Genomic DNA, 115,343 nt, shown 5'->3' on the forward strand with positions numbered 1-115,343 from the left:
CGGGCACAGCAGACGTGGTACGAGCTGTCGCAGCTGGCCGAGCGGGTGCGCGGCACGGTGTCGCTCGCCGACGCCCGGGTCAAGAGCGCGACGGCCGCGCCTCCCGAGGAGCGGCGCGGCCGTGACCCCGAGGACATGGAGCGCGAGGCCGCGCGGATCCGCGAGCAGGAGGCGGAGCTGGAAGCCGCACTCGAAGCGGCCGAGCATGCCCTGGAGGACACCATCGGCCACCGTGCCGATCTGGAGCGGGATCTCGCGGTCGAGGAGCGCCGCCTCAAGGACGTGGCGCGGGCCATCGCCGACCGGCGTGAAGGGCTCGCGCGGCTGACCGGGCAGGTCAACGCGGCGCGCTCGCGGGCCGGCTCCGCACAGGCCGAGATCGACCGGCTCGCCGTGGCGCGGGACGAGGCGGGGGAGCGCGCGGTCGCCGCCCAGGAGGAGTACGAGCAGCTGAAGGCGGAGGTCGACGGGCTCGACGCCGGTGACGCGGAGCTCGGCGAGCGGCACGACGAGGCGAAGCGTTCCCTCACGGAGGCCGAGGGCGCGCTGACCGCGGCTCGGGAAGCGGCCACCGCCGCCGAGCGCAAGCGGGCCGCTGTCGCCGCCCGGCACGAGGCGCTCGCGCTCGGCCTGCGCCGCAAGGACGGTACGGGGGCGCTGCTCGCCGCCAGGGACCGTCTCACGGGGCTGCTCGGTCCCGCGGCCGAGCTGCTCTCGATCACTCCGGGGTACGAGGTCGCCGTCGCGGCGGCCTTCGGCGCGGCGGCGGACGCCATCGCGGTGACCACACCGGCATCGGCGGCGGAGGCCATCCGGCTGCTGCGCAAGCAGGACGCGGGGCGGGCCGCGCTGCTGCTCGCGAGCGCGTCGGAGGCGCCGGGCGCCGACCCCCGTGACGTACGGCCGGGAGGTGCCGAAGGGCCGCCCCTGGTCGCCGAACTGGTGCGCGGTCCCGCGGAGTTGATGCCCGCCGTGCGGCGGCTGCTGCGGGGGATGGTCGCCGTCGGCACCCTTGAGGACGCCGAGGACTTCGTCTACGCCCACCCGGAGCTCACCGCCGTCACCACCGAGGGGGACCTGCTCGGGGCGCACTTCGCGCAGGGCGGGTCCGCCGGGGCGCCGAGCCTTCTCGAAGTGCAGGCGTCCGTCGACGAGGCGGCGGCCGAGCTGGAGCAACTGGCCGAACAGTGCGACGAGTTGGCGCACGCCCAGCAGGTGGCGGGCGAACGGCGCAAGGAAGTCGCCGCGCTCGTCGAGGAGTTGGGGGAGCGCAGGCGCGCCGCCGACCGGGAGAAGTCCTCCGTGGCGCAGCAGCTCGGTGCGCTCGCCGGGCAGGCCCGGGGCGCCACGGGCGAGGCCGAGCGCAGTGCGGCGGCCGCGGCCAAGGCGCAGGAGGCGCTGGACAAGGCGGTCGAGGACGCCGAGGAGTTGGCCGAGCGGCTCGCCGTCGCTGAGGAGGCCCCGGTGGAGGAGGAGCCCGACACCGCGGTGCGCGACCGGCTCGCCGCCGACGGTGCCAATGCCCGGCAGACCGAGATGGAGGCCAGGCTCCAGGTGCGTACGCACGAGGAGCGGGTCAAGGGGCTCGCGGGGCGTGCCGACTCGCTCGACCGGGCCGCGCGCGCCGAACGCGAGGCACGCGCGCGTGCCGAGCAGCGCAAGGCCCGGATGCGGCACGAGGCCGCGGTCGCCGAGGCCGTCGCCCGTGGCGCGCGGCAGCTGCTCGCGCACGTCGAGGTCTCTCTCGTGCGGGCCCAGGAGGAACGTGCCGCCGCCGAGCGCGCCAAGGAGGTCAGGGAGCGGGATCTGACCGCCGAGCGGAGCCAGGGGCGCGACCTCAAGGCGGAGCTCGACAAACTGACGGATTCGGTCCACCGCGGCGAGGTACTCGGTGCCGAGAAGCGGCTGCGCATCGAGCAGCTGGAGTCCAAGGCGCTGGAGGAACTCGGTGTGGAACCGGCAGGACTCGTCTCCGACTACGGCCCCGACCAGCTCGTGCCGCCATCCCCCGCGGCCGAGGGCGAGGAACTCCCCGAAGACCCGGAGCACCCGCGCAACAGGCCCGTGCCGTACGTCCGCGGTGAGCAGGAGAAGCGGCTGAGGTCAGCCGAACGGGCGTACCAGCAGCTCGGGAAGGTGAACCCGCTGGCCCTTGAGGAGTTCGCCGCGCTGGAGGAGCGCCACAAGTTCCTGAGCGAGCAGCTGGAGGACCTGAAGAAAACGCGGGCCGATCTCCTGCAAGTGGTGAAGGAGGTCGACGAGCGCGTCGAGCAGGTCTTCACCGAGGCCTACCGGGACACGGCCCGTGAGTTCGAAGGCGTGTTCTCGCGGCTCTTCCCGGGCGGCGAGGGGCGGCTCATCCTGACCGATCCCGACAACATGCTCGCCACGGGAGTCGACGTCGAGGCGCGCCCGCCCGGCAAGAAGGTCAAGCGTCTCTCGCTGCTCTCCGGCGGCGAGCGGTCCCTGACGGCCGTCGCGCTGCTCGTTTCGATCTTCAAGGCACGGCCGAGTCCCTTCTATGTGATGGACGAGGTCGAGGCCGCGCTCGACGACACCAACCTGCAGCGGCTCATCCGCATCATGGAGGAGCTGCAGGAGGCGTCGCAGCTGATCGTGATCACGCACCAGAAGCGGACGATGGAGGTCGCGGACGCGCTGTACGGCGTCTCGATGCAGGGCGACGGCGTCTCGAAGGTGATCAGCCAGCGGCTTCGCTAGGCGCTGTTCCCGGACCGGGGTTCCGGCTTCGGCCGCCGGGTGCGGGGCGCTCCCGGCTGGTCGCGCAGTTGTCGGCGCCCCCTCGGTGCTCTCCCTCCTTGAGTTCAAGATGTGAACGAACGTCACCTCAAGCGCACCTGAAATTCACAGGAACCCAGGTCTTGACTTCGAAACTTGAAGGCATAGTCTCTGCAACGTTGCTTTTACCTTCAGGTGGTGGGCGGCGTGAAGTTGTGCGCCACTTGAAGTGCTCACCCCCACCCCCGGCGATGTTGCCGGTGGCCCGAGGAGTCCATGTGACCAGCACAACGAAGGCGCCGCAGCCCGAAGGCAGAGAGGCCAGGCCGGACCATCTCGGCCACGTCATCTTCATCACGGCGGCCGCCGCCATGGGCGGCTTCCTCTTCGGCTATGACAGCTCCGTGATCAACGGCGCGACCGTCGCCATCCAGCACCGGTTCGAGGTCGACGCGAACATGCTCGGCTGGATCATCGCGACCGCGCTGCTCGGCTGCGCCCTCGGCGCGGCGATCGCCGGGCGCATCGCCGACCGCATCGGCCGTATCCGCTGCATGCAGATCGCCGCCGTCCTCTTCGCGGCGAGCGCCGTCGGTTCCGCCCTGCCGTTCGCGGCGTGGGACCTGACGATGTGGCGCTTCATCGGCGGCATCGGCATCGGCATGGCCTCCGTCATCGGCCCGGCCTACATCGCCGAGGTCGCACCGCCCGCGTACCGAGGCCGTCTCGCCTCCTTCCAGCAGGCCGCGATCGTCATCGGCATCGCCGTCTCCCAGCTGGTCAACTACGGCATCCTGAAGCTGGCGGACGACGACCAGCGCGGCAAGCTGATGGGCCTGGAGGCCTGGCAGCTGATGCTCGGCGTCATGGTCATCCCGGCCGTCCTGTACGGCGTGCTCTCCTTCGTCATCCCCGAGTCGCCGCGCTTCTTGATCTCCGTCGGCCGTGACGTCGAGGCGAAGAAGGTGCTCGGCGAGGTCGAGGGCACCAAGATCGACCTGGACGCGCGCGTCTCCGAGATCGAGGAGGGCATGCGCCGCGAGCACAAGTCCTCGTTCAAGGACCTGCTCGGCAAGGTCGGCTTCCTGCCGATCGTCTGGATCGGCATCGGCCTCTCGGTGTTCCAGCAGCTCGTCGGCATCAACGTGATCTTCTACTACTCGAACCAGCTGTGGCAGTCGGTCGGCAAGGACCCGAGCAGCTCGTTCCTGTACTCGTTCGAGACGTCGATCGTGAACATCATCGGCACGGTCATCGCGATGATCTTCGTCGACCGCATCGGCCGCAAGCCGCTGGCCATCATCGGCTCCGCCGGCATGGCGCTCGCGCTCTTCACCTGTGCCTGGGCGTTCTCGTACCGCACCGGCTCCGGCGACAACGTCACGCTGCCGAACGCGCAGGGCCTGACGGCGATCATCGCCGCCAACTTCTTCGTGCTCTTCTTCGCCCTCTCCTGGGGCGTGGTGGTCTGGGTCCTGCTCGGCGAGATCTTCCCGAACCGGATCCGCGCCGCCGCACTGGGTGTGGCCGCGTCGGCGCAGTGGCTCGCCAACTTCGCGATCACCAAGACGTTCCCGAGCATGTCCGAGTGGAGCCTGACCGGCTCGTACATCATCTACGGCGCCTTCGCCGTGCTCTCGATCCCCTTCGTCATGAAGTTCGTCAAGGAGACGAAGGGCAAGACCCTGGAGGAGATGGGCTAATCCCCGCTGCCCCTCCTCTGAGGAAGCTGCCCCGGTTCAAGGACCTATTCCTTGAGCCGGGGCAGTACGTTTTCGCAGAAGTGGTGCAGGCTGCGCCATCCCTCGTCCAACGGCATCCCTCCCGAGAGCGGATGCAGTACGAGATTGGCGGCGCCGCCCTGCACATGGGCCACGCACGCGTCGGGCGTGAGGATGCGGTAGACGCCCTCGGCGCGCAGCTCGTCGACCGTCGTGGCGGTGGACTTCACCGCCGAGCGGATGTCCTTGGACTGCCAGGAGGCGTACGTGCGGGCCTCGTGCAGGAAGTGCTGGCCGTGCTCGGCCCAGGTGCGGTCCGGGTCGTCCGCGATGTGCAGGAGGGATGTCTCGGCGGCGGGCATCATCGTCCAGCCCTCGGTGCCGTACTCCGCGAGGCGGTCGTTGTAGTACGCCTCCAGCTCCGGCAGATGGGCGCTGGGGAAGAACGGCAGGCCGAGCCGGGCCGCGCGCCGGGCCGCCGCCTGCGAGGAGCCGCCGACCAGGAGCATCGGGTGGGGCTGGGTGTACGGGCGCGGGGTGACGCGCACGGTGCGGCCGCGGAACTCGAAGGGCTCGCCGGTCCACGCCTGCAGCAGGGTCTCCAGGAGCTCGTCCTGGAGCTTGCCGCGCCGCTTCCAGTCGACGTCGAACGCCGCGTACTCCTCGGGCCGGTAGCCGATCCCCGCCACCGTCACCAGGCGACCGCCGCTGAGCAGATCGAGTACGGCGATGTCCTCGGCGAGCCGCAGCGGATCGTGCAGCGGGCCGATGATCGCGGAGACCGTGACCGCGATGCGCCGGGTCGCGCCGAACACCGCGCCGGCGAAAGTGAAGGGCGAGGGCAGCCAGTTGTTGCCTGCGCCGTGGTGCTCCTCGGTCTGCACGGTGGAGATGCCCCGGTCGTCGGCGTACGTGGCCATCTCCAGTGCGGCCTTGTAACGCTCGCTCAGCGAGGCGGGTGTGGCGTCCGGATCGACGAGGTTGAAACGTACGACTGTGACGGGCATGGAAAACGTCCCCCTTCACCGTGGGCGGGCGAAGAGGGACGTTAGATGACGTGGTGTCAGATGACCAGTGCCCGGGGGCAGTTGTTCCGGATCAGGCGCGGAACGACGCCCGCCTCAGAGGAATGTCAGGCGGAGACCAGCTCCGTCTCGCCCTCGCCCTTGCCCTGGGGGGCCTCGGCGGCCGGGGTCCTCGGCAGCACGGCGTACAGCGCGGCCGCGATGAGGATCGTGGCCAGCCAGCCCAGGCCGTTGCGGCCGATCCAGGAGGTGGCGAGCGGGCCGCTGAACCAGTCGACCTTCGTGAAGAGCAGGCCCATCACCAGGGCGATCGCCCACGCGGTCATGGCCTGCCAGGCGAAGCCCGCCTTGTACCAGTAGGCGCTGGTGTGCTTGGTGTCCATCAGCGCCTCGCCGTCGTACGTCTTCCTGCTCAGCATGTCGATGCCGAAGACGCCGATCCAGGCGGAGAACGCGACCGCGAGCAGCGTGAGGAAGGAGATGAACGAGCCGATGAAGCTGGTGGCCACGTTCATCAGGAGGTAGCCGAAGATCAGGCTGATGATGGCGTTGATGGACACGGCCCACGTGCGCGGGACCTTGATGCCGAGCGTCATCGCGGTGAAGCCCGCGGAGTACATCGACATCGAGTTGATCAGGAGCATGCCGATCAGGGCCATCACCAGGTACGGAACCGCGATCCACGTCGGGAGCAGCTGGCCGAGGAAGGAGACCGGGTCCGAGGCCTTGGACAGGCTCGGCGTGCTGACCGCCATGACCGCGCCCATCAGGACCATCGGTACGACGACGATGCCGGCGCCGCCGATGGCGTTGCCCACCAGGGCCTTGCTGGACGCCTTGCGCGGGAGGTAGCGGGTGAAGTCCGGCCCTGTGGGGACCCAGCTGATGCCGCCCGCTGCGATCACGCCGACGCCCGCGACCATCGCCGCGGTGGAGCCCGCGGACTGCGAGAAGACGTCCGACCAAGGGGTGTTGGCCACGAGGTAGACCAGGACGAGGACGCTGAAAGCGCCGAAGAGGTACGTCGCCCAGGTGTTGCAGACATGCAGGACCTTGCGGCCAAGACCGCTGATGACGAACGTACAGGCGACGAAGGCGATCAGCGTCACGACCGTCAGCCACGTGCTGGACTTCACGCCGAAGCAGATGTCCAGGACGGTGATGATCGCGTACGCGCCCGTCACCGCGTTGATGGTCTCCCAGCCCCAGCGCGCGATCCAGATCAGCGAGCCCGGGAAGAGGTTGCCGCGCTGGCCGAAGACGGCGCGCGAGAGCGTCATGCCGGGGGAGCCGCCGCGCTTGCCCGCGATCGAGATCAGACCGACGAGGCCGTAGCTGAGGAGGGGCGACACGAGGGCGACGACCAGGGCCTGCCAGAAGTTGAGGCCGTTGGTCACGATGAGGCCCGCGCCCATGGTGAGGAGCAGGACGCTGATGTTGGCCGCCACCCAGGTGGGGAACAGCTCGCGGGTCCGGCCCGTGCGCTCGGAGTCGGGGACGGGCTCGAGGCCGCGTGTCTCCAGGGCGCCTTCGGTTTCGGCGGTGGTGCTCATGGGGTGGGGTCCGTGCCTCTCGCTCGGATCGCAACGCCGCGATCCGTCCGTGGGGGTGATCGCGTTGGACTCTACGCGCGTTGATGCGGAGAGCTCCATCGTACTTTAGTCCGAGTAGTGCCCTCTATGAGCTTATGTTCTTTGGAGGAAGCTACAGCCTGGGCCCGTGTTGCCCCCATGGCTGATACTGGGTGGGTTATGGAAATCGTCATCCTTGCTGTAGTCATCGCCGTGGTCGTGATCGGCGCGCTCGGCGGGCTCGTGATCGGCAGCCGCAAGAAGAAGCAGCTGCCGCCGCAGGCCCCGTCGTCCACGCCCACCATCACCGCCCCTCCGGCCGAGCCGCATGTCGGCGACGAGGCCGAGACGCCGCGCGACGAACCGCGCCGCACCATCGAGGAGGTGGAACTCCCGGGCGCCGGAGCACAGGCGCCGGTCGTCACCGAAGAGGCCCCCGAGGCCGCCCCGGAGATCGAGACCCCGGAGCCCACGGCAGGTCGCCTGGTCCGTCTGCGCACGCGGCTCTCCCGCTCGCAGAACGCACTCGGCAAGGGGCTGCTCACGCTCCTCTCCCGCGAGCACCTGGACGAGGACACGTGGGAGGAGATCGAGGACACGCTCCTCACCGCCGACGTCGGCGTCGCCCCCACCCAGGAACTGGTCGAGCGCCTTCGCGAGCGCGTCCGCGTGCTCGGCACCCGCACCCCGGACGACCTGCGCGCGCTGCTCCGTGAGGAACTCCTCACGCTGCTCGGCACGCGCGAGGGCGCGGAGTTCGACCGTGCCGTGAAGACCGAGTCGGGCCTGGAGACGCCCGGCATCGTGATGGTCGTCGGCGTGAACGGCACCGGCAAGACCACCACCACGGGCAAGCTCGCCCGCGTCCTGGTCGCCGACGGCCGCTCCGTGGTCCTCGGCGCCGCGGACACCTTCCGCGCCGCCGCCGCCGACCAGCTGCAGACCTGGGGCGAGCGCGTCGGCGCACGTACGGTGCGCGGCCCCGAGGGCGGCGACCCGGCGTCGATCGCCTTCGACGCGGTCAAGGAAGGCATCGCGGAGGGCGCCGACGTCGTCCTCATCGACACCGCCGGGCGCCTGCACACCAAGACCGGCCTCATGGACGAGCTCGGCAAGGTCAAGCGCGTCGTCGAGAAGCACGCGCCGCTGGACGAGGTGCTGCTCGTCCTGGACGCCACGACCGGGCAGAACGGCCTGGTGCAGGCGCGGGTCTTCGCCGAGGTCGTCGACATCACCGGCATCGTCCTGACGAAGCTGGACGGCACCGCCAAGGGCGGAATCGTCGTCGCCGTCCAGCGCGAGCTGGGTGTGCCGGTCAAGCTGGTCGGGCTCGGCGAGGGCGCGGACGACCTGGCTCCGTTCGAGCCGGAGGCATTCGTCGACGCGCTCATCGGCGACCAGTAGGCCGCGTACGGCGGATTAGGCCGCGTACGGCGGATCAGTAGGAGACGTACGCCAGAGAAATGCCCCACCCCGGGGTGCAGCCGGGGTGGGGCATTTCCGTGTGCGGGCGCTTCTACGCCGGGGAGCGGTGCGCCACGTACGCCAAGGTGCCGAGCACCAGCCGTGCCTGCGGGGGATGGGTCGCCGAATCCAGGTCGGGGGCGCGGAGCCAGCGGACCGGGCCGAGGCCCGCGCGGTCGGAGGGCGGGGCCGTGATGTGCGTGCCGGGGCCCAGGCCGTGCAGGTCGATGCCGGCGTCGTCCCAGCCCATGCGGTAGAGCAGCTGGGGGAGTTCGGCGGCGGCGCCGGGCGCGACGAAGAAGTGTGCGCGGCCCTCCGGGGTGGCCGCCACCGGGCCGAGCGGCAGGCCCATGCGCTCCAGGCGGACCAGCGCCCTGCGCCCCGCGGCCTCGGCCACCTCGATCACGTCGAAGGCGCGCCCCACGGGCAGCAGCACGGCGGCGCCGGGGAACTGGGCCCAGGCTTCGGTCACTTCGTCCAGCGTCGCCCCCGCGGACACCTCGGGAGCGAACTCGATGGGGTGGGCGCCAGGGGCGGCGCAGTCGGCCGCGCCGCAGGAGCAGCGGCCGTCCAGGGCGCGTGCGCCGGGGATGGCGGCCCATCCCCACAGCCCGGTGTACTCGGCCACCGCGGTGCAGTCCGACGCGCGGCCACGCCGCCGTGAACCGGTGCGGGGCTTGTCGGTCCCCCGGATGCCGCCGATCGTGAAGCCCATGCCCCCTCCAACGGGTCGAGCGCGGTGTGGTTACGTGACGGAATCGGATCGTGACCCTGTGCTTTTGTTCAGGCGCCTGACGCCCTGAGGGGGGTGCGCTCGGTCATGCACGCCCCCAAGTGCTCCCTTCCGCCCACCTTCGGTCGTCCACTGTCAAGTCAATCGCTTGTGGCGGGCCGGGAGTTCATTCGAAGGGGTGGCGAATGGTGGCGTTTCCGCGATCGCCCTCGCCGGAGGGGTGATCGTAGGATTACTTTCAGTGCACGGGCCCTGAGTGTTGTGCACTCGTGGGTATGCCGGAGGCAAGTCGGTTTCCTGTTCGATGGGTGACGTTCTCCGGACGGAGAGCCGCAACACGCGGCATTCTGGTAGGGCTTGGCGTGAGACCGCGCGTAAGTGTCTTGAGGGATGGGGGCGTTCCAGTGGGCGGCAATGGCGGAAGTGGTGCGAACGCTGAGAAGCGCCCCAACGAACTGCTCAATTCCTGGTTCGTGCGCAGCGGCTGGTCGAAGGGCGAGCTCGCGCGCCAAGTGAACCGCAGGGCAAGGCAGTTGGGCGCCCATCACATCTCCACCGACACCTCGCGCGTGCGGCGCTGGCTGGACGGCGAGAATCCCCGCGAGCCCATTCCGCGCATCCTCTCCGAGCTGTTCTCCGAGCGCTTCGGCTGTGTCGTCGCGGTCGAGGACCTCGGCCTGCGCGCCGCCCACCAGTCGCCCTCCGTGTCGGGCGTCGACCTGCCCTGGACCGGCCCGCAGACGGTCGCGCTCATCAGTGAGTTCTCGCGCAGCGACCTGATGCTGGCCCGGCGCGGTTTCCTCGGCACCTCGCTCGCGCTCTCCGCGGGCCCCGCCCTCATCGAGCCCATGCAGCGCTGGCTCGTCCCCGGGCCGACGACCCCGGTCGGCGACCCCGAGCCGCTCACACCGTCCCGCAGGCCCGGCCGGCTCTCCAAACCGGAGCTCGACCTCCTGGAGTCCACGACCGTGATGTTCCGGCAGTGGGACGCGCAGTGCGGCGGCGGGCTGCGGCGCAAGGCGGTCGTCGGCCAACTGCACGAGGTGACGGACCTGTTGCAGGAGCCCCAGCCGGAGGCCACGTCCAAGCGGCTCTTCAAGGTCGCGGGCGAACTGGCCGAGCTGGCCGGCTGGATGAGCTACGACGTCGGGCTCCAGCCCACCGCCCAGAAGTACTTCGTCCTGGCCCTGCACGCCGCGAAGGAAGCGGGCGAGAAGCCCCTCGGTTCGTACGTGCTCTCCAGCATGAGCCGCCAGATGATCCACCTCGGGCGGCCCGACGACGCGCTCGAACTCATCCACCTCGCGCAGTACGGAAGCCGGGACTGCGCGAGCCCGCGCACCCAGGCCATGCTGTATGCGATGGAGGCCCGCGCCTACGCCAGCATGGGCCAGCCCGGCAAGTGCAAGCGGGCCGTGCGCATGGCCGAGGACACCTTCGCCGACGCCGATGACTTCGACGAGCCCGAGCCCGACTGGATCCGCTTCTTCTCCGAGGCCGAGCTGAACGGCGAGAACGCCCACTCGTTCCGCGACCTGGCCTACGTGGCGGGCCGCAGCCCCACGTACGCCTCGCTCGCCGAGCCCGTCATGGAGCGCGCCGTCGACCTTTTCGGCAAGGACTCCGAGCACCAGCGTTCGTACGCACTGAACCTCATCGGCATGGCCACGGTCCACCTGCTCCAGCGCGAGCCCGAGCAGAGCACGGTGCTCGCGGGCGAGGCCCTCACCATCGCCAAGAAGGTCCGCTCCGAGCGGGTCAACACCCGCCTTCGCAAGACCGTGGACACCGCCGTGCGGGACTTCGGCGACATCGCCGAGGTCGTGCAGCTCACCGACCAGCTCGCCATCGACATGCCGGAGACCGCGGAAGCGGTCTGACGGCGCCCCACCAGAACTCCGGTCGCGGCCGGACCATCCCGAACTGCCCGACTCGGCTCCCCCACGCCAGGTCAATCGGATGGCCGCCGCGGCCGGTTTGTGTGCTGTGCGCAGGGTATGAAACCGCGCCCCGCCTGACCCGGCAGTTCATGGACGCGTAACACGTACGACCTCTTCGTCACTGCGGCGAAACATCGAGGGGCGCCCCCGGAAACGGCGCTGCGCCAATCTCATGGCGCATAACGGCCCACCCCTCTTGCCCCGCCCGCACGGGCCGCATACGACGACGAGGAGACGCCGATGCCCCCAGGCATCACGATCGCCGCAGACGCCCCGCAGCTGTCTGCCGCCAACACCGGGTTCATGCTCATCTGTTCCGCCCTGGTGATGCTCATGACGCCGGGACTCGCCTTCTTCTACGGAGGCATGGTCCGCGTCAAGAGCACGCTGAACATGCTGATGATGAGCTTCATCAGTCTGGGGATCGTCACCATCCTCTGGGTGCTGTACGGCTTCTCCATCGCGTTCGGCACCGACCACGGCAGCCTTTTCGGCTGGTCCTCCGACTACGTCGGCCTGAGCGGCATAGGGCTCAACGAGCTGTGGGACGGCTACACCATCCCGGTCTATGTCTTCGCGGTCTTCCAGCTGATGTTCGCGATCATCACGCCCGCCCTGATCAGCGGTGCGCTCGCCGACCGCGTGAAGTTCACCGCCTGGGCGCTGTTCGTCGCGCTCTGGGCCACGATCGTCTACTTCCCTGTCGCGCACTGGGTGTGGGGCGCGGGCGGCTGGGCCTTCGAGCTCGGTGTCATCGACTTCGCGGGCGGCACGGCCGTGCACATCAACGCGGGTGCCGCGGCACTCGGCGTGATCCTGGTCATCGGCAAGCGCGTCGGCTTCAAGAAGGACCCGATGCGGCCGCACAGCCTGCCGCTGGTCATGCTCGGCGCTGCGCTCCTGTGGTTCGGCTGGTTCGGCTTCAACGCCGGATCGTGGCTGGGCAACGACGACGGCGTCGGCGCGATGATGTTCCTGAACACCCAGGTCGCCACCGCCGCGGCCATGCTGGCCTGGCTCGCCTACGAGAAGATCCGGCACGGCGCGTTCACCACGCTCGGCGCCGCTTCGGGCGCCGTCGCAGGACTCGTCGCGATCACCCCGGCAGGCGGCTCCGTCTCGCCGCTCGGCGCGATCGCCGTCGGTGCCATCGCCGGTCTGCTCTGCGCCATGGCCGTCGGCCTCAAGTTCAAGTTCGGCTACGACGACTCCCTCGACGTCGTCGGTGTCCACCTCGTCGGCGGTGTCGTGGGCTCGCTGCTCGTCGGCTTCTTCGCCACCGGCGGCGTCCAGTCCGACGCCAAGGGCCTCTTCTACGGCGGCGGCCTCGACCAGCTGGGCAAGCAGGCCGCCGGTGTCGGCGCCGTCCTCGCGTACTCCCTGATCGCCTCCGCGATCCTCGCCCTCCTGGTCGACAAGACCATCGGGATGCGGGTCGGCGAGGACGAGGAGGTCGCGGGCATCGACCAGGTGCAGCACGCCGAGACCGCGTACGACTTCAGTGGAGCGGGCGGCGGCACGGCTCCCCGTACCGCCTCCGTGCCCGGCCCGCCGGCCCAGGACGCCGGTAAGAACAAGAAGGTGGACGCATGAAGCTCATCACCGCGGTCGTCAAGCCGCACCGGCTCGACGAGATCAAGGAAGCCCTCCAGGCCTTCGGCGTCCAGGGACTGACCGTCACCGAGGCCAGCGGCTACGGCCGCCAGCGCGGCCACACCGAGGTCTACCGTGGCGCGGAGTACACCGTCGACCTCGTGCCGAAGATCCGGATCGAGGTCCTGGTCGAGGACGACGACGCCGAACAGCTCGTGGATGTCGTGGTGAAGGCTGCCCGAACCGGCAAGATCGGGGACGGCAAGGTCTGGAGCGTCCCGGTCGACACGGCGGTACGGGTGCGGACCGGTGAACGCGGACCGGATGCGCTGTGAGCTCGGTCGGCGAGGACCGAGCTGCCAGAACTGAGCGGGACTGAGCGGAACTGAGCGGGACTGACAGGAGCTGCTGGGTGACGAGTGTGGACGTACGTACTGAATCGGACTCGGAAGACTCCGGACCCAGCGGCTATGCGGCGGCCCGGCTGCGCCTCCTTCAAGGGGAGGCGCAGTCCGGGCCGCCGCGCCGTTCGGCCCTCGCCGACCTCACGGACGACTGGCTGACCGGGCTCTTCACGGCCGCGGGCGCGCCGAGGGGCGCGTCGCTGGTCGCCGTGGGGGGTTACGGCAGGGGCGAGCTGTCGCCGCGCAGCGACCTCGACCTGCTCCTGCTGCACGACGGCAGCGCGGACGCCGGTGAGGTGGCGGCCCTCGCGGACCGCGTCTGGTACCCCATCTGGGACCTCGGGCTCGCGCTCGACCACTCCGTGCGCACGCCCGCGGAGGCACGCAAGACCGCGGGCGAGGACCTCAAGGTGCAGCTGGGGCTGCTCGACGCGCGGCACGTCGTGGGTGACCTCGGTCTTACCGCCGGGCTGCGCACGGCGGTGCTCGCCGACTGGCGCAACCTCGCGCCGAAGCGGCTGCCGGAGCTGCGCGAGCTGTGCGAGGAGCGGGCCGAGCGGCAGGGGGAGCTGAGCTATCTCCTGGAGCCTGACCTGAAGGAGGCGCGGGGCGGGCTGCGGGACGCGACCGCCTTGCGGGCCGTCGCCGCTTCGTGGCTGGCCGACGCGCCCCGGGAGGGGCTCTCCGACGCCCGGCGGCGGCTGCTTGACGTGCGGGACGCGCTGCATCTGACGACGGGCAGGGCCACGGACCGGCTCGCCCTGCAGGAGCAGGATCAAGTCGCCGCGGAATTGGGTCTGCTGGACGCCGACACCTTGCTGCGGCAGGTGTACGAGGCGGCGCGCACGGTGTCGTACGCGAGTGACGTGACGTGGCGCGAGGTGGGCAGGGTGCTGCGGTCCCGGTCCGTGCGGCCCCGGCTGCGGGCGATGCTGGGGGGCGGCAAGGGTGCTGCTGCCGAGCGGTCGCCGCTGGCCGAGGGTGTGGTGGAGCAGGACGGGGAGGTGGTCCTCGCGCGGGCGGCCCGGCCTGAGCGCGATCCCGTGCTGCCGCTCCGTGCCGCTGCCGCCGCTGCTCAGGCGGGGTTGCCGCTGTCGCTGCACGCGGTGCGCAGGATGGCGGCGGCCGTGCGGCCGCTGCCGACGCCGTGGCCCGCTGAGGCCCGGGAGCAGCTGGTGACGCTCCTTGGCGCGGGGCGTCCGACGGTCGAGGTGTGGGAAGCCCTGGAGGCCGAGGGGCTCATCACCCGGCTGCTGCCCGACTGGGAGCGGGTGCGGTGCCGTCCGCAGCGCAACGCCGTGCACACGTGGACGGTGGACCGGCATCTGGTGGAGACCGCGGTGCAGGCCTCGGAGCTGACCCGGCGTGTGGGACGGCCCGACCTCTTGCTGGTGGCCGGGCTGCTGCACGACATCGGAAAGGGGTGGCCGGGGGACCACTCCGTGGCGGGCGAGATCATCGCGCGGGACGTCGCCGCGCGGATCGGGTTCGACCGGGGCGATGTGGCGGTGCTCGCGACGCTGGTACGTCATCACCTGCTGCTCATCGAGACGGCCACGCGGCGGGACCTCGACGACCCGGCCACGGTGCGGGCCGTCGCGGACGCGGTGGGGTCGCTCGGCACGCTGGAACTGCTGCACGCGCTGACGGAGGCGGACGCGTTGGCCACCGGTCCCGCGGCCTGGTCCGCGTGGCGGGGCTCGCTGGTCGCCGATCTGGTGAAGCGGGTGGGGGCGGTGCTGTCGGGGGAGGAACCGGAGGCGGTGGAGGACATCGCTCCCACTGCCGAGCAGGAGCGGCTCGCGGTCGAGGCGTTCCGTACGGGTGGGCCAGTGCTGGCGTTGCGGGCGCAGACGGAGGGGGCCGAGGACGCTGCCGGGAATCCCGAGCCACTGGGGGTTGAACTGATCATCGCGGTGCCGGACCAGCCTGGTGTGCTGTCCGCTGTCGCGGGGGTGCTCGCGATGCATCGCCTTGCGGTACGTACGGCGGAGCTGCGGGGGGTCGGGCTGCCGTCCGGCCTCGAGGACCCGGTGCTGCTCCTGAACTGGCGGGTCGCCGCGGAGTACGGCTCCCTGCCGCAGGCCGCGCGGCTGCGGTCGGATCTGGTGCGGGCGCTTGACGGGTCGCTGGACATCGCGTCGCGGCTGGCGGAACGGGACGCGGCGTACCCGCGGCGCCGGGGGACGGTGGCACCGCCGCCGCGCGTGACGGTGGCGTCGGCGGGCTCGCGCCTGGCGACGGTGATCGAGGTGCGGGCGCAGGACGCTCCGGGGCTGCTGCACCGGATCGGGCGTGCTCTGGAATCGGCGGGGGTGGTGGTGCGCAGTGCGCATGTGTCGACGCTCGGGGCGAATGCGGTGGACGCCTTCTATGTGACGGAGGCCGAGTCCAAGGCGAAGGCACCGAAGCCACCGACGCCGCTGTCGGGGGAGCGGGCCGCGGGGGTGGCTCGGGCTGTGGAGGAGGCGTTGAGGGGGTAGGGGGCGGTTTCCCCATCCCCCACCTCCCGGAGGGCGAGTGCCACCTGGTCACCCGAGGCGATCGGGTGGGCGGGAGAGGCCAGTTCGGCGGGCCCGACGCCGGTCGGTGATCGGGAGGGGGCGCCCCCGCCACGGGGCAGGGAAACCCGGCCCGGACGCTGCGCACCCACGCGTCCGGCGGTGCGGATACCCTGGAGGGCGACCTATCCGCCCTCCCCCACGCTCAGCTCCGCGCGAGCGGGGGGCGCCCCCTTCGACCCGAGGATTCGCGACCGCCGTGTTCGACACTCTCTCCGACCGCCTCGCAGCGACATTCAAGAACCTCCGGGGCAAGGGCCGCCTGTCCGAGGCGGACATCGACGCCACGGCGCGCGAGATCCGCATCGCCCTGCTCGAGGCGGACGTCGCCCTCCCCGTCGTCCGGGCCTTCATCAAGCAGGTCAAGGAGCGCGCCGCAGGGGCCGAGGTCTCCCAGGCCCTGAACCCCGCCCAGCAGGTCATCAAGATCGTCAACGAGGAGCTCGTCGGCATCCTCGGCGGCGAGACCCGGCGCCTGCGGTTCGCCAAGAACCCGCCGACCGTCATCATGCTCGCCGGTCTGCAGGGTGCCGGTAAGACCACCCTCGCCGGAAAGCTCGGCCTCTGGCTGAAGGGGCAGGGCCACTCCCCGCTCCTGGTGGCGTGCGACCTGCAGCGTCCCAACGCCGTGAACCAGCTGTCCGTCGTCGCCGAGCGCGCCGGCGTCGGCGTCTACGCCCCGCAGCCGGGCAACGGCGTGGGCGACCCGGTCCAGGTCGCCAAGGACTCGATCGAGTTCGCCAAGACCAAGCAGTACGACGTCGTCATCGTCGACACCGCGGGCCGCCTCGGCATCGACCAGGAACTGATGCAGCAGGCCGCGGACATCCGCGACGCCGTCAGCCCGGACGAGGTCCTCTTCGTCGTCGACGCCATGATCGGTCAGGACGCCGTCAACACGGCGGAGTCCTTCCGCGACGGCGTCGGCTTCGACGGCGTGGTGCTCTCGAAGCTCGACGGTGACGCCCGCGGTGGTGCCGCGCTCTCCATCGCGCAGGTCACCGGGCGCCAGATCATGTTCGCCTCGAACGGCGAGAAGCTGGACGACTTCGACGCGTTCCACCCGGACCGCATGGCGTCCCGCATCCTCGGCATGGGCGACATGCTCACGCTGATCGAGAAGGCCGAGCAGACCTTCTCCCAGCAAGAGGCCGAGCAGATGGCCTCCAAGCTGGCGAGCAGCAAGGGCAAGGACTTCACGCTCGACGACTTCCTGGCCCAGATGGAGCAGGTCCGGAAGATGGGCAGCATCAGCAAGCTGCTCGGGATGATGCCCGGCATGGGGCAGATCAAGGACCAGATCAACAACCTGGACGAGCGGGACGTCGACCGCACCGCCGCCATCATCAAGTCGATGACGCCCGCCGAGCGTGCGGACGCGGCGATCATCAACGGCTCGCGCCGCGCCCGTATCGCCAAGGGCTCCGGCGTCGAGGTCAGCGCGGTCAAGAATCTGGTCGAGCGCTTCTTCGAGGCCCGCAAGATGATGTCGCGGATGGCCCAGGGCGGCGGAATGCCGGGCATGCCCGGGATGCCGGGCATGGGCGGCGGCGCCGGCAAGCAGAAGAAGAAGCAGAAGCAGGCCAAGGGCAAGCGGAAGTCGGGCAACCCGATGAAGCGCAAGCAGGAGGAGCAGGAGGCCGCCGCCCGCCGCGAGCAGGCCGGTCAGGAAGGCGGCGCCTTCGGCCTGCCCGCCGGACAGCAGGGGCAGAACTTCGAGCTGCCGGACGAGTTCAAGAAGTTCATGGGCTGACGCCTCACCTCTCGTACGCCGCCTGGGGCGCCCCTCTCCGCGGAGGGGCGCCCCAGGCGTTTTCGGAGCAGGTGCCCGGCCCCTGTTTGTGTCGTAACGTCCCCATATGAGCAACCCTGTGCCGCCGCGCCGGGCGCCCGACCAGCCATGGCGCTCCGAGGGCGCGCCTCCGCCCGAGCCCAAGCCGCCGCCCAAGAAGAAGATGCCGGGCGGGTGGGGCGGGCTCATCCTCACCGCGCTCATCGTCTATCTCATCGCCAACCTCGTGCTCTCCTTCTTCAACGAGGGCGACGAGCCGACGATCTCGTACACGGAGTTCAGCAAGCAGGTCGACTCCGGGAACGTCACGAAGATCTACTCCAAGGGCGACGCGATCCAGGGCCAGCTCAAGAAGGAGCAGGAGAAGCCGGGGGACGAGAAGGGGAAGTACACCAAGTTCACCACCCAGCGCCCCGCCTTCGCCGACGACAAGCTCTGGGACGACCTGACCAAGCACGACGTCACCGTCACCGCCGAGCCCGTCGTCCAGGAACGCAGCTTCCTCTCCAACCTGCTCATCTCGCTCGCCCCGATGCTGCTTCTGGTCGTTCTGTGGATCTTCATCGCCCGGCGGATGAGCTCGGGCATGGGCGGCGGCGCCGGCGGCATGCTGGGCCGCAAGACACCGCCGAAGCCGGTGGAGCTCGAACCAGGTGACAAGCGCACCACCTTCGAGGACGTGGCGGGCATCGACGAGGTCGAGGGCGAGCTCAGCGATGTCGTCGACTTCCTGAAGAATCCCGCCGCCTACCGCGAGATGGGCGCCAAAATGCCGCGGGGCGTGCTGCTCGCGGGCCTGCCCGGCACCGGCAAGACGCTGCTCGCGCGGGCCGTCGCCGGTGAGGCGGGGGTGCCCTTCTTCTCGGCGTCCGCCTCCGAGTTCATCGAGATGATCGTGGGCGTCGGCGCGTCGCGCGTACGTGAACTCTTCGCCGAGGCAAGGAAAGTCGCGCCGTCCATCATCTTCATCGACGAGATCGACACCATCGGGCGGGCGCGCGGCGGCGGCAGCGGGATGGGCGGGCACGACGAGCGCGAGCAGACGCTGAACCAGATCCTCACCGAGATGGATGGTTTCTCGGGCTCCGAGGGCGTCATCGTCCTCGCGGCCACCAACCGCGCCGACATCCTCGACCCGGCCCTGACCCGCCCCGGACGCTTCGACCGGGTCGTCACCGTCAGCCCGCCCGACCGCGGCGGACGCGAGGCCATCCTCAAGATCCACACCCGTGAGATCCCGATGGCCGACGACGCCGACCTCGCACAAGTCGCGCGTACGACACCGGGGATGACCGGCGCCGAACTCGCCAACCTCGCCAACGAGGCCGCCCTGCTCGCGGTCAAGCGCAAGCAGAAGGAAGTGACGCAGTCCGACCTCTCCGAGGCCCTGGAGAAGGTCCAGCTCGGCGCCGAACGGCCGCTGGTCATGCCCGACGAGGAGCGGCGGCGCACGGCGTACCACGAGAGCGGCCACGCCCTGCTCGGCATGCTGCAGCCCGGCGCCGACCCGGTCCGGAAGATCACCATCGTGCCCCGTGGCCGCGCCCTCGGCGTCACGCTGTCGACCCCGGACGCCGACAAGTACGCGTACACGGAGGAGTATCTGCGCGGCCGCATCGTCGGAGCCCTGGGCGGCATGGCGGCCGAGCACGTCGTCTTCGACGCCATCACCACGGGCGCCGAGAGCGATCTCGAACAGGTCACCAACATCGCCCGCGGCATGGTCGGCCGCTGGGGCATGAGCGAGCGCGTGGGCCGTCTCTCCGCGCTGCCGAGCGACGCCCAGCAGGCCTACGGCCTCTCGGCGGCCCCGGGCACCCTCGACACGATCGACCACGAGATGCGGCGGATCGTCGACGAGTGCTACGAGAGCGCGTGCCGGCAACTGAGGGACCACCGGGGGCAGCTCGATGCGCTTGCCGCCGCCCTTCTGGAGAACGAGACGCTGGAGGAGGAAGGGGCGTACCGGGTCGCCGGCATCACGCGGCTCAGGAAGGACGCCGACTAGACCACTTCGGCGGCGGCGGCCGCGTACGGGCTGCGGACGCTGGAGATCACGGATCCGAGGCCGCGGGGCAGGATCGCCCTGACCTGGCGCACGGACGGGCCCACTAGCCCGGCGGCCAGGGTGCTGCTCGACCGGCTTCAGGCAGCGCTGGGCTGAAGCAGGTCCGCTACCGCGTGCGCGCGATCAAGTACCGGAAGACGTTGGGCATCCACACGGTCCCGTCCCGCCGCTTGTGCGGGTGCAGGGCCTCCGTCAGCTCCTTGTCGACCTGCACCTGATCCGTCGCGCCCACCGCCGCGTCGAACAGTCCCGTCGAGAGCAGACCGCGGACCGCGCTGTCCGTGTCCGCGTACCCGAAGGGGCACGCGACGCGTCCCGAGCCGTCCGGCTTGAGGCCCGCCCGCTGGGCCACCTCTTCCAGGTCGTCGCGGAGCGCGGGGCGCCAACTCCCCGTACTGCGGAGCGGGTCGGCGAGCTTGGCCGCCACCTTCAGTACAGAAGAGGTCGTGCAGCGCTCCGGAGGGCCCCATCCGGCGAGGACCACGGGGGTGCCGCTCCCGGTCAGCGGGACGGTGGACTCCAGGAGGCCGGAGAGGCCTTCGGAGTCACCCGCCGTACAGCCGATCGGGTGGAACGCGGTCACCATGTTGAAGGCGGGCACGTCCGGCCCCGACACGTCGTCGGGGCCGCCCTCCACGAGCCGGGTGTCGCCGTACGGCCGTCCGTCCGGGCTCGCGTCGGGCTGCAGGCGTTCGCGCGCCAGGGCGAGCCGTTCGGGTGCCGAGGGGTCCACGCCGGTGACCGACGCGCCCCGTGACGACGCCATCAGGAGGGCGAGTCCGGAACCGCAGCCCAGACCGAGAAGCCGTGTTCCGCTGCCTACGTCGAGTCGTTCGTACACCGCTTCATAGAGCGGAACCAGCATCCGTTCCTGGATCTCCGCCCAGTCACGCGCGCGTGCGCACCGGTCCACGCCACGGGGGGTCGTGCCCGCGTGGGGGAGGTGCGGCTGCGCGAGTGTAGGTGTCATCGAAAGCGCCCCATTCCGCCGAGAGTTGCTGGAGTGTCGTATTCAAACGTTTCGTCCGCCCCCGTGCAGTGCGCTCGCACTCCCCCCGTATGCCAGAGAACTCCGCATCCGTCGCGGCGTCCAGAGGTTGTGGGGCAATGCTTGCGTGCCACCGTCGTGCGCCCCCTGGAGGAATTCAATTCCCGCCCTCCGTAGGCCCGCCGTACCATGCGCGCCATGGCTAAGGCACCTGTTCTCACGCCCCGGGCGGAAGACTTCCCGCGCTGGTACCAAGACCTGATCAACAAGGCGGAGCTGGCCGACAACGGCCCGGTGCGCGGCACCATGGTCATCCGACCGTACGGCTACGGCCTGTGGGAACGCATGCAGCAGGACATGGACGCCCGCATCAAGGAGACGGGTACCCAGAACGCGTACTTCCCTCTCCTCATCCCCCAGTCGTATCTGACCCGGGAGGCCGAGCACGTCGAGGGCTTCGCCCCCGAACTGGCGGTCGTCACGCACGGCGGCGGCAAGGAGCTCGAAGAGCCGGTCGTCATCCGCCCCACCTCGGAGACGATCGTCAACGAGTACTTCTCGAAGTGGGTGCAGAGCTACCGCGACCTGCCGCTCCTGATCAACCAGTGGGCGAACGTGGTCCGTTGGGAGCTGCGGCCCCGGCTCTTCCTGCGGACGTCGGAGTTCCTCTGGCAGGAGGGCCACACGGCCCACGCGACGTACGAGGAGGCACGCGATTTCGCGGCCCGCATCCACCGGGACGTCTACGGAGCCTTCATGCGGGACGTCCTCGCGATGGACTTCGTCCTGGGCCGCAAGACCGCCGAGGAGCGCTTCGCGGGCGCCATCAACACCCTGACCCTCGAAGGCATGATGGGCGATGGCAAGGCCCTCCAGCTCGGCACGAGCCACGAGCTCGGCCAGAACTTCGCCAGGGCCTTCCACACCCAGTACCTCTCCAAGGAGGGCAAGCAGGAGCTCGTCTGGCAGACCTCCTGGGGCAGTACGACGCGGATGATCGGCGCCCTGGTGATGATGCACGGGGACGACAGCGGCCTGCGGGTCCCGCCGCGCCTGGCTCCGGTCCAGGCCGTCGTCCTCGCCATCAAGGGCGACGACGCGGTGCTCGCCAAGGTCCACGAGATCGGCGAGCGCCTGAAGGCCGCGGGCGTGCGCGTCCAGGTCGACGACCGCACCGACACCCCCTTCGGACGCCGCGCCGTCGACTGGGAGCTCAAGGGAGTGCCGGTCCGCGTCGAGGTCGGCCCGCGCGACCTGGAGAACGGCACCGCGATGCTGGCCCGCCGCATCAGGGGAGGCAAGGAGCCGGTCGCGATCGACACCCTCGCCGCCCTGCTGCCCACCGTCCTCGAAGAGGACCAGAAGCTGCTCCTGGACCAGGCCCGCGAGCGCAGGGAGTCACGCACCTCGGACGTCACCACCGTCGCCCAGGCGGTGGAGGCCACGGCCGCCGGCGGCTGGGCGCGCATCCCCTGGGCCACGCTCGGTCCGCAGGGCGAGGCGGAGCTTGCCGAGCACTCCGTGTCCGTACGGTGTCTGGTCACGGAGGACGGGGCGGTGCCCGACGCCGATGAGACCCCGGGTAACGTCGCTGTGGTGGCCCGCGCCTACTGACGGGCGCGCCTCCGGTACCAGCGCGCCCGTTCCTGGCTCGTACGCCTGCCCAGGCAACACAAGCCCCGGTGTGCGGACTTCTTCTACGCGCCGGGGCGTACGCGCTACTACGTACCGGCTTGCCATGACCTGCGAGGCTTCTGGGCAGATCAGCGCACCCGCCCTCGTCTTGACGCATCAATGGCAACTGACGGGTACGTGCAAATTATTTGGGATGCCCCGGAATGGAACCCCTGGGCATCCCGGCTCGTTGTTCACGACGTGAGCACGACACCACCTGTTCTCGCCGCAGAGCTGGCACAGGCGTGGGCCGATATTCAGCGGCACCACCCCGAGCTGCCCGATCTAGCCGCGCCCGAATCCCTGATCGGAGAGTCGTCGTCCGCCTGCGGCGCCGAGCTCTCCTTCGAGCGACTGCTCCATGAGGCAGTCCATGGCATCGCCGCGTCACGCGGCGTACGCGACACCTCACGCGCGGGCCGCTATCACAACCGCAGATTCCTCGCGATCGCCGAGGAGCTGGGCCTTGACCATCCCGAGGAGCCGCACCCCAGCAGCGGCTTCTCGCTGGTCACGCTCAACCCCGAGGCGAGGAAGCGCTACCGCCCGACGATCGAGCGGCTCCAGCGCGCCCTCAAGGCGCACACCGCGGCGACCGCCGCCGACACGGCACGCAGCTTCCGGGGCCCGGCCGCCCGGCACGGCTCCTCCGGGGGCGGCGTCCGTGTCAAGGCGGTCTGCGACTGCGGGCGCAACGTCCGCGTGGTCCCGTCGGTGCTCGCCCAGGCGCCGATCGTCTGCGGTGGCTGCGGCAAGCCCTTCCGGATCCCGGAAGTCGTCGGCGCCGTCGCGGGCTGACGGGGCTGAGCTGGAGAGCTGTGCCGGTCGGGGCACCCGGACCCGTTTCGGGCGCCCCGCCGACGTATGGCACAATGGCTAGCTGTACTCGACAGCCGCATAGGAACCCTCTCGCCTCCGGCTGACGCGTCCATCGGGCACCCCGAGTACCGCAACCCCACGTGGCATCTCGTTGTGCCCAACCACGTCAAGACCAGGAGACACCACTCCAGTGGCAGTCAAGATCAAGCTGAAGCGTCTGGGAAAGATCCGCGCGCCTCACTACCGCATCGTCGTCGCCGACTCCCGTACCCGCCGTGATGGTCGGGCCATCGAGGAGATCGGTCTGTACCACCCGGTGCAGAACCCCTCGCGCATCGAGGTCAACTCGGAGCGCGCGCAGTACTGGCTCTCCGTCGGCGCTCAGCCGACCGAGCCGGTCATGGCGATCCTGAAGCTCACCGGTGACTGGCAGGCGCACAAGGGCCTTCCGGCCCCGGCGCCGCTGCTCGTCGCGGAGCCCAAGGACAAGCGCGCCGCGTTCGAGGCCTTCACCAAGGGCCTCGAGGGCGACGACGCGAAGGGTGAGGCCATCACCCAGAAGGCCAAGAAGGCTGACAAGAAGGCGGACGCGGCCGAGGCTGCGCCCACCGAGTCGACCGAGGCCTGAGCATGCTCGAGGAGGCTCTCGAGCACCTCGTGAAGGGCATTGTCGACAACCCCGACGACGTGCAGGTCGCCTCGCGCAACCTGCGCCGGGGGCGTGTGCTCGAGGTCCGGGTCCACCCGGATGACCTCGGCAAGGTGATCGGCCGCAACGGCCGTACCGCGCGCGCTCTGCGGACCGTCGTGGGCGCCATCGGCGGCCGTGGTGTCCGCGTCGACCTCGTCGACGTGGACCAGGTTCACTGAACCACAGGTAGCACCGGCACGGGCCGGGGAGGGCTTCTGGGCCTTCCCCGGCCCGTAGTCGTTTCCAGGCGTCTGCCGTCGTCAACGGTGACCCTTCCGTAGGCACACGACAGGAGAGAAAGCAGTGCAGCTGGTAGTCGCGCGGATCGGCCGCGCCCATGGCATCAAGGGTGAGGTCACCGTCGAGGTGCGCACCGACGAGCCGGAGCTGCGGCTCGGGCCCGGCGCCGTCCTCGCCACCGACCCCGCCTCCACAGGGCCGCTGACCATCGAGACCGGCCGGGTGCACAGCGGCCGCCTGCTGCTGCGCTTCGAGGGCGTACGCGACCGCACGGGCGCCGAAGCGCTGCGCAACACGCTGCTGATCGCGGAGGTCGACCCGGAGGAGCTCCCGGAGGAAGAGGACGAGTACTACGACCACCAGCTGATGGACCTCGACATCGTCACCAAGGACGGCATCGAGGTCGGCCGGATCACCGAGATCTCGCACCTGCCCTCGCAGGACCTGTTCATCGTGGAGCGGCCCGACGGCAGCGAGGTGATGATCCCCTTCGTGGAGGCGATCGTCACCGAGATCGACCTGGAGGAGCAGCGGGCGATCATCGACCCGCCGCCCGGCCTGATCGACGACCGCGCGGAGATCGCCTCCGCAAGGGACGACGAGGATCCTTCGGGAGACGAAGCCTGATGCGTCTCGACGTCGTCACGATCTTCCCCGAGTACCTGGAACCCCTGAACGTCTCCCTCGTCGGCAAGGCACGCGCGCGTGGACAGCTCGACGTGAACGTGCACGACCTCAGGGAGTGGACGTACGACCGGCACAACACGGTCGACGACACCCCGTACGGCGGCGGCCCCGGCATGGTCATGAAGACCGCCCCCTGGGGCGCGGCGCTCGACGACGTGCTCGCCGAGGGGTACGAGGCCGGGGCCCACGAGCCGGTTCTGGTCGTCCCCACGCCCAGCGGACGCCCCTTCTCCCAGGAGCTCGCCGTCGAGCTCTCCGAGCGCCCCTGGCTGGTCTTCACGCCCGCGCGCTACGAAGGCATCGACCGCCGCGTCATGGACGAGTACGCGACCCGGATGCCCGTCTACGAAGTGTCGATCGGCGACTACGTCCTCGCGGGCGGCGAGGCTGCCGTCCTGGTCGTCACCGAGGCCGTGGCCCGGCTGCTGCCCGGAGTCCTCGGCAACGCCGAGTCCCACCGCGACGACTCCTTCGCCCCCGGCGCCATGGCGAACCTCCTCGAAGGCCCCGTCTACACGAAGCCTCCCGAGTGGCGTGGCCACGGCATCCCGGACGTGCTGGTCAGCGGTCACCACGGCAAGATCGCGCGCTGGCGCAGGGACGAGGCGCTGCGGCGCACGGTCCGCAACAGGCCTGACCTGATCGAGCGTTGCGACCCCGCCGCGTTCGACAAGAAGGACCGCGAGATGCTCTCGATCCTGGGGTGGCGGCCGGGCCCCGACGGCCGATTTGGGCGAGACCCCGAGGCCGTGGAAGAATAGGCCGCTGCTGTACGTCCAGCGTGCGCCCCTGCCACAGGGGGACAGACGCCCGCCCGATGTGAACAGCTATCGAATCCTCATCACGAACTTACCGCTGATGACCTGTGGCATCAGTGAAGAAAGCAGACGATCATGGCTAACCTGCTCGACTCCGTCGACAGCGCTTCGCTGCGCACCGACATCCCGGCCTTCCGCCCGGGTGACACCGTCAACGTCCACGTGCGCGTCATCGAGGGCAACCGCTCCCGTGTGCAGCAGTTCAAGGGCGTAGTCATCCGCCGCCAGGGTGCCGGCGTGCGCGAGACCTTCACGGTCCGCAAGGTCTCCTTCTCCGTCGGCGTGGAGCGCACCTTCCCGGTGCACACCCCGATCGTCGAGAAGATCGAGCTCGTCAGCCGCGGCGCCGTGCGTCGCGCGAAGCTGTACTACCTCCGTGAGCTGCGCGGCAAGGCCGCGAAGATCAAGGAGAAGCGCGACAACTGAGCTCGCGCACGGGTCCACAGCGGGGCCGGATAGCATCTGGCCCCGATGGACACCGAAGCACAGCACACGGAGCGCGACCGCTCCTCCCCACCCACCGATTCCCCGAGCGCCGAGAGCGACGGGGAGTCCGCGGGGGCGGAGGACCGGTCGCGCTCCGCTTTTATGTCGTTCGTCTCCTGGGTGCCCGGCGGCCGCATCACCCTGACGCTGCTGGTCTGCATGGTGTCCTTGCTGCTCGTGAGCACCTTTGTGATGCAGCCGTTCCAGATCCCGAGCGGCTCCATGGAGCCCGCGTTCCGGGTCGGAGACCGGGTACTCGTCAACAAGTTGGCGTACCGTTTCGGTTCCGAGCCGCAGCGAGGTGACGCGGTCGTCTTCGACGGCAGCGGTTACTTCGGGGATGCCGACTACATCAAGCGGGTCGCAGGGGTGGGGGGAGACCGCGTGGTCTGCTGCGACGAGCGGGGGAGGATCAAGGTGAACGGCGAGCCGGTCGACGAGCCGTACCTGTACCCGGGGGATGCCCCCTCCAAGGTGCCCTTCGACGTCGTCGTACCGGAAGGCAGCCTGTTCCTCCTCGGTGACCACCGCGCCGACTCCCGTGACTCCCGCGACCACTTGGGCCAGCCCGGCGGCGGCATGATTCCCCTCGACTCCGTGATCGGCAGAGCCGACTGGATCGCCTGGCCCGTCGGGCACTGGACGTCCCTGGACCGTCCCGACAGCTACGCGCGCGTGCCGGCACCAGGCGGCGCGCATGGGTAACCGAGGGCGGACGCGAGCCGCAAGTCACCGTTCCGACACCAGGCTGCCCACAGGATCCCGGCCCACCACCGGTCCCGTACTCCCCGGAAGGGCCGAGCGGCGCAAGCTCGCGCGGAAGGTCAAGCGGCGCAGGCAGCGCTCGGCGATCAAGGAGATACCGCTCCTCATAGGCGTCGCGCTCCTCATAGCCCTGGTCCTGAAGACCTTCCTGGTGCAGGCCTTCGTGATCCCCTCGGGCTCGATGGAGCAGACGATCAAGATCGGCGACCGTGTCCTCGTCGACAAGCTCACCCCGTGGTTCGGTGCCAAGCCCGAGCGCGGCGACGTCGTCGTCTTCGAGGACCCGGGCAACTGGCTCGAGGACGAACAGACCAAGAAGAAGGACGACCCCGTAGGCGTCAAGCAGGTGAAGGAAGGCCTGTCCTTCATCGGGCTGCTGCCCTCCGACAACGAACGCGACCTGATCAAGCGCGTGGTCGGCGTCGGCGGCGACACCGTGAAGTGCTGTGACAAGAACAAGAAGCTCACGGTCAACGGAGTCCCGCTCACCGAGCCGTACATCAATCCGGGTGATGAGCCCTCGTCCTTCGATTTCGAGGTCAAGGTTCCCGAGGGGCGTCTCTTCGTCATGGGAGACCACCGCTCCGACTCGGCCGACTCCCGCTTTCACCGCACCGAGAAGTTCAGCGGCACCGTCAGTGAGGACAGCGTCGTGGGGCGCGCGCTCGTCATCGCCTGGCCCTTCGACCACTGGCGCAAGCTGGAGGAGCCCGAAACGTACGCGTCAGTGCCCGACGCGGGTGCGGGGTCGGCCACTGCTCTCGGGCCGTCGCATAGGGTGGCACCCGGCGATCGATACGGATTGACCGGACTCCCGACCCCTGCGGAACTCCCGCTCGTTATGGGAGTGGTGGGCCTGCATCGCATCAGGCGCGGGCAGCGGCACGGACTGAGGAGTGGATGTGGGGGATGTGGCGGTCGGCGCACGGTCCGGACACGGTGGGCCCGAGGAGCAGCCAGGGCGATCGGACGAGCCCCAGGACGGGGCCGCAGCGGACGGCGTGAACCCCGGGAGTGACACCGCGGGCGCCGGTCCCGCACCCGGTGACCGGGACGGGAAGCAGGCCAAGGGGGCGAAGAAGCCCCGCTCCTTCTGGAAGGAGCTGCCGCTCCTCGTCGGCATCGCGCTGATCCTGGCCCTGGTGATCAAGACCTTCCTGGTGCAGGCGTTCTCGATTCCCTCGGACTCGATGCAGAACACGCTCCAGAAGGGCGACCGCGTCCTGGTCGACAAGCTGACACCGTGGTTCGGATCGGAGCCTGAGCGCGGCGAGGTCGTCGTCTTCAGGGACCCCGGCCACTGGCTGGACGGTGAGCCGACGCCCGACCCGAACGCGATTCAGCGGGTCCTCGGCTGGGTCGGCCTGATGCCGTCCGCCGACGAGAAGGACCTCATCAAGCGCGTCATCGCGGTCGGTGGCGACACGGTGGAGTGCAAGGGCACCGGTCCGGTGAAGGTCAACGGCAAGGCGCTGAACGAGCCGTACGTCTTCGAGGGCAACACCCCGTGCAGCGTCGACGACCAGGGCGGCCAGTTCAAGATCACCGTCCCCGCGGGCAAGATCTGGGTCATGGGTGACCACCGGCAGAACTCGCTGGACTCCCGCTACCACCAGAACCAGCCCGGCGGCGGCGCCGTCCCCGTGGACAACGTCGTGGGCCGCGCCATCGTGATCGCCTGGCCGCCCACCCGCTGGGCGACGCTGCCCAAGCCGGACACCTTCGACCAGCAGGGCATCAACGCCGCCATGAGCGCGGCACCGGCGGCCCTCGGGCTCGCGGGTGCGGTTCCGCTCGTGCTCTGGCGCAGGCGTCGGCTCACGGTCGCCGCTGTGCAGGACACGAGGGTTTCTGGCGGAGGTACCGCCGGGTAGGGTGCCGTCCCAGATCACCGATCTTCCGCGCTCCTGTTCGTAGGGGCGCGGGGTCGTCTCCGATATGGGGGAGCACTGGGATGAGCAGGACACAACGTACGGACGAGGGCCACGGACGGCTCGGCAGCGTGCTGTCGGGACTTGCCGTGGCCCTCGGCTGTGTGCTCTTCCTGGGAGGCTTCGTATGGGGCGCCATCCTGTACCAGCCGTACACCGTGCCCACCGGCTCGATGACGCCGACGATCGGCGCGGGCGACCGGGTCCTGGCCGAGCGGATGGACGGCAGCGAGGTGCGCCGGGGCGACGTCGTCGTCTTCCGGCAGGCGAGCTGGGGCGATCTGCCGATGGTCAAGCGTGTGGTCGGCGTCGGCGGGGACCGGATCTCCTGCTGCACGGACGGCAAGCTGATGGTCAACGGCAAGCAGGTCGCAGAACCGTATCTCCCCGAGGGCAAGGGCGCCGCGGCCACCGGAATCCCGGCCACCACGGTCCCCAAGGGCAACCTCTTCCTGCTCGGTGACGAGCGCAGCGGCTCCCTGGACTCCAGCGTCCACCTGGGCGACTCCAACCACGGCTCCGTGCCGCGCAGTGCGGTGGAGGGGCGGGTCGACGCGGTGGCCTGGCCGCTGGGCAAGTTCGGGACGCTGGAGCGCCCCGATGGCTTCGCCGACATGCCGGGCGGCATCTCCGCGCCGGGGCCCGTGCGGCTCGTGGTGTGGGCGGTGGTGGCCGGTGCCGTCCTCGTCCTGGGCGGCGCCGCCTACGGTCCGGTGGCCAAGCGGCTGGGCCGCAGGCGTGAGCGTCCGCAGAGCCGTGACCGGTCGGGGGCGACCGCCCGTGTCGGCTGAGGCACAGCCGCTGCGCAGGGTCGCGCGGGTCGTGCTGCTCGACCCGCAGGACCGGATTCTGCTGCTCCACGGCCATGAGCCGGAGGACGCGGCGGACGACTGGTGGTTCACGCCGGGCGGCGGTCTGGAGGGCGACGAGACGCATGAACAGGCCGCACTGCGTGAACTGATGGAAGAGACGGGCATCACCGAGGTCGAGCTCGGCCCCGCCCTGTGGCAGCGGATCTGCTCCTTCCCCTTCGCCGGACGGCGCTGGGACCAGGACGAGCGGTACTTCCTGGCGCGTACGTCACAGACGTCCACGCAGGCCACAGGGCTGACGGAGCTGGAACAGCGGAGTGTCGCCGGAGCGCGTTGGTGGACGTGCCAGGAACTGACCGAGGCACATGAGACGGTGTATCCGACCAGGCTCGCCGAGCTGCTTCGCAGGCTGCTCGACGAGGGTCCTCCGAGCCGGCCCGAGACCCTCGACACGGAAATCGTGTAGAGGCTCCAGGGGCTGACGCACAATAGGGGGACGCACGGCTGAAGGGGAACATGCCATGAGCGCCGAGGACCTCGAGAAGTACGAGACCGAGATGGAGCTGAAGCTCTACCGGGAGTACCGCGATGTCGTCGGTCTGTTCAAATATGTGATCGAGACCGAACGGCGCTTCTACCTCACGAATGACTACGAGATGCAGGTGCACTCGGTCCAGGGTGAGGTTTTCTTCGAGGTGTCCATGGCGGACGCCTGGGTGTGGGACATGTACAGGCCCGCACGGTTCGTGAAGCAGGTACGCGTCCTGACGTTCAAGGACGTGAATATCGAGGAGCTCAACAAGAGCGATCTCGAGCTGCCGGGAGGCTGAGTCCACCGGGCTCGCTTGGCGCACCGGATTTTTTTTGGGCGGGTCTGCTTGGCGGGTTTGTTTGGTGCACCGGCTTCACCGGGTCGGGTGGGCGAGTTATCCACAACGCGTGAGTCGTCCACCAAGATCCACAACGCTCGGGGCTGAGTCCCAGTGTGGATGTCGGAGGTGGTGCCGACATGAACGCACGGGGGGCACTCGGGCGGTACGGCGAAGATCTGGCCGCGCGGCGGCTCGGAGAAGCCGGAATGACGGTTCTGGAGCGCAACTGGCGCGGTGGCAGAACCGGTGAGATCGACATCGTGGCCATGGACGGCGAAGCGCTGGTCGTCTGCGAGGTCAAGACCCGCAGAGCAGGCCTGGTCGGCCCGGGGATCTATCAGCATCCGATGGCGGCCGTGGGCCGGGACAAGGCGGAGCGGCTGCGGCGCCTCGCCGAGCGCTGGATCGAGGAGCGCGGCGGCCCACCGCCGGGCGGGGTGCGGATCGACCTCGTCGGCGTGCTGATCCCACGCCGCGGCGCCCCTGTCGTGGAGCACGCGCGGGGGGTGGCCTGATGGGATTCGCGCGTACGTGTTCCGTGGCGCTGGTGGGCGTCGAGGGCGTGGTCGTCGAGGTGCAGGCCGATCTGGAGCCCGGCGTCGCCGCGTTCACGCTGGTCGGGCTCCCGGACAAGAGCTTGACGGAGAGCAAGGACCGGGTCAGGGCCGCCGTGGTCAATTCGGGCGGGGAATGGCCCCAGAAGAAACTGACGGTCGGCCTCAGCCCGGCTTCGGTGCCCAAGGGCGGCAGCGGCTTCGATCTCGCGGTGGCGTGTGCTGTGCTCGGTGCGGCGGAGCGGATCGACCCGCGGACCCTCGCCGACATCGTGATGATCGGTGAGCTGGGGCTCGACGGGCGGGTGCGGCCGGTCAGGGGCGTGCTGCCCGCGGTCCTCGCGGCGGCGGACGCGGGCTATGAGCAGGTCGTCGTCCCGGAGTGCACGGCGGCCGAGGCCGCACTGGTGCCGGGGGTCTCGGTGCTCGGGGTGCGCAGCCTGCGCCAGCTGATCGCCGTGCTGACCGATGAGCCGGTGCCGGAGGAGGAGCAGGACGAGCCCGGCCGGCCCGACCCGATGCTCGCCGGGCTCTGCGTGCCCGGGACGGGTGTGGGCACGGGGCTCAGCGGCGGTCTGGACGACGCCCTCGCCCTGGACCTGGCCGATGTCGTCGGACAGGCGTCGGCCCGCACCGCCGTGGAGGTGGCGGCGACGGGCGGGCACCACCTCTTTCTGCAGGGCCCGCCGGGCGCCGGAAAGACGATGCTCGCGGAGCGGCTGCCGGCGATCCTGCCCCGGCTGAGCCGGGAGGAGTCCCTGGAGGTGACGGCCGTCCACTCCGTGGCGGGCATGCTGCCGCCGGGCAAGCCCCTGGTGGACACCGCGCCGTACTGCGCGCCGCACCACTCCGCGACGATGCAGTCGCTCGTGGGCGGCGGCAAGGGAATCGCACGGCCGGGGGCGGTCTCGCTGGCACACCGTGGGGTGCTCTTTCTCGACGAGGCTCCGGAATTCAGCAGCCAGACCCTGGACTCGTTGCGCCAGCCCCTGGAATCGGGCCACGTGGTGATCGCCCGCAGTGCGGGAGTGGTGCGGCTGCCCGCGAAGTTCCTGATGGTGCTCGCGGCCAACCCCTGCCCCTGCGGTCGGCACACCCTGCTGGGCGACGGCTGCGAATGCCCGGCGTCCGTCGTCCGCCGCTATCAGGCGCGGCTCTCGGGCCCGCTGCTCGACAGGGTCGACCTCAAGGTCGAGGTGGAGCCCGTCACCCGGTCCGAGCTGGCCGGGTACGGCACGCGGGGCGACTCCACGCAGACCGTCGCCGACCGGGTGCGCGCCGCCCGGGAGAGAGCGGCGGTCAGGCTGACCGGCACCGGCTGGCGGACGAACAGTGAAGTGCCGGGGCACGCCCTGCGCACCCGGTGGCCCGCCGAGCCGGGCGCCCTGGACGCCGCCGAACTGGACCTGGAGCGCGGCTTCCTGACGGCACGGGGGCTCGACCGCGTCCTGCGGGTCGCCTGGACCGTCGCGGACCTCGCGGGACGCGACCGGCCTGCCGCGCAGGACGTGGCCCTGGCGCTGCAGTTGCGTACGGGGGTGTCGCGGGGAGTGCCGATGGCGATCGGGGCGCTGACATGACCCCGGCCTCGGGATCGGCTTCGGGAGCGGCCTCGGGCCCCGTCTCGGAGGAGGAGCGGCTGGCGAGGGCCGCCCTGACCCGGATTCTCGAACCGGGGGATCAGGTGGGCGGGCGGTGGTTGCGGGAGACCGGGGCCGTCGAAGTGGTGCGGCGGCTGGCCGAGGGGGATGAGCGCCTTGACGGGGTGACGCCGGCGCGGTGGGAAGGGCTGCGGGCGCGGGCAGGGAAGGCGCGGCCCGAGCATGACCTGGCGGTGGCGCGGGACGCGGGGGTGCGGTTCGTGTGCCCAGGGGAGGCGGAGTGGCCCGTCCAGCTGGACGACCTGGGGGACGCGCGGCCGGTGGGGCTGTGGGTGCGGGGGCGGCCCAGCCTGCGGATATGGGCGCTGCGGTCGGTGGCCGTGGTCGGCGCGCGGGCCTGCACGGAGTACGGGGCGCACATGGCGGCCGGCCTCGGCGCGGGGCTCGCCGAGAAGGGCTGGGTGGTCGTGTCGGGTGGCGCCTATGGGGTGGACGGAGCCGCGCACCGGGGAGCTCTGGGGGCCGGTGGGGCCACGGTCGCGGTGCTCGCGTGCGGGGTCGACCGGGCCTATCCGCGAGGACACGCCGAGTTGATCAAAAGGATCGCGGAACAGGGGCTGGTGGTGGGGGAGTTGCCGCCCGGCGACCACCCCACGCCCAGCAGATTCATCCTCCGGAACCGCGTGATCGCCGCCCTGACCCGGGGCAGCGTCGTCGTCGAGGCGGCCTATCGCAGCGGGGCGCTCGCCACGGCGCGCAGTGCGCAGGAGCTCGGACGGTTCACGATGGGGGTGCCGGGCCCCGCGACCAGCGGTCTCTCGGCGGGGGTGCATGAACTGCTGCGGGGTGACGGCGTTCTGGTCACCGACGCGGCGGAAGTCGTCGAGCTGGTCGGCGACATGGGCGAGCTGGCCCCGGAGCGGCGCGGTCCCGTCGTGCCGCGGGATCTGCTCGCCCCGGACGCGGCGCGTGTCCTGGCGGCGCTGCCCGCCCGGGGGAGCGCGTCGGTTCGGGAGGTCGCACTCGGCGCGGGCACGGTGGTGGACGAAGCGATCGGTCGACTGTACGAGTTGCGCTCACTGGGGTTCGTCGAACGACACGGCGACGGCTGGCAGTTGACACGCCAGGCGATTGTGTCGGTCTTCCCGGAGGGAGGGGGTTCGTGACCGAGTGTGTTCGGCCGTCTGGATGAACCCCCGACGGCCTTGGAAAGACCCGCAGTTGGCCCTTCGGAGTCGTCACGGAGGGCGACGAGGGGAACTCGGTGGGGCGTCCAGCGGAACGTATCTGCGTACGCGGGATCCCCTACTGTTCGCACACTGCGACACTCCAGTCACGCTACGCTCACAAGGATTCCGACGCGGACAGGCAATCACAGGCAAGCAGACGGCAGACGGACAACCTCATTCACTTCACGCAATCTCACCACCTAGCGGGCGCGGGCGAATCCATCGGCTCGCGCGACCTCACCAGTTCACGGCAGAACGGCTCAAGGCGACGAATGCCCCAGCACACCTCAGGGTCCGATCGGGCGGCAGCTCCCCCCGCCGCCCGTAGTGGCGAGCGGGAGCGGCCCCCCGCGCCCTCGTCGCTGGACGAGCTGTGGCGGTCGTACAAGGAGACGGGGGACGGGCGGCTGCGCGAGCAGTTGATCCTGCACTACTCGCCGCTGGTGAAGTACGTCGCGGGACGGGTCAGCGTGGGGCTGCCGCCCAATGTCGAACAGGCGGACTTCGTCTCGTCCGGGGTGTTCGGGCTGATCGACGCGATCGAGAAGTTCGACATCGAACGGTCCATCAAGTTCGAGACGTACGCGATCACCCGCATCCGTGGCGCGATGATCGACGAACTCCGTGCGCTCGACTGGATTCCCCGGTCCGTGCGGCAGAAGGCGCGCAACGTCGAGCGGGCCTACGCCACGCTCGAGGCGCAGTTGAGGCGGACGCCGTCCGAGAGTGAGGTCGCCCAGGAGATGGGCGTCGCGCTGGAGGAACTGCACGCTGTTTTCAGCCAGTTGTCGCTGGCGAACGTGGTGGCTCTGGAGGAGCTCCTGCACGTCGGCGGCGAGGGCGGCAACCGGCTGAGCCTGATGGACACGCTCGAGGACACCGCGGCCGACAACCCCGTGGAGGTCGCCGAGGACCGCGAGCTGCGGCGGCTGCTCGCGCGCGCGATCAATACGTTGCCGGAGCGGGAGAAGACCGTCGTCACGCTCTACTACTACGAAGGTCTCACGCTCGCCGAGATCGGCAATGTGCTCGGTGTGACGGAGAGCCGGGTGAGCCAGATCCACACGAAATCGGTGCTCCAGCTGCGGGCGAAGCTGGCGAGTTTCGGCCGCTGAGCGCGCTGAATCGTCCCTGCCCCCGGCCTGTGCGGTGCGGTGAGGGCGTGGGGTTCTTCGAGGTGGATCGACTCCCGTCCTGGCGGTCACGTCCGTAGAGTGGAGGGCGTGCCAAGGATTCGAGCGGCCTCTGTGGCCGAGCACCGGTCGATGCAGCGCGGCGCCCTCCTGGACGCCGCGCGGTCCCTGCTGTCCGAGGGCGGTACGGAGGCGTTGACCTTCCCCGCTCTCGCTGAGCGCACGGGCCTCGCGCGGTCATCCGTGTACGAGTACTTCCGGTCGCGTGCCGCGGTCGTGGAAGAGCTCTGCGAGGTTGACTTCCCCGTCTGGGCCGCGGAGGTCTCGGCGGCGATGGAGGGTGCGGAATCAGCCGAGGGCAAGGTCGAGGCGTACGTCAGGCGGCAGCTCGATCTGGTGGGGGACCGGCGGCACCGAGCGGTCGTCGCGATCTCCGCCGCCGAGCTGGACGCGGGGGCGCGGGAGAAGATCCGTGCCGCGCACGGTGGGCTCGTCGCCATGATCGGTGAGGCGCTGCGTGACCTGGGGCATGCCGAGCCCCGGCTCGCGGCGATGCTTCTGCAGGGTGTCGTGGACGCGGCTGTGCGGCGGATCGAGCTGGGCGCCGCCGAGGATCCCTCCGCCATCACCGAGGCGGCCGTCGCCATGGCGCTGCGGGGTGTGCGGGGCTGAGGACCCGCCCGTCGGCTTCTGGCACCGGTTCGTCGGCTTCTGGCGCCAGCGCGTTGTCCTCTGGCATCGGTACGTCGACCTCTGGCACCAGCGCGTTGCCCTGCGGCACTGGTTTCGTCGACCTCCGGCGTCAGCGCGTTGTCCCCCGGCACGGCCACGTTGACCTCTGGCACGGGCACGTCGTCCTCCGGCGGCAGTACGCCGATCTGCGGCAGCGGCTCGTTGCCCTCCGGCACCGGCACGCCGATCACCGGCAGCAGGCGGGACGCCCCGCGCCGCAGGAGCCACGGCGGCATCAGTGACAGCGGGTCCAGGTATGCGTCGCCCCTCAGCAGGCCCCAGTGCAGGCAGCTGCCCGGACAGTGGGCCGTGGGGAGTTCCAGCACCCCCAGTGCCTCGCCCGCCGTCACCTCTGCGCCCTTCTTGACCGTGGCCCGCACCGGCTCGTACGTCGTGCGCAGCGGTGGATCGCCCGTGCCCGCCAGCTCCACCGCGATCACTCCCCGGCCGGCCACCCGGCCCGCGAAAGAGACCCTGCCCGGAGCCGCCGCCCGGACCACCGCGCCCGGCGGCGCCGTGAGGTCCACGCCCCGGTGGCCCCGGCCGTACTCCGTCGCCGGAGGTTCCCAGCCCCGCACGACAGGGGGCCGCACCCCCACGGGCCACGCACCGCCCACCTTCGGCACGGGCTCCCCGCCGGGCAAGCCGTCCACCCCCGGCACCGGCTTCCCGCCGGGCAAGCCGCCCACCCGCAGCACGGGCCCACCCGCAGCGCCCGCGGGCAGGATCACCGCCGTGATCAGCACCACGGTCAACAGCACCAGGCTCAGCTCTCGTCGCATGTGAGACATGCCAGAACCGTCCCGCGTCGGGCCCGTCCGCGGGGATCATGGCGTGGATCTGTGGATGACCAGCTGGTTGTGGACAGCGGCGTCACCCGCTGCCTCGCGGGTCCCGTACACTTCTTGTGGCGATCCGGGTCACCGGGTCGACTTCGCACGCCCCGACACCAGGCCCTGAAAAGCCAGGTGCCAGCGCCTCTCGGTCCTTTGTGGCACGGCGCATCGCGGGCGTCAGGCGCGACCGCCGTCCGGCGGACGCGGCACAACCGAGAACACCTAGGAGTACGGCCATGGCCGTCGTCACGATGCGGGAGCTGCTGGAAAGCGGCGTCCACTTCGGTCACCAGACCCGTCGTTGGAACCCGAAGATGAAGCGCTTCATCTTCACGGAGCGCAACGGCATCTACATCATCGACCTGCTCCAGTCGCTGTCGTACATCGACCGCGCCTACGAGTTCGTCAAGGAGACCGTCGCCCACGGCGGCACGGTCATGTTCGTCGGCACGAAGAAGCAGGCGCAGGAGGCCATCGCCGAGCAGGCGACCCGCGTCGGCATGCCCTACGTGAACCAGCGCTGGCTGGGCGGCATGCTCACCAACTTCTCGACCGTCTACAAGCGCCTGCAGCGCCTGAAGGAGCTCGAGCAGATCGACTTCGAGGATGTGGCCGCGTCCGGCCTCACCAAGAAGGAGCTGCTCGTCCTCTCCCGCGAGAAGGCCAAGCTGGAGAAGACCCTCGGCGGTATCCGCGAGATGTCCAAGGTGCCCAGCGCCGTCTGGATCGTGGACACCAAGAAGGAGCACATCGCGGTCGGTGAGGCCCGGAAGCTCAACATCCCGGTCGTCGCCATCCTCGACACCAACTGCGACCCCGACGAGGTCGACTACAAGATCCCGGGCAACGACGACGCGATCCGCTCCGTCACCCTGCTCACCCGCGTGATCGCCGACGCCGTCGCCGAGGGCCTCATCTCCCGTTCCGGCGTGGCCACGGGCGACCAGAAGCCGGGCGAGAAGGCCGCCGGCGAGCCGCTCGCCGAGTGGGAGCGCGACCTGCTCGAGGGCGAGAAGAAGGCCGACGAGCCCAAGGCCGACGAGCCGAAGGCCGCCGAGGCCGAGGCCGAGGTTCAGAAGTCCGCCGAGACGGAGAAGGTCGCCGACGCCGAGCAGGCCGAAGCCCCCGCCGCCGCGGCTGACGCCGAGGCCCCGGCCGCGGACGCCGAGCAGGCCTGACCTTCACAGGTTCGGTAGTTGACGGCGGGGGCCTGCAGGCCCCCGCCGTTCACCCGTAGATCTTTCCGACCGTCGAGAGAGAATTTCAGGATCATGGCGAACTACACCGCCGCTGACGTCAAGAAGCTTCGTGAGCTCACGGGCGCCGGCATGATGGACTGCAAGAAGGCGCTCGACGAGGCCGACGGCAGCGTCGACAAGGCCGTCGAGGCCCTGCGCATCAAGGGCCAGAAGGGCGTCGCCAAGCGTGAGGGCCGCTCCGCCGAGAACGGCGCCGTGGTCTCCCTCATCGCTGACGACAACACCTCCGGCGTGATCGTCGAGCTGAAGTGCGAGACGGACTTCGTCGCCAAGGGCGAGAAGTTCCAGGCCGTCGCCAACTCGCTCGCCGAGCACATCGCCAAGACGACCCCGGCCGACCTCGAGGCGCTCCTCGCGTCCGAGATCGAGGCCGGCAAGACCGTCCAGGCGTACGTCGACGAGGCCAACGCCAACCTCGGCGAGAAGATCGTCCTGGACCGCTTCGCGCAGTTCTCGGGCGCCTTCGTGACCGCGTACATGCACCGCACCATGCCCGACCTGCCCCCGCAGATCGGTGTCCTGGTCGAGCTGGACAAGGCCGACGCCGAGCTCGCCAAGGGCATCGCGCAGCACATCGCCGCCTTCGCGCCGAAGTTCCTCTCCCGTGAGGACGTCCCGGCCGAGCTCGTCGAGACCGAGCGCCGCGTCGCCGAGGAGACCACCCGCGCCGAGGGCAAGCCCGAGGCCGCGCTGCCCAAGATCGTCGAGGGTCGCGTCAACGGCTTCTTCAAGGAGGCCACCCTCCTCGGTCAGCCGTACGCGCTCGACAACAAGAAGTCCGTCCAGAAGGTCCTGGACGAGGCCGGTGTCACCCTGAAGCGCTTCTCGCGCATCAAGGTCGGCATCTGAGTCCGTACCGCGATCGACGGTAGACCCCGCTAGGGTCGACAGCGGTCGCCCGCGTACCCCACGCAGTACGCGACGTACGACCGCAGATCTGACGAGGAGGCCATTGCCGAGCATGGGATGCGAACAACACCCCACCGGCAGTGGCCTTCTTCGTATGTGCGCCGAGCAAAAAGAAGCGAGAACTCCATGACCACCAAGGCCGACACAAACAGTGGTGACGACAAAGTCGCCGGTCGTTTCCTGCTGAAGCTCTCCGGTGAGGCATTCGCCGGCGGGGGCGGCCTTGGCGTCGACCCCGATGTGGTGCACGCGATCGCCAAGGAGATCGCCGCGGTCGTCCGTGACGGTGCCCAGATCGCGGCCGTCATCGGCGGCGGCAACTTCTTCCGCGGCGCGGAGCTGCAGCAGCGCGGCATGGACCGTGCGCGCTCCGACTACATGGGCATGCTCGGCACGGTCATGAACTGCCTCGCCCTCCAGGACTTCCTGGAGAAGGAAGGCATCGAGTGCCGCGTGCAGACCGCCATCACGATGGGCCAGGTCGCGGAGCCTTACATCCCGCTGCGCGCCGTGCGGCACCTGGAGAAGGGCCGTGTGGTCATCTTCGGCGCCGGTATGGGCATGCCCTACTTCTCCACGGACACGACCGCCGCGCAGCGCGCCCTGGAGATCGACGCCGAGGCCCTGCTCATGGGCAAGAACGGCGTCGACGGGGTCTACGACTCCGACCCCAAGACCAACCCGGACGCGGTGAAGTACGACGCGCTCGGCTACGGCGAGGTCATCACCCGCGACCTGAAGGTCGCCGACATGACCGCGATCACCCTGTGCCGCGACAACAAGCTGCCCATCCTGGTCTTCGAGTTGCTGTCCACCGGCAATATCGCCCGTGCCGTCAAGGGTGAGAAGATCGGCACACTCGTGGGCGACGAGGGCACCCGCGCCTGATCCCGGCGACGCCCCCGAGGGATGGACAAAGCCCTGCCGGTCGGACACGGTGCAGGGAAAGAGACGCGACGCAGCCGACGCCCCATGGACTCCCCCTACTTCACCGTGTGGGGGCGCCCCCAGCCCACTCACAACACGCAGGAGCAAGTGGTGATCGAAGAGACCCTCCTCGAGGCCGAGGAGAAGATGGAGAAGGCCGTCGTGGTCGCCAAGGAGGACTTCGCCGCGATTCGCACAGGCCGTGCGCACCCGGCGATGTTCAACAAGATCGTGGCTGACTACTACGGCGCCCTTACGCCGATCAATCAGCTCGCCTCGTTCTCGGTGCCCGAGCCGCGGATGGCCGTGGTGACCCCGTTCGACAAGAGCGCGCTGCGCAACATCGAGCAGGCGATCCGCGACTCCGACCTCGGCGTCAACCCCAGCAATGATGGAAACATCATCCGGGTGACGTTCCCCGAGCTGACGCAGGACCGCCGCAAGGAGTACATCAAGGTCGCCAAGACCAAGGCCGAGGACTCCAAGATCTCGATCCGCTCCATCCGCCGCAAGGCCAAGGAAGCGATCGACAAGGCGATCAAGGACGGCGACATCGGCGAGGACGAGGGCCGTCGCGCGGAGAAGGAGCTCGACGACACCACCGCGAAGTACGTCGCCCAGGTGGACGAGCTGCTCAAGCACAAGGAAGCCGAGCTGCTCGAGGTCTGAGGGCTCGTGGTCTGAGGACTGAGGAATCCGATCCGTGAACGACTCTTCCTGGGGGGCGCCTCCCAGAACCGGGTACTGGGGGCCGCCCGACCAGGGCCCTGCTCAAGGGGCTGTCCCGGCAGGTCCCGCGTACGATGCGCATGACGCCCTGTATCCAGCAGAGACGCAGCCCATGCCCATCGTGCCTGACATGCCTGAAGTACCCCAGGAGCCCATGCCCAGCGCATCACAGCCCGCCCCCGAGGCGCCCCGTACGCCTCAGGCGCCGCAGGCACCTCAAGCGCCTCAGGCACCCAAGGCGCCGCAGAAGAAGAGCGCGGGTCGTGATCTCGGGGCGGCCATAGGAGTCGGCGTGGGGCTCGGCGCGGTGATCGTCGCGTCGCTCTTCATCGTGAAGGCCGTCTTCATCGGCGTCATAGCGGTCGCCGTCGTGGTCGGTCTCTGGGAGCTCACCTCGCGGCTCGAGGAGCGCAAGGGCATCAAGGCGCCGCTGGTCCCGCTCGCGGTGGGCGGCGCCGCGATGGTCGTCGCCGGGTACGTCCGCGGGCCCGAGGGCGCCTGGGTCGCCATGGCGCTCACCGCGCTCGCGGTGCTCGTCTGGCGGATGACCGAGCCGCCCGAGGGCTATCTGAAGGACGTCACGGCAGGCGTCTTCGCGGCGTTCTACGTCCCGTTCCTCGCGACGTTCGTGGCGATGATGCTCACCGCGGACGACGGCGCGATGCGGGTGCTCACGTTCCTGCTCCTGACCGTCGTCAGCGACACCGGTGCGTACGCGATCGGCTGGCGCTTCGGCAAGCACAAGCTGGCGCCGCGCATCAGCCCCGGCAAGACCCGTGAGGGTCTGGTCGGAGCGGTGACGTTCGCGATGGCGGGCGGCGCGCTGTGCATGGAGTTCCTGATCGACGGCGGCACGTGGTGGCAGGGGCTGCTCATCGGCCTCGCCGTCGCCGCGAGCGCCACGCTCGGTGACCTCGGCGAGTCGATGATCAAGCGTGACCTCGGCATCAAGGACATGGGCACGCTGCTCCCCGGCCACGGGGGCATCATGGACCGCCTCGACTCGCTGCTGCCGACCGCGCCGGTGGTGTGGCTGCTGCTTGTCATCTTCGTGGGGTCCGGCTGACCTGCGCCTGGCTGTACGTGAAGGGCTCGCTGTCTATGGGACGGCGGGCCTTTTTCGCGTGCGCCGGCGGTCGGGGCGGCTAAAGGTTCCTCAGCGCCGTGCTGATCAGGGCCGTCACCGACTCCAGATGGTCCGGCGGAGGCGCGCTGTCCGTGGTGCTGTCCGTGGTGAGGACGAGGGTGGCGTACGGAGGAATCGGGACCTGGAGGCGCGGGCGGGCAGGGGCGGGGGCCGCAGGGGTGAGGTGCAGGACGGCTTCCCTGCAGCCGAGCACCGGGGGCGCGTGCTCGGCGACCGACTGGACGAGGGCGGTGGCCGATGCGGCCGTGGCGACCGCCCGGACGAGCGCGTGCAGGCGGTCGAGCCTGGCGTGGGCGGCGGCCAGGGACGCGGTGAGCTGCATGCGGTCCTCGGTGGCGCGGAAGCGCAGCGTGCGCTCGCGTTCGAGGGCGTTGACGCGCTCCTTGAGGGTGAGGAAGCGGTCGCCGGGGTCGATGCGGACGGCTCGCACATGCACGGTCAGGGTGGGCATCCACTGGGCCCTGGCACCGAAGCAGCGGCAGCGCAGCCGCGCGCCGTCGAAGCCGTGCAGGGTCAGGCCGGCCGGTGTCGGATGGCCGGTGCGCAGCCACTGCCGGACGATGCCGGCGACGTCCTCGGCGGACTCGGAGACGAGTTCGCTCAGGGGTATGGCGTCCCCGACGCCCGGAAGCAGCCGGGCCGCCGCGGGATTCGCGGCCAGGACGCGCGTATCGGCGGCGACGAGCAGGACCGGCTCCGTGAGCAGTCCGGTGATCTTGCGGAAGAGCGTCAGGGAGTCGTCATCACGGGTCACAGGGCATCGCCGTAGTACTCGCGCCCTGTGGCCTGTTCCGCGTCGGAAGGCGGCCGGAGGTGCACCACGACCCGACAGCCCACGTCCCAGCGGGCGATGGTCTTCTCCAGCTCCACGCGGGCGTAGCCGAGGTTGTCCGCGGCGATCGTCCCGAAGACGTTCGACGTCATCATGCACATGGACGGGCGGCCCACGACCTTCTCGCCGAACGGGCAGACGCGATTGCCGAGGACGATGCGCCGGTCGTCCTCCTCGATGACGTAGAAGTCTCCGCCGAGGCGTCTCTTGAGGTCCACCATGACCTTTGCGACCTGCGCGCGGTCCAGACGGTCGACCGAGAGCGCCTTCGTGTACTGGCTGTTGATGTCGTCGCCGATGGTCTGGCTGACGAGGCTGACGTAGCCCGCCGCCTCCTCCAGGCCGACCACGTCCTCGAGCACGCGTGCCAGTTCACGGATCAGGCTGCGCATGAACACGTCGCGGTCGAGGGCGATGGGTGCTTCGGACGGTTCCACTGAGGGGCCCCCTCGCCGTGGAGTCACTCGGCACGCAACTCTCACCTTGTGTCATCGAATGATGGCGCACTGTGATATGCGCTGTCGACCGACTTCGTCAGGCCGCCGGATGCGGGCAAGGACGGAAAAAGGGATGGACGCTGTGATCACAGCGGCCTTAGTCTCGCCCGGTCCCAGCCTTCACGAGTTCGAAGAGGTGCATTTGATGACGGTCCAGGTAATCGCGGCCCACTCCCGTCGGCCGCTCTGCCCAACCGTTCTCACCTCCACGGACCGAAGGAATCCCCGTAGTGGATCTGCCACGTAGCTTCACCATCCGCGAGAGCAGTCATCGCGTCTGCAACCCGTTCACCAGCGAGAAGCTGGCCATCCTGGGGCAGGCCATCAGCCCGTCGCCGGGCGCTCGCATGCTCGACCTCGCCTGCGGCAAGGGCGAGATGCTGTGCACCTGGGCCCGCGACCACGGCGTGACCGGCACTGGGGTGGACATCAGCACCGTCTTCCTCGAGGCTGCCCGCGCGCGGGCAACCGAGCTGGCCGTCGCCGACCGGGTCGGCTTCGTGCACGCGGACGCATCGGGCCATGTCGCCGACGACCCCGTCGACATCGCGGCCTGCGTCGGCGCCACCTGGATCGGCTCCGGCGTCGCAGGGACCGTCGATCTCCTGCGACGCAGTCTCGTTCCCGGCGGCATGATGCTGATCGGCGAACCGTACTGGCGCCGCGAGCCTCAGGACCAGGCCACCGTCGAGGGCTGCCACTTGACCCGCAAGGACGACCTGCTCCCGCTGCCGGAGCTGCTGGAACAGTTCGGGGCACTGGGCTGTGATGTCGTCGAGATGGTCCTTGCCGACCAGGACAGCTGGGACCGGTACGTCGCGGCCCAGTGGCTCAACACCCGCCGCTGGCTGGACGCCAACCCCGACGACGAGCTCGCCGACGAATTGCGCACGGAACTCGCCACGGGACCCGTCCAGTACGCCCGGTACCAGCGCGAATATCTCGGGTGGGGCGTGTTCGCCCTGATGAACCGCTGACGCGGGGCCGCTGACGCGGGGCCGGTGAGGCGGGTCCGCTGACGCGGGGCCGCGGACACACCACTCCGAGTGAGCCCCGGCGTCATCTGCCGGGGCTCGCTTGCGTGGGCGCCACGGTCAGATCAGGTCACGTGTTCGAATGTCTGTGCGCCACCGATGGACGGTGGCGGACGATCACGGCCTTGGGCGCTCGCGCGGCGGCCTGACCACCAAGCTCCATCTGGCCGTCGAGCAAGGCCAGAAGCCCATGTCTATCGTGATCGTCGCCGGACAGCGCGGCGACTCTCATCCGCTGCACCATCCCGCACCGGGCTGTGGCCACGAGATGCGACAAACTCGCGGTCCGCTACGAGGCCACCGTCCTCATCGCAGCCATCGACGAGTGGCTGTGACCAGCAGCTCGCGATTGCCCCGGTGGCCTTTCATTGATTCCCCACCTCAAATGCCTGGGCGACGGAGAGGCTGTCCTCATAGATATGGTGCCGGGTGACAAGGCCGTCTTCGACGGTGAGATGCAAGGCGAACCGCGCGTGATACGCACGGCCCGTGGGCCGGGCGGTCTGACGGATCTCGCCGAGCACGACCGCGTCGTTCCCGTCGATGAGGATGCGCTCGACCTCAGTCGCCACGTACTCCGGCACGTGGTACTCGGCAAGCTCGCGATAGTGGGCGGCCGCGTCGGCCCGGGTGAACCGGTGACGGATCCACGGAGTGGCAGTACGGCCGTGCTCGGCCTCCGGCCAGTCGAGTTTCCAATCGCCCTGCTCGGCGTACAGCTCGGCGATGCGCTCGGGGTCGCCCTCGCCGATTCTGCGCAGCAACTCCTCAACCACAGTGCGCGTGTTTGTAGCTGCGGCAATGGACATGGCTGACCTCTCCGTCCTGGTCCGCGTCCTCCGACGCGGAGAGATCGCTAATCCTGTCCGTGCAGGCACACCGAGTCGATTACCTCTGAAGTAAGGCAAGCCCACCACCAAGATCCACTTCCGATACACGTCCTAGCGGGGTGTGCGCCGGACGTACCCGGCTCGTATCGCGCAGCTCTCGTGCAGTCGTACCGTGATGCCGCCAGCCGAGATAGAGACCTTCGCGAAGGTTCTGACTTTCTGGCCTTGGGTGATCGGCTGATCGCAGTGCCCGCAGAACCATGTACCTGCGCTCATCGTCGCGCCTCCCTCAGTGTCCGCCGCAGAGCGCTGCCTTCGATGCAGCGGGCGGCTTCGTCGGCGCACTGCTCGCAGCTCTGTATGTGGGCGAGGAGCTCCAGGTACGCGGGCCGGGAGGCGCAGAGTCGGCAGGAGCGGGGGAACCAGACGAAGTCGTCTTTCCCCCTGCGCTCGCCGAGCTCTACGGCCGTCGCCGTGCAGAGAGCGACGGCGCACCAGACGCAGGCACGGCCGCACGTCTGCGCCACGGACAAGGCGGCAGGGTCTGGTACTTCGACCGGCCGCGTGCGAAGTGTGCTCGTTCTGCTTCCCGCGCCGGATGCTGGGCCCGTACTCTCGCCCATGTCGACTCCATCTCAGTCGGCCATGCCTCGGGACCGTTCACGCGGTCGCCGGGGCGCTGTACGACTCATGGAATCGGTGCGCTACACAGAGTGACAGGGATGTGGCGTCCTACTTTTGCGACGTTATTCGACAACTCCCAGGAACTCGGCCAATGACCGTAGCCCGGCAGGGTGGTTGGGAAGCGACCACAGGTCACGCACGATGGCTACGGCCAACGTGTGGTGCTGCATCCAGGTCGGAGCCACACGACGCAGCGACTCAAGAGACTTCACAGCCTCTCCCGCGCACCCAAGGTCCGTATGGGCTCGGGCTACGTCCAGCAACAGCCACGTCCGCCATGATGGCGGGGTGTCCTTGCTCAGCCGCATTCCCCTGGCCAGCTTCAGGGCCTCTTCGGGATGCCCGTACTGGACGGCCAGGCGGACGCGCTCGGTACGCACCGATGACGGGCTGAAAACGCTGACCATGCGGCTGTCGCTACCCTGCGGCAGCTTGGCCACGCGGGCGGCTTCTTTCTCGGCGTGCGCCATCAACGCAGCTGCCCGCTCATAGTCGTTGCTGCGCGCGGCCGACGTGGCGGCGGACATGGTGAGCGCACCCCAGACCTTCAGCCCGTCAGCGGTCCCCGTGTGCCCGCTGTCCTTGGTGTCGTCGGCGGCGTGCAGGGCGATGCTCAGGGCGTCCCCGAGGCGCCCTTGCCGCTGGTACGTCCACGCAACGGAGTTGACGATCATGGGGCGTAGCAGGGGGTCGGAGGATCGCCCCGCGGCGTCTATGGCGCGCTCCAAACTGATGAGCGCTAGGTCTGTCTTCCCCATGCGTACGGCGATGTGCCCGGCGAGTTGGAGGACCTTGCCCAGCGCTGCGAAACCGGCTCCCCGATCATCGTCGTTGCTCGCCACCGTGGCCGTCTGCGCGTCCGAGATCATGTCCGGCAGCGCCTGCATCACCGTGTCGAACTCGGCCGAGTGGTACTGCGTCCAGCCATCCGCGATCCGCTCGCGCAGGGCGGTCAGCGAGAAGCCGGGCTCTGGTGGCTTCGGCTCCGGTCCCCAGAGCGCCGGCATGATGGCGCGGCGCACCGCCACGAAGCGCGGCCCGTCGTTCTCTCCCGTCGAGGCGACGGCAGGAGGGTCCCCCAGAAGCGTCGTCAGCTCCACGCCGAGGCCGTTCGCCAAGGCGTGAAGCGTGGGCAAGCGTGCCGAGTGCTTGCGGCGCTGCTCAAGCTGACGGATTACATCAACGGACACGTCCGAGCGCTCGGCCAATTCCTCTTGCGTCAGGCTGGCTAGACGGCGCAAGCGGCGAAGAGTCCGCCCCAGATCTTCGTTTGCCACGCTGCCACCGTACGCGGTTCAGCTCCCGGCCACGGAATGGATCGTCGAGCTGCATGGCATGACCTGCACCGCAGATGACACGGTGGTGGAGTTCGCCATCGGCGTTCATGCGGCCACGCCCTTCGCGTGGTCCAACGACTTCAAGGCGCCCGACTCGGCGCAGGGAAGAAGGCGATAAGGCGTGATCTCCGTACAGGCGTGGGCCGACGCGCAGGAACTCTGGGACTGCCAACTGATGGGCCACGAACCCCGGCGATGCTCGGTGGCGATCGGGCTCGGCAGTCACGATCTCGGCGTAGCTGACGTCACGGCTGACCTGTATCACCGAGGCCTGGCTCCGCTGATCGTCTTCACCGGGGCCACCAGCCGTACGACGCGAGAGGCGATGCCCAAAGGCGAGGCCGAGCACTATCGCGAGCGGGCCTTGGAGCTTGGAGTGCCAGCGGGCGCGATCCTCGTCGAGCCGCAAGCTCGGAACACCGGCGAGAACATTGCGCTGTCTCGGGCCTTGCTGGAAGCGCGTGGGGTGTCCGTTGAGTCTGCGCTACTAGTCAGCAAGCCATACGAAGAGCGTCGGTCCTACGCCACAGCGTGCAAGGTCTGGCCCGGCGTGACGTGGGTGAGTGCGTCTGCGGTCATGACGTTCGCGGAGTACGTCGACTCGATCCAGGATGCGCGGCTCCTCATCGACATGCTTGTCGGGGCGCAACAGCGGCTCCTGGTCTACCCGGAGCAGGGGTTCGTGATCGAGCAGCAAGTTCCACGAAATGTGCAGGCAGCCTACGAGCGTCTGCGCGGAGAGGGATTTACAAGCCGCCTGCTGCCAGATGCAGCTAGGAGCTGAAATCGTGAGGGCAGTTCGCTCGGGTCTCTTTCGCATGGAGTTCAAGGCCAGGCTGCAGGTGCGAGCAGGCCGCCACGCGCTTGCGCTCGTTCGACGGCCGTACCGCCTCGTCGAGCGCGCTGCTGTTCGACTCAGGCTTAGTTGTCGGCCCCAGCGGGACCCCGTAGCGACTAGTCGCTTCGGGGCTCGTCTTTCAGACGTGCGCGGAGGGCGTCACGCTCTACGACGGCGGCGCGACGATGTGCAACCACGCCATGGGCGGCGCCCGTCGTTCGCGCGCGACAGCATGCCTATCGCGGCTGGACTTAGCGAATCTCAATCGCTTCTACATACGTTCCATAGTCAACTCGGTCGTACGTGACGATCGAGGGCTGAATTACTGGATCGCGTACGCGCCCCAGGGAAATCGCGGCAGAGATCGGTAATGCGCCGAACAAGTGAAGACGCACGACTTTCTTGTAGTGCTTCTCAAGCTCACCGAAAAATGCTCGATAAGTTAGGCGCAAATTTTCCAGTGTGGCCTTTGAGTTAATAATGCCGCCACACGGAGTTCTGCCAATCGGCTGAATTCGGAACACAGGGAAGTGCCTCAAGTGTTGCGGGATTTCATCTTCATGGACAGTTCCGGAAATACTCGCGAGAAGGATAGCTTCTGTTCCAGCGGCAGCATTCGGTGTATCAGTTGTAAAGTTTACGGGGGGTTCTATGCTGGGCCACGCCCATGAGTCCGTGGTTTGATGTCGCTGATAGAAATCGATCCCGTAGCCATCTCCCAGCTTTCTGCCTAGATAAATAAGCAACGGGAGTCGCGCGAAGGCAAAGACGCTTACGTGCTCTACGTGGCCCTTCTTCAATCCGTCGTGGAGTGCATGGTCGACGACTTCGTCGACCATGGCTTTCGCAGCGCTATAATATTCTGCTGTTGGGGCCGAGTCGCGACCGAATTCGTTCATCCGTGAACATTCGCCAGACAGGTGCCGTAGATCGATTTCGAGGCCGTATCGATCGTAGGAAAGCCTGAAGTATGGGAAGCGGTCGCTGGACGCGAGAACTGCTTCTATAGCCGTTCTCTGTGCGAGCTCTAAGGGAGTCCCGCGCAGTTTTCCAATCATTCGCAAGATTACAGTTCTTCGATCGTTTTCAAGGCCAGTTACGTGCTTGATCCGCTCTTCGTGGCTGCGTTTGGCGTCCATGAGCTTCTCGACCGTAAAGATACTTAAGGTTGCGGGATCATCAATTTCAGTATGGCAATCGCCGCACGCAAGGATGATGTTATCGGCTAGGTCTCTTTTTTCTTTCGGGTAGTTAGTTAACCCGCGCGGGGATCCTGCAGACTCCTGCTGCCCGACGATGTGCGCTAGCTCGCCTAGTGAAACCGGCTCGCTCGTCAGGCCTCCGTCGAGTAGGTCCCTATTGCAGATCGCGCACCGGCCGCCAGACCTAACCCATACTCGCCGCTTCTCGGATTCCCTCAGGTGTGGGCGTGTGCCAACTTGGCGAGGTCGACGTGCTGGTTGTGAGCTCACTGTCCAGCCTTCGCTAAGAAGCTTCGGATGTTTGGGGTGCTAGAAAAAGGTCGCGAATTGATTCTCTACCTTTGTGTACATCGCCTGATGCAGTATCCGATATCGCCCTATCGAGAACTGCGCAGACGGCACCCAGGCGGTCAAGAACCTCCCATCTGGCCATCTCCAAACCGATAGGCGCGCCAATTCTTGCAGGATCCGGTGTCAGGCCAGCGCTCAAGGAAGAGTGCGCGTGATGAAAAAAGGTGTGTACACCTTCAACCAGACACGTGGGCTGCGAGATGCATGAAAGGGCCAGGGCTTTGATATTCCATGACGACAGGGGTCGCCCGCACTGGCGATTCCATTGTTTGATGATTCGCACCACAGCGTTAAATGAAAAATCAGTTTCTCGATTTGCTTGTTGAATTATTTCGCTATGCCGAATTGGGTCTGATCTATCCCAGCCGTCGTGATGGAGGTTGGGGATGAGGACTCCTGCCCCGTGCGGGTAATCAAGGGCCACGATTACGTCAGCCGTGAAATCACAAAAGGGTTTTTTTGTCGTAGACCCAAACTGTACTACAATCGCCCTCTTTTGATCCGTGAAGTCTGCTGATAGCCCCGGGTAACGCTCGCCAATCTGTGTCTCGATGACTTCACTTACATGTTGCATGATTCTTGTGGGGCTATGGCGTCGCTCGCTGGTTGCCCAGGGTTCTCCGAGGATGACTCCCAGATCTACGTCATTAAGAGGGCTGAGGGCATCACCATGCTCGATGCTTCCATTAACGTAGACGTCGGGCCCGAAGGCGGTAACGAGCGCCGATCTGAGCACCTTTACGCGCTCTTTGGCCTCAGCGTATTCGGCATTTGTAATTGCTATCTGGTAGTCGATTTCAAGTAGGAGAGGTTCTAGTTCTTCCACTACGGCGCAGGATTGGTGTGCGAAAGTGCGGCCGTGAATCATCTGAACCTCCTTTCGCTTGAACTTTCCCCGGTGCGCCGCCAAATCGCACTCGAAGAGGGTGCTCTTGATGCACCAATGATGTCACGCCACCCCCTGACGCAGAGCCTTGTTAGATCCATTGTTCGCGAGGTGATCTCGTTCACGCTGTCGAAGTCTGAGGGGTGAGCGGACGCGATGTGCTTGGGCCCCTTCGCTGGTAAAGAGGGAGCTCACTGCCCCGCAGTTCGGCCTGGTCCGCGATCTAGCGGCTGGCGGAGCTGGTCCACGACTGGATGCGGCTGGACGACGATGGAAGGAGCCCGGACAGCTCGTAGCAGTGGTGACACCACCTCCTGATGAGGGACGGGTGACCGGGAGACACCTTGTTCCCCCGGGTGAGCGCGGCCGGACGCGCATCGCGAGTGGTTGCGGCGGGCGCCTGGTACGAGGCGCCGTGGTCCCTTATCCCAGGTCAGCCGAGTACTCCCGGGCCATCTGTGGGCCGTCCAAGGGGGGCCCACAGTGACCAATGACGACCAGTGGCGACCGCTACCCGTACACGGTGACCTGGCCGGGCCCCCGCCGTCTGCGACACTGGATGGACCATGCCTGTACCCGGAGAACTCACCTTCGTCGCGCCCCGCGGAGCCAAGAAGCCGCCGCGGCATCTCGCCGACCTCACGCCCGCCGAGCGCAAGGAAGCCGTCGCCGCTGTCGGCGAGAAACCGTTTCGCGCCAAGCAGCTCTCGCAGCACTACTTCGCGCGGTACGCGCACGACCCGGAGCAGTGGACCGACATTCCCGCCGGGTCGCGGGGCAAGCTGCAGGAGGCGTTGCTTCCTGAGCTGATGTCCGTGGTGCGGCACATCAGCTGTGACGACGACACCACGCGCAAGACGTTGTGGCGGCTCTTCGACGGGACGCTCGTCGAGTCCGTGCTCATGCGCTATCCGGACCGCGTGACGATGTGCATCTCGTCGCAGGCCGGGTGCGGGATGAACTGCCCGTTCTGTGCGACGGGGCAGGCCGGTCTCGACCGGAATCTGTCGACCGCCGAGATCGTGCACCAGATCGTCGACGGCATGCGGGCGTTGCGGGACGGGGAGATCCCCGGCGGGCCTGCCCGGCTTTCCAACATCGTTTTCATGGGGATGGGCGAGCCGCTCGCCAACTACAACCGGGTGACCGGCGCCATCCGCCGGCTGACCGATCCCGAGCCGGACGGTGTCGGGCTCTCGCAGCGCGGCATCACCGTGTCGACCGTCGGGCTCGTGCCCGCCATCCACCGGTTCGCCGACGAGGGCTTCAAGTGCCGCCTCGCCATCTCGCTGCACGCGCCCGACGACGAGCTCCGCGACACCCTCGTACCCGTCAATACGCGGTGGAACGTGCGGGAGGTACTGGATGCCGGCTGGGAGTACGCGGCCAAGTCCGGGCGCCGGCTGTCGATCGAGTACGCGCTGATCCGCGACATCAACGACCACGCGTGGCGCGGTGACCGGCTCGGGCGGCTGCTCAAGAACAAGCCCGTGCACGTGAACCTGATCCCGCTGAACCCGACGCCGGGTTCGAAGTGGACGGCATCCCGGCCCGAGGACGAGAAGGCCTTCGTGGATGCCATCGCCGCTCATGGGGTGCCTGTCACGGTTCGTGACACCCGCGGCCAGGAGATCGACGGGGCGTGCGGTCAGCTCGCCGCGTCCGAGCGTTAGGCTGGCCGAAACGTAACTGGACACAACTTCATAGCCGGAACACATCTTCATATCCGACAGGGGAGCGCCACAGCGCTGAGAGTGCGGCAGCCAAGGACAGGTTGGCCGCAGACCCTCTGAACCTTGCCCGGGTCATTCCGGGTAGGAAGTTCGGTCATCACTCAAGCTGTTGCGCCCTGCCCGCGGACCGGTCCGGACCGGTCCGCGGGCAGGGCCGCGTCTCTTCCTGGTCACTCCAGGAGGAATGAATTCAGTGAGCACCACCAAGAAGAAGGTCACGGTCACCGCGATCGCGGTCGGTCTCGGGCTTGTCGCGCTCTCCGCCTGCGGCAGCGAGTCGTCGGGCGGCGGCAAGGACGACTCCAAGAGCGTCACGCTCGTCAGCCATGACTCCTTCAACGTCTCCAAGGACGTACTGAAGGCGTTCGAGAAGAGCTCGGGCTACAAGGTCAACGTCCTCAAGGACGGGGAGGCGGGCGCCGCCGTGAACAAGGCGATCCTCTCCAAGGACAACCCGCAGGGCGACGTCTTCTTCGGCGTCGACAACACCCTGCTCTCCCGCGCGCTCGACAACGGACTCTTCCAGTCGTACGAGGCCAAGGGCTCGGACCAGATCGTCCCGCAGTTCCGCGTCGATCAGGACAAGCACCGGGTGACGCCCGTCGACAGCGGCGACATCTGCGTCAACTACGACAAGAAGTACTTCGCCGACAAGAAGCTGGCGCCGCCGAAGTCCTTCGAGGATCTGACCAAGCCCGCCTACAAGGATCTGCTGGTCACCGAGAACGTCGCGACCTCGTCGCCCGGTCTTGGTTTTCTGCTCGGTACCGCCGCCCAGTACGGCGACGGCGGCTGGCAGGGCTACTGGAAGAAGCTCAAGGCCAACGGCGTCAAGGTCGTCGACGGCTGGGAGCAGGCCTACAACGAGGAATTCTCCGGCTCCGCGGGCGGCAAGAAGGCCAAGGGCGACCGGCCCCTCGTCGTCTCGTACGCCTCCTCGCCTCCCGTCGAGGTGCTCTACGCCAAGCCGCAGCCCAAGGAGGCGCCGACCGGCGTCGCGACCGGCACCTGCTTCCGGCAGGTCGAGTACGCCGGTCTGCTCAGCAACGCCAAGAACGAGAAGGGTGGCAAGGCGCTGCTCGACTTCCTGATCAGCACCAAGTTCCAGGACGACATGCCGCTGAACATGTTCGTGAACCCGGTGCGGGAGACCGCCGAGCTGCCCGAACTGTTCGTCAAGCACGGCGTGACGATCGACAAGCCGGAGACCATGGCTCCGAAGAAGATCGCCGACAACCGCGAGCAGTGGGTCAAGTCGTGGACCTCGCTCGTACTGAAGTAAGCAAGGCCCGTAAGGGTCGTCGTCGTAAGGGACTCTCGCGCGGGAGTGCGGCGCGGCTCGGTCTCATGGCCGTGCCCGTCGCGTTCTTCGCGGTCTTCTTCGCCTATCCGGTCGCCGCGATCGTCGCGCGCGGCCTGAAGGTGGGCGGGGAGTGGCAGTTCGGGCGGATCGTCGATGTCCTCGCGCAGTCCGACATCCGGCACGTGCTGTGGTTCACCACCTGGCAGGCGCTCGCGTCGACCGCGCTCACGCTGCTTGTCGCGCTCCCCGGCGCGTACGTCTTCGCGCGCTTCGAGTTCAGGGGCAAGCAGATCCTGCGGGCGGTCGTCACGGTGCCGTTCGTGCTGCCGACGGTCGTCGTCGGGACCGCGTTCCTCGCGCTGCTCGGCCGCGGCGGTCTGCTCGACGAGATGTGGGGCGTGCGGCTCGACACGACCGTGTGGGCCATTCTGCTCGCGCACGTCTTCTTCAACTACGCCGTCGTCGTACGGACGGTCGGCGGGCTCTGGTCGCAGCTCGACCCGCGTCAGGAGGAGGCCGCGCGGATGCTCGGCGCCTCGCGGTGGACCGCCTGGCGCACGGTGACGCTGCCCGCGCTCGGTCCCGCGGTCGCCGCCGCCTCACTCATGGTCTTCCTCTTCACCTTCACCTCCTTCGGTGTCGTGCAGATCCTCGGCGGACCGGCGTACTCGACGCTCGAGGTCGAGATCTACCGGCAGACCGCCCAGCTGCTCGACCTGTCGACGGCCGCCGTCCTGACCATCGTGCAGTTCGCGGCGGTCGGCTTGATCCTCGCCGTGCACGCGTGGACCGTCCGCAGGCGGGAGACCGCGCTGAAGCTGGTCGACGCGTCCGTGGTCGCGCGGCGCCCGCGCGGCGCCGGGCAGTGGACGCTGCTCGGCGGGGTCATGGTCACGATCGCCGTGCTGATACTGCTGCCGCTCGGGGTGCTGATCGAGCGGTCGCTGAGCGGTCCCGCCGGCTACGGCTTCACGTACTACAAGGAGCTGACCTCGGCCGACGGGGGCGCCTTCCTCGTGCCGCCGATCGAAGCGGTCTGGAATTCGCTTCAATACGCGCTCGCCGCCACCGCCATCGCCCTGGTGATCGGCGGGCTCGCGGCGGCGGCGCTCACCAGGAAGGCCGGTCGTCTGGTGCGCGGCTTCGACGCGCTGTTGATGCTGCCGCTCGGGGTGTCCGCGGTGACGGTCGGCTTCGGGTTCCTGATCACGCTGGACAAGCCTCCGCTCGACCTGCGGTCCACTTGGATCCTGGTGCCGCTCGCGCAGGCCCTGGTGGGCGTTCCCTTCGTCGTACGCACCATGCTTCCCGTCCTGCGCGCGGTGGACGGACGCCTGCGCGAGGCGGCGGCCGTGCTCGGGGCCTCGCCGCTGCGGGCGTGGCGGGAGGTCGACCTGCCGATGGTGCGGCGGGCGCTGCTCATCGCCGCCGGGTTCGCCTTCGCCGTGTCCCTGGGGGAGTTCGGCGCGACCGTGTTCATCGCGCGGCCGGACAATCCGACGCTGCCGGTTGCCGTGGCGCGGCTGCTCGGGCGGGCCGGGGAGCTCAACTACGGGCAGGCGATGGCACTTTCGACGATCTTGATGGTGGTGTGCGCGGTGTCGCTGCTGCTGCTCGAACGGCTCCGTACCGATCGCACGACTGGGGAGTTCTGATGGGTGTGGGTGTGGGTGTGGGTGTGGGTGTGGGGGCCGGTGCCGGTGCCAGTGCCGGTGGTTCCGGTGGTGCGGGTGCAGGGTTGCTGACCTTGGCCGATGCGACCGTGCGGTTCGGGGCGCGTGCCGTGCTCGACCGTGTCGGGCTCGCGGTCGACGCGCACGAGATCGTGTGCGTGCTCGGGCCCAGCGGCAGCGGCAAGTCGACGCTGCTGCGTGCGGTCGCCGGGCTCCAGGAGCTCGACGCCGGGCAGGTCCTGCTGGGCGGGAAGGACCAGCGTGGTGTGCCCGCGCACAAGCGTGGGGTCGGCCTGATGTTCCAGGACCACCAGCTGTTCCCGCAGCGTGACGTGGCGGGCAACGTCGCCTTCGGGCTGCGGATGCACGGGGCGTCGCGCGGCGAACAGGCCGACCGGGTGGCCGAGTTGCTCGAACTGGTGGGGCTGCCGGGTGCGCAGCGGCGAGCCGTCGCCTCGCTCTCGGGCGGAGAGCAGCAGCGGGTGGCGCTTGCGCGTGCGCTCGCGCCGAGGCCACGCCTGCTCATGCTCGACGAACCACTCGGTCAGCTCGACCGGTCGCTGCGCGAGCGGCTTGTCGTCGAACTCCGTGAGCTCTTCGACGAGTTGGGCACGACCGTGCTCGCGGTCACGCACGACCAGGGCGAGGCCTTCGCCCTCGCGGACCGGGTCGTGGTGATGAGGGAGGGGCGGATCGCCCAGTCCGGTACGCCCCTTGAGGTCTGGAGGCATCCGGCTGACGAGTTCGTGGCGCGCTTCCTCGGCTTCGACAACGTCGTCGACGCGACGGTGGCCGGTGACGTGGCGGACACCGTCTGGGGCAAGGTTCCGGTGCCGGAGGACGCGGCGGACGGGCGGTGCAGGCTCCTTGTGCGGCCGGCCGGGGTGCGGCTCGTGCCCGCCGATGAGGGACTGCCGTGCGCGGTGACGGCGCGTACCTTCCGTGGCACTCATGTCGCCGTCCATCTGGAGCCCCGGGTGGGGCCGCGCCTTGAGGCGGCCTGTGCGTTGCGGGATGCGCCTGGGGTGGGGGAGACGGTGGGGGTCGCGTTTGATGCGGGGGATGTCGTGGTGCTGGGCTGAGGTGGGGTGGGGTGAGGTGGGTCGCGGCGTGCGTGTCTGGGTGGGTGGGCCGCGGCTTTAATGCGGTGTGGGTAGCCCGGGGATCTGCCTAGGGTTCGGCACATGACGACACCCATGACGACAACGACGATGGAGTACGACCGCCACCGCGCCGAAGTCGCGGTCCAGCTGGGCCTCTTGAGACAGACGCTGGCCGGGGCGGACCTGGCGGCCACCGTGCCGACGTGTCCGGAATGGACGCTGGGGCAGCTCGCCCGCCATGTCGGCGGTGCCGTGCGGTGGGCGGAGCGGCTGGTTGCCACCCGGGCCACGGGGGACATCCCGGAGGAAGAGGTCCCGGGTATCCACGGCCCCGAGGGCGACGACGCCGCCGCTCTCGACGCCTGGCTGGCCGAGGGGGCCGAGCTGGTCACCAAGACGTTGGCCGGCGCGCGCGCCGATACTCCGGTGTGGACCTGGGCCGAGGCGCAGAGCGCTGGGTTCTGGGCGCGGAGGATGACGCACGAGGTGGCGATTCACCGGGCGGACGCGGCGATTGCCGCGGGTGTCGCGTATGAGGTCGCGCCGGATGTCGCTGTCGATGCGATCGATGAGTGGCTGGAGATCGTTCGGTACGTGCAGCGGACTGATCCGGGGGACAGCGCGGTTGAGTTGCGTGGTGTGGGGCGGAGTATCCATCTGCATGCGACCGATGTGCCTTCGGAGCTGAACGCCGAGTGGGTCATCGAGTTCGGTGAGGAGGGGTTCGTGTGGCGGCGGGGGCATGAGAAGGCGACCGTCGCTTTGCGGGGGCCGCTTACTGAGGTGTTGCTGGCCTTTTACCGGCGGCGGTCGCTCGACAGCGGGGGTGTTGAGGTGCTGGGGGAGCGGGGGTTGCTGGACTTCTGGCTGGAGCGGGCTTCGTTCGGGTAGTGCCTTTTCCCCAACCCCGCCCCTTCCCGAAAACCCGCTCGGCGCAGGGGCCTTGGTTGCCGTTGATCACCGGCTTCGCCGAGTTCGTCCTCAAGCGCCGGACGGGCTGGAGACTCGCTCTTGCGCCGCGGCCTTGGGTGCCGCAATCACCGGCTTCGCCGAGTTCGTCCTCAAGCGCCGGACGGGCTGGAGACTCGCTCTTGCGCCGCGGCCTTGGGTGCCGCAATCACCGGCTTCGCCGAGTTCGTCCTCAAGCGCCGGACGGGCTGGAGACTCGCTCTTGCGCCGCGGCCTTGGGTGCCGCAATCACCGGCTTCGCCGAGTTCGTCCTCAAGCGCCGGACGGGCTGGAGGCCCGCTCTTGCGCCGCGGCCTTGGGTGCCGCAATCACCGGCTTCGCCGAGTTCGTCCTCAAGCGCCGGACGGGCTGGAGACTCGCTCTTGCGCCGCGGCCTTGGGCGCCGTCATCACCGGCTCCGCCGAGTTCGTCCTCAAACGCCGGACGGGCTGGAGACTCCACCGGGCTGGCTGGACTCTCCACCGGACGGCAGGGACATCAGCACGCCCGGTGCCTCCTCCACCCTGTCCACCAACGCGATCCTCGACTCCATCGACCGGCCCCGCGCCAGCGCCTGCAGCAGGGGCCACGCCGGGAGGCGGTTCGTCCAGTGGGCGTGGTCCACCAGGATCATGGGGGCCGGTTCGCCGCGGGATTCGTAGTAGTTGGGGGTTGCTGCGTCGAAGATTTCCTGGAGCGTGCCCGCCGCGCCGGGGAGGAAGATCACGCCCGCGTTCGAGCGGGCCAGGAGGCCGTCCTCGCGGGTGGCGTTGGCGAAGTACTTGGCCAGGTGGGTGGCGAAGGCGTTCGGCGGCTCGTGGCCGTAGAACCAGGTGGGGATGCCCACCGACGCGCCGCCCGACGGCCAGCGCTCGCGGACGTCGAAGGCGGCGCGCGCCCAATCGGTGATGGAAGGGGTGAAGGACGGGGCCTTGGCGAGGAGTTCGAGCGCCTCGTCCAGCATCTCGTCGCGGAAGACGGACGCGTACGCACCCAGGTTCGCCGCCTCCATCGCGCCGGGGCCGCCGCCCGTGGCGACCGTGAACCCGGCGCGGGCCAGCGAGCGGCCGAGCCTCGCGGCACCCTCGTACGCCTCCGTGCCGCGCGCCATCGCGTGGCCGCCCATGACGCCCACCACCCGCGCGCTGACGAGCAGTTCGTCGAGGGCGTCCGAGACCGAGTCGTCGTGGATCGCGCGGAGCATCGAGGAGAAGACGTCGCCGTCGGCCTTGGTCTCCTGGAACCAGGCGTACGCGCGGGCGTCAGGAGTCGCCTCGTACCCACCCTCGGAGAGTCCCGCGAAGAGTTCGTCCGGTGTGTAGAGGAGACCGCGATACGGGTCGAACGGCAGACCGGGGACGGGCGGGAACACCAGCGCCCCGGCGGTCCGCATCGCGTCCACGGCGTCCTGCTCCATCGGGCAGCCGAGGAACACCGCGCCCGTGGCGTCGCAGGCCCGCAACGCGGACGTACGCTCCGTCAGGTCTATGGCCTGGACGCGGCACCCGGCGAGCGAGCCGCGAGCGGCGATCTCGTCGAACTCCTCCAGCGACTCGATCTCGCGGTCGCCGCCCGGGAGTCGGGGCGAGGAGCCGGGGCCGGGGGCGGATGCGGGTTCGGGAGTCGGCTGCATCCGCCCATGCTAAGCAGGACGCGCCGGGAGCCGGGCGTCAGCCCTGGACCTCGGACGGGTCCATCCACATGATTTCCCAGGTGTGGCCGTCCAGGTCGTCGAACGCGCGGCCGTACATCATGCCGTAGTCCTGCGTCTTGCCCTCCGTGCCACCGGCCGCCACGGCCTTGTCGACCAGCTCGTCGACCTTCTCGCGGCTCTCGGCGCTCAGACACAGGAGCGTCTCGCTGGTCGTCGTCGAGTCCGCGATCTCCTTCTTCGTGAAGTCCCGGTAGCGCGGCTTGCTCAGGAGCATCGCGACGATCGTGTCGCTGATCACGACGCAGGCGCAGTCGTCCGTCGAGAACTGCGGGTTGATCGTGTAGCCGAGCTCCGTGAAGAACTTCCGCGAGCTGTCGACGTCGTTCACGGCGAGGTTCACGAAGATCATCTGCTGGTACATGAGGTGTCTCCCGTTGCGGTGAGTTCTGCGTGGCGCGTGCGTTCCGTGTCTTACGGAGGGGTAGACGTACGTTCGACGCAGAACTCATCGCCCGTCGCGGAATTTCTCGAAATTTCTTCCCGGTCTCTTCCCGCGAGTTCGGCGGGGCCGCTCACGCCGCGAGCGGCATCGCGGCCAGCTCCGCGACCACCCAGGTCAGCGGCCCGAGAACGGCCACGAGCACGCCTGCCCGCAGTGCCGCGGTGCCGCGCAGCATCGAAGCGGGCGCCCCGAGCTGGAGCAGTGCGGCCGTCGTGTCCGAGCGCGCGTGCTTGGCCTCGATCGCGGCCGTGGCCAGGGTGAGGACCGCGCAGCCCGCGACGAGCAGCGAGCCGAGCGTGGTCAGCGGGCCGACCTCGGGCCGTGCGCCGGAGTAGAGCGTGAGTGCCGCGTACGCCCCGGAGCCCACGGCGCAGAGCACCCCGAGGGGCCGCCCGATCCGCCGTGCCTCCTCCTGCAGCCCACGCCCGGCCAGGAGCCGCATCGCGCCGGGCCTGACCGCCTGCAGGATCCGCCCGCACAGATACGTGAGGCCGGGGCCCGCGAGGGTGAGGCCGACCGCCGTGAGCGTCCACCCGGCGAGCACACCGGCGGGGCTGCCGGTCAGGCCGCCGGGCATCGTGAGGTCGGAGGCGCCGGGGGAGCGGCTCGCGTACGCCTCGACGGCGAGGCCCGCCGCGAGGAGCGCGATCCCCCAGGGCAGCCCGCTCGGCGGTGCGGCCGGTGCGGCCGGTCCGTCCTGGCGGGGTGCTTCGTCCTGCTCGTCGGCCGACTTCGCGGTCCTGGGGCGCAGTGCGGCCGCGCTGGCGGCGGAGGCCGTCAGCGGGACGAGGGCGAGCAGGGTGAGGGCGGCGCCGAGGGGCAACGGCTGGTCGGCGGCGAGCAGTTCGGCCGCGGCGCCGTCGAACGGCAGGCCCGTCAGATCACCGCGCAGGTGCAGGAAGAACAGGAGCGCCACCATCGAGCCGAGCGTGCACGCCACGGCCGTGGAGATCGCGGCGAGCACCGTGAGCTTGGCCGGGCCGAGTCCCACGGCGGAGAGTCCGGAGCGCGGGCGGGTCGCCGGGTCGGTGCGCGCGACGGTGACGGCGAAGTAGACGGTGGCGGCGATCGGCGCGACGCACCAGGCGAGCCGCAGCAGGGCCGCGCCGGACGCGTCCGGGTGTCCCATCGCGTACCCCAGTGTGCACAGCAGCAGGAAGCCGGTGCCGGCCGATGCGGCGGCGACGAGCAGCCTGCGCAGCTGGACCAGGGGGTGGGCCCCGCGGGCTAGACGGAGAGCGAGCACGCGGCCCGGCCTTCCGCCTCGTCGGAGTCGCCCTCGGAGTCGCCGTCGGAGGCGGCGGCCTTTGCGGCTCCTGCGGGCCCTGTGGTCTCCGCGGCCCCTGCGGCCCCCGCGGCACCGGCCGCCGGTGCCGTCGGCTCGTCCGACCCCGGCAGATGCACCGTGTTCACGCGCCTCCCGTCGAGCAGCGTGACCGTCCGGTCGGCGAGGGCGGCGACCTCCGCGTCGTGCGTGGCCAGGACGACCGTGATGCCGTGCGAGCGGGCCGCGGTCGTCAGCGTCCGAAGGACGTGGGCGCGGTCGGCGCGGTGCAGCGGCGCGGTCGGCTCGTCGGCGAAGATCACGGACGGCATCGTGACCAGGGCGCGGGCGATGGCGATGCGCTGGCGCTGGGCCTGCAGCAGCGCGTGCGGGCGCTTGCGGGCGCAGTCGCCGATGTCGAGGCGCTCGAGCCACTCCTGGGCCGTGGTCTTGGAGACGCGGTGCGACGCGTCGCGCAGCATCATCGGCAGCGCGACGTTCTCCCAGGCCGTGAGCTCGGGCACGAGGTGCGGCTCCGGGTCGATCCAGCCGAAGCGGTCGCGGCGCAGACGCTCGCGGACCACGGGCCCCATCGTGTGCACCGGCGTGCTGTTGAACCAGACCTCGCCCTGCTCGGGCAGGAGCTGGCCGGAGAGGCAGCGCAGGAGAGTCGTCTTGCCGCTGCCGCGCGGGCCGGTGACGGCGAGGATCTCGCCCTCGCGCACACCCAGCGATACGCCGGTGAGTGCGGGCGAGCCGTTGTGTGTGACGTGCAGGGCGCGTGCCCACAGCACGTCGTTGTCCGGCGGAGCCACCATCACGTACACCTCGGTTCAGATCAGTTTGCCTCCCCCGTACGGGGGAACGAAGGCGGGGCCGATCGGTCACTGGGCACGCTAGGGATCCAGGCCACGATGCCTGGAAACGACGCGGCCCGGGGGCGCCCGTTCTCACTCGAACGGGCGCCCCCGGGGCCGGTGTTGATCACTCGATCACACTATGGATCCCCGAAGGGCCCGGAGGCCTTCGGGGATCCCAGGGATCAGAGCTTCGTCCACGCCTCCGTGAGGACGTGGCGCAGCACACCCTCGATCTCGTCGAAGGTCTCCTGGGTGGAGATCAGCGGCGGGGCGAGCTGGACGACCGGGTCGCCACGGTCGTCGGCGCGGCAGTACAGGCCGTTCTCGAAGAGCGCCTTGGAGAGGAAGCCGTACAGGACGCGCTCGGTCTCCTCGTCGTTGAACGTCTCCTTGGTGGCCTTGTCCTTCACGAGCTCGATGCCGTAGAAGAAGCCGTTGCCGCGGACGTCGCCGACGATCGGCAGGTCGTGCAGCTTGCGCAGGGTCTGGTAGAACGCGTCCTCGTTGTCGAGCACGTGCTGGTTGAGACCCTCCTTCTCGAAGATGTCGAGGTTGGCGTTGCCGACCGCGGCCGAGACGGGGTGGCCGCCGAAGGTGTAGCCGTGCAGGAAGGTGTTGTCACCCTTGTAGAACGGCTCGGCGAGCTTGTCCGAGATGATGCAGGCGCCGATCGGGGAGTAGCCCGAGGTCATGCCCTTGGCGCAGGTGATCATGTCCGGGACGTAGTCGAACTTCTCACAGGCGAACATCGTGCCGAGACGGCCGAAGGCGCAGATGACCTCGTCCGAGACGAGCAGCACGTCGTACTGGTCGCAGATCTCGCGCACCCGCTGGAAGTACCCGGGCGGGGGCGGGAAGCAGCCACCGGCGTTCTGCACCGGCTCCAGGAACACGGCGGCGACCGTCTCGGGACCCTCGAAGAGGATCTCCTGCTCGATCTGGTCGGCGGCCCAGCGGCCGAAGGCCTCCGGGTCGTCGCCGTGGATCGGGGCGCGGTAGATGTTCGTGTTCGGCACCTTGTGCGCGCCCGGGACGAGCGGCTCGAAGGGGGCCTTGAGCGCGGGCAGACCGGTGATGGACAGGGCGCCCTGCGGAGTGCCGTGGTAGGCGACCGCGCGGGAGATGACCTTGTACTTCTGGTGGTTGCCGGTGAGCTTGTGGTACTGCTTCGCCAGCTTCCACGCGGTCTCGACGGCCTCGCCGCCACCGGTGGTGAAGAAGACCTTGTTCAGGTCACCCGGCGCGTGGTTCGCGAGGCGCTCGGCGAGCTTGACGGCCTGCGGGTGCGCGTAGCTCCAGATGGGGAAGAAGGCCAGTTCCTGCGCCTGCTTGTACGCCGTCTCGGCGAGCTCGTGACGACCGTGACCGGCGTTGACCACGAACAGGCCGGAGAGGCCGTCGAGGTACTTCTTGCCCTTGTCGTCGTAGATGTAGGTGCCTTCGCCACGCACGATGGTGGGCACGGGTGCGTTCTCGTAGTCCGACATGCGGGTGAAGTGCATCCACAGGTGGTCGTACGCGGTTTGGCTGAGGTCCTTGCTCACGGCTATCGGGTTCCCCACATATAGGTCTGCTTCTTGAGCTTCAGATAGACGAAGCTCTCGGTGGAGCGCACGCCGGGGAGGGCGCGGATGCGCTTGTTGATCACTTCGAGAAGGTGGTCGTCGTCCTCACAGACGACCTCCACCATCAGGTCGAAGGAGCCCGCGGTCATCACCACGTACTCACACTCGGCCATGGCCGTCAGCGCCTCCGCGACGGGATCCAGATCGCCCTCGACGTTGATGCCGACCATCGCCTGGCGCCGGAAACCCACGGTGAGTGGGTCCGTGACGGCGACGATCTGCATCACGCCCTGGTCGAGCAGCTTCTGGACGCGTTGGCGCACGGCCGCTTCGGAAAGGCCCACGGCCTTGCCGATGGCGGCGTACGGACGGCGTCCGTCCTCCTGAAGCTGTTCGATGATCGCCAGGGAGACGGCGTCGATGGACGAAGAACCGTTCCCTTGTCGGGAACTGCTGGAATCTGCGCTGCGACTGGCCACGACCCCATGGTGCACAGGACTCGACAGTTCCGCAAGGTCAGATCGATGAAATTCGTTGTCTGGAGCTTCGATAGTCACGGATTTCGCAGCTATGGGCCCCCGGGTATGTTGAAAGCGTCGGTACACCGACTAGGGTGGGTGTCTCATCCACTGGACATCTGACTGGAGGGCCGGAAGTGACCACCGAGCTGCGCCGTCTGCGTAACTACATCGACGGAGAATTCCGGGACGCCGCCGACGGGCGGACCACCGAGGTGGTCAACCCCGCCAACGGCGAGTCCTACGCCACCGCACCCCTGTCGGGGCAGGCCGACGTCGACGCCGCCATGGAGGCGGCCGCCGCCGCGTTCCCCGCCTGGCGCGACCTGACGCCCGCCGAGCGCCAGAAGGCCCTGCTGAAGATCGCCGACGCCTTCGAGGAGCGCGCCGAGGAGCTCATCGCGGCCGAGGTCGAGAACACGGGCAAGCCGACCGGGCTCACGCGGTCCGAGGAAATCCCGCCCATGGTCGACCAGATCCGCTTCTTCGCGGGCGCGGCCCGGATGCTCGAAGGCCGCGCGGCCGGCGAGTACATGGAGGGTCTGACCTCCATCATCCGCCGCGAGCCGATCGGCGTCTGCGCGCAGGTCGCGCCGTGGAACTACCCGATGATGATGGGCGTCTGGAAGTTCGCCCCGGCGCTCGCCGCGGGCAACACCGTCGTCCTCAAGCCCTCGGACACGACCCCCGCGTCGACCGTCCTGATGGCCGAGATCATCGGCTCGATCGTCCCCAAGGGCGTCTTCAACGTCGTCTGCGGCGACCGTGACACCGGCCGCGCGATGGTCGAGCACCACACCCCGGCGATGGCCTCCATCACCGGCTCGGTGCGCGCCGGCATGCAGGTCGCCGAGTCCGCGTCCAAGGACCTCAAGCGGGTCCACCTGGAGCTGGGCGGCAAGGCGCCGGTCGTCGTCTTCGAGGACGCCGACATCGCCAAGGCCGTCGAGGACATCTCGGTGGCGGGCTTCTTCAACGCGGGCCAGGACTGTACGGCCGCCACGCGCGTGCTCGTCCACGAGTCCATCCACGACGAGTTCGTGACCGCGCTCGCCAAGGCCGCGGCCGACACGAAGACCGGCCAGCCGGACGACGAGGACGTGCTCTTCGGCCCGCTCAACAACGCCAACCAGCTGAAGCAGGTCTCCGGCTTCATCGACCGCCTTCCGGCGCACGCCAAGGTCGAGGCGGGCGGTCAGCGGGTGGGCGAAAAGGGCTTCTTCTACGCCCCGACCGTCGTCTCCGGCCTGAAGCAGGACGACGAGATCATCCAGAACGAGGTCTTCGGCCCGGTCATCACCGTCCAGTCCTTCACGGACGAGGCGCAGGCCGTGTCGTACGCGAACGGCGTCGACTACGCCCTGGCCTCCTCCGTCTGGACGCAGAACCACGCGCGTGCGATGCGCATGGCCAAGGTCCTCGACTTCGGCTGCGTCTGGATCAACACGCACATCCCGCTGGTCGCGGAGATGCCGCACGGCGGCTTCAAGAAGTCCGGCTACGGCAAGGACCTTTCGGCCTACGGGTTCGACGACTACACGCGCATCAAGCACGTCATGACGTCGATCGAGGGCTGAGCCTCCTCGTCCCGGTCCTCGTCCCCGGGCTAATTCAGATGCCCGGCCCCGCCGCCCCCGCGTACCGTCAGGAACGCGGGGGCGGCTCCGTGGTGTGCTTCCTTCTTTCTCATCTCTGCAAAAGATCCGTAGCGCACCCACTCCCCGCCCCCGCCTTTCTGTACCTACGGGGGTGGGACCTGATGATGACGACGGCCGACGATCTCGCCGGGCTGCTGCTGCGCCGCCGACAGAGCGTGTACGTTCCCGCCGGCACCGGACGCTCCGCCGTGACCGACGCCGCCGCGGTCGTCCTCGAAGCCGAACTCGCCGACCGCGGGCACCTGTTGACCGCTCCTGTGCGCCGCGCGCTGGCCGCGCTCTCCGTCGCCGACCTCGCCGCGACGGGCATGAAGCTGATCGCGGACGTCGACGCGCTGATGGGCTCCGACCGCCACCACGCCCCGCTGTTCCAGCGCTTCCCCGACGACATCCCGTACCAGCACGCGTACGACCGCTACACCTCCGTCGTCGTCGCGCACCTCGCCGCCCAGCCGCACCAGCCCTGCATGAACTGCGCGGGCACCAAGGCCCCCGTCCGCGCGCTCGCGCCCTGCGCGCATCTGCTGTGCGACGACTGCCACCGCAAGCAGGAGGACTGGGGCTGCTGCGAGGACTGCTGCGTCTGGTACGCCTGCCCGGTCTGCGAGAACCGCTACGAGACGGGCGGGCCCACCGACCCCTGGATCGACGCCGGCGCGGGGCTCGGCGGTGACGGCGGTCAGATCCTGCGCGCGCTGCGCCTGGCCGCGCCGGGCGACGCCGCCGCCGAGCTCACCGCCCTGCTCGCCCGCCGCACGCCCCTGAACCCGCAGGACCACGACGACCTGGTCCTGCTGCTCGGGCACCTGGACCCGGCCGACGCGGCGGACCGGCTCCCGGCGGACATACCCCTGCGCGAGAGCAAGGCGCTCGCCCTCGCGCCGCTGCTCGACGTGCCGGAGCTGCGCGCGCTCGTGGGGCGGTACGCGGACACCGCCACCGACGTGCTGCGGATCCTCGTCGTACGTTCCGGGGGCGACCCCGACCTGATCGAACTACCGCGCCTGCGCGGGCTCCCGCGTGCCGTACGCCGTGAACTCCTCGCCCTGCTCGACGGGTTCGACCTCCGGCGCCTCGCCGAGGACATGGCCCGCAACCCGCGCGCCTGGAAGCGGGTCGGCGAAATCCTGCACCCCTTCGAGCAGGCGCACCGGCACGCGCGCGTGGCGCTCGCCTTCGCCGTCCTGCGCGGGACCCGCATCGGCGGCACCGCGCTCTCCGAGACGCTCCTCGCCGAGGCCGCCCGGCACGAGGACGTCCGCATCGAGGGCGACCGGCTGCGGATCGTCACCTGGCAGGGGCGCGTCGAGGAGGCACTCGGCCGCTGGGACACCACGGCCGCCGCCGGGCTGCTGCGCGAGCGCCCCGGTGAACTCCTGCGCCGCCTGGACCTGTTGCTGGCCCGGTCGGGCTCCGCGACCCTGCCGGACGCGGTGGGCGATGCGCTCGCCGATGCCCTGCCCCGCTCCGGACCCGGGCCGCTCCTCGGCGCGTACGGCCGCATGAAGGTCCGTTCCGTGCCGGGGCACCGCCGCGTCTTCTTCCCGCGCGGACGCGTCACCCGGGCCTACGCCGTCGAGGACCACCGGCCGCCGCTGCCGTCCCGGGTGGCGGGGCGCGCCGGGGAGCTGATCGAGGCGGAGGCGGTGCGGAGGATCGCCGCGGGCTCGGACGGCGAGCAGTACGAGGTGGCGGTCCTGGACGCCGCGCTCGCCGACCTTCCGGTGCCGTTCGCCGAGCGCGCTTCGGCGGCCTCGCTGGTCGCGGTGCCGCGCGGCAGCTCGCTGCCCATGCCCGCGGACAGTGAGACCGTGCGGCTCTTCCTGCACTGGCTGCAGCCCAAGGGCGTGCGCGTCGACCTCGACCTGTCCGTCGCGCTCTACGACGACCTGTGGCGCTTCATCGGCCTGTGCGACTACACGCAGCTTACGTACGCGGGCGGCGCCGCCCGGCACTCCGGCGACCTGACATCGGCGCCCGCCCCGCACGGCGCCACCGAGTACCTGGACCTGGACCTGCCGCGGCTGGCCCACGTGGGGGTGCGCTTCGTGGTGCCCGCGGTCCTCTCGTACAACAACGTGCCCTTCGACGAACTCCCGGACGCCTTCGCGGGGTTCATGGCGGTGGAGGGCACGGGGCGTGCGGTCTACGACCCGCGGACCGTGCGGCAGCGCTTCGACCTCGCGGGGGACGCGGCGCTGCGCGTGCCGATGATTCTCGACCTGCGGTCGCGGCGCGCCTGGTGGACCGACGTCACTCTCGCGACGGGCGACGGCAACCACGACGTGTGGCGGTACTGCAAGCAGCTGGGCCGCATGGGCAACGATCTGCTCGACACCTTCCTGCCGGGCGGCCGGGCCACCCTGTGGGACCTCGCCTGCTGGACGGCGGCGGCCCGCACCGACGGCACCGTGTACGTGCGCGGCCGGGGCCACGTCCTGTGGGGATACCGCCGCGCGCAGGACGAGCCGCGCGCCGACTTCGCGCTGCGGGTCCGCGACGGCTGGGAGCCGGACGAGCTGCGCGCGGAGCCGGGTCCGGAGCTGGCGGGCCGCCGTGCGCTACTGGCGCTCCTGCACGGCGAGTTGGCGGGGGCTGAAGGCATTGCGTCCGGCACGGTGTACCGGCTCTACCCCGGGCCGGTGGACGCGGCCGCGCCGGTGCGGATCACTGCGGGGGACCTGGCGGGGTGGCTGGAGCCCGCGTGACCGGTGGGAGCGGGATGGGCGGGAGTGATCGACAGGGTGTCGCTTCCCGACCGCGCGGCTCGACGCAGCGTCCATTGCCTGTACGTGACACGCAGGCGCATGCTGCCGGGGTGCGAGCGAACCCCAGAGCCTCCTCAGTCTCCCGTCGGTCCCTGCTGCGTGCCATCGGCGGCGGGGCAGCCGTCAGCGCGCTCGCGGGCTGCGGCGTGCCCGCGGCGTACATCGGACCCGGCGAGCGCGCGGCCGGGGACCGCTCACGGCGGGACAAGACGCTGACCTTCGCGAACTGGCCGCTGTACATCGACACCGATGACGACGATTCGACGAAGCGGCCCTCGCTCGACGCCTTCGAGAAGCGGACGGGCATCGACGTCCGCTACACGGAGGAGATCAACGACAACGACGAGTTCTTCGGCAAGATCAGCCCGTCCCTGATGAACCACCAGGAGACCGGCCGCGACCTCATCGTCATCAGCGACTGGATGTGCGCCCGCTTCGTGCGCCTGGGATGGGTCCAGGAGATGGACCGCGCCCGTCAGCCGAACGTCACCAAGTACCTCGACCCGCTGCTGCGTTCGCCGAGCTTCGACCCCGGCCGCAAGAACACGGTGCCCTGGCAGTCCGGGATCACCGGCATCGCGTACAACAAGCGCAAGCTGGGCCGGGAGATCAAGCACGTCTCCGACCTGTGGGCCGATGACCTCAAGGGCCGGGTCACGCTGCTCTCCGGACTCGACGAGTCGTTCGCGCTGCTCATGCAGGGCGACGGCGTCGACATCACCACATGGAAGGCCGACGATTTCCACGCGGTGTGCGACCGGGTGGAGAAGCTGGTGGCGTCGAAGCACATCCGCCGCTTCACGGGCAACGACTACATCAAGGACCTCTCCAGCGGCGACGTGCTGGCCTGCCAGGCCTACAGCGGTGACGTGATCCAGCTCCAGGCCGACGATCCGGACATCGAGTTCGTCGTCCCCGAGGAGGGCGCCGAACTGTGGGCGGAATCCCTGATGATCCCCAACCTGGCCCGCCACAAGCGGAACGCGGAACAGCTCATCGACTACTACTACGAGCCCGAGGTCGCCGCGGAGCTCGCGGCCTGGGTCAACTATGTCTGCCCGGTCCCGGCGGCCCGCGACATCCTCGCCTCGTCCAAGGACAAGGAGCTGGCTTCGCTGGCGGAGGACCCGCTGATCTTCCCGGACGACGCGATGCGGAAGCGGCTCGCGATCGCGCGGGACATCACGTCGGAGGAGCGGACGGAGTTCGCGAAGCGGTGGAACGCGATCGCGGGGCTGTAGCGGGGCGCCGCTCAGGAGCGGCGCCGGCACAGGGCCTTTTGGACGGCAGCGACCGCGTCCTCGGACCGCATCCGCCAGACCGCCAGCTTGTCCTGCACCCGTGACGCGACGGTCCGCCACTTGAACCACAGCGGCAGCTGCCGGAACGGGACGTAGTCGAGGGTGTCGTCGACGGCGGTCTCGGCGAAGCCACGATGACCCTCCGCACGCAGCGCGGCGAACAGCTCCGGGGTGAGCCCGCCGTTGACCCGGGCCGCGACACCGGCCGCGGTGTACGCGAACCCCCGCTGTCCGTGGTCCGGCAACCGCATCGCCTTGATGATCCGGGGTGAGGCCTCGGCCAGCGTGCAGTTGAAGGCGAGACCGATGGCCGCCGTACCGAGCGGGCGTTCGCCGCGTTCGTACGCCGCGTCCCAATCGGTGGGGTCGTCGATCCCCAGCAGGCCCTCGCCGCTCTCCCAGTCCCACGTTGCCACCATGGCGATTCTCCTCACTTTGAACACCCAAGAGTCTCGCTGCGTTTCATAGGTAACTGCACGGCTCGCGATACGAGGCCGACGGGCGTCACCGCCCTCGTCCCGGCAACTGCCCTGCAGGCAAGGGGAGTTGATGCCCAGGTGGCCGTCGGTGGATCGCTTGGGCATGGCTCGGATATCCGTACGACATGCGGCGTCCGCCCTGACTCGGATGCCGCGGAAAAGGAACGAACGTGATGCCCAAGCGAACCGGTCTGCTCGCGGCGCTCGCCGCTCTGCCCGCCGCCCTCCTCACCGTGGCCGTCTCGTCCCCGGTGTTCGCGGCGGACACCCCGGCCTACCAGATCGACCTGGCGTCGCTGAACGACTCCGGCTCCACGGGAACGGCCCTCCTGAGCCTGCGCGGCAACGCGCTGACCGTGTGGATCAAGTCCGAGGGCATGGTGCCGGGCCAGCCATCGGCCCAGCACCTGCACGGATCCACCGACGGCCACGACTTCCAGTGCCCGGACGACGGCGACGACACCAACGGCGACGGCATCCTGGACAACACCGAGGCCACCGTCCACTACGGCGACATCAACATCTCGCTGACCCTCTCCGGAGGCACCGACGCGGGCAGCGGCCTCGCCGTGGACCGGATGCCGGTGGCCGACGCGCAGGGCAGGGTCTCCTACAAGCGGACCATCACCGTCGGGCAGGACGTGGTGGACCACATCAAGGACCTGCACATCGTGCAGCACGGCATCGACCGCAACGACAACGGCAAGTACGACTTCGAGGGCGCGGGCAAGAGCGAACTCGACCCGAAGCTTCCCCAGGAGGCCACCGCACCGACCAACTGCGGTGTGGTCAAGGGCGCGGCGGTCGGATCCGTACCCGTCGGCGGGGTCGAGACCGGCAGCGGCGCCGCCGAGAGCGGCGGCATGTCCTCCGGCGCCCTGGTCGGTACCGCGGGGACGGCGGCGCTGACGGCCGCGGGGCTGCTGGTCCTCGCGCGTCGGCGTCGGCGGACGGCGCCCGTCGCCGCCGTCGTGAAGACGGGGGACGCCGCGTGAGCCGCTCGGTCCGCAGGATGTGGGCCGGGGTCCGGCATGCCTCCGCCGCCGTGGTCGCCGCCGTCGCCGCGGCCCTGATGCTCACCGCGTGCGCAGGTCAGGACGGCCCGGCCGCCTCGCAGGCGGCCCCCCGCCAAGGCGCCGCGCAGGACGGCACGGCGGAGGGCGACCGCACACCGGCGGCGGAGTCGTCCGGGCAGCCGGGGAAGGCCGTCGCGGCCCTGGAACGGTCCGCGCCCCGGCGCGTGGCCATCCCCTCCCTGGGCGTGACGAGCGAGCTGGAGGTGCTGGGGCAGAACAAGGACGGGGCGATGACCACGCCCAAGAACCCGGATCTGGCGGGCTGGTACGAACCGGGCCCCACCCCCGGCTCCCAGGGCCCCGCGGTGATCGCGGGACACGTGACCTGGAACGGCGCGGACGCCGTCTTCAAGGGGCTGAAGACGATGAAGGCCGGGGACGCCATCGAGGTGACGCGGGAGGACGGGAAGACCGCCACCTTCACCGTGGACCGCGTCGAGGAGCACCCGAAGAAGAAGTTCCCCACCTTGGACGTGTACAAGAACATCGACCACGCGGGGCTGCGCCTGATCACCTGTGGCGGCGAGTTCGACGCGGACCGGAACTACTACCCCAACAACGTCACGGTGTTCGCGAGCATGACGGGCGTCACGTAGGAGCTCACCCCTTGCCGAGGGTCTCGGCCCGGGTGAAGGCGGCCAGCGCGATGCGCTCGGCCACCGGGTTCATGCCCGTGCCCTTGGCGTCGGTCGCGGTGACCGAGTAGACGAGGGTGCGCGAACCGTCCTCGGTGGAGGCGATCATGTTCGTGTAGCCGTAGCGGGAGCCGGTCTTGAGCCAGACCACCTTGCCGTCGACCTTCATCCGCTGAAGTCCCGCGCCGTACATGGCTTCCGGGACGCCGGGCGCAAGCTCGGGCAGCGCGAACATCTCCTTCAGCTGCGGTTCCGGGACGACCTCTCCGTCGAACAGCGCCTGGGTGAACACCTCCAGGTCGGCGGTGGAGGAGATCATGTCGCCCGCCGCGAAGCGGTCCGACTGGTTCCACTCGGTGACGTCGACGAGGCGGGTGGTGCCGTCCGGCTGCTTCATGCTCTGGTAGCCGCGGTTGTGCGGGCCGCGGATGCGGGGGTCGGCGCCGGGGAAGTAGGTGTCGCGCAGGTGGAGGGGGCCGAAGATCCGCCGGTCGGCCTGATCGGCGTACGAATCCCCGGTGACCCGCTCGATCAGCAGGCCGAGCACGGTGTAGCCGATGTTGCTGTAGTGCTGCTCGTCGCCCGGGTCGTGCTCGGGGCCCTTGGCGATGGCCGACGCGACGACCGTCTCCGGCTTCAGCGTGTCGAAGCGGTGGGCGTATTCGTCGTCGAAGCCGTCGCCCGGCTTCAGGCCGCTCGTGTAGTTGAGGAGGCTGCGGACGGGGATCGGTTTGAAGGTCTGTGACTGCTTCTGTGACTGCTTCCCCTTCGGGAACAGGTCCGGCATGTAGTGCTGCACCGGTCTGTCGAGGTCCAGCTCGCCCTCGGCGGCCAGTTGCAGCGCCACCGCCGCGGTCACGATCTTGGTCGTCGACCCGGCGCGGAAGCGCCCGTGCGGATCGGCCTTCCGGCCCGTGACCAGGTCGTGCACGCCGGAACTGCCGCGCCAGGTCCCGTCCGTGCCGCCGACGCGGACGAGGGCGGAGGTCGCGTCGGCGCCCGGGAGCCCCTTGATCGCCTTGCGCAGGGCCTTGCCGTTGGGTGCGGAGTCCTGAGCGGCAGCCGTCCCGGCCGTGACGGCCGGGGTGGGGGAGTGCGCGAGGGCGGGGGCGGTCGCGGCGCCGGTGAGGCTCATGAGGAGGGCGGCGGCGATGGCGGTGCGGGCGCGGAACTGCACGGTGTGACTCCAGGGTGGGCTGTGGTGTGGTGCTTCCCATCCTGGTGAGCGGGGTGGCGGGATGGATCCTCACTGGGGAGGGCGGGGGCGCGCTGAACCCTGAGGGGGCAACACCCATGCGCATCAGGGGTGTTGACGGACCGCCCCCTAGGGGGCGGGTGCGTGCGTCAGTTCGTCATGAGCAGGATGACCAGGACGACGCCGACCAGAAGAGCGATGGTCAGCATGCGGCCGACGGGATGCCGCGGATTGAGACGGTGGCCGCGGTAGCCCCGCTCGTCGCGCTCGTACACGAAGAGCGGCTCTTCCCGTTTGTCGTCGTCGCTGTTCCCCATGGACCACAAGCTAGTTGAGGGACCGTCCGGCTACGAGGGTGCGCCGTCGGACTGTGCCCGCAGGGCGTGCAGCGTGTCGACGCGATTGGTCGTGATCGAGTCGACGCCGATGTCGATGAGGCGGCGCATCGAGCGCTTCGTGTCCGGGGTCCAGGCCGAGACGAGCAGCCCCTGGCGCTGCACGTGGACGGTCAGTTCGCGGTTCAGGAGCGAGAAGCGGTAGTTGAGCCAGCGGGGCTTGATCGCGTCGAGCACGGCCGGGCGTGGCGGTGCCAGGGTCGTCCAGGTCAGGGCGATCTCGGCGGCGGGATCCGCCGCGCGCACCGCGAGCATCGTGCGGGCGCCCGCACAGTAGTACGCCCGCTCCGCCGCCCCGCAGTCCGCGATGGCGCCGACGACCACGCGCACGGACTCCGGCGTCGCGCCCGGCAGATCCACCATGAGCCGGTGCCCTTCGGTCGCCGCGACGGCTTCTTCCAGGGTGGGTACGCCGCGGTCGGTCAGGCCGCGCACTTCGTCCGCGGAGAGCGCGGACAGTGGGCGGTCGAGGTCCCACAGACGCTTCAGGGTCGCGTCGTGCAGCAGGACGGGGACGCCGTCACGGCTCAGGCGGACGTCGATCTCCACCGCGTCCGCGCCCCGGTCCAGCGCGGAGCGCAGGGACGGGATGGTGTTCTCGCGGACGCGGTAGGGATCGCCTCGGTGGGCCACGGCTGTCACGGTGCGCATGGGCCCATTGTGGTGCCGGGCCTAGGGGGCGAGCCAGGTCTGCGTGTACGTGTCGATCTCCGCGGCGAGCTTCGCCTTGCCCGCCGGGTCGAGGAACGACGCCTCGACGGCGTTCTTCGCCAGGTCCGCGATGCCCCGCTCGTCGAGGTCGAGGAGGCGGGCGGCGACCGCGTACTCGTTGTTGAGGTCGGTGCCGAACATGGGCGGGTCGTCCGAGTTGATGGTGACCGGGACGCCGGCGGCGACGAACTGCTTGATGGGGTGCTCGTCGAGGGTGGCGACGGCGCGGGTCGCGATGTTCGACGTCGGGCAGACCTCGAGCGGGATGCGGTGCTCGGCGAGGTGGGCGAGCAGCTTCGGGTCCTGGGCGGCGCTCGTGCCGTGGCCGATGCGCTCGGCGCGCAGGTCGGTCAGGGCGTCCCAGATGGTGCCGGGCCCGGTGGTCTCGCCCGCGTGCGGTACGGAGTGCAGGCCCGCCGCGATCGCACGGTCGAAGTACGGCTTGAACTGCGGCCGCGGCACGCCGATCTCGGGCCCGCCGAGCCCGAAGGAGACGAGGCCCTCGGGGCGCAGCTTGTCGGTGGTCGCGAGCCGCACCGTCTCCTCGGCGGATTCGAGCCCCGCCTCGCCCGGGATGTCGAAGCACCAGCGCAGTACGACACCGAGCTCGTCCTCGGCGGCCTTGCGGGCGTCCTCGATGGCGTCCATGAAGGCGCGGTCGTCGATGCCGCGGCGCACGGAGCTGTAGGGGGTGACGGTCAGTTCGGCGTAGCGGATGTTCTGCCGGGCCATGTCGCGGGCGACTTCGTACGTGAGCAGGCGTACGTCGTCCGCGGTGCGGACCAGGTCCACGACCGAGAGGTACACCTGGACGAAGTGGGCGAAGTCCGTGAACGTGAAGAAGTCGGCGAGGGCCTCCACGTCCGTGGGGACCTTGGAGTCGGGGTGGCGGGCGGAGAGGGCCGAGACGATGCGGGGGGACGCCGAGCCGACGTGGTGCACGTGCAGTTCTGCCTTGGGCAGTCCTGCGATGAAGGCATGCGGGTCGCGTGGCTCACGGGTGCTGCGTGGATCGGTCACGGTTTCCTCCCCAGGAACGGAATTGATCGGCTGATCGGTGGGTCGGGGATCATCGTAAGTGGCGCGCCTTCGGCCGGGGGCGGTGGCCGTAGCATGACGGAACGTATGAAAGAGGTGACGCGGGATGTCTGAGGGCTCGACGGGCTCGGGTGCGGGTTCGGGTGCGCCCGAGGGGCGGGACCCGTGGGCTCCGCCGGAGGACGAAGAGGCGCGAGGGGCGCCGGGGGCGCCGGGGGCGGGGTCGTCTTCCGGGTCGGCTCCCGGGGCGGCTTCGGGGCCGGTGCCGCTGGAGAAGCGGGATCCGTGGGCGGCGCCTTCCGGGCCTTCCGGGCCTTCCGGGCAGGGGCAGCCGGGGGGCGGGCCTTTCGCGCCGCCTTCACCGCAGCAGCCCCAGCCCCAGCCTCAGCCTCAGCCCCAGTCCCAGCCGGGGCCTCAGGGCGAGGAGCCGGTGCCGCCGCCTCCGGTCGGGCCCGAGGGGCCGGGGCAGGTGCCTTACGGCTACCCCGGGTTTCCGGGAGGCCACCAGGGCGCCGGTGCGCACGGGCCGCAGGGCTACCCGGGTTATCCCGGTTATCCCGGTTATCCCGGCTACCCGGGCCATCGGGGGCAGGGCCCGCCCGGGTACGGCTGGCCCGCGATGCCGATGGCTCCCGCCAACGGGATGGGCGTGACGGCGCTCGTTCTCGGGATCATCGCGGCCGCCGGTTTCTGCCTGTGGCCCCTGGCGATCGTGCTCGGCATCCTCGCGATCATCTTCGGGGGGATCGGGCGCGGCAGGGCGAAGCGCGGCGAGGCGACGAACTCCGGGCAGGCGCTGGCCGGGATCATCTGCGGGGTCGCGGGCATCGTCCTGGGCGTGGCCCTGCTGGTGGTGCTGATCGTGACGCCGGACGACGTGTTCGAGGAGGACGGGGCTTCGGAGGACGGCAGCAGCTATTCGACGACCCTGGTCGTCGCCTCCTAGGGCCGGGGGCGTCCAGTACCGCCGGATGAACGGGTGGGCGGGCGGGAAAGATCCGCCCGAAGCGGCGGTCCAGGGAGTCCGTTCCGCCGTCCCGCCTAGTGCAAACGCCCCCGCGCCTCCATCAGCGCGAAGCCCAGCAGATTCGGCCCCCGCCACTTCTCCGGGTCCTGGGCCCGCTCGTCGTCGGCCGCCAGGCCTATGCCCCAGATGCGGTCCATCGGGCTCGCCTCGACCAGGACCCGCGAGCCCGTGCCGACCAGGAACGAGCGGAGGGGCTCGGTCGACGCGAACTTGTGGACGCTGCCCTCGACCACGATCCCGAACCGCTCCCGGTCCCACACCGCCTCGTCGAAGCCCCGCACCAGCCGCCCCGCCTTCTTCGCCTCCGCGGGCGTACGCGCGGCGAGGATCGTGGCCTCGGCCTCCGGGTCGGCGAAGAGGCGGGCCTTGGCCGCCATCATCCAGTGCTCGGCCGTCCCGTACTCCACCCCGTCCACGGTGAAGGGCGCCGGCCACCACTGGCTCAGGCAGCTCGAACCGAGCGTCCCGTCCTGCCGCGGCCTGTGCCCCCAGAAGTGCAGATACTTGACTCGTGCCCCCGCACGCACCGCGCGGACCAGCGCATCCACCGAGTCGATCTTCGTCATGCACGCGAGTCTGGCACGCACCACTGACATTCCGTCCTGGGTTTTCCAGGAGGACTCGACACCTGGTCGACAGATTCCGTCGCGTAACCAAAAGGCAACAACGGAATCACTTGTTGGAGTACCACTGCTCTGTCAGGATCGGCACTCAAATCGATCTGGAGCTACGCCGACCCCCTGGGACGGGGGCGACGGCGGAGGAGAGCGTCATGCACAACTTCCAGGCGCAGGACCACTTCGCGGACGGCGCGCAGTACATCGCGGGACGGCTGACCAAGGGAACCTCAGGGCGTTCCCACGCCGTCGTCGACCCGGCCACGGGCGAGGACGTCCACCGTTACGAACTCGCGGGCGAGAAGGACGTCGACGCCGCGGTCGCCGCCGCCGCGCACGCCTTCCCCGAGTGGGCGGGCGCGACCCCCGGCGAGCGCTCCGACGCCATGCACCGCTTCGTCGGCGTACTGGCGGAGCGTGCGGAGGAGTTCGCGCAGGCCGAGTCGCTCCAGTGCGGCAAGCCCATCAAGCTCAGCCGGGAGTTCGACGTACCGGGCACCGTCGACAACGCCGCCTTCTTCGCGGGAGCGGCACGGCATCTCCAGGGCCAGTCGGCCGGTGAGTACTCCGGCGACCACACCTCGTACGTACGGCGTGAGCCCATCGGGGTCGTCGGCTCCATCGCGCCCTGGAACTACCCGCTCCAGATGGCCGCCTGGAAGGTCCTCCCGGCCATCGCCGCGGGCAACACGATCGTCCTCAAGCCCGCCGAGCTCACCCCCTTCACCTCGCTCCTCTTCGCGCAGGCCGCCACCGAGGCGGGCATCCCGGACGGTGTCGTCAACATCATCAGCGGGGCGGGGCAGGACGCCGGAGAGCGGCTCGTCGGGCATCCCGACGTCGCCATGACCTCCTTCACCGGGTCCACCGGCGTCGGCAAGCGCGTCGCGGAGATCGCCACCTCCACCGTGAAGCGGCTGCACCTGGAGCTCGGCGGCAAGGCGCCCTTCGTCGTCTTCGACGACGCCGACCTGGACGCCGCCGTGCACGGCGCGGTCGCCGGAGCGCTCATCAACACCGGGCAGGACTGCACGGCCGCCACGCGCGCGTACGTCCAACGTCCGCTGTACGACGCCTTCGTGGACGGCGTCGCCGCGCTGATGGAGACCGTCCGGCTCGGTGACCCCTTCGCCGACGACACCGACCTCGGGCCGCTCATCTCGCACGTCCACCGCGACCGCGTCGCCGGTTTCGTCGACCGGGCACGCTCCTACGCGCGCGTGGTCACCGGCGGCGAGGCACTCGACCACCCCGGTGCCTTCTACAGGCCCACCCTCATCGCCGACGCCGCGCAGGACAGCGAGATCGTGCAGTCCGAGATCTTCGGCCCCGTGCTCGTGGTGCTGCCCTTCGACTCCGACGAGGACGGCATCCGGCTCGCGAACGACACCCCGTACGGACTCGCCGCCTCCGCCTGGAGCCGCGACGTGTTCCGCGCCAACCGCGCCACCCGCGAGATCAAGGCGGGCTGCGTGTGGGTCAACGACCACATCCCGATCCTCAGCGAGATGCCGCACGGCGGATACAAGGCGTCCGGCTACGGAAAGGACATGTCCGCCTACTCCTTCGAGGAGTACACGCAGATCAAGCACGTGATGTTCGACAACACCGCGGTGGTCCGCAAGGACTGGCACCGCACCGTCTTCGGGGACCGATAGCCGATTGCTGGAAGGCCGCCCGACCAGCGGCCGCCCATCCTCCCGAAAGGGCAACCAAGCGCATGGAGCAGTACGAGCCCGAACCCCTCTCCCCGGCCCAACTGGCCGCCATGCACCGCAGCTTCAGGAACGGCAGGGCCGCCCTCACCCGCCGTTCCCTGCTGCGCGCCTCCGCGAGCGGCGCGTTCGCCGTCGGCGGTCTCGGTGCGCTCAGTGCCTGCGGCATCCCGGCAGCGAGCAAGGGCCAGGGCGACGTCACGTCCGACGACCACTCGGACAAGGAGAAGCGGATCACCTTCTCCAACTGGACCGAGTACATGGACGTCGACGACGACGAACGACGCCCCACCCTGGACGCGTTCACGAAGCGCACCGGGATCAAGGTCAAGTACACCGAGGACATCAACGACAACGTCGAGTTCTTCGGGAAGATCAAGCCGCAGCTCGCGGCGGGCCAGGACACCGGACGCGACCTCATCTGTGTCACGGACTGGCTGGCGGCCCGGCTCATCCGCTTCGGCTGGGTCCAGAAACTGGACCCGGCCAACCTGCCGCACGCGTACACGAACCTGTCCGCCCAGTTCCGCAACCCGGACTGGGACCCGGGGCGGGCCTACTCGTACCCCTGGACCGGCATCTCCACGGTCATCGCGTACAACAAGAAGGCGACCGACGGCGAGGACATCACCTCGGTGTCGCAGCTCCTGGACAACCCCAAGCTCAAGGGGCGCGTCGGCTTCCTCTCCGAGATGCGCGACAGCGTCGGCATGACGCTCATCGACATGGGCAAGGACCCCTCGAAGTTCACCGACGACGACTTCGACGCGGCCATCGCCCGCCTCCAGAAGGCCGTCGACAAGAAGCAGATCCGCCGCTTCACGGGCAACGACTACACGTCGGACCTCGACAAGGGCGACCTCGCCGCGTGCCTCGGCTGGGCGGGCGACATCGTCCAGCTGCAGGCCGACAACCCCGACATCGCCTTCCACATCCCGGACCAGGGCTACATCACGTCCACGGACAACCTGCTGGTCCCGAACAAGGCGCGGCACAAGAAGAACGCCGAACGGCTCATCGACTACTACTACGAGCCCGAGCCGGCCGCGCGCCTCGCCGCGTACATCAACTACGTCTGCCCCGTGGACGGTGTGCGCCCCGAGCTCGCGAAGCTCGACAAGAAGGCCGCGGCGAACCCGCTGATCCTCCCGGACAAGGAGATGGCCGCGAAGTCCCACGGGTTCCGCTCGCTGACGCCGAAGGAAGAGACGGCGTACGAGGAGAAGTTCGCCAAGCTGACCGGTGCCTAGACGGTGCGACCACGCCCGTCCGTAGTTCCCGCGCCCTCCCTCTCAGTCCCCTCGACACCCCTGGACGCACCATGACGACTGCTACAGAACACGGCGGCGACGTCCGCCTCACCGGGATCAGCAAGACGTACGGCTCCTTCACGGCCGTGCGACCGCTCGACCTCACCGTGCCGCAGGGCTCCTTCTTCGCGCTGCTCGGCGCGTCCGGCTGTGGCAAGACCACCACGCTCCGCATGATCGCGGGTCTTGAGGAGCCCAGCTCGGGGACCGTGCACCTGGGCGAGCAGGACGTCACGGCGCTGCCGCCGTACAAGCGGCCCGTCAACACGGTCTTCCAGTCGTACGCCCTCTTCCCGCACCTCGACATCTTCGAGAACGTCGCCTTTGGCCTGCGCCGCCGCGGCATCAAGTCCGTGAAGGGCAAGGTCGGCGAGATGCTCGACCTCGTGCAGCTCGGCGAGCAGGCCCGCAAGAAGCCGCACCAGCTCTCCGGCGGCCAGCAGCAGCGCGTCGCCGTCGCCCGCGCCCTGATCAACCACCCCAAGGTGCTGCTCCTCGACGAGCCGCTCGGCGCACTCGACCTCAAGCTGCGCCGCCAGATGCAGCTCGAACTCAAGCGCATCCAGACCGAGGTGGGCATCACGTTCATCCACGTCACGCACGACCAGGAGGAGGCCATGACGATGGCCGACCAGGTCGCGGTGATGAACGCGGGCCAGGTCGAACAGCTCGGCGCCCCCGCCGACCTCTACGAGAACCCCCGCACCACCTTCGTCGCCAACTTCCTCGGCACGTCGAACTTCATCGAGGCCGAGATCGCGGGCCGCAGCGGCGACGACCTCACCCTCAAGGCCGGCGACGGCAAGCTCGTCCTGCCCGCCGCGCGATGTACGGCGCCGACCACCACGGGCGGCAAGGTCATCCTCGGCGTACGCCCCGAGAAGATCTCCCTCACGCACGCCGACGAGGCGGGCCGGATCCCCGAGGGGCGCAACCGCATCACGGGCCGCATCGCCGACAGCAGCTTCATCGGCGTATCGACGCAGTACGTCATCGACAGCCCGCTCTGCGACGCCTTCGAGGTCTACGCCCAGAACATCGAGCGCGACACCCGCCTCGTCCCCGGCGTCGAGGTCGTCCTGCACTGGAACCCCGCGCACACCTTCGGCCTGGACGCCGCCCAGGACATCGAGGCGGGCGTCGAGAAGGTCGAGGAGGACGCCTCCGCATGACGACCACCCTCACCAAAGCGCCCCCGGCGCAGGAGCCGGACGAGGCGCCGCGCAAGATCCGCAAGCGCGGACGGCTCGTCCCCTACTGGCTGCTGCTCCCCGGCATCCTCTGGCTCGTCGTCTTCTTCGCGCTGCCGCTGGTCTACCAGGCGTCGACGTCCGTCCAGACCGGCTCCCTGGAAGACGGCTTCAAGGTCACCTGGCACTTCGCCACCTACTGGGACGCCCTGAGCGACTACTGGCCGCAGTTCCTGCGCTCGGTGATGTACGCGGGCGCCGCCACGATCCTGTGTCTGCTGCTCGGCTATCCGCTCGCGTATCTCATCGCGTTCCGCGCGGGCCGCTGGCGCAACCTCATCCTGGTCCTGGTCATCGCGCCGTTCTTCACCAGCTTCCTCATCCGTACGCTGGCGTGGAAGACGATCCTCGCGGACGGCGGCCCCGTCGTGGGCGCCCTCAACTCGCTGCACGTCCTGGACGTCACCAGCTGGATCGGCGTCACGGACGGCGACCGGGTCCTGGCCACACCGCTCGCGGTGATCTGCGGACTCACGTACAACTTCCTGCCGTTCATGATCCTGCCGCTCTACACGTCCCTCGAACGGATCGACGGCAGGCTGCACGAGGCGGCGGGCGACCTCTACGCGAAGCCGTCCACCACCTTCCGCAAGGTGACCTTCCCGCTCTCCATGCCGGGCGTCGTCTCCGGGACGCTGCTCACCTTCATCCCCGCGGCGGGCGACTACGTGAACGCGGATCTGCTCGGCTCCACCGACACCCGCATGGTCGGCAACGTCATCCAGACGCAATTCCTGCGCATTCTGGATTACCCGACGGCCGCGGCCCTCTCCTTCATCCTGATGGCGGCGATCCTCGTCATGGTCACCTTCTACATCCGCAAGTCCGGGACGGAGGATCTCGTCTGATGGCTGCCTTCTTCCGCTGGCTCCGCGGCAAATTCGTCGTCATCGCGGGTCTGCTGACGCTCGCGTATCTGCTGCTCCCGAACGTCGTCGTGACGGTGTTCTCCTTCAACAAGCCGAAGGGGCGCTTCAATTACGCCTGGCAGGACTTCTCGCTCGACGCGTGGAAGGACCCCTGCGGCGTCGCCGACATGTGCGGCTCGCTCAGCCTGAGCCTGCAGATCGCCACCTGGGCGACGATCGGCGCGACCCTGCTCGGCACGATGATCGCCTTCGCGCTCGTCCGCTACCGCTTCCGGGCGCGCGGCGCCGTCAGCTCGCTGATCTTCCTGCCGATGGCGATGCCCGAGGTCGTCATGGCCGCCTCGCTGCTCACGCTCTTCCTCAACATGGGCGCGCAGCTGGGCTTCTGGACGATTCTCATCGCCCACATCATGTTCTGCCTCAGCTTCGTGGTGACCGCCGTCAAGGCGCGCGTGATGTCGATGGACCCGCGCCTGGAACAGGCCGCACAGGACCTCTACGCGGGCCCCGTGCAGACCTTCGTCCGGGTCACGCTGCCGATCGCCGCACCGGGGATCGCGGCGGGCGCGCTGCTCGCCTTCGCGCTCTCCTTCGACGACTTCATCATCACGAATTTCAACGCGGGATCGACCGTGACCTTCCCCATGTTCGTCTGGGGATCGGCACAGCGCGGTACGCCCGTTCAGATCAACGTCATCGGTACGGCGATGTTCCTTGTCGCCGTTCTCCTGGTGCTCGGCGGAATGATCGTCTCCAAGCGCCGCAACAAGCAGGCGCGGTAACACCCGACAGTTCTGAAGGAGTGGAAATCATGGCCCCAAGCGCCATGACCCGTTTCACCAAGTCTCTCTCCGACGCCCAGCCGGTCTCGTACTGGCTGGACGACCCCGGCAAGCCACGCGCCGAACCCGCCCTCACCGGTGACGAGCAGTGCGACCTGCTCGTCGTCGGCGGCGGCTACAGCGGACTGTGGACCGCGCTCATCGCCAAGGAGCGCGACCCGCACCGCGAGGTGGTCCTGGTCGAGGGCCGAGAGGCGGGCTGGGCCGCCTCCGGCCGCAACGGCGGCTTCTGTGCCGCGTCCCTCACGCACGGCATCTCGAACGGCCTGTCCCGCTGGCCCGGCGAGATCGCGAAGCTGGAGGAGCTCGGCGCCCGCAACCTCGACGAGATCGAGGCGGCCGTCAAGCGCTACTCCATCGACTGCGACTTCGAGCGCACCGGCGAGATCGACGTGGCCACGCAGCCGCACCAGCTCGCCGAACTGCACGAGATGTACGAGGAGATGGCGGAGCACGGCCTCGCGGGCGGCTCCGAGCTGCTCGACGCGGACGCCCTGCGCGCGCACGTCGACTCGCCGACCTTCCTCGGCGGACTCTGGGACCGGGAGGGCGTCGCCATGCTGCACCCGGCGAAGCTCGCCTGGGGCCTGAAGCGCGCCTGCCTGGAGAAGGGCGTACGCGTCTACGAGCACACGCCCGCGCTCCAACTCGCCTCGTCAGGCGCCGGGATGGCCGTGCGCACCCCGTACGGCCGCATCCGCGCCCGGCAGGTGGCGCTCGCCACGAACATCTTCCCGTCGCTGGTCAAGCGCGTGCGCGCGTACACGGTCCCGGTCTACGACTACGCCCTGATGACGGAGCCGCTGACCGAGGACCAGCTGGCGGCCATCGGCTGGAAGAACCGCCAGGGCCTTGGCGACAGCGCCAACCAGTTCCACTACTTCCGGCTCTCCGCCGACAACCGCATCCTGTGGGGCGGCTACGACGCGATCTACCCCTTCGGCGGCAAGCTGCGCGCCGAGCACGACGACCGCCCCGAGACGTACGCGAAGCTGGCGGGCCACTTCTTCACCTGCTTCCCGCAGTTGGAGGGGGTCCGGTTCACGCACGCGTGGGGCGGCGCGATCGACACGTGCTCGCGCTTCTCGGCGTTCTTCGGCACGGCCCACGCGGGGCGCGTCGCGTACGCGGCGGGGTACACCGGGCTCGGTGTCGGAGCCACCCGCTTCGGCGCCGACGTCATGCTGGACCTGCTCTCCGGCGAGCGCACGGAGCGCACCTCCCTGGAGATGGTGCGCACGAAGCCGCTGCCGTTCCCGCCCGAGCCGTTCGCGTGGACGGGCGTGGCCCTGACCAAGTGGTCGCTGGCCCGTGCGGACGAGAACGGCGGCCGGCGCAATCTGTGGCTGAAGACCATGGACAAGCTGGGCCTGGGCTTCGACAGCTGACCTGAAGCCGGCCTGATCCGGGGCTCGGAACGCCCTCTGTCGACGATTCGTCAACAAGTTCCCGGAACCCGCGTAATGCCGCGGCCCGAACCCCCTCTCTCCTGTGACATGCACAGCTGCAGCACAGGAAGAGGGAGGTCCCGCCATGACTGGCTCGGGCTCGGGAGCGAAGTCGGCGGTCGAATGGCTGGTGTCGGTGGCGCCGGATCCGGAGGCCTGCCGCTGGGAGTGGGAGCGCAACCCCCTGGGGGTCGCGCTCCTTCCCGCGGGCAGGCTCTGGGACGTACTCATCCTCCCCGGTGAACTCGGCTATCCGACGCTCGACGTACTGACCCGCTGCATCGACCGTCCGGGCCCGGTGCTCGCCGACTTCGGCGACTCCCGCATGGGGTTCTTCGTGCCGGCGGGCACGGTCGCCCGCTGGCTCGGCACGGGCGTACGCGGCGCGGGCCACGGCACCTGGATCGTGGTCCCCTACCCGGGGCGCGCCACGGGCGGTGTCCGCTGGCTCGTGCCGCCCGACGGCTCGGGCACGCTGACGGATCCGGCACTGCTCGAACTCGCGATGCACGAGGCCGCGGCCCAACTGGCGCCGCGGGACGGGGAGCAGGCGGGGGAGTAGCCGGGGGAGCCACGGAAACGGACCGCCGCCCGGCGAAGGCTTGACGGGGCCTTGACAACCGCATTGGTCTGGACCAAATTGAGCGGCCCACCCTCCCATCCCCCCATGCCCGGAGGCAGTTGTGGACCGTTCATCGCCGCGCCCCCTCGCGCGTCCCTTTGCGCGCCGCGTCAGACGTCTCACCGTGGCAGCGGCCACGGCCTGCGCGCTCGCGGCGTCCGGCCTGCTGGTCTCGGAAGCGGCGGCCGATCCCGACCCGGCGCCGCAGGCCGCACGACCGGCGGCAGCCGCCGCCGACCACGCCCTGGTCGGCTATCTGCACACGAGCTTCGCCAACGGCTCCGGCTACACGCGGCTCGCGGACGTCCCCGACAGCTGGGACATCATCGACCTCGCCTTCGGCGAACCGACATCCGCCACGTCCGGCGACATCCGCTTCAGTCTCTGTCCGCGGACCGAGTGCCCCGGCGTCGAGTCCAAGGACGAGTTCAAGGCCGCGGTCAAGGCCAAGCAGGCGGCGGGCAAGAAGGTCCTGATCTCCATCGGCGGCCAGAACGGCCAGGTCCAGCTGACCACCACGCAGGCCCGCGACACCTTCGTCTCCTCGGTCTCCGCGATCATCGACGAGTACGGACTCGACGGCCTGGACATCGACTTCGAGGGCCACTCCCTCTCACTGAACGCCGACGACACGGACTTCAAGAACCCGAAGACGCCGTCGATCGTGAACCTCATCGCGGCGGTCAAGACCCTCAAGTCCAAGTACGGCAGCGGCTTCACGCTCACGATGGCGCCCGAGACCTTCTTCGTGCAGCTCGGCTACCAGTTCTACGGGACCGGCAAATGGGGCGGCCAGGATCCCCGCGCCGGCGCCTACCTCCCGGTCATCCACGCCCTGCGCGACGACCTCACGCTGCTGCACGTCCAGGACTACAACTCGGGCCCGATCATGGGCCTGGACAACCAGTACCACTCGATGGGCGGCGCGGACTTCCACATCGCGATGACCGACATGCTGCTCACGGGCTTCCCGGTGGCGGGCGACACGAACAACGTCTTCCCCGCGCTGCCCCCGGAGAAGGTGGCCATCGGCATGCCCGCGTCGACGAACGCGGGCAACGGCCACGTCCCCACGACCGAGGTCAACAAGTCCCTCGACTGCCTGACGAAGGGCACCAACTGCGGCTCGTACCAGACGCACGGCACCTGGCCCGGCCTGCGCGGCCTGATGACCTGGTCGATCAACTGGGACCGCCACAACAACGGGGAGTTCTCGAAGAACTTCGACGGCTACTTCGGCTGAGCCGCGTCCGAGTCCGTGTCCGCGTCGGTGGCGCGGCGGCCGTACCGCGCCACCACGAGCACCATCACCTGCAGCACCATCCCGAACAGGCACCAGCTGGCAACGACATCCAGCGGCCAGTGATAGCCCCTGCGCACGAGACCGAGCCCGACCCCGAAGTTCAACAGGCCGCAGGCGATGACCAGTTCGCGTCGCGCGTACGGGCCGTGCAGGTACGGCAGCAGGAGCAGCGCCGCCCCTCCATAGGCGACCATCGCGGTGGCGGTGTGGCCCGAGGGGTAGTAGCCGGTGCCGTCCATGCCGGGCGGTCCCGTGCGGCCGATGAGCTCCTTGAGCGGGATCACGAGGACCGGGACCAGGGCCATGGCCACGGCGGCGACCGCCGGGCCCAGCCACCAGCGGAACGCACCGGCGCGGTGGCCACGCCAGGCCGCGTAGGCGATGGCGGCGGCGAGGACCGGGGCGGCGACGGCGACCCCACCCAGATCGGCGAGGAATTCGGCGGCGCCGTCCGGGAGGCGGCTGCCGGTGATCCAGGGGCCGAGCCGCTCGTCCGCGTCGCGGAGGGGGCCGTCGGCGATCACTTGCCAGGTGATGAGCGCGAAGAACAGCGCGCAGAGGCAGAAGAGGAAAGTGGTCGGCCGCCCCGGAACAGGGGGGGTAGTTCCGAGGCGGCCGTCCTGACCGGTGTGCCGCACGCCCCGGGGGGTTTGGGGCGGGCGGCCGTCCGATCGGTGAGGAGTTCCGGAGCCAGAAGCTCCGGGTGTGTGCGCGAGGGCACGACCAAGACGGGGCTGGGGAGGCTCCGTCCGGGTGTCGCCCACAGTTCCCTGTGGGCGGGGTGTTTCTCTCATCTGCAGAAACCGTACGTCAGGTGGTGGCAGGCCGACAGGCGGAACGGCAACCCGTCATGGGGCTCGCACACGTTCTTCACATGCCCTGACGGTCACCCCAGGTCACGGGTCTGACACCGCGCGCTGTACACACACGTCAGGCCATGTGCGGATACATGCGGAGCCGGGATCTTCCCCCTTTGGGGTGATCCCGGCTCCGCTGAGCACTACCGGTCGTATGCGATCAGACGCGCGCGAACGCGGCCTCGATGATGTCCAGGCCCTCGTTCAGGAGGTCCTCGCCGATGACCAGCGGCGGCAGGAAGCGCAGGACGTTGCCGTACGTGCCGCAGGTGAGGACGAGCAGGCCCTCGGCGTGGCAGGCCTTGGCGAGCGCGGCCGTCGCCTCCGCGTTCGGCTCCTTCGTGGCGCGGTCCTTGACCAGCTCGATGGCGATCATCGCGCCACGGCCGCGGATGTCGCCGACGATGTCGTACTTCTCCGCGATGGCGCTCAGGCGGGCCTTCATCGTCGCCTCGATGGCCTTGGCCTTGCCGTTGAGGTCGAGCTCCTTCATGGTCTCGATGGCGCCGAGCGCACCGGCGCAGGCCACCGGGTTGCCGCCGTAGGTGCCGCCGAGGCCGCCGGAGTGCGGGGCGTCCATGATCTCGGCGCGGCCCGTGACGGCGGCGAGCGGCAGGCCGCCCGCGATGCCCTTGGCGGTCGTGATCAGGTCGGGGACGATGCCCTCGTCCTCGCACGCGAACCACTGGCCGGTGCGGCAGAAGCCGGACTGGATCTCGTCCGCGACGAAGACGATGCCGTTGTCGTTGGCGAACTGCACGATCGCCGGGAGGAAGCCCTTCGCGGGCTCGATGAAGCCGCCCTCGCCGAGCACCGGCTCGATGATGATCGCGGCGACGTTCTCCGCGCCGACCTGCTTGCTGATCTGGTCGATGGCCTGCTTGGCGGCCTCGGGTCCGGCGTTCTCCTCGCCCGTCGGCCAGCGGTAGCCGTAGGCCACCGGCACGCGGTACACCTCGGGGGCGAACGGTCCGAAGCCGTTCTTGTACGGCATGTTCTTGCTGGTCAGCGCCATCGTGAGGTTCGTACGGCCGTGGTAGCCGTGGTCGAAGACGACGACGGCCTGGCGCTTGGTGTGCGCACGGGCGATCTTGACGGCGTTCTCGACGGCCTCGGCGCCGGAGTTGAAGAGCGCGGTCTTCTTCGCGTGGTCGCCCGGCGTCAGCTCGGCGAGCTGCTCGGCGACGGCGACGTAGCCCTCGTACGGCGTGACCATGAAACAGGTGTGGGTGAAGTCGGCGAGCTGCGCGGTCGCGCGGCGTACGACGGCCTCGGCGCTGGCACCGACCGACGTCACGGCGATGCCGGAGCCGAAGTCGATGAAGCGGTTGCCGTCGACGTCCTCGATGATGCCGCCACCCGCGCGCGCCGCGAAGACAGGCAGCACGGAACCCACGCCACCGGCGACCGTGGCGGTACGGCGGGCCTGCAGCTCCTGAGACTTCGGCCCGGGGATGGCGGTGACGACGCGGCGCTCCTGCGGAAGTGCGGTCATGGGGTGCTCCTGGGGGTGGGGCGAGGCGGACGCTCGAATGCTTGCTTTCTTCGCAGGTTAGGGGCGGAGGGTGGGGGCGGGCATGCTCCACGGGGGAGTTGTTCGGTGTGGCGGTTGTCCGTGGTGGACATAGCGGCGGGTGGGGCGGGCTGCGGCTTTCGTCCCTATCGGTGATCCGCGCGGGGCTGGGTGTTGCCGCAGGTCCCGGGCGCGTATGCGGTGAACTACCCCTGTGGGGGCACTAGATTGACGGCTGAACCGACAGACCGGCAGGTCAGGGGGCAAGGGCCATGGACTCCGAAGGCACGCACGACGCTCGCGGCACACACGCCACACCGGTGCCGCGCCCGGCGGGGCCTGCCGGGCCCGCGGCGCCGCCGATGCCTCGCCAGGCGCCCGGCGCCGGGAGTGCCTCATCCGTGGCCGAATGGCTCGCCGCGCCGCGCCCCGAGGCGGCCCCGGGCATCTGGCGCTACGCCTACCGGCCCCCCGCCCCCGAGGCCGAGACCGAGGGCGCCGACCGGCGTCTGATCGTGGGCATGGTGATCTCCACCGTGCTCGGCCTGCTGTTCTGGTCCCTGTGGCGGCAGGGCAGCATCCCCTACCAGTGGGCCCCGCTGAAGCTGTTCACACCGGGCGAGTGGTGGTGGGCGGGCAGCGCCCAGCCCAAGATGCGACAGGCCGAGGACGCCCGGGTCGTCTACGACGGGCTTGTCTTCGGCGCTGTGGTGTACACCGTCGGGCGCCTCGGTGCCTGGCCCGACGCGATCCGGCACTTCGTGACGCGGCGCCCGCAGCCGTCCCGTGCCGTGCTCGCCTCCGTCGGCGCGGTCGGCGCCCTGGTCTACGTCTGGCCGAGCGCCCTGGGGCTCGACACACGGCCGCTGCCCGTGGCCGACCCCGTCTTCTCCCTGGTCGCGCTTGTCGCGGGTGGCTACGAAGTCTTCGAGTCACGCGTGCTCACCGACGCCCTGTACGTCCTGATCACCGTCGCGGTGCTCTGGCCCTTCGCCCGGATCGGCGGCTGGTGGGAGGCGGTCCGCGACCGCAAGGCCGCGCCTGCCCGGCCGCGGGTCACCCCGCCGCGCCCCGCCGGCGCCCCCGCGCGCGCCCACTGGCCGGAACTGCGAGCGGCCGGACAGAACAAGGCCGCCGACCTGCTCTCCGCCGAGCTGGTCAGCGGACGCATGAACGACGTCGACTGCGCCCGCGTGGACCACGCCTGGCGGACGGCCGCCCCCGACCCCGGCGCGCTCGCCGCCTTCGTGGACACGGTCGCCCGGCACGGCCGCGCCGCCTGGGCCCACCCCTCGGGCCAGCGCGACCTGCCCACGCGCACCGCCGTCCACGACCTGCTCGTCGGCCAGGTCAGGATCGGCCGGTTCGCGAAGGACGAGCGCAATCCCTACGCCGTACGCAACGCCGAGGCCGCGCTCGATCCCGCGGTGCTCGGCACCTCGCTGCTCGCGGTGGGCCCGTCCGGCGCGGGCAAGACCGGACGGCTCATGCGCCCGGTGGCCGAGTCGCTAGCCCTGGGCGCCCTCACCGGACAGTGCGCCGTCGTCGCCGTGGGTGCGGCGGGCACGGCGCTCGGCGCGGACGACGCGTACGACGTCGTGGTCAAGCCGGGCGATCCCACGTCCGTGCACGACATCGATCTGTACGCGGACTGCGCCGACGCTGACGAGGCCGCCGCCTTCCTCGCCGAAGGTCTGGTCGGCGACCTCGAAGCCGTCGACACGCGCCGCGCCGCCACCACCCTCGCCCAACTCCTCGGCCCCTACCGCCTCCTCCACGGGCGCTTCCCCTCCGTCCCCGCGCTGCGCGAACTCCTCGAAGGGGATCCCGCGGCCCTCGCCGACCTCCAGGCGGGCCTCGCCACGGGCGAGCACACCGCCATGCGCCGCGAACTCGACGCGCGCATCCGGCAGTCCGGCTCCCCCAACGACCCGGGCCCCGCCCTCGCCGACCGGCTCGGCCTGCTCGACAGGCCCGCCTTCGCCGACTTCTTCAACCCCGGCGGCGAGGGGCACCCCTTCTCGATGCGCGCCGTCGTCCACCACCCGCTGCGGGTCAGGGTGGACCTGCCGGAGCACGGGCACGAAGAGGCGTCGCGGCTGCTCGCCCGGCTGCTGCTCGCCCAGTTCACGTACGTCGTGCGCGGCCGTGCCCGGCGGCCGCACTTCGCCTGCCTGATCCTGGACGACGCAGCGCGCACCCTCACCACCGAGAGCGTGCGCGCCATCCAGCGGCTGCGCTCGCTCAACGCGGGCGTCGTGCTCGGTCTGCGCACCATCGGAGAGGTGCCGGAGCAGCTCCAGGGGCCGCTCTACGCGGCGGTCGGCTGCCGGATGGCCTTCTCCGGCGTGACGACCTGGGACGGGCGCCGCTTCACCGAGGCCTGGGGCACCGAGTGGATCGAGACCAAGGAAGTCGCCCAGCACACGGTCTTCGCCGATCAGCCGATGACGCGGGCGCTGCACTCGCTGCGCAAGCTCGTCACCGGCAAGGCGGTCACCACGGACGCCGTCACCGTGCGCAAGGTCGAGCGCGAACGCTGGTCCGCGTCCGACCTCGCCCACTCCCTGCCCCCAGGCCACGCCGTCCTCTCCCTGACAGACGTACGCGGCGAGCACGCGCCGCCCCTGTTGGTGGATCTTCGGGGTTAGCCGCCGGGGCGCAGGCAGGGATGTACGTACGGGGTATTCGGTCCCGTACGTACCGTACGGTGAGGCAGAATCGACACAGGTCGTTCATACGGACCGGCCAAAAGATCCACATCCGGTCCGGGATTCAATGGCCGACCGGCACGCGTGCCTCATCCGCCGCTGCCAGACCAGCTGCCCTGACCTGCTGACCAGACCTGAAGGTCCCATGCCGCCCACGCTCGCCTCCCTCGTCCATCACTCCGCGCTGAAGCTCACCGTGCGCGCGGGTGAGGAACATCTGGACGCGCCCGTGCGCTGGGCGCACGCCAGTGAGCTCACCGACCCCGTGCCCTACATGGAGGGCGGCGAGCTCCTCATGATCACCGCGCTCAAGCTGGACGCGGAGGACCCGGAAGCGATGCGCCGCTATGTGAAGCGGCTCGCTGCGGCGGGAGTCGTCGGGCTCGGGTTCGCGGTCGGCGTGCACTACAAGGACATCCCGGACGCGCTGGTCGCCGCAGCCGCGGACGAGGGGCTTCCGCTCCTCGAGGTGCCGCGGCGCACCCCCTTCCTGGCCATCAGCAAGGCCGTCTCCGCCGCCATCGCCGCCGACCAGTACCGCGCCGTCACCGCGGGCTTCGCCGCCCAGCGCGAGCTGACCAAGCAGGCGCTGAGCGACGGCCCCGAGGGACTCCTCGCCGCGCTCGCCGGTCAGGTCGACGGCTGGGCCGCGCTGTACGACGCGTCCGGCGCCGTCGTCGCCACGGCCCCGGAGTGGGCCACCCGCAGGGCCGCCAGGCTCACCTCCGACGTCGAGCGGCTGCGGGATCGCGCGGCACCGGCGAGCGCGGTCGTCGCGGGCGCCGAGGACCGGGTGGAGCTGCACTCGATCGGTACCGGACGGCGGCCCCGCGCCGCGCTCGCCGTCGGCACGGCATCCACCCTCGGCACCGCCGAGCGGTACGCACTGCACTCGGCCATAGCGCTGCTCACCCTCACCACCGAGCGCAACCGCTCCCTCCAGGCAGCCGAGGCCCGGGTCGGCTCCGCGGTCCTTCGGATGCTGCTCGCCGGGGAGCCGGACCACGCCCGCACGGTGGCGGGGGAGTTGTACGGAAGCCTGCTGGACGCGCCGTTCCGCCTGGTCGTCGCCGAGGTCCCCGCATCCGCCCCGGAGGACGGCGACCCCTTCGCCGGGCTCACGGACGCCGTCGAGTCGGCCGCCGCCCGCGCCGGCGAGGCACTCCTCGTCGTCCCCTACGGCGAGCGGCTCGTGCTGCTCGTCGTGGACGGCGGCGCGGGCGCCGCGGCCTGCGTGGCGTACGCGCAGACGCTGGAGGCCGGGCGTCCCGAGACACCGGAGGGCGGTGCGGGCGACGGCGCGGCCCTCCTCCTCGGGCTCTCCGCCCCCGCGGGACCCATCGCGGCGGCCACCGCGTACAAACAGGCCGACCAGGCCCTGTCCATCGCCCGGCGCCGGGGCCGCGCGATGGTCGAGCACGAGGACCTCGCGGCGGGCTCCGTCCTGCCGCTGCTCGCCGACGACGCGGTGCGGGCGTTCGCCGACGGTCTGCTGCGCGCCCTGTTCGAGCACGACGCCACCGGCCGCGGCGACCTCATCGCATCGCTGCGCGCCTGGCTCTCGCGCCACGGCCAGTGGGACGCGGCAGCCGCGGACCTGGGCGTCCACCGCCACACCCTGCGCTATCGCATGCGCAGGGTCGAGGAGATCCTGGGCCGCTCCCTGGACGACCCGGACGTCCGCATGGAGCTGTGGCTGTCGCTGAAGGCGACATCGAGCGGTACGGAGTAGCTGCGGGGGATTGGTCCGGGTCCGGTCCCCTGCCAAAGAGGCGCGGGCCCGCAGGGCACTACTCCGAGTCGGACAAACGCCCTGCACCCTTACCGCCCCTACGGTGGGGAACGTACCCCCCAAGACACACCTTCGCGGAAGGGCCGGGAATCGACATGACTTCCATCCACGCCTTCTGGCTCGCCGGTCGCCAGACCACCGGTGAGACCACTCTCGACGTCACCTCGCCCTGGGACGGGCGGGTCGTCGGCAAGGCGGCCGTCCCGACCGACGCCCAGGTCGAGGAGGCCGTCGCCGCCGCGTACGCGGTGCGCGACGAGTTCGCCGCGACCCCGGCGCACGTGCGGGCCGCCGCCCTCGACCACGTGAGCCGCAGGCTCGTCGAGCGGACGGAAGAGATCGCCCAGCTCATCTCCGCCGAGAACGGCAAGCCGATCAAGTGGGCCCGCGGCGAGGTCGGCCGTGCCGTCTCCGTCTTCCGCTTCGCCTCCGAGGAAGCCCGCCGGTTCAACGGCGGCGAGGCCCAGCGCCTCGACACCGACGCCGGCGGCCAGGGGCGCCTCGCCTTCACGCGCCGCTTCTCCAAGGGCGTCGTCCTTGGCATCGCGCCGTTCAACTTCCCGCTGAACCTCTGCGCCCACAAGATCGCCCCGGCCATCGCGTCCGGCACGCCGATCATCCTCAAGCCGGCGCCCGCGACCCCGCTCTCCGGTCTCCTCATCGGCGAGCTGCTCGCCGAGACCGAGCTGCCCGCCGGGTCCTGGTCGGTCCTCCCGGTCGCGAACGAGAAGATGCCCGCCCTCGTGCAGGACGAGCGCCTTCCCGTCATCTCCTTCACCGGATCCGAGAAGGTCGGCTACGCGATCCTGGACTCGGTGCCGCGCAAGCACTGCACCCTGGAGCTCGGCGGGAACGGCGCCGCCGTGGTCCTGTCCGACTTCTCCTCCGACGAGGACCTCGACTGGGCGGCCTCGCGCATCGCGACGTTCTCCAACTACCAGGGCGGCCAGTCCTGCATCTCGGTGCAGCGCGTCATCGCCGACGCCTCCGTGTACGACCGGCTGGTGCCGCGCGTGCTCAAGGCCATCGAGGGCCAGGTCACCGGTGACCCGTCCGACCCGAAGACCGACGTCGGCCCGCTGGTCAACGAGGACGCCGCCAAGCGCGTGGAGTCCTGGGTCGACGAGGCCGTCCAGGCCGGCGCCCAGCTGCTCGCGGGCGGCAAGCGGGACGGCGCCTCGTACGCGCCGACCGTGCTCGCCGACGTACCGGCCGACGTCACCATCGCCTGCGAGGAGGTCTTCGGACCTGTCCTCACGATCAAGAAGGTGGACGGCGAGGCGGAGGCGTTCGCCGCCGTCAACGACTCCAAGTACGGCCTCCAGGCGGGCGTCTTCACGCACGACCTGCAGACCGCCTTCCGCGCGCACCGCGACCTGGAGGTCGGCGGCGTCGTCATCGGCGACGCCCCCTCCTACCGCGCCGACCAGATGCCGTACGGCGGCGTCAAGCAGTCCGGCGTGGGCCGCGAGGGCGTCCGCTTCGCGATGGACGACTACACGTACGAGCGGGTCATGGTCCTGACGGGCCTCGCCCTCTAGGGCAGCCCTGCAAGGCAGTTCACGAACCGGACGGCCGGAGCCCACTGTGCGGGGGCTCCGGCCGTTCTCGCGTGCCGGGCACGCACGCCGCACCGCTTCCGGGCGTCGCCCCGCCCTGCCATGGAGCCTGGCCCCGGAGGAGGCCGAGAAGGGCCTGCCGGCCGAGGCGAGGGGATGCAGTCTCTACGGCGCGGCCACCATCGAGGGAGAGACGATCTACTTCTCCTTCCTCGGCCGCGAGATGTGGGCGGTCCAGCGCAAGCGCCGCAAGCAGGCCCGCAAAGGCGACGCCTGGCGGTGGAAGTCGACCGTGTCCCTGCCCGACCCGCCCGCGGCCCCGCCCCTGCCCGGCGGCCGCTATCTCTTCCCGCCCATGGCGCCCTCCGCGGACGCCGCGGTCATCGCCGTGGACCGCGACACGTTCAGGACGGCGTGGACGTACACGATGCCGGACGAGCCCGAGGGCGCGCCCCGCTTCTCCACGCGGAAGAACCGCCTGTACGTCACCCGGGGGCGCACCCTGACGGTCCTTCCGCTGGACGGCTCGGGGCCCGGCGACACGTGACTCCGGTGGGGCCGAACGCTGCGCGAGGACTGGTGGGCTCCGGACGAATCGGGTACATACGATCCATACGATCGAGTAGCACCAGTCAGTAACCGACCGGGTCAAGATCGGCTCAATCGGAACCGACCGACCCCACTCCGCGGCGAGGTGAGCTCCTCAATGTCCGCACCAACCCCACCCCCTTCCGGGCCGTCCGTCACCGAACGCGAGGCCAGGCAGGTCGCCGAGGCCGCCCGCGAACAGGACTGGCGCAAGCCGAGCTTCGCCAAGGAACTCTTCCTCGGCCGCTTCCGGCTCGACCTGATCCACCCGCACCCCATGCCCCCCGACGAGGACGCGAGGCGCGGCGAGGAGTTCCTCGCCAAGCTCCGCGACTTCTGCGAGACGAAGATCGACTCGGCCCGCATCGAGCGCGAGGCGCAGATCCCCGACGAGGTCATCAACGGCCTCAAGGAGCTCGGCGCCCTCGGCATGAAGATCGACACGAAGTACGGCGGGCTCGGCCTCACACAGGTCTACTACAACAAGGCGCTCGCCCTCGTCGGCTCCGCGAACCCGGCGATCGGCGCGCTGCTCTCCGCCCACCAGTCGATCGGCGTACCGCAGCCGCTCAAGCAGTTCGGCACCCAGGAGCAGAAGGACGAGTTCCTGCCGCGCTGCGCCCGCACGGACATCAGCGCGTTCCTCCTGACCGAGCCGGACGTCGGCTCCGACCCGGCGCGCCTGGCCACCATGGCGGTGCCGGACGGCGACTCGTACGTCCTGGACGGCGTGAAGCTGTGGACCACGAACGGCGTCGTCGCGGACCTCCTGGTCGTCATGGCGCGCGTACCGAAGTCCGACGGCCACAAGGGCGGCATCACGGCGTTCGTGGTCGAGGCGGCGGCGGAGGGCATCACCGTCGAGAACCGCAACGCCTTCATGGGCCTGCGCGGCCTGGAGAACGGCGTGACCCGCTTCCACCAGGTCCGCGTCCCCGCCGCGCACCGCATCGGCCCGGAGGGCGCGGGCCTGAAGATCGCCCTGACGACCCTCAACACGGGCCGCCTCTCGCTGCCCGCGATGTGCGTCGGCGCGGGCAAGTGGTGCCTGAAAATCGCCCGTGAGTGGGCGGGCGCGCGGGAGCAGTGGGGCAAGCCGGTCGCGTTCCACGAGGCGGTCGGCGCGAAGATCTCGTTCATCGCGGCGACGACCTTCGCCCTGGAGGCCGTACTGGACCTCTCCTCGCAGATGGCCGACGAGGACCGCAACGACATCCGCATCGAGGCGGCGCTCGCCAAGCTGTACGGCTCCGAGATGGGCTGTCTGATGGCGGACGAGCTGGTGCAGATCCGTGGCGGCCGGGGCTTCGAGACGGCCGAGTCCCTCGCGGCCCGCGGCGAACGCGCGGTCCCGGCGGAACAGGTCCTGCGCGACCTGCGCATCAACCGCATCTTCGAGGGCTCGACGGAGATCATGCACCTCCTGATCGCCCGCGAGGCGGTGGACGCGCACCTGAAGGTGGCGGGCGACCTGATCGACCCGGACAAGTCCCTCTCCGACAAGGCGAAGGCGGGCGCGAAGGCAGGCGGCTTCTACGCCCGCTGGCTGCCGAAGCTGGTCACGGGCCCGGGGCAGCTCCCGAACTCGTACGCCGAGTTCCACCCCAGCGGCCACGCGGACCTCTCCCCGCACCTGCGCTACGTGGAGCGAAACGCCCGCAAGCTGGCCCGCTCGACGTTCTACGCGATGTCGCGCTGGCAGGGAAAGATGGAGACCAAGCAGGGCTTCCTGGGCCGCGTGGTCGACATCGGCGCCGAACTCTTCGCGATGAGCGCGGCGTGCGTGCGCGCGGAGCTCCTGCGGACGACCGAGGACCACGGCCGCGAGGCCTACCAACTGGCCGACACGTTCTGCCGCCAGTCCCGCATCCGTGTCGACGAGCTCTTCGACCGCCTGTGGACCAACACGGACGACATCGACCGCAAGGTGGTCAAGGGCGTCCTGTCCGGCACGTACACCTGGCTGGAGGAGGGCGTCGTCGACCCCAGCGGCGAAGGCCCCTGGATCGCGGACGCCACACCGGGCGCGAGCACACGGGAGAACGTCCACCGGCCGATCCGCTGACGCGCTTTCCGGGGCGTTCCCCCTGCGGGGACGCCCCGGAACACGTTTTTGGCCGACCGGATCGGGGCGCAGTGTCTCCTCGCACCGTCACCCAGGCAAGAATGGGGGGATGAGCGACAGTCCAGCCCCCCTCGCCGACCCGCATCTCGTCTTCGACCCCGTCGTCACGGACGGCCCGCGGGACATCGTCATCCTCGGCTCGACCGGGTCGATCGGCACCCAGGCCATCGATCTCGTCCTGCGCAACCCCCGTCGCTTCCGCGTCACCGCGCTCTCCGCCGCCGGCGGCCGCGTCGCCCTGCTCGCCGAGCAGGCCAGGCAGCTGCGGGTGCGGACCGTCGCGGTGGCCCGCGAGGACGTCGTACCGGCGCTGCGCGAGGCGCTGAAGGGGCAGTACGGCACCGAGCCGTTGCCCGAGATCCTCGCCGGGCCCGACGCTGCCGCGCAGCTCGCCGCGTCGGAGTGCCACACGGTCCTGAACGGCATCACCGGGTCCATCGGGCTCGCGCCCACGCTCGCCGCGCTCGAGGCGGGCCGTACCCTCGCGCTCGCCAACAAGGAGTCGCTGATCGTCGGCGGCCCGCTGGTGAAGGCGCTCGCGAAGCCGGGGCAGATCATCCCGGTCGACTCCGAGCACGCCGCGCTCTTCCAGGCGCTCGCCGCGGGCACCCGCGCCGACGTGCGCAAGCTGGTCGTCACGGCCTCCGGGGGCCCGTTCCGGGGCCGTACGAAGGCCGAGCTCGCCGACGTCACGCCGCAGGACGCGCTCGCGCACCCCACCTGGGCCATGGGCCCGGTCATCACCGTCAACTCCGCGACGCTCGTGAACAAGGGCCTGGAAGTCATCGAGGCGCACCTCCTCTACGACATCCCCTTCGAGCGCATCGAGGTCGTGGTCCACCCGCAGTCCTACGTGCACTCCATGGTCGAGTTCACCGACGGATCGACGCTGGCCCAGGCCACGCCGCCCGACATGAGCGGCCCCATCGCCATCGGCATCGGCTGGCCCGAGCGCGTGCCGGACGCCGCTCCCGCCTTCGACTGGACGAAGGCGTCGAGCTGGGAGTTCTTCCCCCTGGACAACGACGCTTTTCCGTCGGTCGGGCTCGCCCGGCACGTGGGGAAGCTCGCGGGCACGGCCCCGGCGGTGTTCAATGCGGCCAACGAGGAGTGCGTGGACGCGTTCTTGAACGGCGCCCTGCCCTTCAGTGGGATCATGGAGACCGTGACCAAGGTCGTCGCCGAACACGGCACGCCGTCCGCGGGAACTTCCCTGACCGTCGCGGACGTCCTCGAAGCGGAGACCTGGGCACGAGCCCGGTCCCGTGAACTGACGGCGAAGGCGACCGCGGAGGCCCGCGCATGACGACCTTGATGATGATCCTCGGCATAGTCGTCTTCGCGGTCGGGCTGCTGTTCTCGATCGCCTGGCACGAGCTGGGCCACCTGTCGACCGCCAAGCTGTTCGGCATCCGCGTGCCGCAGTACATGGTCGGCTTCGGCCCGACGATCTTCTCGCGCAAGAAGGGCGACACCGAGTACGGCATCAAGGCCATCCCCCTCGGCGGCTACATCCGCATGATCGGCATGTTCCCGCCGGGCCCGGACGGCCGCATAGAGGCACGCTCGACGTCCCCCTGGCGCGGCATGATCGAGGACGCACGGTCGGCGGCCTTCGAGGAGCTCAAGCCCGGCGACGAGACCCGCCTCTTCTACACGCGCAAGCCGTGGAAGCGCGTGATCGTGATGTTCGCGGGTCCGTTCATGAACCTGATCCTCGCCGTGGCGATCTTCCTCGGCGTGATGATGACCTTCGGCATCAGCACGCAGACGACGACGGTCGGCAAGGTGTCCGACTGCGTCATCCAGCAGAGCGAGAACCGCTCCAAGTGCGAGAAGGGCGACACGGCCGCGCCCGCCAAGGCGGCGGGCCTGAAGCTCGGCGACAAGATCGTGGCCTTCCAGGGGCAGCCCGTCGACGACTGGTCCGCGCTCCAGGGCAAGATCCGCGAGACCATCGGCCCGGCCACCATCACGGTCGAGCGCGACGGCAAGCAGGTGGAGCTGCACGCCAACCTCATCAAGAACCAGGTCAGCAAGACCGACGGCGACGGCGGCTACGTCGAAGGGAAGTACGTCTACGCGGGCTTCCTCGGCTTCACCCCCGCCACCGGCGTCGTCCAGCAGGGCTTCGGCGACTCCGTGAACCGCATGGGCGACATGATGGAGAACGGCGTCGAGTCGCTCATCGCACTGCCGTCCAAGATCCCCGACCTGTGGGACGCGGCCTTCGGTGACGGCGACCGCAAGCAGGACTCCCCGATGGGCGTCGTCGGCGCGGCCCGCGTGGGCGGCGAGGTCTTCACGCTGGACATCCCGCCGGAGAACCAGATCGCGATGATGCTGTTCCTGGTCGCGGGCTTCAACCTCTCCCTCTTCCTGTTCAACATGCTTCCGCTGCTTCCGCTGGACGGCGGGCACATCGCGGGAGCCCTGTGGGAGTCGGTGCGGCGCAAGGCGGCCAAGCTCCTGAAGCGGCCCGACCCGGGACCCTTCGACGTCGCGAAGCTGATGCCCGTCGCCTATGTGGTGGCCGGAATCTTCATCTGCTTCACGATCCTCGTCCTGATCGCGGACGTCGTTAACCCGGTGAGAATCTCCTAATAACGTGGAGTTCGCGGCGGCCGGACACTCTATGTGTCCGGCCGCCCACCATTGGGTGGACTTGGGGGCGGGATGTGCTCGGGCCCTGTGGGGTGCCGTAATCTCGAAGCCTGGAGCCCGCCGATCTCGGGACCTTGATCCACACCTTGGGGATGCTCGCCAGATGACTGCCGTTTCTCTCGGAATCCCGTCCGTACCGACCAAGCTCGCCGACCGCCGCGTCAGCCGCAAGATCCAGGTCGGTACGGTCGCCGTCGGCGGGGACGCACCGGTATCGGTGCAGTCGATGACCACGACGCGTACGTCCGACATCGGGGCGACGCTGCAGCAGATCGCGGAGCTGACCGCGTCCGGCTGCCAGATCGTGCGGGTCGCCTGTCCGACGCAGGACGACGCGGACGCGCTGTCCACGATCGCGCGCAAGTCGCAGATCCCGGTCATCGCCGACATCCACTTCCAGCCGAAGTACGTCTTCGCCGCGATCGACGCCGGCTGCGCCGCGGTGCGCGTGAACCCCGGCAACATCAAGCAGTTCGACGACAAGGTCAAGGAGATCGCGCGGGCCGCGAACGACGCGGGCACCCCGATCCGGATCGGCGTCAACGCGGGCTCCCTGGACGCGCGCCTCCTCCAGAAGTACGGCAAGGCCACCCCGGAGGCGCTCGTCGAGTCGGCCCTCTGGGAGGCCTCGCTCTTCGAGGAGCACGGCTTCCGTGACATCAAGATCTCGGTCAAGCACAACGACCCGGTGGTCATGGTCAACGCCTACCGCCAGCTGGCCGCCGCCTGCGACTACCCCCTGCACCTCGGCGTGACGGAGGCCGGTCCGGCCTTCCAGGGCACGATCAAGTCGGCGGTCGCCTTCGGCGCGCTGCTCTCCGAGGGCATCGGCGACACGATCCGCGTCTCGCTCTCGGCCCCTCCGGCGGAGGAGGTCAAGGTCGGCATGCAGATCCTGGAGTCGCTGAACCTCAAGCAGCGCCGCCTGGAGATCGTCTCCTGCCCGTCCTGCGGCCGCGCCCAGGTCGACGTCTACAAGCTGGCCGAAGAGGTCACCGCGGGCCTCGACGGCATGGAGGTCCCCCTCCGCGTCGCCGTCATGGGCTGCGTCGTGAACGGCCCCGGCGAGGCCCGCGAGGCCGACCTCGGCGTCGCGTCCGGCAACGGCAAGGGCCAGATCTTCGTCAAGGGCGAGGTCATCAAGACCGTCCCCGAGTCGAAGATCGTGGAGACCCTCATCGAAGAGGCGCTGAAGATCGCCGAGCAGATGGAGAAGGACGGAATCCCCTCCGGCGAGCCGACGGTGGCCGTCGCCGGCTGAGCCGCTGCGCTCGGCTCGAACGCTGATCTCCGGGCCCCGTCACCAGTTGGTGGCGGGGCCCGTGCGTTGCCCTGAACCGCCGCTTCGCGGCATCCTCCCGCCCAGCCGTCCGAACGCCCGCTGGGCAATCAGGTGGGTGGGCGGGAAAAATCCGCCGCGAAGCGGCAAAAGCTCCCGCCCCGCCGGGCAGCACCCGCCCGCGGCGAGGAACCCCGAGGGACAAGAGGCACCCCGCACGAGGCGCCCCCGCCAGGTACAGTGCGGAGATCAGCAGACCGTATGGTGAGGCCCCCGCACGTGTTGACTCAGACCACCACCAGGGTCCTCGAACCGAGTGACCTGGACGCCGCGCTCGCTGTCCTCGACCGCGAGCCCGTGGCCAACGCTTTCGTGACCTCACGGGTCCGCGTCGCGGGCCTCGACCCGTGGCGGCTCGGCGGCGAGATGTGGGGCTGGTACCAGGACGGAATGCTGGAGTCCCTCTGCTACGCGGGCGCCAACCTCGTCCCGATCTGCGCGACCCCCCGAGCCGTACGCGCCTTCGCGGACCGCGCCCGCAGGGCAGGCCGCCGCTGCTCCTCCATCGTCGGCCCCGCCGAGCCCACCGCCCAGCTGTGGCGGCTGCTCGAACCCTCCTGGGGCCCCGCCCGCGAGGTCCGCGCCCAGCAGCCCCTGATGGTCACCGACCGGCTCCCGCACGACATCACCCCCGATCCGTACGTCCGTCGCGTCCGCAAGGACGAGATGGAGACGATCATGCCCGCGTGCGTGGCGATGTTCACCGAGGAGGTCGGCATCTCGCCGCTCGCCGGTGACGGCGGCCTGCTCTACCAGGCACGGGTCGCCGAACTCGTCGGCGCGGGTCGGTCGTTCGCCCGCCTCGACCGCGACGGCAAGGTCATCTTCAAGGCCGAGATCGGCGCGGCCACGAACCAGGCCTGTCAGGTGCAGGGCGTCTGGGTGGCCCCCGAGTACCGGGGCCAGGGCTACGCGGCACCGGGCATGGCGGCCGTCCTGCGCTATGCCCTCGCGGACGTGGCCCCCGTCGTCAGCCTCTACGTCAACGACTTCAACACCGCGGCCAGGTCGGCGTACCGGCGGGTGGGGTTCCAGGAGGTCGGGGCGTTCATGAGCGTCCTGTTCTAGCTCTTCCGCGGCTCGCACCGCACTCCTCACGTACCCCCGGCAGCGAGTTAAAGTTCGGCGCATGACTGACGACGTCGTGATCGGGCCGCTGGACCTCGCCACGCACGTGGACGAAGCGCTGCGGGTGCAGGCCCACGCTTTCGGGCTCAGCGACGACGAGGTGGCCGTGCGGCGGCAGATCGTGCTGCGGCACATCACCTACCCCGGAGCCCGCGCGCTCGGCGCCACCACCCCCGAGGGGCGGCTCGTCGGCTTCGTCTACGGCATGCCCAACGACCGCGGCCACTGGTGGTCCACGGTCGTCGAGCCGTATCTGCGCGCCGGGGACATGGACGGCTGGCTCGACGACTCCTTCGTGATCACCGAGCTCCATGTGCAGCCGGGGCACCAGAACCGCGGAGTCGGCCGCACGCTCATCACCACCATCACGGACGCCGTCCGCCAGCCCCGCTCGATCCTCTCCGCGATCGACACCGAGAGCCCCGCCCGCGGCCTCTACCGCTCCCTCGGCTACACGGACCTGGCCCGCAACGTCCAGTTCCCCAGCGCCCCGAAGCCGTACGCGGTGATGGGCGCCCCCCTGCCGCTGAGGCGGCCCGGCAGCTAACCGATTTCCGCGCGCACCCCCGGCGCGGCTAACCTCCTGCCCATCACCCTTTCCACGCAGGAGTTCACCATGGCCCAGGTCCAGCGCATGTCCCGATTGATGATCAAGACACTGCGCGACGACCCGGCGGACGCCGAGACGCTCAACCACAAGCTGCTCGTCCGGGCCGGATATGTCCGCCGCACCGCCGCAGGCATCTGGTCCTGGCTGCCGCTGGGCAAGAAGGTCCTGGAGAACATCACCCACGTCGTGCGCGAGGAGATGGACGCCATCGGCGCCCAGGAGGTCCTCCTGCCCGCGCTCCTGCCCAAGGAGTCGTACGACGCGACGGGCCGCTACGACGAGTACGGCGACCTGCTCTTCCGCCTCAAGGACCGCAAGGGCGCGGACTACCTCCTCGGTCCCACGCACGAGGAGATCTTCACCCAGATCGTCAAGGACCAGTGCTCGTCCTACAAGGACCTGCCCGTGATCCTCTACCAGATCCAGACGAAGTACCGCGACGAGGCCCGCCCCCGCGCCGGTGTGCTGCGCGGCCGCGAGTTCCAGATGAAGGACTCGTACTCCTTCGACACGACGGACGAGGGCCTCGCCGAGTCGTACGCCCTGCACCGTGCCGCGTACATCAAGATCTTCGAGCGCCTCGGACTCGACCACCGCATCGTCTCCGCCGTCTCCGGCGCGATGGGCGGCTCGGCCTCCGAGGAGTTCCTTGCGCCCGCGCCGGCCGGTGAGGACACGTTCGTGGACTGCCCCGCGTGCGACTACGCGGCCAACACGGAGGCGGTCTCGTTCGTGGCCGCCGAGGTGGACGGCTCGGCGCACGGCCCGGTCGAGGACCTGGACACCCCCGACACCCCGACCATCGAGACGCTCGCGGCCCACCTCGGCGTCCCGGCCTCGGCGACCCTGAAGAACCTCCTGGTCAAGGTCGACGGCGAGATCGTCGCCGTGGGCGTCCCCGGCGACCGCGAGGTCGACCTCGGCAAGCTCGGCGAGCACCTGTCGCCCGCCGTCGTGGAGCTGGTGACGGCCGAGGACTTCGAGGGCCGCGACGATCTCGTACGCGGCTACGTCGGCCCGCAGGGCCTGGAGAAGGTCCGCTACATCGCCGACCCGCGGGTGGCGGCCGGCACGGCCTGGATCACCGGCGCGAACAAGCTCAACACGCACGCGAAGAACGTCGTCGCGGGCCGTGACTTCGAGGTCGACGACTACCTCGACGTCGTGGTCGTCGAGGCGGGCGACCCCTGCCCCAAGTGCGGCACCGGCCTGCAGCTGGACCGCGCCATCGAGATCGGCCACATCTTCCAGCTGGGCCGCAAGTTCGCCGACGCCTTCCAGCTGGACGTCCTCGGCCAGCAGGGCAAGCCGGTCCGCGTGACCATGGGTTCGTACGGCATCGGCGTCTCCCGCGCGGTGGCGGCGCTCGCCGAGCAGACGGCGGACGACAAGGGCCTGTGCTGGCCCAAGGAGATCGCCCCCGCCGACGTCCACGTGGTGGCCGCGGGCAAGGCGCTCCAGACGGAGCTCGCCCTTGACGTCTCCGAGCAGCTGAACGCCGCGGGCGTGCGGGTGCTGGTCGACGACCGTGCGGGCGTCTCGCCCGGCGTGAAGTTCACCGACGCGGAGCTGATCGGTGTGCCGACCATCCTGGTGGCGGGCCGCCGCTCCGCCGAGGGCGTCGTGGAGCTGAAGGACCGCCGTACCGGCGAGCGCGAGGAGCTGACCGTGGCCGAGGCGATTGCGCGCCTTACTGCCTGAGTCGGTTACCGCTCGAACGCCGGACGGGCTGAACAGCCCGTCCGGCGTTCGAGGACGAACTCGGCGGAGCCGGTGATGACGGCGAGCAGGGCGCCCCGCCCGCTACAGCCACCCCGCGAACTCCAGCAAGAGCTCCGCATCCTGCTCCCGCCCCACGCGCCGTGCCCGCACCCCGGACTCCACCGCGCGGAACAGCGTCCACCCCCGCAACCGCTCCTGATCCACATCCAGCGACTCGGCCAGCTTCTTCACCCGCCGTCGCGTGATCGACGCCCCCGAGGGCGAGGCGATGAGGTCCTCCACCCGGTCCCGCACCAGCCGGGCCAGGTCGAACGCACACTCACCCACCACCGGATCGGGCCCCACGGCCAGCCACGGCACGCGATCCCCCTGAAGCACCTTGCTCTGCCGGAACGTGCCGTGCAGCAACCGCACCTCCGCGTCCCCGGCGAGCAACTCCTCCCGCGCCGCGAGCGCGGCCTCGACCAGCGGTGCGACCTCCCCGTCGGCGGACGCCCGCATCGCGTCGGCCTGCCGCCCCGTCCGCTCGGCGACCGTCTCGAAGCGGTGCCCCGCCGGCGGCTCCACCCACAGCCGCCGCAGCGTGCCCGCCGCCTCGAGGAGGGCCTTGGCCTCGGGCAGCGAACGGACCGACACATCGCGGTGCAGCCGTTCGAGCAACAGCGCCCCGTCCGCGGCGGACGGTTCTAGCAGCCGTACGGCACCGAACCCGTTCCAGTGCGCGAGCGCGGCCCGCTCGCTCCGCGGGCGTGACCTCGGCGGCACCAGCTTCAGGACCGCGGGCGTGCCGTCGGCGAGGCGCACCAGGACGACGAGGCCGCTGCGCCCGCCGGGCACGTGAACCCGCTCGACGGTCAACTCGCGTAGAGCAACGGCCTGTTCAGCTGCCTCGGGCAGCTTCTCCAGCCAGTCGTCGCCGTCCTGCGCCGTCTCACCGAGTGCGGTGACCAGACGCCGGGGCGGTTCGAGAGCCATACGTGAGTTGTTCCTTCCTGACTTCCTGAGCTGCCCGGCCTGAACCGCCGGCCCGGCTTCCTGACTGCGTCAGCGCGCGCTACGCCTTGGGCGTCGCCGGTGCGGAGGTGCCCGACCCGGCGGCCCGCTCGGCGAGACCAGGGAAGGCTACGCTCCCGCCGCGCCACCGCGCCGCACGGACCGCCGCCTCCCGCAGCGCCTCGGCTGCGTGTCCGCGCCGGGCGCCGGTGGAGGCGCGTACGAGATCCGAGTAGACCCCCGCGACCCGCTCCTCCAGCTCCGTCGCGAGCCGCACGGCCGCCGCGGAGTCCCGCACCGCGAACGGCAGCGCGTAGGCGGCCGCCGACGGCTCGGGCTCGCCGCCCAGGTCGCGTACGGCGCGCTGCAGCTCGTCACGCCGGGCGCGATGCGTGTCGTACGCCGTGCGCGCCTCCGCCCTGCGGTCCTCGCCGATCCGGCCGCCGACGACCCCGAAGCCGTACACGGCGGCGTGCTCGGCGCCGAGGGCGGCCTGCACCGCCTTCAACTCGTCCTTGGAATCGCTCACTTGTCGCCCTCCGTCAGCAGATACGCGTGCGCGGCGCCCGCGGCCGCCACCGAGGCGAGCAGCCTGGCCAGCTCCGAGGGCGCGTCGAGCAGCGCACTCCCGCGCTGCTTCGCCAGCTCCCGCTCGGCCTTCGCGAGCTCGCGCACGGCGTCCTTCTCGTCCTTGGGCACGGCGGGCTTCTGCGGGGGCGACGCGGAAGGGGAGGGGGAGCCCGAGGGGGACGGGGGAGAGCCGTCGGCGAAGGCCGCCTCGTGCCGCTTCACCTCCGCCCGCAGCGGATCGAGCCGGCCGGCCAGCGAGGGATGCGCGGCGAGGACGGCGTCGTACCGCCCGAGCAGCTCACCGCTGTCCCGGGCGGCCTGCGCGCGCAGCCGCGCGGCGGCGGAAGGACGCTCGTCCGCGTCGGTGGATTCGGAGCCGGAGCAGCCGGAGAGCAGCACGGCCCCGGCCGCTCCCGCGGCCCCGGTCAGCAGACTCCTCCGGCGCGGCCCCGAGCGGGCGTGCGAGGGGGTGGGATACGACGGCACAGCAGACGTCCTCGGCAGGAAGGCCAGAAAGGCAGGCAGTCAGAAGATGGGCGGCCGGGCCGTGGCCCGGTGATCACCGTACCTTCGGGCTGCCCTCGTACTCGTGAGCGGCTCGATGTGGGGCGTACGGCGGCCGGACGGCGGGCGGCAACACCCCTCGGGACCGGATACCCTTTGACCTGACACGCGACGATCCCACAACAGCACACGCGGCCGAGGAGTCACCCGGATGAGCACCACCCAGAGCGAGAGGCTGCGAGAACTGCTGGAACCGCTCGTCAGCTCGAAGGACCTGGATCTCGAAGAGATCGAAGTGGCCTCGGTCGGACGCAAGCGTGTGCTGAGAGTCGTCGTCGATTCGGACGACGGCGTGGACCTGGATCAGATCGCGGAGATCAGCCGCGAACTCTCCGAGAAGCTCGACGAGAGCGACGCGATGGGCGACGGGGAATACACCCTCGAAGTCGGCTCCCCGGGCGCTGAGCGCCCGCTGACGGAGCACCGCCACTATCTGCGCGCCGTCGGCCGCCTGGTGAAGTTCCAGCTGACGGAGGGCGGCGACGATCTGATCGCCCGCATCCTCGAGGTGGACGACGAAGGCGTGGATCTGGAAGTACCGGGCGTGAAGGGGCGCAAGCCCACCGCCCGCAGGCTCGCCTTCGACGCGATCGCCAAGGCGCGCGTCGAGGTCGAGTTCAGCCGCAAGGACAAGAAGGAAGAGGAGGCGTAGCCGTGGACATCGACATGAGTGCCCTGCGGGGTCTGGTCCGCGAGAAGGAGATCTCCTTCGACCTGCTGGTCGAGGCGATCGAGTCGGCCCTCCTCATCGCCTACCACCGCACCGACGGCAGCTTCCGTCGCGCACGCGTGAAGCTGGACCGCGAGAGCGGCCATGTGACGGTGTGGGCGACGGAGGACCCGGCGGACCTCGAAGAGGGCCAGGAGGCCAAGGAGTTCGACGACACCCCGTCGGACTTCGGCCGCATCGCCGCGACGACCGCCAAGCAGGTCATCCTGCAGCGTCTGCGTGACGCCCAGGACGACGCGACCCTCGGCGAGTACGCGGGCCGTGAGGGCGACATCGTCACGGGCGTCGTCCAGCAGGGCCGCGACCCGAAGAACGTGCTGGTCGACATCGGCAAGCTCGAGGCCATCCTGCCGGTGCAGGAGCAGGTCCCGGGCGAGGAGTACGCCCACGGTCTGCGCCTTCGTTCGTACGTCGTCCGGGTGGCCAAGGGCGTCCGTGGCCCCTCGGTCACGCTCTCCCGTACGCACCCGAACCTCGTCAAGAAGCTCTTCGCGCTCGAGGTGCCGGAGATCGCCGACGGCGCGGTCGAGATCTCGGCCATCGCCCGCGAGGCCGGTCACCGGACCAAGATCGCGGTGCGCTCGACCCGCTCGGGGCTCAACGCCAAGGGCGCCTGCATCGGCCCGATGGGCCAGCGTGTGCGCAACGTCATGGCCGAGCTCAACGGCGAGAAGATCGACATCGTCGACTGGTCGGACGACCCGGGCGAGATGGTCGCCCACGCGCTCTCCCCGGCGCGGGTCAGCAAGGTGGAGATCGTCGACCTCGCGGCCCGTTCCGCGCGGGTGACGGTCCCCGATTACCAGCTGTCCCTTGCGATCGGCAAGGAGGGCCAGAACGCCCGCCTCGCCGCTCGGCTCACGGGCTGGCGCATCGACATCCGCCCGGACACCGAGCAGCCGCAGGACTCCCCGGAGTCCTGAGCAGCTCCTGATCAGAGCTTGATCAGACCCCCGATCGCGTCCCGATCGCGTCCTGATCAAGACAACAACCGTTCGATTTTTGCCCCAAAGGGGTGAGGTCGGTGCGGGGAGGTAGACTTAATCGTGTCTGGCCGGACGCAAGCCCGCGCATGCCCTGAACGCACCTGTGTGGGGTGCCGGGAGCGAGCGGCCAAGAGCGATCTGCTGCGCATCGTGGCGAAAGAGGGCGCCTGCGCCCCCGATCCAAGCGGTACGCTGCCCGGCCGGGGTGCGTATATCCACCCCGTCCCGGTCTGTCTCGACCTGGCGGTCCGACGCAGAGCGTTCCCGAGGGCCTTCCGGGCCCCGGGCCCGCTCGACACGGCGGACTTGCGCCGAGTCGTCGAGACAGTTGCCCAGCAGGCAACACCGTAAGGAAGGTCGCGCGGAACCCCGCGCGGCCCTGGTATTCCGCGAGTTGGAAGTAGGTCGAGATTGCGATGAGCACTCGATGAGCACGCGATGAGTACGCCCATGAAGTAGCGACGGTCCGGCGTAACCCGGACCTAAAAGGAGCGAAGTGGCTAAGGTCCGGGTATACGAGCTCGCCAAGGAGTTCGGCGTAGAGAGCAAGGTCGTCATGGCCAAGCTCCAAGAACTCGGTGAATTCGTACGTTCGGCGTCCTCGACGATCGAGGCGCCCGTTGTACGCAAATTGACTGACGCATTGAACACGGGCGGTGGCAACGGCAAGCCCGCCGCCGCCAAGCCCGGGGCGCCGCGCAAGCAGGCCGCCCCCAAGCCGCCGGCCCCCTCGGGCTCGGCGTCCCCCTCTCCCGCGCAGGCCGCCCGTCCGGGTCCGGCCGCGCCCAAGCCGCCGGCGGCCAAGCCCGCCGCCGCGGCCGACAAGCCCGCGGCCTCCCCGGCCGCTCCCGGCCCGCGTCCGGGTCCGAAGCCGCCGACGCCCAAGCCGGCGCCCGCAGCTCCGGCCGCCCCCGCGGCTCCGGCTGCCCCGGCCGCGCCCGCCGCACCGGCGAGCCCGGCTCCGGCCGCCCCGGAGTTCACCGCTCCGCCGGCGGCTCCGGCTGCCCCGGCCGCCTCCTCGGCGCCGGCAGGCCCCCGTCCGGGCGCTCGCCCGGGTGCCCCCAAGCCCGCGGGCCGTCCGGCCCCCGGCCAGGGTGGTCAGGGTCAGGGCGGTCAGGGTCGTGGCGACCGCGGCGACCGTCAGGGTGGCGCTCCGCGTCCCGGCGGCCAGGGTGGCGCCCCGCGCCCCGGTGGCCGTCCGGCAGGACCGCGCCCCGGCAACAACCCCTTCACCTCTGGTGGCTCCACCGGCATGGCGCGCCCGCAGGCGCCCCGTCCGGGCGGCGCCCCGCGTCCCGGCGGCCAGGGTGGCCCCGGCGGTCCCGGCGGCGCCCCGCGCCCGCAGGGCCAGGGCGGCCAGGGTGCTCCTCGTCCGCAGGGCCAGGGCGGCGCTCGCCCCAGCCCCGGCGGCATGCCTCGCCCGCAGGGTGGTGCCCCGCGTCCCGGCGGCGCCCCCGGTGGCGGCGGTAACCGTCCGAACCCGGGCATGATGCCGCAGCGTCCCGCTGCCGGTCCGCGTCCCGGTGGTGGCCCCGGCGGTGGCCGTGGTCCCGGTGGCGGCGGTCGTCCCGGCGGTGCCGGTGGCGGCGGCGGTCGTCCCGGTGGCGGCGGCTTCGCGGGTCGTCCCGGTGGCGGTGGCGGCGGTGGCTTCGCCGGTCGTCCCGGTGGTCCCGGTGGCGGTGGCGGCGGCTTCGCCGGTCGTCCCGGTGGCGGCGGCGGTCGTCCCGGCTTCGGTGGCCGTCCCGGCGGTCCCGGTGCCCGTGGTGGCACGCAGGGTGCGTTCGGCCGTCCCGGCGGGCCCGCCCGTCGTGGTCGCAAGTCGAAGCGGCAGAGGCGCCAGGAGTACGAGTCGATGCAGGCTCCGTCGGTCGGCGGCGTCATGCTGCCGAGGGGCAACGGCCAGGCGGTCCGCCTGTCCCGTGGTGCCTCGCTGACCGACTTCGCCGAGAAGATCAACGCCAACCCGGCGTCGCTCGTCGGCGTGATGATGAACCTCGGCGAGATGGTCACTGCCACGCAGTCCGTCCCGGACGAGACGCTGAAGCTCCTCGCGGACGAGATGAACTTCGTCCTGGAGATCGTCAGCCCGGAGGAGGAGGACCGCGAGCTGCTCGAGTCCTTCGACATCGAGTTCGGCGAGGACGAGGGCGGCGAGGAAGCGCTCATGGCGCGTCCGCCCGTCGTCACGGTCATGGGTCACGTCGACCACGGAAAGACCCGACTTCTGGACGCGATCCGCAAGACGAACGTCATTGCGGGCGAGGCCGGCGGTATTACGCAGCACATCGGTGCGTACCAGGTCGGTGCCGAGGTCAACGGCGAAGACCGCAAGATCACCTTCATCGACACCCCCGGTCACGAGGCGTTCACCGCCATGCGTGCCCGTGGTGCGAAGTCCACCGACATCGCGATCCTCGTGGTCGCGGCCAACGACGGTGTGATGCCGCAGACGATCGAGGCGCTGAACCACGCCAAGGCGGCCGACGTGCCGATCGTGGTCGCGGTCAACAAGATCGACGTCGAGGGTGCCGACCCGACCAAGGTGCGCGGTCAGCTCACCGAGTTCGGTCTGGTGGCCGAGGAGTACGGCGGCGACACGATGTTCGTCGACATCTCCGCCAAGCAGGGCGAGAACATCGAGGCCCTCCTGGAGGCCGTGGTCCTGACCGCGGACGCCTCGCTCGACCTGCGCGCCAACCCTGAGCAGGACGCGCAGGGTATTGCGATCGAGTCCCACCTGGACAAGGGCCGCGGCGCCGTCGCGACCGTCCTGGTCCAGCGCGGTACCCTCCGCGTCGGTGACACGATGGTGGTCGGCGACGCGTACGGCCGAGTCCGCGCGATGCTCGACGACAAGGGCGAGAACGTGAACGAGGCGGGTCCCTCGACCCCGGTCCTCGTCCTCGGTCTCACCAACGTCCCGGGTGCCGGCGACAACTTCCTGGTCGTCGACGAGGACCGTACGGCCCGTCAGATCGCCGAGAAGCGTGCCGCCCGTGAGCGCAACGTCCGCTTCGCCCGCAAGGGTGTTCGGTTCTCCCTGGAGAACCTGGACGAGGCCCTCAAGGCCGGTCTGGTGCAGGAACTCAACCTCATCATCAAGGGCGACGCGTCCGGTTCGGTGGAGGCTCTCGAGTCCTCGCTGCTCCAGCTCGACGTCGGCGAAGAGGTCGACATCCGCGTCCTGCACCGCGGCGTGGGTGCCGTCACCGAGTCGGACATCGACCTGGCGACCGGCTCCGACGCGATCGTGATCGGCTTCAACGTCCGTGCGGCCGGTCGTGCCGCCCAGATGGCCGAGCGCGAAGGTGTGGACGTCCGGTACTACTCGGTCATCTACCAGGCGATCGAAGAGATCGAAGCGGCCCTCAAGGGCATGCTCAAGCCGGAGTACGAAGAGGTCGAGCTCGGCACGGCGGAGATCCGCGAGGTCTTCCGCTCGTCCAAGCTGGGCAACATCGCCGGTGTTCTCGTCCGGTCGGGCGAGGTCAAGCGCAACACCAAGGCGCGCCTCATCCGCGACGGCAAGGTCATCGCGGAGAGCCTCAACATCTCCGGTCTGCGCCGCTTCAAGGACGACGTCACGGAGCTCCGCGAAGGGTTCGAGGGCGGTATCAACCTCGGCAACTTCAACGACATCAAGATCGACGACGTCATCGCGACGTACGAGATGCGCGAGAAGCCTCGCGGCTGATCCACGCAGCTCGAACCGGGGCCGGTCGAGGGGAGTAAATCCCGTCGATCGGCCCCGGCCGTTCCGTGTACGGTTCTTGTGTCCCTGCCAAGCGGTTGGCGGGGCACGAACCCGAACCGGCGGGACATCCGGACACACATGTATGTGGGGACACTGTCCTTCGATCTGCTCCTCGGCGACATTCACTCGCTGAAGGAGAAACGCTCCGTCGTCCGCCCGATCGTCGCCGAACTCATCCGCAAGCACGGAGTGAGCGCGGCGGAGACAGGGAACCAGGACCTCCATCGCAGGGCCGAGATCGGCCTCGCGCTGGTCTCCGGGGAGACGGGGCACCTCACCGACGTACTGGACCGGTGCGAGCGTTTGGTCGCCGCCCGTCCTGAGGTGGAGCTGCTCTCCGTTCGACGCAGGCTCCACGGCGACGAAGACTGATTGCACAGCAAGGCGAAGAAGGAGACGGAGCAGTGGCCGACAACGCGCGGGCGAAAAGGCTGGCGGACCTCATCCGAGAGGTGGTTGCCAAGAAGCTGCAGCGCGGGATCAAGGACCCGCGGCTCGGTACGCATGTGACCATCACGGACACCCGGGTCACGGGTGATCTGCGCGAGGCGACCGTCTTCTACACGGTCTACGGGGACGACGAGGACCGCGCGGCGGCCGCCGCCGGTCTGGAGAGCGCCAAGGGCGTTCTGCGTTCCGCGGTCGGCGCGGCCGCGGGTGTGAAGTTCACCCCGAGCCTCGCCTTCGTGGCGGACGCGCTGCCGGACAACGCCAAGGCCATCGAGGACCTCCTCGACAAGGCCAGGCTCTCGGACGAGAAGGTGCGCGAGGTGTCCGCGGGCGCCGAGTTCGCCGGCGGTGCCGACCCGTACCGCAAGCCCGAAGACGATGACGACGAGACGGATGGCGACGCCTCGGCATGAGCAACACCAGCAACAAGACGCCGGACGGCCTTGTCATCGTCGACAAGCCGTCCGGCTTCACTTCGCATGACGTGGTCGCCAAGATGCGCGGTATCGCCAAGACCCGCCGCGTCGGCCACGCGGGCACCCTGGACCCCATGGCGACGGGCGTTCTCGTCCTCGGGGTCGAGCGGGCGACCAAACTCCTCGGCCACCTCGCGCTGACGGAGAAGGAGTACCTCGGCACGATCCGGCTCGGCCAGAACACGGTCACGGACGATGCCGAAGGCGAGATCACCTCGTCGGCCGACGCGTCGGGGATCAAGCGCGACGCCATCGACGCGGGCATCGCCAAGCTCTCCGGCGACATCATGCAGGTGCCGTCGAAGGTCAGCGCCATCAAGATCGACGGCAAGCGGTCGTACGCGCGAGCCCGCGAGGGCGAGGACTTCGAGATCCCCGCCCGCCCGGTGAAGATCTCCGCCTTCACCGTGTACGACGTCAGGGACGCCGTCGCCGATGACGGCACCCCCGTCCTCGACCTGGTCGTCTCCGTGGTCTGCTCGTCGGGGACGTACATCCGCGCCCTCGCCCGCGACCTCGGCGCGGACCTCGGGGTCGGCGGTCATCTGACGGCGCTGCGGCGCACCCGGGTCGGGCCGTACAAGCTGGACGCGGCGAAGACCATCGACCAGCTCCAGGAGGAGCTGACGGTGATGCCGGTGGCGGACGCGGCCACGGCCGCGTTCCCGCGCTGGGACGTGGACGAGCGGCGGGCCAAGCTGCTGCTCAACGGCGTGCGGATCGAGATGCCGGGGGAGTACGCCGGAGTCGGCGCCGTCGCGGTCTTCGATCCGGAGGGCCGCTTCCTGGTCCTGGCCGAGGAGTTGAAGGGCAAGGCCAAGAGCCTGGCCGTCTTCGCCTGAGCCGTTCCGTACCCGCCTGCCTTGCCGTACGCGCCCGCCTTGCCGTACGCGGGTCTCCGTCGTGGAGCGGCGGACAGCTGTGCGCATGCCGCGCGCCGCTCCACGGCGGACCCCCCACCTCTAGATGTATCCATCGAGCCCTGCCCATTCACCCCATCGGGCAGGCGCTCGGAGTGAACCGAGGGAGCGGAAGGGGGCGCGTTCGCGACGCGTTCTGTCCCGCTGATCACCGCCGACCTACCGTCGGAAGAACGGGTATGAACCCGGACGGGCGGGGAGGTTCGGGCATGGCGGGACAGGGTGACCCGACGGCGCTCGACGGGGCCCTGGTGCGGATCTGCGATCTGGCCGGGCGCCCACGGGGGATGGGGTTCGCCGCCGACGACCACGGCACGGTGATCACCAGCCATGAAGCGGTCGACGGCCTCGCGCGGCTCGTGCTGCACGCGGCGGGGGAGCGCGTCTGCGTGGTGACCGCCGATTCCGTGGTGGCCCTCCCCGAAGCCGATCTGGCGCTCGTCCGCACGGAAGGGCTCGGCCTGCGGCCGCTGCCCGTCACGGTCCGCGAGACCGCTCCCGTGGGTGCCTACGTACGCATCGTCGCGCGCGGCCGGCGCGAGGCGCGGGTCCTCGGCCCGACGCCGGTGACGTACACGGCGACGGACCGCTTCCATCTGGTCGACGCGGCCATGGAGCTGGCGATCGGCACGGACGGCGCGGACGCGCTGCGGCTCGGCGGCGGGGCGGCGGGCGGCCCGGTCGTCGACGCCTCGTCCGGAGCCGTGCTCGCCGTCCTCGGGACCGCGCTGCACGGCGAGCACCGCGCGGCGGGGTTCGCGGTGCCACTGCGGGAGGCCGCCGCCGACCAGGGCGGGCCGCTCGCCGAACTCCTCGCACGCAACGCGGCGACCGTGCCCGCGTACGGCCGCGATCTGAACCTGGCGGGCGCGCTGCACCTCGCGGCGACGTCGGTGGGCTCCGACGGACCACGCCCCGCCCTCCTTGAACCGGTCGAACGCCCGGACACGGCACGGGAGTTGGCCCAGTTCACCGCCGGGCCCGCACAGGTGCTCGGCCTGGTCGGCGATCCCGGTACGGGCCGTACGACGGAACTCGCCGCGCTCGCCGCGCTGCGCGCCCGGGGCGCCGAACCGGCCCCCACGCTGTGGCTGCGCGGCGCCGACCTCCAGGGCACGGACACGGGAGTGGGCGACGCGGTGGAGCGGGCGTTCCAGCGGGCGGGGCGGATCCTGGAGGCATCGGAGGAGTCGCTCACCGAGGCGGACGACGGGCTCGGGGACATCTCCGCGGGGCGGGTCGCGCGGCTCGTGCGGGACGAGGGGCGGGCGCTGCTGCTCCTGCTCGACGGGCCGGAGGAGATGCCGCCGGTCCTCGCGCACCGGCTCGCGGAGTGGAGCGGGGGGACGGCCGAGTGGCTGCGGGAGACGGGCGCGCGGCTCGTGGTGGCCTGCCGGGCGGAGTACTGGGAGCAGGCCGGTGAGCACTTTCCCGCGGAGCTGCTTCCTGGCTGCGTGCACCTGGGGGACCTGCCCGAGCGGCAGGCGCGGATCGCGCGGGCGCGGTACGGAATCCCGGACGGGGCGCTCGCGGCGGCCGATGCGGGGCATCCCCTCGCCCTGCGGCTGCTCGCCGAGGTGCGGGCGGCGCTGCCGGACGAGCCGCCGCCGGGGGGCCCGGACGGGTGCCCGGACCGCGAGGAGATCTTCGAGGCCTATCTGGACGTGCTGTGCCTGCGCGTCGCGGTGCGGCTCGCGGCGGCGAACGGACTGAGGGGGGCGGCCGTACGGCGACTCGCGGCGAAGGTGTCCGGGCAGGTGCACGAGGCTGCGCGGCGGTGTCTGGGGCCGGGGCAGGGGGAGCTCGACCGGGCGTCGTTCGAGGAGGTGTTCCCGTGGGGGGCGGGGTGGGCCTCCGCGGTCCTCACGGAGGGGCTCCTCGTCCCTGCCGGGGACGGCTATCGCTTCGCGCACGAGGAGCTGGCGGACTGGATCCAGGGGATGCACCTGGATGTGGACGGGGCTCTGTG

Annotated in this window: 99 protein-coding genes and 4 pseudogenes (2 of these 103 cut by a window edge); 74 read left to right on the plus strand and 29 right to left on the minus strand. The window is 70.0% G+C overall.

Annotated features, from left to right (window positions below; all coding sequences use genetic code 11):
• Both smc and AC07AG_RS39155 read left to right on the plus strand, forming a co-directional pair.
• On the plus strand, positions 1-2,721 hold the 3' portion of the coding sequence (smc, locus tag AC07AG_RS39150; protein WP_478761539.1) for a chromosome segregation protein SMC. It extends 852 nt beyond the left edge of the window; 2,721 of the gene's 3,573 nt are visible here — the last part of the coding sequence; its start codon lies off the left edge, out of view; it ends in the stop codon at positions 2,719-2,721.
• 269 nt (positions 2,722-2,990) lie between these two features.
• Entirely contained in the window at positions 2,991-4,442 is a 1,452-nt protein-coding gene (locus AC07AG_RS39155) for a sugar porter family MFS transporter (protein ID WP_478761541.1), read from the plus strand.
• A 44-nt stretch (positions 4,443-4,486) separates the two neighbouring features.
• On the opposite strand, the gene AC07AG_RS39160 is transcribed toward AC07AG_RS39155, so the two are convergent.
• Together AC07AG_RS39160 and AC07AG_RS39165 are read right to left on the minus strand one after the other, a co-directional pair.
• On the minus strand, positions 4,487-5,467 hold the full coding sequence (locus AC07AG_RS39160) for an LLM class flavin-dependent oxidoreductase (protein WP_478761543.1): 981 nt from the start codon (positions 5,465-5,467) through the stop codon (positions 4,487-4,489).
• A gap of 125 nt (positions 5,468-5,592) precedes the next feature.
• Positions 5,593-7,038: a purine-cytosine permease family protein gene (locus AC07AG_RS39165; protein WP_478761545.1), complete on the minus strand. Its 1,446-nt coding sequence runs from the start codon at positions 7,036-7,038 to the stop codon at positions 5,593-5,595.
• A gap of 198 nt (positions 7,039-7,236) precedes the next feature.
• On the opposite strand from AC07AG_RS39165, the gene ftsY reads away from it, so the two are divergent.
• Complete coding sequence (ftsY, locus tag AC07AG_RS39170) at positions 7,237-8,460, plus strand: signal recognition particle-docking protein FtsY (RefSeq protein ID WP_478761547.1); 1,224 nt, start codon at positions 7,237-7,239, stop codon at positions 8,458-8,460.
• A gap of 112 nt (positions 8,461-8,572) precedes the next feature.
• Here the strand turns inward: ftsY and AC07AG_RS39175 are convergent, their stop codons facing one another.
• Entirely contained in the window at positions 8,573-9,235 is a 663-nt protein-coding gene (locus tag AC07AG_RS39175; RefSeq protein WP_478761548.1) for a bifunctional DNA primase/polymerase, read from the minus strand.
• A 422-nt stretch (positions 9,236-9,657) separates the two neighbouring features.
• Here AC07AG_RS39175 and nsdA point away from each other — a divergent pair, with 422 nt between their 5' ends.
• The 6 genes from nsdA to ftsH all read left to right on the plus strand — a co-directional run bounded on the left by nsdA (position 9,658) and on the right by ftsH (position 19,551).
• Positions 9,658-11,133 (plus strand): transcriptional repressor NsdA, encoded by a 1,476-nt coding sequence (gene nsdA / locus AC07AG_RS39180; protein WP_478761549.1) that lies wholly within the window; start codon positions 9,658-9,660, stop codon positions 11,131-11,133.
• Between the two features lie 300 nt (positions 11,134-11,433).
• Positions 11,434-12,786: an ammonium transporter gene (locus tag AC07AG_RS39185; RefSeq protein ID WP_478761551.1), complete on the plus strand. Its 1,353-nt coding sequence runs from the start codon at positions 11,434-11,436 to the stop codon at positions 12,784-12,786.
• The gene (locus AC07AG_RS39190) at positions 12,783-13,121 is read left to right on the plus strand and encodes a P-II family nitrogen regulator (protein ID WP_150493276.1); all 339 of its coding nucleotides are present in this window, start codon (positions 12,783-12,785) and stop codon (positions 13,119-13,121) included. Before AC07AG_RS39185 ends, AC07AG_RS39190 begins: the two co-directional genes overlap by 4 nt.
• 77 nt (positions 13,122-13,198) lie before the next feature.
• Positions 13,199-15,673, plus strand: coding sequence for a [protein-PII] uridylyltransferase (locus AC07AG_RS39195; protein WP_478761553.1), 2,475 nt, complete (start codon positions 13,199-13,201; stop codon positions 15,671-15,673).
• A gap of 277 nt (positions 15,674-15,950) precedes the next feature.
• Entirely contained in the window at positions 15,951-17,504 is a 1,554-nt protein-coding gene (gene ffh, locus AC07AG_RS39200) for a signal recognition particle protein (RefSeq protein ID WP_478761554.1), read from the plus strand.
• A gap of 106 nt (positions 17,505-17,610) precedes the next feature.
• A complete protein-coding gene (gene ftsH, locus AC07AG_RS39205; RefSeq protein WP_478761556.1) occupies positions 17,611-19,551 on the plus strand; it encodes an ATP-dependent zinc metalloprotease FtsH in 1,941 nt (646 codons plus the stop codon).
• A 166-nt stretch (positions 19,552-19,717) separates the two neighbouring features.
• Here the strand turns inward: ftsH and AC07AG_RS39210 are convergent, their stop codons facing one another.
• A complete protein-coding gene (locus AC07AG_RS39210) occupies positions 19,718-20,581 on the minus strand; it encodes a class I SAM-dependent methyltransferase (protein ID WP_478761558.1) in 864 nt (287 codons plus the stop codon).
• A gap of 216 nt (positions 20,582-20,797) precedes the next feature.
• Between AC07AG_RS39210 and proS the strand changes: the two genes are divergently transcribed.
• The 18 genes from proS to AC07AG_RS39300 all read left to right on the plus strand — a co-directional run bounded on the left by proS (position 20,798) and on the right by AC07AG_RS39300 (position 35,583).
• Positions 20,798-22,213 (plus strand): proline--tRNA ligase, encoded by a 1,416-nt coding sequence (gene proS, locus AC07AG_RS39215; RefSeq protein WP_478761560.1) that lies wholly within the window; start codon positions 20,798-20,800, stop codon positions 22,211-22,213.
• Between the two features lie 261 nt (positions 22,214-22,474).
• Positions 22,475-23,071, plus strand: coding sequence for a hypothetical protein (locus AC07AG_RS39220; RefSeq protein ID WP_344525344.1), 597 nt, complete (start codon positions 22,475-22,477; stop codon positions 23,069-23,071).
• Positions 23,072-23,282: 211 nt separating this feature from the next.
• Positions 23,283-23,720: a 30S ribosomal protein S16 gene (gene rpsP / locus AC07AG_RS39225; RefSeq protein WP_383316901.1), complete on the plus strand. Its 438-nt coding sequence runs from the start codon at positions 23,283-23,285 to the stop codon at positions 23,718-23,720.
• A 2-nt stretch (positions 23,721-23,722) separates the two neighbouring features.
• A complete protein-coding gene (locus tag AC07AG_RS39230; RefSeq protein WP_030361979.1) occupies positions 23,723-23,962 on the plus strand; it encodes an RNA-binding protein in 240 nt (79 codons plus the stop codon).
• A gap of 124 nt (positions 23,963-24,086) precedes the next feature.
• Positions 24,087-24,650 carry a ribosome maturation factor RimM gene (gene rimM / locus AC07AG_RS39235; RefSeq protein WP_478761562.1) on the plus strand — a complete coding sequence of 188 codons (564 nt, stop codon included), beginning with the start codon at positions 24,087-24,089 and terminating at the stop codon, positions 24,648-24,650.
• Positions 24,650-25,471: a tRNA (guanosine(37)-N1)-methyltransferase TrmD gene (gene trmD / locus AC07AG_RS39240; RefSeq protein ID WP_478761564.1), complete on the plus strand. Its 822-nt coding sequence runs from the start codon at positions 24,650-24,652 to the stop codon at positions 25,469-25,471. The genes rimM and trmD overlap by 1 nt, the downstream gene beginning before the upstream one ends.
• A gap of 132 nt (positions 25,472-25,603) precedes the next feature.
• Entirely contained in the window at positions 25,604-25,954 is a 351-nt protein-coding gene (rplS, locus tag AC07AG_RS39245; protein WP_160507458.1) for a 50S ribosomal protein L19, read from the plus strand.
• Positions 25,955-25,999: 45 nt separating this feature from the next.
• A complete protein-coding gene (gene lepB, locus AC07AG_RS39250) occupies positions 26,000-26,719 on the plus strand; it encodes a signal peptidase I (protein WP_478761566.1) in 720 nt (239 codons plus the stop codon).
• Positions 26,712-27,797: a signal peptidase I gene (gene lepB / locus AC07AG_RS39255; RefSeq protein WP_478761568.1), complete on the plus strand. Its 1,086-nt coding sequence runs from the start codon at positions 26,712-26,714 to the stop codon at positions 27,795-27,797. The genes lepB (AC07AG_RS39250) and lepB (AC07AG_RS39255) overlap by 8 nt, the downstream gene beginning before the upstream one ends.
• Positions 27,682-28,653, plus strand: a complete 972-nt coding sequence (gene lepB, locus AC07AG_RS39260; RefSeq protein WP_478761569.1) for a signal peptidase I — start codon at positions 27,682-27,684, stop codon at positions 28,651-28,653. Before lepB (AC07AG_RS39255) ends, lepB (AC07AG_RS39260) begins: the two co-directional genes overlap by 116 nt.
• 80 nt (positions 28,654-28,733) lie before the next feature.
• The gene (gene lepB / locus AC07AG_RS39265) at positions 28,734-29,501 is read left to right on the plus strand and encodes a signal peptidase I (protein ID WP_478761570.1); all 768 of its coding nucleotides are present in this window, start codon (positions 28,734-28,736) and stop codon (positions 29,499-29,501) included.
• Entirely contained in the window at positions 29,491-29,988 is a 498-nt protein-coding gene (locus tag AC07AG_RS39270; RefSeq protein ID WP_478761571.1) for an NUDIX hydrolase, read from the plus strand. Before lepB (AC07AG_RS39265) ends, AC07AG_RS39270 begins: the two co-directional genes overlap by 11 nt.
• A gap of 55 nt (positions 29,989-30,043) precedes the next feature.
• Positions 30,044-30,352, plus strand: coding sequence for a DUF2469 domain-containing protein (locus AC07AG_RS39275; protein WP_003965949.1), 309 nt, complete (start codon positions 30,044-30,046; stop codon positions 30,350-30,352).
• A gap of 179 nt (positions 30,353-30,531) precedes the next feature.
• Positions 30,532-30,909, plus strand: a complete 378-nt coding sequence (locus tag AC07AG_RS39280) for a YraN family protein (protein WP_478761573.1) — start codon at positions 30,532-30,534, stop codon at positions 30,907-30,909.
• Positions 30,909-32,528 carry a YifB family Mg chelatase-like AAA ATPase gene (locus AC07AG_RS39285; protein WP_478761574.1) on the plus strand — a complete coding sequence of 540 codons (1,620 nt, stop codon included), beginning with the start codon at positions 30,909-30,911 and terminating at the stop codon, positions 32,526-32,528. The genes AC07AG_RS39280 and AC07AG_RS39285 overlap by 1 nt, the downstream gene beginning before the upstream one ends.
• Entirely contained in the window at positions 32,525-33,715 is a 1,191-nt protein-coding gene (gene dprA, locus AC07AG_RS39290) for a DNA-processing protein DprA (protein WP_478761576.1), read from the plus strand. Before AC07AG_RS39285 ends, dprA begins: the two co-directional genes overlap by 4 nt.
• 335 nt (positions 33,716-34,050) lie before the next feature.
• Entirely contained in the window at positions 34,051-34,893 is an 843-nt protein-coding gene (whiG, locus tag AC07AG_RS39295) for an RNA polymerase sigma factor WhiG (protein ID WP_478761578.1), read from the plus strand.
• Positions 34,894-35,025: 132 nt separating this feature from the next.
• A complete protein-coding gene (locus AC07AG_RS39300; protein ID WP_478761707.1) occupies positions 35,026-35,583 on the plus strand; it encodes a TetR/AcrR family transcriptional regulator in 558 nt (185 codons plus the stop codon).
• A 230-nt stretch (positions 35,584-35,813) separates the two neighbouring features.
• Here AC07AG_RS39300 and AC07AG_RS39305 read toward each other — a convergent pair.
• Positions 35,814-36,425, minus strand: a pseudogene (locus AC07AG_RS39305) (murein hydrolase activator EnvC family protein); the annotation flags it as partial.
• Between the two features lie 290 nt (positions 36,426-36,715).
• Here AC07AG_RS39305 and rpsB point away from each other — a divergent pair.
• The 5 genes from rpsB to AC07AG_RS39330 all read left to right on the plus strand — a co-directional run bounded on the left by rpsB (position 36,716) and on the right by AC07AG_RS39330 (position 41,369).
• Positions 36,716-37,657, plus strand: a complete 942-nt coding sequence (gene rpsB / locus AC07AG_RS39310) for a 30S ribosomal protein S2 (RefSeq protein ID WP_478761580.1) — start codon at positions 36,716-36,718, stop codon at positions 37,655-37,657.
• 93 nt (positions 37,658-37,750) lie between these two features.
• Positions 37,751-38,587: a translation elongation factor Ts gene (gene tsf / locus AC07AG_RS39315; RefSeq protein ID WP_478761582.1), complete on the plus strand. Its 837-nt coding sequence runs from the start codon at positions 37,751-37,753 to the stop codon at positions 38,585-38,587.
• Between the two features lie 186 nt (positions 38,588-38,773).
• Complete coding sequence (pyrH, locus tag AC07AG_RS39320; protein ID WP_249587479.1) at positions 38,774-39,535, plus strand: UMP kinase; 762 nt, start codon at positions 38,774-38,776, stop codon at positions 39,533-39,535.
• 150 nt (positions 39,536-39,685) lie between these two features.
• Complete coding sequence (gene frr, locus AC07AG_RS39325; protein WP_127829926.1) at positions 39,686-40,243, plus strand: ribosome recycling factor; 558 nt, start codon at positions 39,686-39,688, stop codon at positions 40,241-40,243.
• A 34-nt stretch (positions 40,244-40,277) separates the two neighbouring features.
• Entirely contained in the window at positions 40,278-41,369 is a 1,092-nt protein-coding gene (locus tag AC07AG_RS39330; protein WP_478761583.1) for a phosphatidate cytidylyltransferase, read from the plus strand.
• 79 nt (positions 41,370-41,448) lie between these two features.
• Here AC07AG_RS39330 and AC07AG_RS39335 read toward each other — a convergent pair whose 3' ends face one another.
• Together AC07AG_RS39335 and AC07AG_RS39340 are read right to left on the minus strand one after the other, a co-directional pair.
• Positions 41,449-42,204 carry a nitrogen regulation protein NR(II) gene (locus AC07AG_RS39335; protein WP_478761585.1) on the minus strand — a complete coding sequence of 252 codons (756 nt, stop codon included), beginning with the start codon at positions 42,202-42,204 and terminating at the stop codon, positions 41,449-41,451.
• Entirely contained in the window at positions 42,201-42,719 is a 519-nt protein-coding gene (locus AC07AG_RS39340; protein WP_478761587.1) for a methanogen output domain 1-containing protein, read from the minus strand. Before AC07AG_RS39340 ends, AC07AG_RS39335 begins: the two co-directional genes overlap by 4 nt.
• 290 nt (positions 42,720-43,009) lie before the next feature.
• On the opposite strand from AC07AG_RS39340, the gene AC07AG_RS39345 reads away from it, so the two are divergent.
• Both AC07AG_RS39345 and AC07AG_RS39350 read left to right on the plus strand, forming a co-directional pair.
• Complete coding sequence (locus AC07AG_RS39345) at positions 43,010-43,756, plus strand: SAM-dependent methyltransferase (RefSeq protein WP_478761589.1); 747 nt, start codon at positions 43,010-43,012, stop codon at positions 43,754-43,756.
• A gap of 157 nt (positions 43,757-43,913) precedes the next feature.
• Positions 43,914-44,148 (plus strand): annotated as a pseudogene (locus tag AC07AG_RS39350) (hypothetical protein); the annotation flags it as partial.
• A 30-nt stretch (positions 44,149-44,178) separates the two neighbouring features.
• On the opposite strand, the gene AC07AG_RS39355 reads toward AC07AG_RS39350, so the two are convergent.
• The 3 genes from AC07AG_RS39355 to AC07AG_RS39365 all read right to left on the minus strand — a co-directional run bounded on the left by AC07AG_RS39355 (position 44,179) and on the right by AC07AG_RS39365 (position 46,604).
• Positions 44,179-44,622 carry a nuclear transport factor 2 family protein gene (locus tag AC07AG_RS39355; protein WP_361055967.1) on the minus strand — a complete coding sequence of 148 codons (444 nt, stop codon included), beginning with the start codon at positions 44,620-44,622 and terminating at the stop codon, positions 44,179-44,181.
• 293 nt (positions 44,623-44,915) lie between these two features.
• Positions 44,916-45,176, minus strand: a complete 261-nt coding sequence (locus AC07AG_RS39360; protein ID WP_478761591.1) for a hypothetical protein — start codon at positions 45,174-45,176, stop codon at positions 44,916-44,918.
• A 213-nt stretch (positions 45,177-45,389) separates the two neighbouring features.
• Positions 45,390-46,604 (minus strand): helix-turn-helix domain-containing protein, encoded by a 1,215-nt coding sequence (locus AC07AG_RS39365; RefSeq protein WP_478761593.1) that lies wholly within the window; start codon positions 46,602-46,604, stop codon positions 45,390-45,392.
• 16 nt (positions 46,605-46,620) lie between these two features.
• On the opposite strand from AC07AG_RS39365, the pseudogene AC07AG_RS39370 reads away from it, so the two are divergent.
• Both AC07AG_RS39370 and AC07AG_RS39375 read left to right on the plus strand, forming a co-directional pair.
• Positions 46,621-46,782, plus strand: a pseudogene (locus AC07AG_RS39370) (GntR family transcriptional regulator); the annotation flags it as partial.
• 3 nt (positions 46,783-46,785) lie between these two features.
• Positions 46,786-47,448, plus strand: coding sequence for a YdcF family protein (locus tag AC07AG_RS39375; RefSeq protein ID WP_478761594.1), 663 nt, complete (start codon positions 46,786-46,788; stop codon positions 47,446-47,448).
• A 305-nt stretch (positions 47,449-47,753) separates the two neighbouring features.
• Here AC07AG_RS39375 and AC07AG_RS39380 read toward each other — a convergent pair whose 3' ends face one another.
• Both AC07AG_RS39380 and AC07AG_RS39385 read right to left on the minus strand, forming a co-directional pair.
• Positions 47,754-48,641 (minus strand): SAVED domain-containing protein, encoded by an 888-nt coding sequence (locus AC07AG_RS39380; RefSeq protein WP_478761596.1) that lies wholly within the window; start codon positions 48,639-48,641, stop codon positions 47,754-47,756.
• 346 nt (positions 48,642-48,987) lie between these two features.
• Positions 48,988-49,923 carry a nucleotidyltransferase family protein gene (locus AC07AG_RS39385; RefSeq protein ID WP_478761598.1) on the minus strand — a complete coding sequence of 312 codons (936 nt, stop codon included), beginning with the start codon at positions 49,921-49,923 and terminating at the stop codon, positions 48,988-48,990.
• Positions 49,924-50,507: 584 nt separating this feature from the next.
• Here AC07AG_RS39385 and rlmN point away from each other — a divergent pair.
• The 5 genes from rlmN to AC07AG_RS39410 all read left to right on the plus strand — a co-directional run bounded on the left by rlmN (position 50,508) and on the right by AC07AG_RS39410 (position 56,644).
• On the plus strand, positions 50,508-51,614 hold the full coding sequence (gene rlmN / locus AC07AG_RS39390) for a dual-specificity RNA methyltransferase RlmN (protein ID WP_249587471.1): 1,107 nt from the start codon (positions 50,508-50,510) through the stop codon (positions 51,612-51,614).
• A 244-nt stretch (positions 51,615-51,858) separates the two neighbouring features.
• Positions 51,859-52,956, plus strand: a complete 1,098-nt coding sequence (locus tag AC07AG_RS39395) for a thiamine ABC transporter substrate-binding protein (RefSeq protein ID WP_478761600.1) — start codon at positions 51,859-51,861, stop codon at positions 52,954-52,956.
• Entirely contained in the window at positions 52,932-54,632 is a 1,701-nt protein-coding gene (locus tag AC07AG_RS39400; protein WP_478761602.1) for an ABC transporter permease, read from the plus strand. The genes AC07AG_RS39395 and AC07AG_RS39400 overlap by 25 nt, the downstream gene beginning before the upstream one ends.
• A gap of 83 nt (positions 54,633-54,715) precedes the next feature.
• A complete protein-coding gene (locus tag AC07AG_RS39405; RefSeq protein ID WP_478761604.1) occupies positions 54,716-55,732 on the plus strand; it encodes an ABC transporter ATP-binding protein in 1,017 nt (338 codons plus the stop codon).
• A gap of 102 nt (positions 55,733-55,834) precedes the next feature.
• Entirely contained in the window at positions 55,835-56,644 is an 810-nt protein-coding gene (locus tag AC07AG_RS39410) for a maleylpyruvate isomerase family mycothiol-dependent enzyme (protein WP_478761605.1), read from the plus strand.
• Between the two features lie 490 nt (positions 56,645-57,134).
• Here AC07AG_RS39410 and AC07AG_RS39415 read toward each other — a convergent pair whose 3' ends face one another.
• The 6 genes from AC07AG_RS39415 to AC07AG_RS39440 all read right to left on the minus strand — a co-directional run bounded on the left by AC07AG_RS39415 (position 57,135) and on the right by AC07AG_RS39440 (position 63,040).
• A complete protein-coding gene (locus tag AC07AG_RS39415) occupies positions 57,135-58,334 on the minus strand; it encodes an LOG family protein (protein ID WP_478761607.1) in 1,200 nt (399 codons plus the stop codon).
• A 37-nt stretch (positions 58,335-58,371) separates the two neighbouring features.
• Positions 58,372-58,776, minus strand: a complete 405-nt coding sequence (locus tag AC07AG_RS39420) for a VOC family protein (protein WP_249587468.1) — start codon at positions 58,774-58,776, stop codon at positions 58,372-58,374.
• A 151-nt stretch (positions 58,777-58,927) separates the two neighbouring features.
• Positions 58,928-60,103 carry a hypothetical protein gene (locus AC07AG_RS39425; RefSeq protein WP_478761609.1) on the minus strand — a complete coding sequence of 392 codons (1,176 nt, stop codon included), beginning with the start codon at positions 60,101-60,103 and terminating at the stop codon, positions 58,928-58,930.
• Complete coding sequence (locus tag AC07AG_RS39430; RefSeq protein WP_478761610.1) at positions 60,085-60,939, minus strand: ABC transporter ATP-binding protein; 855 nt, start codon at positions 60,937-60,939, stop codon at positions 60,085-60,087. Before AC07AG_RS39430 ends, AC07AG_RS39425 begins: the two co-directional genes overlap by 19 nt.
• A gap of 224 nt (positions 60,940-61,163) precedes the next feature.
• Positions 61,164-62,543 carry an aspartate aminotransferase family protein gene (locus AC07AG_RS39435; RefSeq protein WP_478761612.1) on the minus strand — a complete coding sequence of 460 codons (1,380 nt, stop codon included), beginning with the start codon at positions 62,541-62,543 and terminating at the stop codon, positions 61,164-61,166.
• Entirely contained in the window at positions 62,528-63,040 is a 513-nt protein-coding gene (locus AC07AG_RS39440) for an Lrp/AsnC family transcriptional regulator (RefSeq protein WP_249592806.1), read from the minus strand. The genes AC07AG_RS39435 and AC07AG_RS39440 overlap by 16 nt, the downstream gene beginning before the upstream one ends.
• Before the next feature lie 161 nt (positions 63,041-63,201).
• Here AC07AG_RS39440 and AC07AG_RS39445 point away from each other — a divergent pair, with 161 nt between their 5' ends.
• The 3 genes from AC07AG_RS39445 (at position 63,202) to AC07AG_RS39455 (ending at position 68,731) form a co-directional block, all read left to right on the plus strand.
• On the plus strand, positions 63,202-64,641 hold the full coding sequence (locus AC07AG_RS39445) for a gamma-aminobutyraldehyde dehydrogenase (protein WP_361056002.1): 1,440 nt from the start codon (positions 63,202-63,204) through the stop codon (positions 64,639-64,641).
• Between the two features lie 182 nt (positions 64,642-64,823).
• Entirely contained in the window at positions 64,824-67,430 is a 2,607-nt protein-coding gene (locus AC07AG_RS39450) for an MXAN_6230/SCO0854 family RING domain-containing protein (protein WP_478761614.1), read from the plus strand.
• A 110-nt stretch (positions 67,431-67,540) separates the two neighbouring features.
• Positions 67,541-68,731, plus strand: coding sequence for an ABC transporter substrate-binding protein (locus AC07AG_RS39455; protein WP_478761616.1), 1,191 nt, complete (start codon positions 67,541-67,543; stop codon positions 68,729-68,731).
• A gap of 11 nt (positions 68,732-68,742) precedes the next feature.
• Here AC07AG_RS39455 and AC07AG_RS39460 read toward each other — a convergent pair whose 3' ends face one another.
• On the minus strand, positions 68,743-69,210 hold the full coding sequence (locus tag AC07AG_RS39460; protein WP_478761618.1) for a hypothetical protein: 468 nt from the start codon (positions 69,208-69,210) through the stop codon (positions 68,743-68,745).
• A gap of 230 nt (positions 69,211-69,440) precedes the next feature.
• Here AC07AG_RS39460 and AC07AG_RS39465 point away from each other — a divergent pair, with 230 nt between their 5' ends.
• Both AC07AG_RS39465 and AC07AG_RS39470 read left to right on the plus strand, forming a co-directional pair.
• Positions 69,441-70,265: a hypothetical protein gene (locus AC07AG_RS39465; protein WP_478761619.1), complete on the plus strand. Its 825-nt coding sequence runs from the start codon at positions 69,441-69,443 to the stop codon at positions 70,263-70,265.
• Complete coding sequence (locus AC07AG_RS39470; protein ID WP_478761620.1) at positions 70,262-70,942, plus strand: class F sortase; 681 nt, start codon at positions 70,262-70,264, stop codon at positions 70,940-70,942. Before AC07AG_RS39465 ends, AC07AG_RS39470 begins: the two co-directional genes overlap by 4 nt.
• A gap of 4 nt (positions 70,943-70,946) precedes the next feature.
• Here the strand turns inward: AC07AG_RS39470 and AC07AG_RS39475 are convergent, their stop codons facing one another.
• The 4 genes from AC07AG_RS39475 to AC07AG_RS39490 form a co-directional block, all read right to left on the minus strand.
• Positions 70,947-72,158, minus strand: coding sequence for a serine hydrolase domain-containing protein (locus tag AC07AG_RS39475; protein WP_478761621.1), 1,212 nt, complete (start codon positions 72,156-72,158; stop codon positions 70,947-70,949).
• Positions 72,159-72,325: 167 nt separating this feature from the next.
• Positions 72,326-72,493: a hypothetical protein gene (locus AC07AG_RS39480; RefSeq protein ID WP_478761623.1), complete on the minus strand. Its 168-nt coding sequence runs from the start codon at positions 72,491-72,493 to the stop codon at positions 72,326-72,328.
• A gap of 30 nt (positions 72,494-72,523) precedes the next feature.
• Positions 72,524-73,222 (minus strand): glycerophosphodiester phosphodiesterase, encoded by a 699-nt coding sequence (locus AC07AG_RS39485; protein WP_478761625.1) that lies wholly within the window; start codon positions 73,220-73,222, stop codon positions 72,524-72,526.
• A 21-nt stretch (positions 73,223-73,243) separates the two neighbouring features.
• Positions 73,244-74,302, minus strand: a complete 1,059-nt coding sequence (locus AC07AG_RS39490; RefSeq protein ID WP_478761626.1) for an adenosine deaminase — start codon at positions 74,300-74,302, stop codon at positions 73,244-73,246.
• A 448-nt stretch (positions 74,303-74,750) separates the two neighbouring features.
• Between AC07AG_RS39490 and AC07AG_RS39495 the strand changes: the two genes are divergently transcribed.
• Positions 74,751-75,266, plus strand: a complete 516-nt coding sequence (locus tag AC07AG_RS39495; RefSeq protein WP_478761627.1) for a DUF4190 domain-containing protein — start codon at positions 74,751-74,753, stop codon at positions 75,264-75,266.
• 95 nt (positions 75,267-75,361) lie between these two features.
• On the opposite strand, the gene AC07AG_RS39500 is transcribed toward AC07AG_RS39495, so the two are convergent.
• Entirely contained in the window at positions 75,362-75,943 is a 582-nt protein-coding gene (locus tag AC07AG_RS39500; RefSeq protein ID WP_478761628.1) for an NADAR family protein, read from the minus strand.
• 176 nt (positions 75,944-76,119) lie between these two features.
• Here AC07AG_RS39500 and AC07AG_RS39505 point away from each other — a divergent pair, with 176 nt between their 5' ends.
• The 8 genes and pseudogenes from AC07AG_RS39505 to AC07AG_RS39540 all read left to right on the plus strand — a co-directional run.
• Positions 76,120-77,622 (plus strand): gamma-aminobutyraldehyde dehydrogenase, encoded by a 1,503-nt coding sequence (locus tag AC07AG_RS39505; protein WP_478761630.1) that lies wholly within the window; start codon positions 76,120-76,122, stop codon positions 77,620-77,622.
• Between the two features lie 62 nt (positions 77,623-77,684).
• The gene (locus AC07AG_RS39510; RefSeq protein WP_478761632.1) at positions 77,685-78,929 is read left to right on the plus strand and encodes an ABC transporter substrate-binding protein; all 1,245 of its coding nucleotides are present in this window, start codon (positions 77,685-77,687) and stop codon (positions 78,927-78,929) included.
• A gap of 71 nt (positions 78,930-79,000) precedes the next feature.
• The gene (locus AC07AG_RS39515) at positions 79,001-80,161 is read left to right on the plus strand and encodes an ABC transporter ATP-binding protein (protein WP_478761634.1); all 1,161 of its coding nucleotides are present in this window, start codon (positions 79,001-79,003) and stop codon (positions 80,159-80,161) included.
• Positions 80,158-81,087 (plus strand): ABC transporter permease, encoded by a 930-nt coding sequence (locus AC07AG_RS39520; protein ID WP_478761636.1) that lies wholly within the window; start codon positions 80,158-80,160, stop codon positions 81,085-81,087. The genes AC07AG_RS39515 and AC07AG_RS39520 overlap by 4 nt, the downstream gene beginning before the upstream one ends.
• Entirely contained in the window at positions 81,087-81,890 is an 804-nt protein-coding gene (locus AC07AG_RS39525; RefSeq protein WP_478761638.1) for an ABC transporter permease, read from the plus strand. Before AC07AG_RS39520 ends, AC07AG_RS39525 begins: the two co-directional genes overlap by 1 nt.
• 29 nt (positions 81,891-81,919) lie before the next feature.
• On the plus strand, positions 81,920-83,338 hold the full coding sequence (locus tag AC07AG_RS39530) for an NAD(P)/FAD-dependent oxidoreductase (protein WP_478761640.1): 1,419 nt from the start codon (positions 81,920-81,922) through the stop codon (positions 83,336-83,338).
• Between the two features lie 145 nt (positions 83,339-83,483).
• Positions 83,484-83,960 carry a hypothetical protein gene (locus AC07AG_RS39535; protein WP_249587428.1) on the plus strand — a complete coding sequence of 159 codons (477 nt, stop codon included), beginning with the start codon at positions 83,484-83,486 and terminating at the stop codon, positions 83,958-83,960.
• A gap of 298 nt (positions 83,961-84,258) precedes the next feature.
• Positions 84,259-85,263 (plus strand): annotated as a pseudogene (locus AC07AG_RS39540) (chitinase); the annotation flags it as partial.
• On the opposite strand, the gene AC07AG_RS39545 reads toward AC07AG_RS39540, so the two are convergent.
• Positions 85,251-85,961 carry a phosphatase PAP2 family protein gene (locus AC07AG_RS39545; protein ID WP_478761642.1) on the minus strand — a complete coding sequence of 237 codons (711 nt, stop codon included), beginning with the start codon at positions 85,959-85,961 and terminating at the stop codon, positions 85,251-85,253. The pseudogene AC07AG_RS39540 and the gene AC07AG_RS39545 sit on opposite strands and share 13 nt — an antisense overlap.
• Before the next feature lie 379 nt (positions 85,962-86,340).
• Entirely contained in the window at positions 86,341-87,675 is a 1,335-nt protein-coding gene (gabT, locus tag AC07AG_RS39550; RefSeq protein WP_478761644.1) for a 4-aminobutyrate--2-oxoglutarate transaminase, read from the minus strand.
• Positions 87,676-87,965: 290 nt separating this feature from the next.
• Between gabT and AC07AG_RS39555 the strand changes: the two genes are divergently transcribed.
• From AC07AG_RS39555 to AC07AG_RS39605, 11 genes are all read left to right on the plus strand, one after another.
• Entirely contained in the window at positions 87,966-90,344 is a 2,379-nt protein-coding gene (locus AC07AG_RS39555; protein WP_478761646.1) for an ATP/GTP-binding protein, read from the plus strand.
• A 205-nt stretch (positions 90,345-90,549) separates the two neighbouring features.
• On the plus strand, positions 90,550-92,136 hold the full coding sequence (locus AC07AG_RS39560; RefSeq protein ID WP_478761648.1) for a PucR family transcriptional regulator: 1,587 nt from the start codon (positions 90,550-90,552) through the stop codon (positions 92,134-92,136).
• Positions 92,137-92,291: 155 nt separating this feature from the next.
• Positions 92,292-93,737: an aldehyde dehydrogenase family protein gene (locus AC07AG_RS39565; RefSeq protein ID WP_478761650.1), complete on the plus strand. Its 1,446-nt coding sequence runs from the start codon at positions 92,292-92,294 to the stop codon at positions 93,735-93,737.
• Between the two features lie 46 nt (positions 93,738-93,783).
• Complete coding sequence (locus AC07AG_RS39570; RefSeq protein WP_478761652.1) at positions 93,784-94,302, plus strand: hypothetical protein; 519 nt, start codon at positions 93,784-93,786, stop codon at positions 94,300-94,302.
• 159 nt (positions 94,303-94,461) lie between these two features.
• Positions 94,462-96,408 carry an acyl-CoA dehydrogenase family protein gene (locus tag AC07AG_RS39575; RefSeq protein ID WP_478761653.1) on the plus strand — a complete coding sequence of 649 codons (1,947 nt, stop codon included), beginning with the start codon at positions 94,462-94,464 and terminating at the stop codon, positions 96,406-96,408.
• Positions 96,409-96,517: 109 nt separating this feature from the next.
• On the plus strand, positions 96,518-97,774 hold the full coding sequence (gene dxr / locus AC07AG_RS39580; RefSeq protein WP_478761655.1) for a 1-deoxy-D-xylulose-5-phosphate reductoisomerase: 1,257 nt from the start codon (positions 96,518-96,520) through the stop codon (positions 97,772-97,774).
• Complete coding sequence (locus AC07AG_RS39585; RefSeq protein ID WP_478761657.1) at positions 97,771-99,072, plus strand: M50 family metallopeptidase; 1,302 nt, start codon at positions 97,771-97,773, stop codon at positions 99,070-99,072. Before dxr ends, AC07AG_RS39585 begins: the two co-directional genes overlap by 4 nt.
• Positions 99,073-99,235: 163 nt before the next feature.
• The gene (ispG, locus tag AC07AG_RS39590; protein ID WP_478761659.1) at positions 99,236-100,393 is read left to right on the plus strand and encodes a flavodoxin-dependent (E)-4-hydroxy-3-methylbut-2-enyl-diphosphate synthase; all 1,158 of its coding nucleotides are present in this window, start codon (positions 99,236-99,238) and stop codon (positions 100,391-100,393) included.
• A gap of 297 nt (positions 100,394-100,690) precedes the next feature.
• Positions 100,691-101,539 carry a GNAT family N-acetyltransferase gene (locus AC07AG_RS39595; RefSeq protein ID WP_478761661.1) on the plus strand — a complete coding sequence of 283 codons (849 nt, stop codon included), beginning with the start codon at positions 100,691-100,693 and terminating at the stop codon, positions 101,537-101,539.
• Positions 101,540-101,600: 61 nt separating this feature from the next.
• Positions 101,601-102,146, plus strand: coding sequence for a GNAT family N-acetyltransferase (locus tag AC07AG_RS39600; protein ID WP_478761663.1), 546 nt, complete (start codon positions 101,601-101,603; stop codon positions 102,144-102,146).
• A 69-nt stretch (positions 102,147-102,215) separates the two neighbouring features.
• Positions 102,216-103,910: a proline--tRNA ligase gene (locus AC07AG_RS39605; RefSeq protein WP_478761665.1), complete on the plus strand. Its 1,695-nt coding sequence runs from the start codon at positions 102,216-102,218 to the stop codon at positions 103,908-103,910.
• 102 nt (positions 103,911-104,012) lie between these two features.
• Here the strand turns inward: AC07AG_RS39605 and AC07AG_RS39610 are convergent, their stop codons facing one another.
• The 3 genes from AC07AG_RS39610 to AC07AG_RS39620 all read right to left on the minus strand — a co-directional run bounded on the left by AC07AG_RS39610 (position 104,013) and on the right by AC07AG_RS39620 (position 105,980).
• Positions 104,013-104,906 carry an aminoglycoside phosphotransferase family protein gene (locus tag AC07AG_RS39610; RefSeq protein WP_478761667.1) on the minus strand — a complete coding sequence of 298 codons (894 nt, stop codon included), beginning with the start codon at positions 104,904-104,906 and terminating at the stop codon, positions 104,013-104,015.
• 79 nt (positions 104,907-104,985) lie between these two features.
• A complete protein-coding gene (locus AC07AG_RS39615) occupies positions 104,986-105,453 on the minus strand; it encodes a ferritin-like domain-containing protein (RefSeq protein WP_478761669.1) in 468 nt (155 codons plus the stop codon).
• On the minus strand, positions 105,450-105,980 hold the full coding sequence (locus tag AC07AG_RS39620) for a hypothetical protein (protein WP_478761671.1): 531 nt from the start codon (positions 105,978-105,980) through the stop codon (positions 105,450-105,452). The genes AC07AG_RS39615 and AC07AG_RS39620 overlap by 4 nt, the downstream gene beginning before the upstream one ends.
• Before the next feature lie 229 nt (positions 105,981-106,209).
• Here AC07AG_RS39620 and rimP point away from each other — a divergent pair, with 229 nt between their 5' ends.
• The 8 genes from rimP to AC07AG_RS39660 all read left to right on the plus strand — a co-directional run.
• Positions 106,210-106,710: a ribosome maturation factor RimP gene (gene rimP, locus AC07AG_RS39625; RefSeq protein WP_249587399.1), complete on the plus strand. Its 501-nt coding sequence runs from the start codon at positions 106,210-106,212 to the stop codon at positions 106,708-106,710.
• Positions 106,711-106,712: 2 nt separating this feature from the next.
• Entirely contained in the window at positions 106,713-107,711 is a 999-nt protein-coding gene (gene nusA / locus AC07AG_RS39630; RefSeq protein WP_478761673.1) for a transcription termination factor NusA, read from the plus strand.
• Positions 107,712-107,834: 123 nt separating this feature from the next.
• The gene (locus tag AC07AG_RS39635) at positions 107,835-108,125 is read left to right on the plus strand and encodes a YlxR family protein (RefSeq protein WP_351165619.1); all 291 of its coding nucleotides are present in this window, start codon (positions 107,835-107,837) and stop codon (positions 108,123-108,125) included.
• 145 nt (positions 108,126-108,270) lie between these two features.
• The gene (gene infB, locus AC07AG_RS39640; RefSeq protein WP_478761676.1) at positions 108,271-111,468 is read left to right on the plus strand and encodes a translation initiation factor IF-2; all 3,198 of its coding nucleotides are present in this window, start codon (positions 108,271-108,273) and stop codon (positions 111,466-111,468) included.
• A 138-nt stretch (positions 111,469-111,606) separates the two neighbouring features.
• Positions 111,607-111,900, plus strand: a complete 294-nt coding sequence (locus tag AC07AG_RS39645) for a DUF503 domain-containing protein (RefSeq protein ID WP_478761678.1) — start codon at positions 111,607-111,609, stop codon at positions 111,898-111,900.
• Positions 111,901-111,932: 32 nt separating this feature from the next.
• On the plus strand, positions 111,933-112,391 hold the full coding sequence (rbfA, locus tag AC07AG_RS39650) for a 30S ribosome-binding factor RbfA (RefSeq protein ID WP_361056134.1): 459 nt from the start codon (positions 111,933-111,935) through the stop codon (positions 112,389-112,391).
• Positions 112,388-113,296, plus strand: coding sequence for a tRNA pseudouridine(55) synthase TruB (gene truB, locus AC07AG_RS39655; protein ID WP_478761680.1), 909 nt, complete (start codon positions 112,388-112,390; stop codon positions 113,294-113,296). Before rbfA ends, truB begins: the two co-directional genes overlap by 4 nt.
• Positions 113,297-113,583: 287 nt before the next feature.
• On the plus strand, positions 113,584-115,343 hold the beginning of the coding sequence (locus AC07AG_RS39660; RefSeq protein ID WP_478761682.1) for a trypsin-like peptidase domain-containing protein. Its footprint extends 1,783 nt past the window's final position; 1,760 of the gene's 3,543 nt are visible here — the first part of the coding sequence; it begins with the start codon at positions 113,584-113,586; its stop codon lies off the right edge, out of view.

The sequence above is a fragment of the Streptomyces sp. NPDC044044 genome (genome assembly GCF_056434405.1).

Excerpts from the sequence above, each read along its gene's own strand:
- AC07AG_RS39605 (WP_478761665.1), top strand. The coding sequence starts at position 102,216 with ATGGCCCAGGTCCAGCGCATGTCCCGATTGATGATCAAGACACTGCGC.
- AC07AG_RS39500 (WP_478761628.1), bottom strand. The coding sequence starts at position 75,943 with ATGTCAGTGGTGCGTGCCAGACTCGCGTGCATGACGAAGATCGACTCG.
- gabT (WP_478761644.1), bottom strand. The coding sequence starts at position 87,675 with ATGACCGCACTTCCGCAGGAGCGCCGCGTCGTCACCGCCATCCCCGGG.
- rimP (WP_249587399.1), top strand. The coding sequence starts at position 106,210 with ATGAGCACCACCCAGAGCGAGAGGCTGCGAGAACTGCTGGAACCGCTC.
- ftsY (WP_478761547.1), top strand. The coding sequence starts at position 7,237 with ATGGAAATCGTCATCCTTGCTGTAGTCATCGCCGTGGTCGTGATCGGC.
- AC07AG_RS39285 (WP_478761574.1), top strand. The coding sequence starts at position 30,909 with ATGGGATTCGCGCGTACGTGTTCCGTGGCGCTGGTGGGCGTCGAGGGC.
- tsf (WP_478761582.1), top strand. The coding sequence starts at position 37,751 with ATGGCGAACTACACCGCCGCTGACGTCAAGAAGCTTCGTGAGCTCACG.
- AC07AG_RS39415 (WP_478761607.1), bottom strand. The coding sequence starts at position 58,334 with ATGCAGCCGACTCCCGAACCCGCATCCGCCCCCGGCCCCGGCTCCTCG.
- AC07AG_RS39515 (WP_478761634.1), top strand. The coding sequence starts at position 79,001 with ATGACGACTGCTACAGAACACGGCGGCGACGTCCGCCTCACCGGGATC.
- dprA (WP_478761576.1), top strand. The coding sequence starts at position 32,525 with ATGACCCCGGCCTCGGGATCGGCTTCGGGAGCGGCCTCGGGCCCCGTC.
- AC07AG_RS39480 (WP_478761623.1), bottom strand. The coding sequence starts at position 72,493 with ATGGGGAACAGCGACGACGACAAACGGGAAGAGCCGCTCTTCGTGTAC.
- rlmN (WP_249587471.1), top strand. The coding sequence starts at position 50,508 with ATGCCTGTACCCGGAGAACTCACCTTCGTCGCGCCCCGCGGAGCCAAG.
- AC07AG_RS39645 (WP_478761678.1), top strand. The coding sequence starts at position 111,607 with ATGTATGTGGGGACACTGTCCTTCGATCTGCTCCTCGGCGACATTCAC.
- rplS (WP_160507458.1), top strand. The coding sequence starts at position 25,604 with ATGGCTAACCTGCTCGACTCCGTCGACAGCGCTTCGCTGCGCACCGAC.
- ispG (WP_478761659.1), top strand. The coding sequence starts at position 99,236 with ATGACTGCCGTTTCTCTCGGAATCCCGTCCGTACCGACCAAGCTCGCC.
- AC07AG_RS39355 (WP_361055967.1), bottom strand. The coding sequence starts at position 44,622 with ATGTCCATTGCCGCAGCTACAAACACGCGCACTGTGGTTGAGGAGTTG.
- AC07AG_RS39575 (WP_478761653.1), top strand. The coding sequence starts at position 94,462 with ATGTCCGCACCAACCCCACCCCCTTCCGGGCCGTCCGTCACCGAACGC.
- lepB (WP_478761570.1), top strand. The coding sequence starts at position 28,734 with ATGAGCAGGACACAACGTACGGACGAGGGCCACGGACGGCTCGGCAGC.
- AC07AG_RS39610 (WP_478761667.1), bottom strand. The coding sequence starts at position 104,906 with ATGGCTCTCGAACCGCCCCGGCGTCTGGTCACCGCACTCGGTGAGACG.
- AC07AG_RS39395 (WP_478761600.1), top strand. The coding sequence starts at position 51,859 with ATGAATTCAGTGAGCACCACCAAGAAGAAGGTCACGGTCACCGCGATC.
- pyrH (WP_249587479.1), top strand. The coding sequence starts at position 38,774 with ATGACCACCAAGGCCGACACAAACAGTGGTGACGACAAAGTCGCCGGT.
- AC07AG_RS39555 (WP_478761646.1), top strand. The coding sequence starts at position 87,966 with ATGGACTCCGAAGGCACGCACGACGCTCGCGGCACACACGCCACACCG.
- AC07AG_RS39535 (WP_249587428.1), top strand. The coding sequence starts at position 83,484 with ATGACTGGCTCGGGCTCGGGAGCGAAGTCGGCGGTCGAATGGCTGGTG.
- AC07AG_RS39430 (WP_478761610.1), bottom strand. The coding sequence starts at position 60,939 with ATGGTGGCTCCGCCGGACAACGACGTGCTGTGGGCACGCGCCCTGCAC.
- AC07AG_RS39210 (WP_478761558.1), bottom strand. The coding sequence starts at position 20,581 with ATGACACCTACACTCGCGCAGCCGCACCTCCCCCACGCGGGCACGACC.
- ftsH (WP_478761556.1), top strand. The coding sequence starts at position 17,611 with ATGAGCAACCCTGTGCCGCCGCGCCGGGCGCCCGACCAGCCATGGCGC.
- AC07AG_RS39275 (WP_003965949.1), top strand. The coding sequence starts at position 30,044 with ATGAGCGCCGAGGACCTCGAGAAGTACGAGACCGAGATGGAGCTGAAG.
- AC07AG_RS39420 (WP_249587468.1), bottom strand. The coding sequence starts at position 58,776 with ATGTACCAGCAGATGATCTTCGTGAACCTCGCCGTGAACGACGTCGAC.
- AC07AG_RS39165 (WP_478761545.1), bottom strand. The coding sequence starts at position 7,038 with ATGAGCACCACCGCCGAAACCGAAGGCGCCCTGGAGACACGCGGCCTC.
- whiG (WP_478761578.1), top strand. The coding sequence starts at position 34,051 with ATGCCCCAGCACACCTCAGGGTCCGATCGGGCGGCAGCTCCCCCCGCC.
- AC07AG_RS39600 (WP_478761663.1), top strand. The coding sequence starts at position 101,601 with ATGACTGACGACGTCGTGATCGGGCCGCTGGACCTCGCCACGCACGTG.
- AC07AG_RS39185 (WP_478761551.1), top strand. The coding sequence starts at position 11,434 with ATGCCCCCAGGCATCACGATCGCCGCAGACGCCCCGCAGCTGTCTGCC.
- AC07AG_RS39175 (WP_478761548.1), bottom strand. The coding sequence starts at position 9,235 with ATGGGCTTCACGATCGGCGGCATCCGGGGGACCGACAAGCCCCGCACC.
- AC07AG_RS39385 (WP_478761598.1), bottom strand. The coding sequence starts at position 49,923 with ATGATTCACGGCCGCACTTTCGCACACCAATCCTGCGCCGTAGTGGAA.
- rpsB (WP_478761580.1), top strand. The coding sequence starts at position 36,716 with ATGGCCGTCGTCACGATGCGGGAGCTGCTGGAAAGCGGCGTCCACTTC.
- AC07AG_RS39190 (WP_150493276.1), top strand. The coding sequence starts at position 12,783 with ATGAAGCTCATCACCGCGGTCGTCAAGCCGCACCGGCTCGACGAGATC.
- AC07AG_RS39525 (WP_478761638.1), top strand. The coding sequence starts at position 81,087 with ATGGCTGCCTTCTTCCGCTGGCTCCGCGGCAAATTCGTCGTCATCGCG.
- AC07AG_RS39520 (WP_478761636.1), top strand. The coding sequence starts at position 80,158 with ATGACGACCACCCTCACCAAAGCGCCCCCGGCGCAGGAGCCGGACGAG.
- proS (WP_478761560.1), top strand. The coding sequence starts at position 20,798 with ATGGCTAAGGCACCTGTTCTCACGCCCCGGGCGGAAGACTTCCCGCGC.
- trmD (WP_478761564.1), top strand. The coding sequence starts at position 24,650 with ATGCGTCTCGACGTCGTCACGATCTTCCCCGAGTACCTGGAACCCCTG.
- AC07AG_RS39280 (WP_478761573.1), top strand. The coding sequence starts at position 30,532 with ATGAACGCACGGGGGGCACTCGGGCGGTACGGCGAAGATCTGGCCGCG.
- AC07AG_RS39530 (WP_478761640.1), top strand. The coding sequence starts at position 81,920 with ATGGCCCCAAGCGCCATGACCCGTTTCACCAAGTCTCTCTCCGACGCC.
- AC07AG_RS39485 (WP_478761625.1), bottom strand. The coding sequence starts at position 73,222 with ATGCGCACCGTGACAGCCGTGGCCCACCGAGGCGATCCCTACCGCGTC.
- AC07AG_RS39460 (WP_478761618.1), bottom strand. The coding sequence starts at position 69,210 with ATGGTGGCAACGTGGGACTGGGAGAGCGGCGAGGGCCTGCTGGGGATC.
- AC07AG_RS39585 (WP_478761657.1), top strand. The coding sequence starts at position 97,771 with ATGACGACCTTGATGATGATCCTCGGCATAGTCGTCTTCGCGGTCGGG.
- AC07AG_RS39410 (WP_478761605.1), top strand. The coding sequence starts at position 55,835 with ATGACGACACCCATGACGACAACGACGATGGAGTACGACCGCCACCGC.
- AC07AG_RS39510 (WP_478761632.1), top strand. The coding sequence starts at position 77,685 with ATGGAGCAGTACGAGCCCGAACCCCTCTCCCCGGCCCAACTGGCCGCC.
- AC07AG_RS39155 (WP_478761541.1), top strand. The coding sequence starts at position 2,991 with ATGTTGCCGGTGGCCCGAGGAGTCCATGTGACCAGCACAACGAAGGCG.
- lepB (WP_478761566.1), top strand. The coding sequence starts at position 26,000 with ATGGACACCGAAGCACAGCACACGGAGCGCGACCGCTCCTCCCCACCC.
- AC07AG_RS39560 (WP_478761648.1), top strand. The coding sequence starts at position 90,550 with ATGCCGCCCACGCTCGCCTCCCTCGTCCATCACTCCGCGCTGAAGCTC.
- truB (WP_478761680.1), top strand. The coding sequence starts at position 112,388 with ATGAGCAACACCAGCAACAAGACGCCGGACGGCCTTGTCATCGTCGAC.
- AC07AG_RS39380 (WP_478761596.1), bottom strand. The coding sequence starts at position 48,641 with ATGGACGCCAAACGCAGCCACGAAGAGCGGATCAAGCACGTAACTGGC.
- AC07AG_RS39505 (WP_478761630.1), top strand. The coding sequence starts at position 76,120 with ATGCACAACTTCCAGGCGCAGGACCACTTCGCGGACGGCGCGCAGTAC.
- AC07AG_RS39160 (WP_478761543.1), bottom strand. The coding sequence starts at position 5,467 with ATGCCCGTCACAGTCGTACGTTTCAACCTCGTCGATCCGGACGCCACA.
- dxr (WP_478761655.1), top strand. The coding sequence starts at position 96,518 with ATGAGCGACAGTCCAGCCCCCCTCGCCGACCCGCATCTCGTCTTCGAC.
- AC07AG_RS39450 (WP_478761614.1), top strand. The coding sequence starts at position 64,824 with ATGATGACGACGGCCGACGATCTCGCCGGGCTGCTGCTGCGCCGCCGA.
- AC07AG_RS39230 (WP_030361979.1), top strand. The coding sequence starts at position 23,723 with ATGCTCGAGGAGGCTCTCGAGCACCTCGTGAAGGGCATTGTCGACAAC.
- lepB (WP_478761568.1), top strand. The coding sequence starts at position 26,712 with ATGGGTAACCGAGGGCGGACGCGAGCCGCAAGTCACCGTTCCGACACC.
- AC07AG_RS39565 (WP_478761650.1), top strand. The coding sequence starts at position 92,292 with ATGACTTCCATCCACGCCTTCTGGCTCGCCGGTCGCCAGACCACCGGT.